Consider the following 115343-nt stretch of genomic DNA (forward strand, 5'->3'; position numbering starts at 1 on the left):
AACGCCTACGAGGCGCCGCGCGTCACGGGCTACCACGCCCATGAGGACGGCCAGTTGTTCGCCTTGCGCGAGGGTTTGCAGGTCATAGAGACGCCCTCGGGCCGCTGGGTGCAGCCGCCGGGGTGGATCGGATGGATCGCGCCGCGATGCGCTCATGCTGCGCAGAGCTTCGGTCCGACGGCGGGCTGGAGCCTGCATATCGATTCGCAAGCCGCGGCTGTCTTGCCCGATGGGCCGCATGTGTTTGCGGTGACGCCGCTCGTGCTGGGGCTGGTCGACCGGTTGACGTCGCTCGATGCTTCCGCCGGTTCGCTCGATGCGCGTCGCGCCCGGCTGGTCGGCGTGCTGATCGACGAACTCGCGGCGAGCGAGCGGCTGTCGCTGCACCTGCCCATGCCTCAGGACAAGCGCCTTGCCATGATGGCCGCGGCGTTGGCCAACGATCCGTCGTTGCCCGACACCATCGACGATTGGGCTGATCGCATCGGCGTGGCCCGCAGGACGCTGACACGCCGCTTCGCTGCAGAAACGGGACTGAGCTTTGCGCAGTGGAGGCAGCAGGCGCGGCTGCTCAAGGCGGTGGAGCTTCTGAGCTTGAAGGAGCCGGTGACGGTGGTGGCGCTGACCGTGGGCTACAACTCGGTCAGCGCCTTCATAGAGGCCTTCCGCAAGCACTTCGGGCGAACGCCATCGCGTTTCTTCGAGCCGTGAAAGGCGCTTGAAAGGGCTTGTGCGCAGGCGAAAAAAAGCCGGCTGTGAAGCCGGCTTTTTGATTCAGGAGCGCGAGGCCCCCGAGCGCTTACTTGACGTGCTTGCCGATCAGCGCGGCCAGTTCGAACATTGACACTTGGGCCTTGCCGAAGATTTCCTTCAGCTTGGCGTCGGCGTTGATGTTGCGCTTGTTGGCCTTGTCTTGAAGGTTGTTCTTCTTGATGTAGTCCCACAGCTTGCTCACGACGGCGGTACGCGGCAGCGGCGTGGAGCCGACCACAGCGGCGAGTGCCGGGCTGGGGGTCAGTGCCTTCATGAACGCTGCGTTGGGCGTGCGCTTCTTGGCGGGAGCAGCCTTCTTTGCGGGTGCGGCCTTCTTTGCAGGAGCAGCCTTCTTCGCCGGTGCGGCAGCCTTCTTGGCGGGAGCAGCAGCCTTCTTTGCCGGTGCAGCAGCCTTCTTCGCGGGAGCGGCGGCCTTCTTTGCGGGAGCCGCAGCCTTCTTTGCCGGAGCTTTCTTGGCCGGAGCCTTCTTTGCAGTTGCCATGGTTGATTTCCTTTTTTGGTTGAACACTCACCAATGAAAAACTTGCGTCTCCAGTGGCATTGCGGATGCTAAATGAGAAAAAACGCGTTTCCAAGGGAAAAAGCGCTTTTTTCATTGGGAGTTGTTGTTTTTTCAGAGGGGAGAAGCCTCGTTTTCACCTTCGGCGCCCGGGCCATGTCGCAAGCACCACGCCCACGAGTGCGATCACGAAGGCAAGCAGCTGTGTCGTGGAGAGGCTTTCACCCAGCACGAGCACGCCCACGAGGGCCGCGCTGACCGGCAGCAGCACGGCGAAAACACCCGCTTGTGCGGCTGGTACGTTGCGAAGTCCGGTCATCCAGAGCCACACCGTCCAGATGCTCGCGGCGAGCGCATAGGCCACGAGCAGCGCCCACGTGCCGAAGCGCACGGCGGTGAAGTCGAACTGCAGCGCGAACCAGATGCCGAAGGGCATCGACAGCACGAAGCCCCAGAGGTTGATGAGCGATGCGATGCGCTTGGGGCCGAGGCGCCCCGTGAGCGACTTGCCGATCACCGCGTAGGCCGTCTCGCAGAGCACCGCGCAGAACACCAGCAGGTTGCCCAGCCAGGGCATCGACGCCGGCGAGGCCGAGGGCGTTGCCGACGCATGCGCGGGCGAGAGCGCCAGCAGGCCGATGCCGAGCGCGGCACATGCAATGGCCAGGCCGATCCGCACCGTGATGCGTTCGCGCAGGAAGAGCCAGCTTGCAACGGCCACGCACGCGGGGATCGACGCCATGATCACGCCGGCCGACACCGCGCTGGTCAGGCTCACGCCGAACAGCATGCAGATGGAAAACAGGAAGTTGCCGAGGAACGACTCGAGGAACACCAGCCAGCGCGTATGCGCCGTCATGGGTGGCTCGTCGGGCGTGCGCTTGAGCCAGTGCGGCATGGCCAGCGCGGCGATGCCGAAGCGCAGCCATGCGAGCAGCAGCACCGGGAAGGCAGCCACAAGGGGCTTGGAGAGGGCGACGTAGCCGCCGACGAGCGACATGCTCAGGGCGAGGCAGCCATAGGCCACGAGACGGCCTGGTGTGGGGGCGGCGGAGTTCAATAGACTGGAATTCTTGTAGTTGCGGAGAAGGCGGTTCGATGATGCCCCACGTTTTTGTTTACGGCACGCTGCGCTGCGGCGGACGCAACGACATCGCGCGCTACCGTCCTTCGCCTGTGCTGGTGGGGGAGGCGACCATCGGCGGCACGCTTTACGACCTGGGCGCATATCCGGGCGTCGTGCTTGGTGGCGCAGGGAGCGTGAAAGGCGAGGTCTATGCGATCGAACCGTCTGTGGAGGCGGCGCTCGATCGGCTCGAGGAGGTGGCCGACGACGACACCGGTGAATACATCAAGCGGCGGGTGCGCGTGCAGACCGGCGGGCAGTGGATCGATTGCCTCGTGTACGAGATCCACCCGTCGCGCATCGAGGGCCGGTGTGTGATCGAAAGCGGGGATTGGATCGCTCATGCGGCAGGGCGTGCCGAGGGCCCCTTTTCACCACCGAAAGATTGATTGCGTATTACGAAATCCATGGCTGCTGCGGCGCAATATTTTTTCTCGATATGAGAAAAATAATTTTGCATTGAGAAATATGAATGTAAGTTGTTGATTTTGCTGATTGAAAAATATGTCTTCTATAAGACATAAGAGTCTGCCGCCGGATTACAGTAACTCCACGGCCGCAGCGCCCAACCTTCAATCAACCTCACGGAGTGACCATGCCCCAGACCCTCACAGAACAACTCAGCCGCGAACAACAGATCGCCGCCCTCGAAAAAGAGTGGGCCACCGATCCCCGCTGGAAGGGCGTCAAGCGCGGCTACAGCGCGGCCGACGTGGTTCGCCTGCGCGGTTCGTTCCCGATCGAGCACACGCTGGCCAAGCGCGGTGCGGAGAAGCTCTGGGACAAGATCAACGGTGGCGCCAAGAAGGGCTACGTGAACGCCTTCGGCGCGATCTCCGCCGGCCAGGCGATGCAACAGGCCAAGGCCGGCCTGGAAGCCGTGTACCTGTCGGGCTGGCAAGTCGCCGCCGACGGCAACACGTCGGAAACGATGTACCCCGACCAGTCGCTCTATGCGTACGACTCGGTGCCGACGATGGTCCGTCGCATCAACAACACCTTCCGCCGCGCCGATGAAATCCAGTGGGGCCGCGGCATCAACCCGGGCGACAAGGAGTTCATCGACTACTTCCTGCCGATCGTGGCCGATGCGGAAGCCGGTTTCGGCGGCGTGCTGAACGCCTTCGAGCTGATGAAGAACATGATCGCTTCCGGCGCCGCCGGCGTGCACTTCGAAGACCAGCTGGCTGCCGTGAAGAAGTGCGGCCACATGGGCGGCAAGGTGCTCGTGCCCACGCAGGAAGCCTGCGAAAAGCTGATCTCGGCCCGCTTTGCCGCCGACGTGATGGGCGTGCCCACCATCGTGCTGGCCCGCACCGACGCCGAAGCCGCGAACCTGATCACGTCCGACCACGACGCCAACGACAAGCCCTTCCTGACGGGCGAGCGCACGCAGGAAGGCTTCTACCGCGTCAAGAACGGCCTGGAGCAAGCCATCAGCCGCGGCGTCGCCTACGCGCCCTATGCCGACCTGGTGTGGTGCGAAACCGGCGTGCCGGACATCGGCTTCGCCCGTGAATTCGCGCAGGCCGTGCACGCCGCATGCCCCGGCAAGCTGCTGTCGTACAACTGCTCGCCTTCGTTCAACTGGAAGAAGAACCTCGACGACAAGCAGATCGCCTCGTTCCAGGAAGACCTGTCGGCGCTGGGCTACAAGTACCAGTTCATCACGCTGGCCGGCATCCACGTCAACTGGTTCAACACCTTCCAGTTCGCCCACGCCTATGCCCGCGGCGAAGGCATGAAGCACTACGTCAACATGGTGCAGGAACCCGAATTCGCGGCGCGCGACAAGGGCTACACCTTCGTGTCGCACCAGCAGGAAGTGGGCGCGGGTTACTTCGACGACGTGACCACCGTGATCCAGGGCGGTTCGTCCAGCGTGAAGGCGCTGTCGGGCTCGACCGAGGAAGAGCAGTTCCACTGATCCGCACGGATCGGTCTTTCGAGAGATAGACAGACAGGTATTCGCTGTCACCTTCAGCCCGGCCGCGTGCCGGGCTTTTTTGCGCCTGCGGCAGGCTCAGGCTTCGAGTCGAACCTCGCGCACGCCGCGGCCCAGCCGTTGGCGAAGCAGGGTGCGCAGCGTGACGCCGTCGGCGTAGCCCACCATGCCGGCGATCTGCTCGAGGCTTTTGTCGCTGGTCTTGAGCAGGTGCACCGCGCGCTCCACGCGCAGGTCCTGCACGTAGGAGAGGGGGCTCTTGCCCAGCACCTGCTGCATGCGGCGCGCCAGCGTGCGCTTGCTGGTGCCCGCGGCCTGCGCGGCCTCGTCGAGCGAAAAGCCAAGGGCCAGTCGGCCACGCGCCCAGCGTTCGAAGCGCTCCACCAGCGGGTCGGAGTGCGAGAGGTGGTCCGAGATCACGTAGGCCGATTGCGACGGACGTGAATCGACGATGAGGTAGCGCGCGACCAGCGTGGCGAGTTCGGGGCTTGCCTGTCGAACGATCCACAGCGCCATGTCGACATGGCTCAGCGCCGCGCCGGCCGTGACGAGGTGGCTGGAGCTGACGAGCATGCGCGAATCTTCCAGTTGCACGGCGGGATAGCGCTGGCGGAACAGCGTGGCGAGCCACCAGGTCGTGGTCGCCTTTTGGTGGTCGAGCACGCCGGCTTCGGCGAGCACGAAGGTGCCGATGCAGGCTGCAGCGATGTGGGCGCCCTTGCTCGTGCGCTCCCGCAGTGCGCTGCAAGCATCGCGCACGTCGGCGCGCTGCAATGCGGGCTCCAGTGTTTCTGGCATCTTGCAGCCGAGTGCGGGCACGATGAGCCAATCAGCGGCGCCGGCCTCCAGTGTTCGGGCCACCGGCACTGCGAAGCCTTGAGCTGTTCGCACGCGCTTGCGCATGCCCGCCACCACGACTTCGAACGGCGCCACGTCGAGCTGCAGCATGGCCGCCAGTTCATTGGCGGTAGTGAACACGTCGAGCACCGTGGACAAGCCGGTGTCGAACACGCCGTCGAGCGCGAGTACGTCGATCTTCATGGCCATAACGATATCAAAGATGTCAAAAATGCCAATGGCTGAAGGGGCGGCCGTTGCCTAGAGTCAGTGCCAACGCCGCGCAATGCCGCGCGCCGTTCAACTCAGGAGATGACTCATGATCAAGTACGCACTGTTCGCCCGCCTCGAAGCCAAGCCGGGCAAGGAAAGCGATGTCGCGAAGTTCCTCGAAGCCGGCCTTGCGATGGCGCGCGACGAGAAGACCACGCCGATCTGGTTTGCGCTGCGGCTGTCGCCAACCACTTTCGGCGTGTTCGATGCGTTCGAAGACGAGGCGGGGCGCCAGGCCCATCTGAACGGTTCGATCGCGCAGGCGTTGATGGCCAAGGCGCCCGAGCTTTTCGCCAAGCCGCCGTCGATCGAACCCATCGAAGTGTTGGGCCTCAAGAATGCGGCGCCCGCATCCTGAGCAAGCAGCGGCTAGAATCGCGAACTCTGTACTCAACAAGAGCGAGAAAGGCACCTTGGTTATGACACCGCGAACTACTCCGCAAGGATTCAGCGGCTTTTTCTTCACTGAAGGAAAAGGCCGGTAGCCCCGCGCACGCTGGTTCTTGCCAGCTCTACAACCAAGCAAAGCGCGGTCTTCCACCGCGCTTTTTTGTTTTTCTCCCCGAGGTTTTCACATGATCCAGATCACGCTCCCCGACAACTCGCGCCGCGAGTTCCCCGGCCCGGTTTCGGTGGCCCAGGTTGCCCAGTCCATCGGCCCCGGCCTTGCCAAGATGACGGTGGCCGGCAAAGTCGACGGCAGGCTCGTCGATGCCAGCGACGTCATCGACCATGACGCCAAGCTCCAGATCATCACGCCCAAGGACGACGAGGGCCTGGAGATCATCCGCCACTCGACGGCTCACCTGGTCGGTCATGCGGTGAAGCAGCTCTACCCGACGGCCAAGATGGTGATCGGGCCCGTGATCGACGAGGGCTTCTACTACGACATCTCGTTCGAACGCCCATTCACGCCGGAAGACATGGCTGCCATCGAGGCGCGCATGCGCGAGCTGATTGCGCAGGACTACGACGTGATCAAGAAGATGACGCCGCGCGCGGAAGTCATCGAAGTCTTCCAGTCGCGTGGCGAGGACTACAAGCTGCGCCTCGTCGAGGACATGCCCGACGAGCAGGCCATGGGCCTGTACTACCACCAGGAATACGTGGACATGTGCCGCGGCCCGCACGTGCCGAACACGCGCTTCCTGAAGGTCTTCAAGCTCACGAAGCTGGCCGGTGCCTACTGGCGCGGTGACGCCAAGAACGAGCAGCTGCAGCGTATTTACGGCACGGCCTGGGCCGACAAGAAGCAGCTCGACCAGTACATCCAGCGCATCGAGGAAGCCGAGAAGCGCGACCACCGCCGCCTGGGCAAGGAACTCGACCTGTTCCACATCGACGAAGTGGCGCCTGGCGTTGTGTTCTGGCACCCCAAAGGTTGGGCGATCTGGCAGCAGGTCGAGCAGTACATGCGCGGCATCTACCGCGACACGGGCTACTGGGAAGTGAAGGGCCCGCAGATTCTCGACAAGAGCCTGTGGGAGAAAACGGGCCACTGGCAGAACTACCGCGACAACATGTTCACGACGGAGTCGGAGAAGCGCGAGTACGCGCTGAAGCCGATGAACTGCCCGGGCCATGTGCTGATCTTCAAGAGCGACCTGCGCAGCTACCGCGACCTGCCGCTGCGCTACGGCGAATTCGGCCAGTGCCATCGCAACGAGCCCAGCGGCGCGCTGCACGGCATCATGCGCGTGCGCGGTTTCACGCAGGACGATGGCCACATCTTCTGCACGGAAGACCAGATCCTCGACGAGTGCATCGCGTACACGGCACAGCTGCAGAAGGTCTATGCCGACTTCGGCTTCACGGACATCCTCTACAAGGTCGCCACGCGCCCGGAGAACCGCGTGGGCTCCGATGAGCTGTGGGACAAGGCCGAGCATGCGGTGATGGAATCGCTGCGCCGTTCGGGCGTCGACTTCGTCATCTCGCCGGGCGATGGCGCCTTCTACGGCCCGAAGATCGAGTACACGCTGCGCGATGCCATCGGCCGTCATTGGCAGTGCGGCACGATGCAGGTCGACTTCAACACGGCGGAGCGCCTGGGCGGCGAATACGTGACGGAATCGAGCGGCCGTGCGCACCCGGTGATGCTGCACCGCGCTATCGTCGGCAGCCTGGAGCGCTTCATCGGCATGCTGATCGAACACCACTCGGGCGCGATGCCTGCATGGCTCGCTCCGGTGCAGGTTGCGGTGCTCAATATCAGCGAAGGACAGGCCGACTACGCTGCGCAAGTTGCGAAAACGCTGCAAAATCAAGGGCTTAGGGTTCAGCTAGATCTGCACAACGAAAAGATTACGTATAAAATACGGAAGCATTCGTTGCAAAAGCTCCCTTACATCGTTGTCGTGGGCGACAAGGAAAAGGAAGCAGGTGCCGTCGCAGTGCGCGCCCGGGGAAATCAAGACCTCGGTGCAATGTCCCTCGAATCGTTCGCGCAACGGCTCGTCCAGGATGTTGCTGACAAGCGTTGATTTGTCTCTGAAACACCCTATATGTTTCCCTGCCAAGTCGTGCCGCTTGTCCGCGAGGACTGAGCGGCGTTCGCTACAGATTTTGTAGCAAATTTTGAAGGATTCTGACCATCGCTACTGCATTTCGCGACCGCCGCCACCGCGAGGAACGCCAACACCGCCTGAACCGGGAAATCATGGCCCCGGAAGTCCGCCTGATCGGCCCGGATAACGAGCAATTGGGTGTCGTGAGTCTTGCCGAGGCCTTGCGCCTTGCCGGTGAGCAGGACGTGGATCTGGTGGAGGTCGTTGCTGCGGCCAACCCACCGGTGTGCCGCCTGATCGAGTACGGCAAGTTCAAGTACCACGAGCAGAAGAAGGCGGCCGAGGCGAAGTCGAAGCAGAAGGTCATCGAGGTCAAGGAAATCAAGTTCCGGCCCGGTACCGACGATGGCGACTACAACATCAAGATGCGCAACATCAAGCGCTTTCTTGAGGACGGCGACAAATGCAAGATCACGCTGCGCTTCCGTGGCCGCGAGATCACGCACCAGGAGCTGGGTCTGGCACTGCTGCAGCGCATTCGCGACGAACTGGGCGACCTGATCATGGTCGAGCAGTTCCCGAAGCTCGAAGGCCGGCAGATGATCATGATGATCGCGCCGGGGCGCAAGAAGGCCGGTGGCGGTGCGCCGAAGCCCGCGGCAGACGCGGCGCCGGCGGCAACGCCCGCCACGGCCTGAGGGCTGCGGTAGAGAGGTTTTGAAGGGATTTCGCCTTTGCCGGCGCTTCGCAAGAAGGGCAGGCAAGGGCGGGATAAAGAAGTGTCTCGGGGCCAACAAGTCCGTGGAGCATCCATGGCGCCTCACGAGCACAAACTAAAGGAGCATTCACATGCCCAAAATGAAGACCAAGAGCAGCGCGAAAAAACGTTTCCGCGTTCGTCCCGGTGGCACCGTCAAGCGCGGTCAAGCCTTCAAGCGTCACATCTTGACGAAGAAGACCACCAAGAACAAGCGTCACCTGCGTGGTGCAGTCGCAGTGCACGAAACCAACATGGTTTCTGTCGCCGCCATGCTGCCCGGTCGTGGCATTTAACTCAGACGAACAAGGAGTACACACATGCCTCGCGTCAAACGTGGTGTAACGGCTCGCGCCCGCCACAAGAAAGTTCTCGCACTCGCCAAGGGTTTCCGCGGTCGCCGCGGCAATGTCTTCCGCATCGCCAAACAGGCGGTGATGAAGGCAGGCCAATACGCCTACCGTGACCGCCGTACCAAGAAGCGCGTGTTCCGTCAGCTGTGGATCGCGCGTATCAACGCCGCCTCGCGTGAACTGGGCCTGACCTACAGCCAGTTCGCCAACGGTATCCGCAAGGCCGGTATCGAGATCGACCGCAAGATGCTTGCGGACATCGCCGTGCACGACAAGGCCGCATTTGCCGGCATCGTGGAGCAGGTCAAGGCCAAGCTGGCTGCTTGATTCTGCACAGCAGGCTGCCGCCTTCGGGCGGCCTCCTGCGCCCACGGCTCAAGGGCTGGCGCTTGAAAAGGCTCCAGCTCTTTTTTATTTCCCCTCGAAGATTTTTGTTGCTATGAACGAGTTGGACTCCCTTGTCGACACCGCACGCGCCGCCTTCGCCGAAGCGAAAACGCCCGCAGAGCTCGAAAACGCCAAGGCCCAGTTCCTCGGCAAGTCGGGCCGCATCACCGAGCTGATGAAGGGCATGGCCGCGCTGAGTGTCGAAGAGAAGAAGTCCCGCGGCGCCGCGATCAACGTGGCCAAGCAGGCCATCGAGGCCGCACTGACCGACCGCCGCCAGCAATTGGCCGACGAAGAGCTCTCCCTGCAGCTGCGCGCCGAGGCCCTCGACGTGAGCCTGCCGGGCCGCCGCCGCATCCCGGGCGGCCTGCACCCCGTGAGCCGCACGCTTGAGCGCATCGAGGAAATCTTCTCGAGCATGGGTTTCGACGTGGCCGACGGCCCCGAAGTCGAGAGCGACTGGCACAGCTTCACCTCGCTCAACAACCCGCCGAACCATCCTGCGCGCTCGATGCAGGACACCTTCTACGTCGACATCAACGGCGACGACGGCATTCCCTACAACCTGCGTCCGCACACCAGCCCGATGCAGGTGCGCTATGCGCATCAGCACATCAAAAAGTACGCCGCCGAATTCGCGGCCGCCGCGGCCGACACCACCGGCACCTTGAAGGCGCCCGAGATCCGCGTGATCGCGCCGGGCCGCACGTACCGCGTGGACAGCGATGCCACCCATTCGCCCATGTTCCACCAGTGCGAAGGCCTCTGGCTTGGCGAGAACGTGAGCTTCAAGGACCTGAAGGTCGTCTTCACCGACTTCTGCCGCACGTTCTTCGAGCGCGACGACCTCGTGCTGCGCTTCCGCCCGAGCTTCTTCCCGTTCACCGAACCCAGCGCCGAGATCGACATCCAGTTCGCGAGCGGCCCGCTGGCCGGCCGCTGGCTCGAAGTTTCGGGCTCCGGCCAGGTGCACCCGAACGTGGTGCGCAACATGGGGCTCGACCCGGAGCGCTACATCGGCTTCGCCTTCGGCATGGGCCCCGACCGGCTCACCATGCTGCGCTACGGCGTGAACGACCTGCGCCTGTTCTTCGACGGCGACCTGCGTTTCCTCTCGCAGTTCCAGTGAGCCCCCTCCATACATAGAAAAACCAGATCGAGATCGAAGAGATGCAATTCCCGGAATCCTGGCTGCGCGAGTTCTGCAACCCGCCCCTCGGCAGCGCCGAACTGGCCGAAACGCTCACCATGGGCGGCTTCGAGGTCGAAGAGCGCCGCCCGGTCGCGCCGCCTTTCACGCGCATCGTGGTCGGAGAAATCAAGGAAGCAGTGCAGCACCCGAACGCCGACCGCCTGCGCGTATGCCAGGTCGACGCGGGGCAGGGCGCTTTGCTCAATATCGTATGCGGCGCGCCCAATGCGCGCGTCGGCATCAAGGTGCCTTGCGCGCTCGTCGGCGCTGAACTGCCGCCGGGTGAAGACGGCAAGCCCTTCCTCATCAAGTTGGGCAAGCTGCGCGGCGTCGAGAGCCAGGGCATGCTGTGCTCGGCGCGCGAACTGCACCTGAGCGAAGACCACGGCGGCCTGCTCGAGCTCGCGGCCGATGCGCCGATCGGCGCCGACGTGCGTGATGTGCTCAAGCTCGACGATGCGCTGCTCACCCTCAAGCTCACGCCCAACCTGGCGCACGGCCTGAGCGTCTACGGCGTGGCGCGCGAACTCGCGGCGCTCACCGGCGCGCCGCTCAAGACGCCGGCCATCGCGCCGGTGGCCACCTCGTTCAGCGACGTGTTGCCAGTGAAGGTCGAAGCGCCCGAGCTTTGCGGCCGTTTCTCGGGCCGTATCGTGCGCGGCGTCGACACCAAGGTCGCCACGCCGGCATGGATGGTCGAGCGCCTTGCGCGCTGCGGCCAGCGCAGCGTGACGCCGCTGGTCGACATCTCGAACTACGTGATGTTCGAGTACGGCCAGCCCAGCCACATCTTCGACCTCGACAAGATCCACGGCGGCCTCACGGTGCGCTGGGGCAAGGCGGGCGAACAGCTCAAGCTGCTCAATGGCACGACCATCACGGTGGACGACAAGGTCGGCGTGATCGCCGACGACCGCGAAGTCGAATCGCTCGCCGGCATCATGGGCGGCGACGCCACGTCCGTCTCGGACGACACGCGCAACATCTACGTCGAGGCTGCGTTCTGGTGGCCCGCCGCGGTGCAGGGGCGTTCGCGCCGCTTCAATTTCTCGACCGACGCAGGCCATCGCTACGAGCGCGGCGTCGATCCGAGCCGCACGGTGCAGATCATCGAGCGCATCACGCAGCTGATCGTCGAAATCTGCGGCGGCCAGGCCGGTGCGATGGACGACCAGAAGCTGGACGTGCCCGAGGCCGTGCCCGTCACGCTGCGCGTGGCGCGCGCAGCTCGCGTGATCGGCATGCCGCTCACGCAGGCGCAATGCGCCGACGCGCTGAACCGGCTGGGCTTTGCCATCACCGAAGGCGAAGGCACGCTGACCGTGACCCCGCCGCCGCACCGCTTCGACCTGCTCATCGAAGAAGACCTGATCGAAGAGGTCGCGCGCCTGATCGGCTTCAACAACCTGCCGACCACCGCGCCGCTCGCGCCCATCACGGCCCGCGTGCGGCCCGAGGCGCAACGCGGCCGCTTCGCTGTGCGCCGCGCCGTCGCGGCGCTGGGCTACCAGGAGACGATCAACTTCAGTTTCGTCGAGGCGCACTGGGAGCAGGACCTTGCCGGCAATGCCAACCCGATCAAGCTGCTGAACCCGATCGCCAGCCAGATGAGCATGATGCGCTCGTCGCTGCTGGGTTCGCTGCTGCAGGTGCTCAAGTTCAACCTCGACCGGAAGGCGCCGCGCGTGCGCGTGTTCGAGCTGGGGCGCGTCTATCTGCGCGACGACAGCGTTGCCACCACCGACAGCACCGTGCGCGGCGTTCACCAGCCGATGCGCGTGGCGGGCCTCGCCTGGGGTGACGCCGATGAATCGCGCTGGGATGGCAAGCCCGAGCGCATCGACTTCTATGACGTCAAGGGCGACGTCGAGGCGCTGCTCGCGCCGCTGGTGCCGAGCTTCGAGGCGGCAGAGCATCCCGCACTGCACCCGGGCCGTTCGGCGCGCGTGCTGGTCGACGGCAAGGCCGTCGGCTTCGTCGGCGAACTGCATCCGCGCTGGCGCCAGAAGTGGGACTTCGCCCAGGCGCCGGTTCTGTTCGAGCTCGATCTCGATGCCGTGACCGCGCGCCCCGTGCCCGTGGCGCAGTCGGTGCCCAAGCACCAGGCCGTCGAGCGCGATATTGCCGTCGTCGTGGCTGAAGCCGTCACGCACGACGCGCTGATGCAGACCATCCGCGCGGCCACGGCTGCGCAGGGCCTGTTGCGCGATGCGACGCTGTTCGACATCTACCGTCCTCAACCGCTGCGCGATGGCGCGGTGGCCGCGCCCGGTGCGCTGGCACAGGGCGAGAAGAGCATGGCGGTGCGCCTGAGCTTCCAGAGCGACAGCGCCACGCTGACGGACGAGCAGGTCGAGCCTGCTGTGCGCGCCATCGTCGAACAATTGGGCGCCAAGCTCGGCGGCCGCTTGAGGGGGTGATGAGAATGAATGCTGCCGATTTCACGCTCGAGGCTCTAGAAACGCCTGCGCTGACCAAGGCGCATCTGGCCGACCTGCTGTTCGAGCAGATCGGCCTGAACAAGCGTGAGTCCAAGGACATGGTCGAGGCGTTCTTCGAGCTCGTGGCGAACAGCCTGATCGAAGGCACGGACGTGAAGATCTCGGGCTTCGGCAACTTCCAGATCCGCGTGAAGGCGCCGCGCCCTGGTCGCAATCCGCGCACCGGCGAAGCCATTCCGATCGGCGAGCGCCGCGTGGCCACGTTCCACGCGAGCGCCAAGCTCAAGGAGCAGATTCACGGCAACATCGACCCGCAGGCCGCTGGTACGACCGAGGTCGAGTGGAGCCTTGGCACCGAGTGAATGAATAGTGCTTGGTGCTGTGCGCTTGCGTAGAGTAATCTCTAAGGTTTCCCGCGCACAGTCTTGATTTCAATGGAGAAAACGCTCCCGCCGATTCCTGTCAAACGCTACTTCACCATCGGTGAGGTCGGCGAACTTTGCGGCGTCAAGCCGCACGTGCTGCGCTATTGGGAGCAGGAGTTCACGCAACTGCGGCCCATGAAGCGGCGCGGCAACCGTCGCTACTACCAGCACCACGAAGTGCTGATGATTCGCCGCATCCGCGACCTGCTCTACGACCAGGGCTTCACCATCAGCGGTGCGCGCAACAAGCTGCAGGAACTGGTGCAGGGCGAGCGTGACCGGCGCAAGGCCGGTGAGTTGCCGCTCGAGGGCATGGAAGCGATCGAGATCGAGCAGGAAGAATTCGACGCGGCCGTGCAAGATGCGCCGGCAACTGTGGCGGCCGTCTCTGCCCCGAAATCGGTCGATCTGTCGCAGCTGCTGAACCTTCGGCGCGAACTCTTTGAAATTCGTGAGCTGCTGACCGTCGGACACTGAATTTTCATAGCTATAATCGAGAGCTTCGGTGTGTGGCGCAGCCTGGTAGCGCACTTGCATGGGGTGCAAGGGGTCGAAGGTTCGAATCCTTTCACACCGACCAAAAACAGTAGTTAGATCAACGGGTCAGAGCCACAAGCTCTGACCCGTTTTTCTTTGTGCCTGACAAATGAAATGGGCTTCTGGCAAGCCCATCTGTTTCCGGCTTTCGTTGCGCCGTGCGCATGCCTATTTCGAATGGGCTACGACCTCGACTTTTGACGGCAAGCCGAACCGAGTGGGTACCGGCTTTCCAGCAGGCATGAAAAATGTCCGCTGTCAAGTCTTCCATGCAGACATGCAGCGGGGCAAAAGGTCTTATGGGGTAGTAGGTTAGGCTAGATTTCAGCCGTTGTGTGCTCTTGCTGCTTTTCGAGCTAGGTGTCGCATAGGCGCTTCGCGGTGGTAAGCGCAAGGGCACCGCAGCAGGCAAGGTCGCATCGGTCGTCATAGTCCTGCACTCCCAGAAAGCTCCTCAAAAGCGAAAGCGCAGCCAGTGGGCTGCGCCTTCTTGGTGAGTGGATGGCGGATACGCCCGCATCGTCAACCCGACTTCGGCGGTGCGGCCTTGCTCCCGCTTCCCTTCCTGAATCCCCGATCCCCCGCCATGAACGCCTCCAGCATGTGCGGAATCAACGTCGTCGCATCGACCGCTTTGCCGTATGCCTGCGCGTGCAACGCGGCGTAGCGGTCGAGGTCGGCTTTCAGGCTGGCCGGGCAAGCGAAGGTCAGCTTCACATTCTCGGTCTTGGGCAGCGGCCCGAGCCGCAGCCTCTTGGTCGCGCTCATCGCATTGCACCCCGATTGAAGAACAGTGGCTGGTACGGCCGCAACACCAGATCGCGATTGACGATGATCCGCACCGGCAGGCCCGGCCGTTCGGTCAGCGTCGGCTGGATGTTCATGTTGCGCCGGATCATCTCCTGGCCGACCTGGTTGATGCTGTCCTGCGCGCTGTCGCGTCCGGCGATCACGATCCGGTTGCCGTTCTGCCGGTTCTCCGGCGCGGCCAACTCGGCACCCACGCCCAGCAACGTGGTCAACGCCGCACCCGCGAAGACGCGATCCCAGTGCCAATCGACGCCATCCTCCAGGCCGGCGTAACCGGCCGGGTCGGTGCCCGCGAGGTTGTCGAGCTTCAGCGAAGACGTGTCCGGCAGGATGACGCGGTTCCACACCACCTGCACGCGGCTCTGCCCGTAGCTCACCTGGCTGTTGTATTTGCCCAGGATGCGCGAGCCTTGGGGGATCAGCAGAAACTTGCCCGTGGCCGTGTCGTAGACCGGCTCCGTCACCGTGACGATCACGTCGCCCGGCAAGTCCGACTTGATGCCCGTCACCAGCGCCCCGGCGATCACCGTTCCCGCCATGACCTGATACGGCGAGACCGGCATTTGCAGATTGCCGGAGTTGCGGGTTTCCGTAGAACCGCCTTTCAGGAACGCCTCTTTCTGGTCTTGCCGGTTCTGCACCGCGGTGGGGTCGGCAGGCTGGGCCGCCGTCGAGGCTGGCCCGGCGGCCAGCGGGTCGAAGCCGGCCAAGGCGCTGCCAGGCGCAACCGCAGCGGCTTGCGCTGTTCCCGGTGCGGCGGCCTTGCCCTGGTTGCCCGAGCGGAAGAACACCGACGAACCCGCCGCCGCATCAGCCTCCTTGCGCCGTGCATCCTCCGGGTCGTGCCCCGGTGGCGCATACGTCGGCGTCACCGGCTGCTGCGACTTCACGATGGCCGGGCCGAGATCGCCCGGCAGCGGCGGCCCCAGCTCGGGCACCTTCGGCGGCAGCTTCGAGTAGTCGGCCGGCAGGCCATCCAGCCCTTCGGACTTCGACACGCGATCGACGTTGTACAGCTCGGTCTGCTCGCCCGCGCCACGCCGATGCGGCTGCAATGACCAGATCGTGGCCCCCAGCACGGCGACCGACAGGCCGCCGACGAGGATGGCCAGCGTGCGCCGGTTCAAGCGTGTGACCGGACGCGGCTGGGCGCGCAGCGCCACCGCCTCGGGTGCTACCTTGCCCGCCTGCGGCGCGGCGAGGTCAGGAGTGTCGTCCTGGCTCATGGTCAGTTCCTCCGCGCCACGCCATCCGTGCGCTCGATCCGCACCACGTCACCGCCATCACCGCCCAGGCGCAGTTCGGCCGCGCCGAACAGCCGATCCACGATGTAGTACGGCGGGCGGAAACGGTAGTTCACCAGTTGCCCGTCGCCCTGCGCGCCGATCACGAACAAGGGCGGCAACTCGCCTTGCGCGATGCCCGGCGGGAACTGGATATAGACCTTCTCGCCGTCATCGAAGGCGCGCAGCGGCTTCCACGGCGGATTGCTGCCCGACACGGCGTAGCGGAAGCGGATCTTCTCCAGCGACAGGCCGGTATCGACCGGCGCGGCGGCGCTGGCCGCCTGCGACTGGCGCTGCAAGGCCAGCATCTTGTCCTTGGGATATTCCCAGGACACCGACGCCATCCACGTCTTCTCTGTCGATGTCAGTTCCAGCAGGTAGGTGCGCCGGCTGGTGGTGATGACCAGATTCGTCTTCAACCCCGAGCGGATCGGCTTGACCATCACATTGACGCGCAGCGCATCACCGCTGCCGCTCGATGTGTCCCCGACGATCCAGCGTACCGTGTCGCCCGCCGCCACCGTCACCAGCTCCTCACCGGGCTGGAGCGCGATTACCGTCACGCGGCCTACGGCCGCATAGACCTGATACAGCGCGCCGTCCGTGAAGGGCCAGACTTGAATTGCGTTGACGTAGCCCTCGCGCGTCGGTGCAATGCGCGCTTCGGCATTGGCGCGGGACACGCGCACGGTTTCATCGGCGGGTTCCGGCGTGGGCTTGGCATCCGGCACACTTTTCATCTGCGCCGGCATCGGCAGCACCTGCGGCACGGTCACCACCTCCACAGGCGCAGGCGGCTCTGGCAGCGGCTGGGCCTGTACCGGCTCATCAAGCGAAATGGTCGGCGGCGGCTTGCCCTGCGTGGCGCAGCCAGAGAACAGCACGGTCGAAGCCAGAAGCATCACCGGCAAGACGGATTTACGGAAAAGATCATTCATGGTTTTGCTCCTTCGTTTCCTTCCAGTTCGCGGCTCCACGACAGGCCGTTGACGTAGATGCCCAGGGGGTTCTTGCGCAGGCGCTGCTCGGTGCGCGGCGTCTGCTGCACGATGGAAACCACGGCGTTCCAGCGTTCGGTGCGATCCAGCGCGCCATTGACGAAGCGCGTCTCCGTCCAGCGCACGTTGAAAGACGTGTCACTGGCGCGGGTCACGCTGGTGATCTGCACCGTCACTGACTCCTTGCCGATGCGCGCGAACGGATCGTTCACGCGGGCGTACTCGTTGAGCACAACAGCGCCCTTGTCGGTCGTGTAGTCGTAGGCATCGAGCCAGTTCTGCCGCACCACGATGGGGTCGATGGACAGGCTGCGCACCAGGCCGATGAAGCGGCCCAGGTGGTAGGCGATCTGCGCATCGCTGGGCCGGTACGGCGTGGCGGCCTCGCCGACCGCGCGCACCTGGCCCGCGTTATCCACCTCGATGACGTAGGGCGTGACGATGGATTGCGCGGAGCGCCAGACCAGACCACCGGCCATCAGCACGGCCAAGGTGAGGCAGCCAAAGGCCATGAAACGCCAGTTTCTAGCCTGCACGCGGGCCGAGCCGATGCGCTCGTCCCAGACTTGCGCGGCGGATTGGTACGGGGTGGCAGGCTGCGGCGTGTCGGCGTAGCGCACCTGCGGTCGTTTGAATCGCATGGGAGTTCTCCTTGAAGATCAGGATTCGGAATCGCGCAGGCTTGGCCCCTGGCTGGAGCTGCCGCCATCGCCGCCGCGCAGCGTGTGGGCGGCGGTCGTAGCGGCATGGGTGAGTTGCTGCCTGCGGTGCAGGCGCTTGGCCCAGGCGGGTTGTTCGGTGGATGGGGTTGGCTCGTTTGCCGCCTGGGCGGCACCGGCCCCAGACGCCGATCCGGCGTCGTCGGGTCGAAAGGCCGCCGCCATGCGCTCCTTCATCGAACGCGCGCCATAGGCCACCTTCTGCCCGGCCGCCTGCGCGCCGGTCTTGGCGACATTGCCCACGCCGGCGGCAGCGCCCTTGAGGCCACCGCCGGCGGATGCAGAACCTGCCTGAAACGCTGACCGGGCGCTGCTCGCGGCTCCGGTGGCGGCACGCGCTCCGCTACCGGCCAGCTTGGCGGCTGCGGGCGCCATGCGCGCCCCGGCGGCGACTGCGCCGCCGACGCCCGTGGCCGCAGCGCCCACGGCAACGGCAGCGCCGGCCGCGCCCAGCGCCGCACCGGCCATCGCACCCGCGCCGAGTTGCGGCCCGCCGGACACCAGCCCGGTCGCAATGCCCGGCCCGAAAATGCCCAAGGCCAGCAGCGTCAGCGAGGCCAGCATCACGACCACGGAGTGGTCGATGGATGGCTCGGCGGGCTGTACCTGAAACTCCGCGAACAGCCCCGAACCAATGCCCACGATCACCGCCAGCACCAGCACCTTGATGCCGGACGACACCACATTGCCCAACACCTTCTCGACTAGGAACGCCGTCTTGTTCCAGAGGGCGAACGGCACGAGCACGAAGCCCGCGAGCGTGGTCAGCTTGAACTCGATCAGCGTGACGAAGAGCTGCACCGCCAGCACGAAGAAGCTGACGATGACCACCAGCCACGCGAGGAACAGCACGACGATGGGCGCGATATTGATGAACACCTCGGGGAAGCCCGCCATCTCCCGGATCTGGTCGAGGATGGGCGCCGCCGCGTCGATGCCGGCCTTGGCCAGCCGTCCCGGCTGCAGGAAGTTGCCCATGCTCAAGGTCGAGCCGCTGGCCGTCAGGCCCAGCCCGGCGAAGGAACGGAACAGGATGCCCGCCAGGGTGTTGAAGTTGCCGATGATGTAGGCGAAAGCACCCACGTATAGCACCTTGCGGATCAGCTTGGCGATCACGTCCTCGCCCTGGCCGGTGGCATGCCCCATCGCCCAGAACAGCCCGGCCAACGTCATGTCGATGACGATCAACGTTGCGGTCAGGAACGCCACCTCGCCCTGCACCAGGCCGAATCCCGAGTCGATGTAGCGCGAGAAAACGTCGAGGAAGCGGTCGATGACCGAAACGTCGTTCATGGCCCGGCTCCGTCAGCGGCTGTAGAAGTTCACGGGCTGCGGCGTGTACGGCGTGCCAGTGCCCACGAAGCGCCGATTCACCTCGCGGCCACGCTCCACTGCGGCGGCCTGCCGCGCCAGCTCCAGCGAGGCCGCGCGGTCCTGCGTGATCTGCAAGCGCTGGGTCTGAATGGACTGCTTGGCCTGCAGGGCCAGCAACTGGTTCATGGCCTGCATCGCCTGGAGAGCGCCCACGGCGGACTGGCTCTTGCCCACGAGGTCGGCCAGCACGCCCTCGTCATCGCTCAGGTTCTGCGAAGCCTGGGCCTGCATCTGCATGGTGGTCTGAAGGCCAGTGAGCGTGTTCTTCCAGCGCTCCTGCGCATCGCGGTACATCTGATTGCCGCTGACGGTGGCGGAGTACTGTTCGGGGTACAGACGCTGGAACATCTGGTCCATGTTCGCCACGTCGTAGGCCATGCCCTTGGCCTGGGCGATGAGCCGCTGGGTGGTCGCCAGGTTGGCGCGCAGCTGGCCCACCACGCTGGACGGCAGGCTGGCCAGGTTGCGCGCCTGGTTGATGAGCATCTGCGCTTCGTTTTGGAGCTGGCGGATCTGGTTGTTGATCTGCTCCAGCGTGCGAACGGCGGTGAGCGTGTTCTGCACCAAATTGGTCGGATCGAACACGATGTCGCCAACGCCGAACAGTGCATGCGCGGGCTGCGCAATGCCGAAGGCGAGCACGCAGGCGGTGGTCAGCGCGGCGAGATTGTGGGCATGGGGTTTCATGGCAGGTTCTCCTGGGAATGGCTGGGGATGGGGGCGGCACCCGGCGCGGGGCCGGGGAAATCGCGCAGCAGATCGGCCGCCCAATCGAGGCTGCGGTGGCGCAGCCATGCGGCTGCGAACGGGGTGGAAGCGGAAGGTGTGGAGGTGCTGGCGGCAGCGAGCACCGCGTCGATGTCGCGCTGGTCCTGCGCCGTGGATGCGCCCGCGAAGGCCAGCGTCGCCGGTCCCAGGTCGAGGTCGAACAGGCGATTGCCGAGGCGGGATTGGTAGTAGTAGTCGCGCTTGGGCTGCGCGGTGGCGACGATCTCGATCTGGCGCAAGTTCAGCCCAAAGCCTTCGTAGATCGTGCGAATCTGCGGCTCGGTCGCCTGCGGGTTCGGCAGGAAGATGCGGCTCGCGCAGCTTTCGATGATCGCGGGCGCGATGCTCGAATCCTTGATGTCGGCCAGGCTCTGCGTGGCGAAGATGACCGACACGTTCTTCTTGCGCAACGTCTTGAGCCACTGGCGAATGCGCGCGGCAAACACCGGGTCATCGAGGAACAGCCAGGCTTCATCGAGGATCAGCAGCGTGGGCGCACCGTCAAAGCGCTCATCGAAGCGCGCAAAGAGGTAGTGCAGCACGGCCATGACGGCGGCCTTGCTGTGCATCAATTCCTCCATCTCGAAGCACTGCACGGAGCCAGCGCCCAGGCGATCCGAATCCGCATCCAGCAGCTTGCCGTGGGCGCCGCCCAGCACGTACGGCGCAAGCGCCTGGCGCAGCGCATTCGATTGCAGCAGTACCGACAGGCCCGTCATCGTGCGCTGTTCCATCGGCGCACCGGCGAGACTGCCGAGCGCCGACCAGATAGCGGCCTTCTCTTCGGGGCCGACGGCCACGCTCTCATGCCGCAAGCGCCCTTCGATCCATTCGGCGGCCCAGGTGCGGTAGCCCTCGCGGTCGATGCGGGCGAGAGGCTGAAACGCGATCTCGCCATCCATCCCGAGGTCGTAGTGCTCACCACCCAGCCCGAGGATGGTGGCGCGCATCGAGCGCCCCATGTCGAAGGCAAAGATGCGCGAGCCGCGATAGCGCCGAAACTGCATCGCCAAGGTGGCGAGCAGCACCGACTTGCCCATGCCCGTAGGGCCAGCCACCAGCGTGTGGCCCACGTCGCCGATGTGCGTCACCAGCCGGAACGGCGTCGCGCCCTCAGTGCGCGTGACGATCAGCGGCGGGCCGTCGAGGTGCGCGTTCTTCTCCGGCCCGGCCCATACCGCCGACACCGGCATCAGGTGCGCCAGGTTCAACGTGGAGACGATGGGCTGGCGGACGTTGGCGTAGGCATGGCCCGGAATGGACGACAGCCACGCATCCACGGCGTTGAGCGTTTCGGGGATGGTGACGAAGCCACGCCCCTGGATGACGCGCTCCACCCTGCGCAGCTTCTCGTTGGCCACGGCGGCATCCGCGTCCATGACGGTGACGGTCGCTGTCACGTAGCCGAAGGCCACTTGATCGCTGCCCAGCTCCTGCAAGGCGGCATCGGCATCGGTGGCCTTGTTGCTGGCGTCGGTATCGACCAGCGGGCTTTCCTGCTGGAAGATCGTCTCGCGCAGCAGCGCGATGACGTTCTTGCGTTTGGCGAACCACTGACGGCGCAGGCGGGCGAGTTCTTTTTCCGCCTCGGCTTTGTCCAGGCAGAGAAAGCGCGTACTCCAGCGATACGCGAAGCCCAGACGGTTGAGGTCGTCCAGAATCCCCGGCCAAGTCGAGATCGGAAAACCGCGCACCGACACCACGCGCAGGTGCTGGTCGCCCAGCATCGGCGCCAAGCCACCGATCAGCGGCGCGTCGGCCAGCAGCGCATCGAGGTGGAATGGCACCTCGGGCACGCCCACGCGGTAACGCCGTGTAGACACGGTGGCGTGCAGGTAGGTCAGCGTCTGGCTATCGTCGAGCCAGGCGATCTCCGGCATCACGCCGTCGAGCAGGTCAAAGATGCGTTCCGTCTCCGCGATGAAGGCAGTCAGGCGCTCGCGCCAATCGACGCCTTCGGTCAGCCGGTTCTCGTACAGCAGGCCCGCGGCACGGGCACGGGCCTCCTCGGGCGGCAGGTACACCAGCGTGAGGTGGTAGCCGCTCTCGAAGTGATTGCCCAAGTCCTCAAAGGCGGCCCGTCGCTCCTCGTCCACCAGCCACGACAGCGGCTCGGGAAACTCCGAGTGCGGGTAGTTGGCGGCGGGCCGGCGCTCGGCTTCGATGAACAAGGCCCAGCCCGAACCCAGCCTGCGCAGCGCGTTGTTCAACCGTGCTGACGTAGAGATCAGCTCGCCCTGCGTGGCACTGTCGAGGTCTGGCCCCCGAAAGCGCGCCGTGCGCTGGAAGGAGCCATCCTTATTCAGCACGACGCCCGGAGCGATCAGCCCGGCCCAAGGCAGCCAGTCAGCCAGCAAGGCCGGGCGCTGGCGGTATTCGGCAAGGTTCAGCATGCGATATCTCCCTTTGCCCCTACACGTCCAGCAGCGGCCGGTGCTTGATATGGCGCGCGAAGACTTGCATGAACCGCGGATCGACACGCGCGCCCCAGACCGCCAACGCATGGCCGGCGATCCAGAGCACCAGGCCCGGAATCCACAGTTGCAGGCCCAAGCCCACGGCCGCGGCCAAGGTGCCATTGGCAATCGCCACCGTGCGCGGCGCGCCGCCCAGCAGGATCGGCTCGGTCAGCGAGCGGTGCAGTGGCACTTCGAACCCCGGAGCGAACCCCTGCACGCCATCGTGGGCCGCGCTCATACGACAGCCCCGCCCGAGAAGCTGAAGAACGACAGGAAGAACGAGGACGCGGCAAACGCGATCGACAGACCGAAGACGATCTGGATCAGCTTGCGAAAACCGCCCGAGGTATCGCCGAAGGCCAGCGCCAGGCCCGTGGCGATGATGATGATGACCGCGATGATCCGGGCCACCGGACCCTGGATCGACTCCAGGATGGATTGCAGCGGCCCCTCCCAAGGCATCGAGGAACCGGCGGCCTGCGCGGTGCCTGCGAGCAGCAGCATCAGCGCCGCGAGCATCAGGCCCTGCAGGGCTGGGCGTGCCAAGCCATCCAGCCGCGCGGGACGGCAGCGCAGGGCAAGCGGGTTTGCAGAAATACGGAAAGCAGGAACGATCATCTGCGTCATGGCAGTTCTCCAGGTTGGTCAGGGGACAGGGAAGAAAGGTCGGACTGCGACAGCAGCTCCGGGAATGGAGCCTCCAGCGCATCCGCCAGTTGGTAGCCCGCGCCATCGAAGCCGACGACGCGGGCGATGCTCTCGATGCGGCGCTTGCGTCCGCGCCCGGCGATGTGGATGACCACGTTGACCGCTTCCGCGATCAGCGCACGGGGCGGGTTCTCCGCCACTTCGAGAATCAGTTGCTCCAGGCGCAGCAGCGCGCCCAGCGCGGAGCCGGCGTGGATGGTGGCGATGCCGCCGGGGTGGCCCGTGCCCCATACCTTGATGAGATCCAGCGCCTCGGCACCACGCACTTCGCCAACGATCACGCGATCCGGGCGCAGGCGCATGGAAGAGCGCACCAGCTCGGTCATCGACACCACGCCCTGGCGCGTGCGCAGCGGTACGTGATCGCGCGCCGCGCATTGCAGCTCCACCGTGTCTTCAAGCACCAGCACGCGGTCACCGGTAGCGGCAATCTCGGCGAGCAAGGCATTGGCGAGCGTGGTCTTGCCCGTGCTGGTGCCGCCTGCGATCAGGATGTTCTGGCGCTCGCGCACGGCGCGCACCAGCAGGCCCGCCTGCGCGGCGGTCATCATTCCGTCCTCGATGTAGCGCGACAGTGGGATCACGCCAAAGGCGCGCTTGCGCAAGGCGAAGGCCGGCCCCGGCGCGGCGGGCGGCAGGATGCCCTCGAAGCGTTCGCCCGTCTCGGGCAGCTCTGCCGTCAACAACGGCTGGCCCCGATGAACTTCCGTGCCAACGTGAGCTGCAACGAGGCGGATGATGCGTTCGCCATCGGCCTCGGACAGTTCCACGCCCATCGGCGCGCGGCCCGTGGACAGACGATCCACCCAGAGCGTGCGATCGGGGTTGAGCATGATTTCCACCACGTCCGGGTCTTCGAGCGCGGCAGCGATCAGCGGCCCCATGGCCGTGCGCAGCATCTGGATGCGGCGATCCAGCGAGGTGGCCGTGAAGGAGGAAGGAACGGCGCTCATAAGGCACGCTCCTGGGCATCCGCGACGGCCGCAGCGCCCTCCGGTCGCGTCGGATCGGTGTGCAGTTCCTCCACCACATCCCGCACCAGGCTGCGCCCGCGCAGCAAATGGCGACCGAGCTGCTCGACGAACTGCTCGAAGCGGGCCTTGCCCTGGGCGCGAGCGGCATCCTGATGGGCCTCGGGCACGGGTGTGCTCACCGTGAGGAAATAGCGGATGAACAGCGCCAATGTTTCGATGGCAATGTTCTGGTCGCGCTCCAGGCGCTCGGCGTGGCGCGACAGGCGGTCCAGCCGCTTGGCAATTGCCGCCTCGCGCTGGTCGGCCGCATCGGGCGACAGCCAGGAGGCCAGGGCCGCCGCGACGATGCTGGACTTGGACACGCCCTTCTTGGCGGCCAGTTCATCGAGCCGCTTGCTGTGCTCCGGCTGGATGAACACATTGAGGCGGTGTTGGGTCATAGGTCGATTCCGTCGTCAGGGTCGAGGGAAGCCAGCCGGGCCGTGCGCTGCAGGGCCGGATCGAGCTGGCGAGGAAGGGGATGCGGCATGTCGTCGTCATCGAGCAGCCCGAGGTCGGCTGCGGGCGCAACCAGGTCGGGGTCGTAGGTGACGGCTTCGGAAAGTTCGGGCTGGCGGCGTGGGCCGCTGTCGTCGGCCGAACCCAGGTTCTCCAGCCCATCGGCGGCGTCGGCCGTCGGTGCGACCGGCATGGCGGGAATCGCCAGCCCGCTCCAGTCGTCGGCGCGTTCCGGTGGCACATCGGCATAGCGCCCCTGCATGGACAGGGTTGCAAGCACCGGCGGCGGAAGCACGCGCCGCTTGAAATTGCTGTCCGCGTAGTAGCGCAGCTTCTTGGCCTTGATGGGCGCCACGCTGGACACCATCACCACGGCCTCGTCGGGCGGAAGCTGCATTACCTCGCCCGGCGTGAGCAGCGGACGTGCCGTCTCCTGGCGCGACACCATCAGATGCCCGAGCCATGGCGCGAGCCGGTGGCCGGCGTAGTTGCGCTGCGCGCGCAGCTCGGTCGCGGTGCCCAGCGTTTCGGAGATGCGCTTGGCGGTGCGCTCGTCGTTGGTGGCGAACGTCACCCGGACATGGCAGTTGTCCAGGATCGAATGGTTCTGGCCGTAGGCTTTGTCAATCTGGTTGAGCGACTGGGCGATGAGGAAGCTGCGGATACCGTAGCCGGCCATGAAGGCCAGGGCCGTCTCGAAGAAGTCGAGCCGTCCGAGCGCGGGGAACTCGTCGAGCATCAATAGCAGCTTGTGGCGGCGCGCGATGCCGTCGCTGCCGTCGAGCGATTCCGTCAGCCGTCGCCCGATCTGGTTGAGGATCAGGCGAATGAGCGGTTTCGTCCGCGAAATGTCCGAAGGCGGCACCACCAGGTACAGCGACACCGGATGCTCGGCCGCGATCAGGTCGGCAATGCGCCAGTCGCAGCGCGAGGTGACTTCGGCCACCGTGGGGTCGCGGTACAGGCCGAGGAATGACATGGCGGTGCTCAACACGCCGGAACGCTCGTTGTCCGATTTGTTCAGGACTTCGCGCGCTGCCGATGCCACCACCAGATGCGGCCCACCACCGATGTGCGGCGTGGTCATCATCCGATGCAGGGTCAGCTCGAAGGGACAGGCCGGGTCGCTGAGGAAGTTGGCGACTCCGCGCAGCGTCTTGTCTTCGCCTGCGTAGAGCACGTGCAGGATGGCCCCAACCAGCAGCGCATGCGAGGTCTTCTCCCAATGGTTGCGCCGCTCCAGTGCTCCTTCGGGATCGACCAGAATGTCTGCGATGTTCTGCACGTCGCGCACTTCGTGCGCGCCGCGCCTCACCTCCAGCAGTGGGTTGTAGGCCGACGACTTCGCATCGGTCGGGTTGAACAGCAGGCAATGCGAGAAGCGCGAGCGCCAGCCGGCGGTGATGCTCCAGTTCTCGCCCTTGATGTCGTGAATGACGGCCGATGCAGGCCAGCTCAACAAGGTGGGAACCACCAGGCCCACGCCTTTGCCCGAGCGGGTGGGCGCGAATGTCAGGACGTGTTCCGGGCCTTCATGGCGCAGGTACTGCTGGCGATGCAGGCCGAGGAACACGCCCGCAGGCTGGTCAAGGCCCGCCTTGTGGATGTCCTCCGCATTGGCCCAGCGGGCCGAGCCGTAGGTCGTGACCAGCTTGGACTGGCGCGAGCGCCAGATCGACATGCCGATGGCAACTACCATCGCGATCAGGCCGCTGCCTGCGGCAATGGCACCGCCCGCGTCGAAGATATGCGGCGCGTAGGCGTCGAAGAAGAACCACCACTCGAACAGGCCCCAGGGGTGGTAGACCGGCGTACCGAAGAAGTCGAACCACGGCGAGCCCAGGCGTAGCTGGTAGCCCAGGGCCGCTGCTGTCCATTGCGTGGCGCTCCATACGCCAGCGATCACGATGCCGAAGACGACGGCAATCTGACCGAACAGCACGTTCGTTCCTTGCATTGGTCAACCTCCCACTACGGCACAGGAACGTGCCGTAGTGCCGAGGATCAAGGCGAGCGTGCAGGCCGGTCAAAGACCGTTATGGCGGGGATTCAGGCCAAAAGAGCCAGACTTCTTGCGGTGGCGAAGACAATAAAAATGCCGCATGCGCGAGCGCGCTGCGGCGTGATGAGGTAACTGCGAGAACTTTGTCGCGGCGCCGCGACGGAAGGTTACCTTATTGGGACTTCTGCTCCGGCCGGTCACCAAAGAAGCGGCGATTCGCGGCCTCGGCGGCACGTCGGCAGAGTTCTTCGCCGGCCTTCGCGCGCTCTTCCTTGCACAGGCGCTGGACTTCCTTGAGACGCTCAGGATGGGCCACGAGGAAGTCCACGGTTTCCGTCGGTTGGGATGGCCCACAGGAGGCTGTCAGTGCAGCGGCCATCAGCAGCGACAGGAATCGGGGCATGGCTTGGGTCCTTTCAGCAGGTGGATCAGGAGTCCTCGGCGGCGCTGGAGCCATCCGCCGAATCAATGGAGTCCACTCGTGCGATGAACCGAGCCAGCATTTCGGAGGGCTCCACGTCACGGTGCAGCAGATACGTGGCCAGCATCTGCGACTTGCCCGCCAAGCGCCGGGCCACAACACCTGGCCCACGGCCGGATGCAATGTGCGCGGCGCCCGCCAAACCAAGTGCCAATCCGGCGGAGACTAAGGTCATCATCACCTCATAGGACGCCACGCGCTGGGCGATCAGTGGCTGTTGCTCGTAGCGCTGCAAAACGCGATCAACTTGGCGTGCATGGCCTTCGCATATCGCCGGATCGCATAGCGCCAGCGGATAGCGCAGCACTTCTTCCAACGGAACGTGCTTGTGGGCCAGCACAGGATGGCGAGCTGGGACCGCCACCATCAGCTCGTCTTCCCACGCAGGCCTGACCACAATGCCGTCGCCCACCTCTTCGGCCATCGAAAAGCCGACGTCATACAGGTCATCGTGCAGACCCTTGATCTGTTGGTCCAACGGCATCTCAAATAACCGAATGTCAATCTCTGGATCTTCCTCTCGGCACCGTGCCAGCAGCGTCGGCATTCGCGAGGGCGTGATGCCATCGGACAAAGCGATGCGCAACTGTCCCTGAAACCCACTGGCGGCGGACTTGACGCCGTCACACGCCTGTTTCAGAGCTTCGAAGATTCGCGGCACCCGCTCCAGGAATGCCATTCCGGCAAAGGTCAGGCGGGTGCTTCGCGTGGTTCGCGTGAACAGTTGCGCCCCGAGCTCTTCCTCTATCTCCTTGATGGTGCGCGACAAAGGGGACTGATCGATGTGCAGCTTTTCCGCTGCGCGGCCAAAGTGAAGTTCTTCGGCCACCGCTATAAAGCAACGCAAATGCCGAAGCTCCATGGTGTATCTCATCCAAGTTAAAAGGCCTTGACGAGTTCCGGCACAGCCGCGAACAGGTCCGCCTCCAGCCCGTAGTCGGCCACGCTGAAGATCGGCGCCTCCGGGTCCTTGTTGATCGCCACGATCACCTTGGAGTCCTTCATGCCCGCCAGGTGCTGGATCGCCCCCGAGATGCCCGCCGCCACGTACAGCTGCGGCGCCACGATCTTGCCGGTCTGGCCCACCTGCAGGTCATTGGGCGCGTAGCCCGCATCCACCGCCGCGCGGCTCGCGCCGATGGCCGCGCCCAGCTTGTCGGCCAGCGGGGTGATGACTTCGTCGAATTTTTCCTTGCTGCCCAGCGCACGGCCGCCGGAGACGATGATCTTGGCCGCCGTCAGTTCGGGCCGGTCGCTCTTGGCGATTTCGCTGCCCACGTAGCTGCTCTTGCCGGTGTCTGCCGCTGCGGTTGCCGTTTCCACTGCTGCGTTGCCTCCGGTCGCCGCTGTGGCGTCGAAGCCGGTGGTGCGCACGGTGATGACTTTGGTGGCGTCGCTGCTTTGCACGGTGGCGATGGCATTGCCGGCGTAGATGGGGCGTTCGAAGGTGTCGGCGCTCACCACCTTGGTGATGTCGCTGATCTGGGCGACGTCGAGCTTGGCGGCCACGCGGGGGGCCACGTTCTTGCCGCCGGCCGTGGCCGGGAACAGGATGTGGCTATAGTTGCCGGCGATGGCCAGCACCTGGGCGGCCACGTTCTCGGCCAGGCCGTGGGCCAAGCCTGCGGCGTCGGCGTGGATGACCTTGGCGACACCGGCGATCTGGGCGGCGGCTTGTGCGGCAGCGCCGGCATTGTGGCCGGCCACCAGCACGTGCACGTCGCCACCGCAAGCGGCTGCAGCCGTCACGGTGTTCAGGGTTGCGCCCTTGATGGATGCGTTGTCGTGTTCAGCAATAACGAGTACCGACATTTAGATCACCTTCGCTTCGTTCTTGAGTTTTTCGACCAGGGCGGCCACGTCAGCCACCTTCACGCCGGCGCCGCGCTTGGCGGGTTCGGTCACCTTCAGGGTCTTCAGGCGCGGGGCGACTTGAACGCCGAGGTCTTCGGGCTTGATGGTGTCCAGCGGCTTTTTCTTGGCCTTCATGATGTTGGGCAAGGTGACGTAGCGCGGTTCGTTCAGACGCAGGTCGGCGGTGATGACCGCGGGCAGCGTGAGGCTAAGGGTTTCCAGGCCGCCGTCCACTTCGCGGGTCACGGCTGCCTTGTCGCTGGCGAGCTCGACCTTGGAGGCGAAGGTGGCTTGCGGCAGACCGGCCAGCGCCGCCAGCATCTGGCCGGTCTGGTTGCAGTCGTCGTCGATGGCCTGCTTGCCCAGGATCACGAGGCCGGGCTGTTCCTTGTCGATCAGGGCCTTAAGCAGCTTAGCCACGGCCAGCGGCTGCAGTTCTTCATTGGTCTCGACTAGGATGCCGCGGTCGGCACCGATGGCCATGGCGGTGCGCAGCGTCTCCTGGCATTGAGACACGCCGCACGAGACGGCGACGATCTCCGTTGCCGCGCCTTTCTCCCTGAGCCGCACAGCCTCTTCGACGGCAATCTCGTCGAAGGGGTTCATGCTCATCTTGACATTGGCGATGTCCACGCCGCTGCCATCGCTCTTGACGCGGACCTTGACGTTGTAGTCAACCACCCGCTTGACGGGAACCAGGATTTTCATGGGAGGGTTTCCTTTCAGGATCATTCAGAGTTGATCGTCCGCCAGGGCCAGCGTGCTGGCGGCGCCGCCCGTGACGATGTCGCGCAGCATCGGCGCCTGCACCAGGACATGCGCCGCGTAATGGCTGGCTGTGGCGCGCTTGGTACCGAGAAAGCCCGCATCGCCCGCGCCCGCCGCGAGTTGCGCGGTAGCGGCTTCGGCCATGCGCGCCGACAGCCAGCCGCCGATCACGGTGCCCGCCAGCCGCAGGAAGGGCACGGCGCCCGCCGCGCACTGCGCGGGTTGACCGTCGTGGGCCAGCAGCCAGTCGACCGCTTCGTCCAGCGCCTGGGCAGCGGCTGCCAACGCGCGGCCGATCTGCGCCAGCACTGCATCGGGCGATTCGACCAACCGGCGCGCATCGCCGTCGATGCGGCCCAGCAGCGCCTTCAGCGTGCGCCCGCCCTCGCGTGCCAGCTTGCGGCCGATCAGGTCGTTGGCCTGGATGCCCGTGGTGCCTTCGTAGATGGTCGTGATGCGCGCGTCGCGCATGTGCTGGGAGGCGCCGGTTTCCTCGACGTAGCCCATGCCGCCATGCACCTGCACGCCGTCGGACGTGATGCCCTGCGCGCTGTCGGTACACCAGCCTTTGACCACCGGTATCAGCAGGCCGACCAGGGCCTGCGCCTGCGCGCGCTCCTGCGCATCGGCGTGGCCCGCGGCGCGGTCCATCTGACCGGCGCAGAAGTAGGCCAGCGCGCGCATGGCCTCGGTGCGGGCCTTCATGTCCATCAGCATGCGCCGCACGTCCGGGTGGCCTGCGATGGCGGTGCTGCCGCTGATCAGCGGCTTGCCCTGCACCCGCTCCAGCGCATAGGCGCGTGCGCGCTGGTAGGCGCGCTCGGAAATGCCCACGCCTTCCAGGCCAACGTTCAGCCGCGCGTGGTTCATCATGGTGAACATGCAGGCCAGCCCCTGGTGCGGCTCGCCGACCAGGTAGCCGATAGCGCCGCCGCTGTCGCCAAAACTCATCGACGCCGTGGGGCTGCCGTGGATGCCCATCTTGTGCTCAATCGACGTGCAGGCCAAGTCGTTGCGTTCGCCCAGGGTGCCATCGTCGTTGACCAGGTACTTCGGGCACAGGAACAGCGAGATGCCTTTCACCCCCGGTGGCGCATCGGGTAGGCGCGCCAGCACCAGGTGCACGATGTTCTCGGCCATGTCGTGCTCGCCCCAGGTGATGAAGATCTTGTTGCCGCTGACGTGGTAGTGGTCGCCCTCGTGTACGGCACGGCTGCGCAGCGCGGCCAGGTCAGAGCCGGCCTGGGGCTCGGTGAGGTTCATGGTGCCCGTCCAGCGGCCCTCGACCATGGGTGCCAGGAAGCGGCGCTGGAGTGCGTCGCTGCCATGGTGCGCAATGGCCTCCACCGCGCCCAGCGTGAGCATCTGGCACAGGCTGAACGCGAGGTTGGACGACTTCCACATCTCCAGCACGGCGGTGGAGACCAGCGTGGGCAGGCCCTGGCCGCCCCATTCGGTGGCAGCGGGCATGCCGTTCCAGCCGTTCTCGCAGAAGCTGGCCCAGGCTTCGCGAAAGCCGTCGGCGGGCGTGACCCGACCATCGTGCCAGCGCGCGCCCTGCACGTCGCCGGGGCGGTTGAGCGGATCCAGCACGCCAGCGGCGTAATTAGCCGCCTCCTGCAGGATGGCCTCGACCAGGTCGGGCGTGGTTTCTTCATGGTCGGGCTGGGCGCAGATCGCGTCCAGGCCGCCGACCTCTTTCATGGCGAACAGCATTTCGCGCAGGGGGGCTATGTAGACAGACACAGCGAATTTCCTTGATGGCTACGATCAGGCGTTTTGCGGCGTCTGTTGCGACGGGCGCAACTCGCGTGCAGCCTCTTGCGGGCCCACCGACGCCGGGCCGCCATGCCTGATGAACGCCAGGGCGATCGAGCCGATGATTCCGAAAGCCCCGATCACCAGGAAGTTCTGCTCCAGCGGCAGCTCAAGCGCAACGATCTGGCCGATTAGCAGCGGCGCCGCGATCGCGCCCAGGCGCCCCACGCCGGAGGCCATGCCGATGCCGGTCGAGCGGATGGACATCGGGTAAAACTGCCCGCAGTAGGCATAGGCCACCAATTGCGCGCCGGTGGTGCAGGCGCCGACCGCGCCGATGATCAGATAACGCAGCTCGGTCGAGGTCTGGAACGTCATCAGGTACAGCAGCACGCCGCCCAGCGCATACATCCCCACCAGCACCCACTTGATGTTGAACTTGTCGGCGAGCCACCCGCCTCCCACGGCACCGATGATGGCGCCAACGTTCAGCGCGATCACGAAGCTGAGGGCAGACCCCAGGCTGTAGCCAGCCATAGCCATCAGCTTGGTCAGCCAGCTGCTGAGCGCATAGACCATGAACAGGCCCGAGAAGAAGGCGATCCAGAACAGCACCGTGCTCGGGCCTCGCCCGTCCTGGAACAGCCGGGAGACCGGCGCACCCGCCACGCGGTCGGCGGTGGGCACGACGAACTGGGCGTCCGCCGGGTGCTTGACTCCCGGCTGGAGATTACGGGCCACTTCGGCCAGTTCGCCGTTGCGGCTGCGCGAGATCAGGTAGGTCATTGATTCCGGCACCAGCTTCAAGATGAACGGAATCAGCAGGACCGGCACACCCGCTGCGATGAAAACGACCTGCCAGCCGTACTCGCCGATCAGCTGCTTGCCGAGCACCGCGGCCAGGATGCCGCCCAGTGCGTAGCCCGAAGTCATCAGCGCCGTCATCAGGCTGCGGATCTTCTTGGGCGAGTACTCGACCATCTGTGCCACGATGACCGGCAGCACACCGCCAATCCCCAGGCCCGCGATGAAGCGCACCACGCTGAAGCTGATGGGATCCTTGGTGAATCCGGCGGCCGCGGTGAACACGCTGAACAGCATGACGCCAATGGAGAGGGCCCAGCGCCGACCAATCCGGTCGGACAGCGTGCCCAGAACCATGGCGCCGAACATCATGCCGAACAGGGCCGAACTGGCCATGAAACCGGCAGTCGATGCGTTCACGCCCATCTGCTGCATGATGGACGGCAGGGCGATGCCCACCACGGCGATGTCATAGCCGTCGATGATGAGAATCAACAGGCACCACAGAAGCACCTTGGCATGAAAGCGGTTGAAGCGAGCGTCGTCGGCGAGCTTCTGCATGTCGATTTGGCACACGTGTTTGTCTCCTTTGAGTTAGGCTCTGGATCGTGGGGCGGCGGTCATCGCCGCTCCGCTACATGTCGTCCAGCGCACACAAGGAATCCTAGGTGCCGGTGCTGCGAGCCGCGATGACGAAGCGCCCCGATCGAATGACAAACGGCCCCTTTCTGAGAGCACTGTTCAAGTGCGCCAAGAGGTCAGGCGTCAAGCTGAATATGGTCGCCGCGTGCGGCTGATATTCCAGCACGAAGGGCGCTTCTGCCTGCTGGGAACACCCCGGCAGTGTTGGGTGCCCAGGGGCTCACGCCCCATCGTCGGCGCACGCCTCAACGCCAGACCCTGTACGCCTTCGCCGCCGTCAGCACGCACGATGGCGTGATTGACTCTCTGGTGCTGCCCTGGGCCAACGCTGAGACGATGCAGGTGTTCCTGGCCGAGATGGCGCGACGCCATGCCGTCGAGTTCATCATGATGGTCATGGATCAGGCGGGTTGGCACATCGCGGGTCACTTGGATGTGCCACAGAATATGCGCCTAGAGTTTCTGCCAGCCTTGAGCTGAACCCGGTCGAGCATCTGTGGAAGGTGCCGTGCCAGGATTGGTTTGCCAACACGGTGTTCAAAGAACTGGAGGCCGTACACGACGCGCTGGTGCAAGGACTCATTGCTCTCGAAACACATCAGCAAAGAACCCAGTCAATGACAGGCTTGATTGGGTTACTTCTATATCCTTGAGGGCAAATTAGTGCATCAGGCGAGCCGATAGCGCATTGCGCCGTCTTCGTCTTCTGCAGACACGATTTCCCCACGCTGGTCGAGATAGTTTAGGTGGGCGAGCGTCTCTCCGGTCGCGAGGTTGAGGTGCATTTGCTCCGCAACAATGGACGAACGGTACAGGGCGCGAACCAGGTCGATGACCCTCAGAGGCTGCGCAAGTTGTTGCCTGACGCGGTCGGTGCCTCTGACGGTGCTCGCACGCAGTTGCTCCAACCGTAGGTGCAGGCCATGGAAAGGTTCGTTGTGGGCAGGCAGAATCAGGGCGCTCCCAGGTACGCGTTGCATCAACCGGTCGATGGAATCGAGCCAACCCTGCAGAGGATTCGCATGCGGCTCGGTGGCGTACACGGAGGTATTGGAACTGATCCTGGGAAGAACCTGATCCCCCGATATCAGCAAATCCAGTTCGCGCGAGTAGAAGCACGCGTGCTCGGGGGAATGTCCTGTGCCGACGATGACTTCCCATTCCTGGTCCCCGATCCGCAACATCTGGCCATCCGTGAGCCGCACAAAGCTGTCAGGCAATGGATGGATCATTTTACCGAAGTCACCGAACCGGGTGCGGTACTCATCCACCTCGGTGTCGCTCCATCCGGCCCTCCGATAGAAGCGAACGCCATCGACTGGCGCTTCCCGCCCCGTATCGGCAAGCATCACCCGACAGCTCAAATACTCGTCTCGTGTCATCCAAAGCGCGCATTCGAAGCGACGTGTCAACCATCCCGCCATGCCCACATGATCCGGGTGCATGTGCGTCGCTATCACACGGGAGATGGGTCGGCCGGCTAGCGGCCCCTGCGGAGCGAGCAAGGCGAGCCACGCGTTCCTGACGTCCACGCTGCGAATGCCCGTGTCCACGACCGCCCAACCAGGACCGTCGCTCAATGCCCAGAGGTTGATGTGATCCAGGGAAAACGGCAGCGGCATGCGCAGCCACAGCACACCAGGCTTGATTTCCGTGGCTTGGCCAGGGAGTGGGAGATCCGAGAACGGATACGAGAGTGCCGGGGCTGCGTCGGTCATGATGCTTGATTTACATTCTGGCAGTGCTGCTCCTAATGGCGCAGAGCCATCACTCCTATGCAGTGCGAGCTCAGTTTTAGCTTAGGAAGCTTAGAAGTCAGCCTCAACGGTGGCAATGACGAATGACCTCGATAGGCTGATGGAAAACGTCTGCTTCCTGGCACAGCCTGTCGCTGCGCTGCCGTCGGTGCAACTGCCCCAACGGCGGCAAACAGTCTCTTGAGCGCACGAGAGCCTCGCTCGAGGTAGGCCAGGGCCCCGGCAGCTATGAAGGCACCGATCTTCTCGGTGGCCGGCTACAGCCTCGTGGCCGAGCCGGAATCCGTCGAATGCCTCTATGTAGGGTTCTACCTGCTGCGCGAGCGGGCACGGTAGGCTCCCGGCGCGCTGCCGGTCCAGACCTTGAAGGCGCGCTGGAAGGCGGTGCTGTCGGTGAAGCCCAGGTCGGCGGCGATGGCGACGAGCGAGGCTTCGCTGCTGGTCAGGCGCACGATCGCCATGTCGCGCCGCAACTGGTCCTTTAGCGCCTGGAAGGAAGTGCCCTCGGAGGCCAGGTGCCGTTGCAACGCGCTCACCGACAAGTGCAGGCGCTGCGCGGTGACGACCAGGTCGGGCCATTCCGGGCTGGCCCGCTGCAGCACCATGCGGACCCGCGCGCTGGCGCTGCGCTCGTTCAGGTAAGGCCCCACCACGTTGCCCGGCGTGGCGCGCAGGAAGGACTGCAGCGCGTCCCGATCGCGCCGCACCGGCTGTTTAAAGGCATCGGCGTCGAACCAGGCGGCCGTGCGCGGCTGCCCGAAGCACAGCGTGCCGGAAAAGATGCGCCCGTAGCTCATCGCATGGAGCGGCAGCGCAAAATTGAAGTCGAATCGCTGCGGCACCAGCCGGCCGCCGTGCAGCCACAGCAACAAGCGCCAGAACACGCGCAGCAGATGTGCATGAAGGAATTCGGCATGTGCGCCCGGGCCGCCGCGCATCTCCAGCGCGAAGCCCCCCAGCGCGCCCTCGGTCACGGGCACCAGCGTCACGTCGTCCTGCAGCAGGGCGAAGGATTCGCTCAGGCGACGCAGGGCGCATGACAACGAATGGGCAGTGAACGCGCTGCGCACCATTAGCGCGAAGCTGCCCGGGCGCATGGGTCGCTCATGTAGGTAGCCCAGGCACTCGTCGTTCAGGCTGTCCTTGACAGCGATAAATAGCGCGTTGAACTGCTCCACGGTTACGCGCGAATCCTTGAGCTCCAGCAGCGATTCGCTGATGCCGGCGCGCCCCAGCACGCCCTTCAGCCATTCTTGCGTGGCCAGCCCCTTGCCGCGCGCGCCGTCCAGCAGGCCATGCACGGCAAAGATAGGAGCGGTGAAGACGGGTTGCAGCATTGCGTGTGATCGAAGGAGCCAACGCCGGTCGCGCGGGCCAAAAGAAGTTATTTGTCAGTTGATTGAGGCAATCCGCTATCGCCCTCGCAGGGGCCAATTACTACGATTGTCGCATCCCCAAAAACACTTCGGCAGTGGCGCTGTGCGGAACGCCCGGTGCGGGGTCAGAAGCCAACATACAAGGAGACATGCCCATGCTGCCACAGCTGTATCGCCACGCCTGGATGGACCACGAGATCGACGCTTTTCGCGAGCAGGTGCGTCGCTACGTTGCCGCCGAATTCACTCCCCGGCTCGACGAATGGCGCCGCCAGGGCTACATCCCGCGCGAGGTCTGGCGTCCGTTCGGCGGGATGAGCTTTCTGCTGCCCGAGATGCCCGAGACCTATGGTGGTGCCGGCGCCAGCCTCGCCTACCAGCTGGTGGTGCAGGACGAACTGGCCAAGGCCGAGATGCCGGTCAATATCGCGGTGCACACCATCGCTTCGCATTACATCCTGGACTTTGGCACCGAAGCGCAAAAGCAGCGCTGGCTGCCCAAGGTGACGAACGGCGAGATGCTGGCCGCCATCGCGATGACCGAGCCGGGCTGCGGCTCGGATCTGAAGGCCATCTCCACCCGGGCCCGGCGCGACGGCGACTACTACGTGATCGACGGCGCCAAGACCTTCATCACCAACGGCTTCACCGGAAACCTGCTGATCGTCGCGGCGCGCACCAGTGGCGCGGGCAGCAAAGGGGTGTCGCTGTTCGTACTGGAGACCGAGAACCTGCCAGGCTTTCGTGTGGGCCGCCTGCTTGAAAAGATCGGCATGCAGGCCTCGGACACGGCGGAGCTCTTCTTCGACAGCGTGCGCGTTCCAGCCGACCAACTGCTGGGGAGCGTTGAAGGCCAAGGCTTTGGGCAACTGATGGGCGCGCTGCCCTACGAGCGCATGGTCATTGCAGTGCCGGCGGCGGCCGTCATCGACCGGGCGTTGGAGCTCACCATCGAATACACGAAGCAGCGCAAGATATTCGGTGCGCCTCTGTTCGACATGCAGACAACGCGCCAAAAGCTGGCCGAGATGGCGACCATCGCGCATGTGGTGCGCAGCTTCGTCAACGACTGTACACAGAGACTGCTGGACGGCACACTCGACAACGAGGCCGCCTACATGGCCAAGTGGTGGTGCACCGAACAGCAGTGCCGCGTGGTGGACGAGTGTCTCCAATTGTTCGGCGGCTACGGCTACATGGCCGAGTATCCGATCGCGCGGATGTATGCCGCTTCGCGAGTGCAGAAGATCTACGGCGGCGCCAACGAGGTCCTGAAAGACCTGGTTTCGAGGAAGCTGTGAACATGCCGCACACGCTGCAGTTGCCTCTGCACGGCGTCCGTGTGGTGGAGTTTGAGGGCATCGGTCCAGGCCCTCTGGCCGCCAGGATGCTGGTCGACATGGGCGCCGAGGTGATCGCGCTGGCACGGGCCGAGCAGGCTGCTGGGGCGCAGCGGCTGGGCGGGGCGGTGGAGAACCCGCTGCACCGCGGCAAGAAGGTCGAGGTCATCGACCTGAAGTCGCCCGGTGGCAAGGCGCGCGCACTGGAACTGATTGCCCAGGCCGACGCTCTGATCGAAGGCTTTCGCCCAAGGGTGATGGAGCGGCTGGGCTTCGGCCCCGCAGATTGCGCGGCGCTCAATCCCCGGCTGGTCTATGGCCGGATGACGGGCTGGGGCCAGGACGGGCCACTTGCCCAGGCCGCGGGCCACGACCTGAACTACGTCGCGCTGACAGGCCTGCTGTCGCTGTCGGCGCACAGGGGGCAGGCGCCCATCGTGCCGCCCTCGGTACTCGGGGATGGGGCCGGGGCGCTGGGCATGGCCTTCGGCGTCGCCTGCGCGCTGGTCGATGCGCGCGCCACCGGCCACGGCCGGGTCGTGGACGCCGCGATCATTGACATCGTGGCCATGCTGGGCACGCTGGTGCATTGGATTCGCGCCAATGGGCAAATTGACGGCGCGCAGCCGAGCCCGTTTCACGATTCGCCGTTCTATGACGTATACGCTTGCGCTGACGGCGGCTTCATCAGCCTCGCAGCAGTGGAGCCAGCGTTCCACGCGCTTCTGCTGTCGAAGCTGGGCCTTGCTGACGTGAACCCCGCCGAGCAGTACGACGCGGCGACGTGGCCAGCGCTGAAAGAGCGGATCGCAGCCTTTATCCGCAGCCAACCCAGGGCGCACTGGTGCGCGCTGCTCGAAGGCAGCGACGCCTGCTTTGCGCCCGTGCTCAGCCTCGCCGAGGCGGTGCGGCATCCGCATAACGCAGCACGGGGCATTTACCAGATCACCCCATCCGGCGCCATCGAAGCGGCCCCGGCCCCACGGTTCCAGGCACTCGACACAACTACCTAGGAGACAAGCACATGACCGACACCATCCAGCCCACCAAGCCTGTCCGCGGCTGCCCGTCCACCACGGGCAACGAGCGCCAACTGAACACCACAACGCTGATCCGGCACGCTGCGCGCACCCACGGGGACCAGGAGATCGTCTACCGCACACCCGATGGCGGCTGGGATCGCTACACCTATGCCGATTGCTACGCGCGCGTCTGCCGCAGCGCCAATGCACTGCGCGCTCTCGGCGTCGAGCCGGGCGACCGGGTCGGCATCCTGGACTGGAACAGCCGACGCCACTTCGAGCTGTACTGGTCCATTCCCGGCCTGGGTGCTGTCATGTTGCAGATGAATCTGCGCCTGGGCCCAGAGGACCTGGGCTACGTGGTCGACCACAGCAAGGTGTCCTACGTTTGCGTAGACGAGTCATTGCTACCCCTTGCCGAATCCGTCGCAGCGAATTCGCCCCAGATCAAGGGCTGGATTGTCATGACCGACAAGCCGCTGGACCAGATCAAGACCACGCTGAAACCGCTGCTGCACTACGAAGACCTGCTGGCCGCCGCCGACACGAAGATCGACTGGCCCGAGATCGACGAAACCTCGGCCTACAGCGCCTGCTACACCACCGGCACCACGGGCAAGCCCAAGGGCGTGTACTACTCGCACCGCGGCATCTACCTGCACTCCACGGCCATGGCCACCAATCTGGGCATGACGCTGGACGACTGCGTCATGCTCATCACGCCCATGTTCCACGGGCAATGCTGGGGCCTGCCGCAGGCCGCCACGCTGCTCGCCGACAAGATCGTGCTGCCGGGCCGCTACGTTGCCGAAGACACCAAGCCGCTGGTCGATGCCATGATCGCCGAGGGCGTGACCATCGCCAATGGCGCACCGGCCATCTTCCAGCCCATGCTGCAGTACATCGAGACGATGCCGGTCAAGCCGGACTTCAGCCGCATGCGCATGCTGTCTGGCGCCACGGAGCCGCCGCTGTCGATGATGATCGGTTTCTACGACCTCACGGGTGCTGAGGTGGTGCACGCCTACGGCGCCACCGAAGCCACGACGCTGGTGACGATGAACCGCCTCAAGTCCACGCTCAAGAAGCGCTTGACCGAGGAAGAGAAGTGGAACCTCAAGCGCAAGCAGGGTCTGGTGCTGACCGGGGTGGATATTCGCATCCTCGATGCCGACGACAAGGACTTGCCGCACGACGGAAAGTCAGCGGGCGAGATTTGCCTGCGCGGCCCCTGGATAACGGCCAGATACCACGACATGCCTGATTCCGCAGACCGTTTCCTGGAAGGCGGATGGTGGCGCTCGGGCGATGTCGGCACGGTGGACGAGAACGGCTACCTCAAAGTCACCGACCGCATCAAGGACGTGATCAAGAGCGGTGGTGAATGGATTTCTTCCATCGACATGGAAAACCTGCTCATGGGCCACCCGGCCGTGCGCGACGCCGCGGTGGTCGGCATTCCCCATGCGAAGTGGCAGGAACGGCCGCTGGCCCTGGTGGTGCTGAGGCCCGGCCAGCAGGCGACTCAGGAGCAATTGCAGGAACACCTGACCAGCGCCTTCGCCAAGTGGCAGTTGCCAGATCAGGTCCTGTTCGTCGAAGCCATCCCCAAGACCAGCGTCGGCAAGCTCGACAAGAAGCGCATCCGCGCCGAGCATGCGGGCCGCTACGCCGAGTGAGCCAACCTTTTTGCACCAGGAGAAGAACATGAATGACCATGAACCCGTCATCGTCGGTGCGTTGCGCACCCCCGTGGGCAAGCGCGGCGGGCGCCTGCAGAAATGGCACCCCGTCGATCTGCTGGGCGAGACGCTGCGCCAGCTGGTCGAGCGCTCCGGCATCAACCCCGCCGATCTGGACGATGTGATCGTCGGCTGCGTGCTGCAATGGGACCAACAGCACGGCAACCTGGGCCGTCATGCCGTATTGGCGGCGGGGCTGCCCGAATCCGTCCCGGCGGTGACGGTTGACCGGCAATGCGGCTCCGGCCAGCAGGCGGTGAGCTTTGCCGTGCATGGCATCCAGGCGGGCGCTTACCAACTGGTCATCGGCGCCGGGGTGGAATCGATGTCGCAGGCCCCCATGCCGCCGTCATTCAAACCCGGCGCGCCGCTGGGCTCGCAATACAGCCCGCGCGAACTGGCGCGCTACCAGGACAACCCGCTGCTGGCGCAAGGCGCTTCGTCGGAGTTGATGAACAAGCGCTTCGGCCTCACGCGCGAGGCCCTGGACGCTTTCGCCGTGCGCAGCCATCGGCGCGCCACCGAGGCTTTGCAGGCTGGCCGAGTCCAAGACCAACTGGTGCGACTGAACGAAGACCCAGCCGACCCAGACAGCCCGCTCGTCACTGCCGACGAAGGCGTGCGTGCCGACCCGAACCCCGAGAAGATGGCCACGCTCAAGCCCGTGTTTGCCGCCGACGGTGCCACCACGGCCGCCAACTCGTCGCAGATCAGCGATGGCGCCGCCGCGCTGCTGATCGCCAGCCGCGCCTATGCCAAGCAGCATGGCCTGAAGCCGCGCGCGCGCTTCGTCAGCACCGCCGTGGCGGCAGCCGACCCGGTGATCCAGTTCACCGCTGTTCTCGATGCCACCCGCAAGGCGCTGACGGAATCGGGTCTGACCCCGGCCGACATTGACCTGTTTGAAGTCAACGAGGCCTTTGGCGGCGTGCCGCTGATGTTCCAGCAGGAATTCGGCATTCCGGACGATCGCCTCAACGTCAACGGCGGCTCGGTGGCCATCGGCCATCCGCTGGGTTCCACCGGCGCGCGCATGCTCACCGACCTGCTGTGCGAGCTGGAGCGGCGGGGCGGCCGCTATGGCCTGCAGACCATCTGCGAGGCTTCGGGCACGGCCAATACCACCATCATCGAGCGGCTTGGATGAGCGGAGCCACCATGAGCGAAGCCAGCGAAGTGCTCGTCAGCCGCGATGGCGCCATCGCCACCTTGACCATCAACCGCCCGCGCGCGAAGAACAGCTTGAACCGCGCGGTATTCGATGGCCTGCGTGCGCAGCTTGTGCAACTGCGCGACGACGATACCGTGCGCGCGGTCATCATCACCGGCGCCGAGGGCGTGTTCTGCGCCGGGGCCGACATCACGGCCTTCGATGCGCTGCGCGCCGAGCCACTGCTGGGCGATCGTGCGGCAGCAGGCGGCCACTTTTGGTCGGAACTGGAGCGCTTCCCCAAGCCCGTCATCGCAGCGGTGGAAAAGCTCGCGCTGGGCGGCGGCACAGAATTAGCGCTGGCCTGCGACATCGCGATCGCTGGCGAGTCTGCCAATTTTGGTGTGCCGGAAGTCAAGCTGGGCGCCATTCCGGGTGCCGGGGGCACGCAGCGCCTGATCCACGCTATCGGTAAGTCCAAGGCCATGGCCCTGTTGCTGACCGGCGATTTCATCGACGCCCGCAAGGCTTGCGATGCAGGCATGGTCGCCGAAGTGACGGCTGATGGCCAGGCCCTGCCGACGGCGTTGGCGATGGCCAACCGGATTGCAGCCAATTCGCCGCTGGCCGTGGCGCTGGCGAAAGATGCGGCACTGGCCAGCTTTGAGACTCCGCTCGCGCAAGGCCTGGAGCATGAGAAGCGTAATTTCCTCGTCGCTTTGCGTTCGGCCGACAACCTGGAAGGGCAAGCGGCATTCCTGGGCAAGCGCACCCCCCACTTCACGGGCCAATAACGCCTGTCTATCTGTCATCCATCGAGGAAAAACCATGCAACTGAACTCCGACATCTCGGCCATCATCACCGGGGGCGCTTCCGGCCTGGGAGCCGCCACGACCCGGCGTTTGGCCAGCCGTGGCGTCAAAGTCGCCATCTTCGACATGAACGAAACCGTCGGCCAGGCGTTGGCCAGCGAACTCGGCGGCGTTTACTGCAATGTGGACGTGACATCTGAGGAGCAGGTGGACACCGCCTTCGCCAAGGCCCGTGCGGCCATCGGGCAGGAGCGCATTCTGGTCAACTGCGCCGGTACTGCCGATGCCGTCAAGACTGTCAGCCGCGACAAGAAAACCGGCGAAATCCGCCCATGCGCGGCAGATCGCTTCAATCGCATCATTCAGATCAACCTGGTGGGCACCTTCCGTTGCATCGCCAAGTCAGCCGCGGGTATGTTGACGCTCGCGCCGCTGACCGATGGCGAGCGCGGCGTCATCGTCAACACCGCTTCGGCCGCCGCGCAGGACGGCCAGGTCGGCCAGGCCAGCTATGCGGCCAGCAAGGCAGCCATCGTGGGCATGACCCTGCCAATCGCGCGCGACATGATGGACGAAGGGATCCGGATCAACACCATCATGCCGGGGATCTTCGGTACACCGTTGCTGCTGGGTCTGCCGGACAACGTCAAACAGGCGCTGGCGGCCAGCGTGCCCTTCCCCAAGCGTTTAGGCGACCCCGATGAATTCGCGCAGGCCGTCGAGTTTCTCGTTACTTGCGGCTACATGAATGCCGAGTCCATTCGTGTGGATGGTGCCATTCGCATGGCGCCGCGCTGACGCTGAAATTTTGATCAATCAGGGAACGTCAGCATGCCTGGAAATCCGGTAATTCTCGAAAAGAATGGTGCCGTCGCGACCATAACACTCAACTCGCCAAAAAAAATGAATGCGTTGAGCACGTCGGTCGTAAACGTGCTCGCTGGTGTCATTGCAGATGTCGAACGCGATGGCTCGATTCGAGCTTTGCTGCTGCGCGGCGAGGGCCGGATGTTCAGTTGCGGAGGCGACATCGAAGAAATGGTGGCCGCAGGCGATGCGTTGTCTACCTTGGTCGATGACGAACTGAGAGTGGCCGAAAGCATGATTCCTCAATTCGCCAGCCTGCCGTTCCCGGTAGTCTGCGCCGTACAAGGCGCGGTAGCCGGAGGCCGGAGGCGGTCTCGGGCTTGCCTTGGCCTCTGACTACCTGATTGCCGCAAGTGGGACGAAGTTTGTGGCGGCCCATACCGGCCTCGGATACGCGGGGGATTTCGGCATCAGCTGGCTACTTCCACGCGCAGTGGGTGGACGACGCGCACGAGACATGATCTTGACCAATCGCGTAGTCAGTTCGGACGAGGCCTTGGCCTGGGGATTGGTCGAGAAAGTGGTTCCTGGCGAGAGCCTGCTGGGCGAAGCGCGGCGTATGGCGGTGCAATTTTCGGTCGGACCAACGCAAGGTTATGCGGGCGCCAAGCGCCTGCAACTCGCTGCCTTCGAGAGTGATCTGGCGACCTCATTGAGGCTGGAGGCGGCCGAAATGAATCGAGCCTCGAAAACCACAGATTCGCTGGAAGCGGTTCACGCGTTCGTCGCAAAGCGAGTCCCGCAGTTTGCCGGACGCTGAACGGCTGTAGACGCATCCGGTCGGTAGGTGCTCAATCGCTGCTGGCGTCAGGTAACGGATAAACCCTGCTGCCGTCGGATTTGCCAGGATAGGGTGCCACCATGTACCTGCCCAGAAATCAGCATGCCGAGTCGTTGTTCGATGACCGGCGTCCATGGCACCAAGCTGAACCCCATACCATCATCGAGCATGGCAAAGCGGCCACTGGCGAGCATGAGGCTGCGCCGGTAGATGCCGGTCACGCGCTGGCCATCGGCCGCCAGACGGTGTTCCAGCCCGGTTTCGGTGGCAATATCCTTGGCAGCCCGAATCACATCCCGATCGCGTAGTGTCGCCAATAGATTGCGCGCGAGGATTACGCGCTGCCCGCGCCGCTCTGCCAGCCCCTGTTCGGCCAGGAATTCGGCGCGCTGCTGCATCGCCTGGTTGACCTCGCTGCCAAAGCCCAGGTTGCCCAGGCCCGAGCCGCCGCCGATCAACTGCTGGTCGAGCCAGGTGGCTCCGATCACGCGGGCCTGCCGCTCGATGGGCAGGTGCGATTTCAGCTCCACCGCCACGCCGCCCAGGCGCTGCGCATCGTAGCGACGGCCCTGCTCGGGCAAGTCGTCCGGCACCTTCCATAGCCCCTCGGCCACCCGTTCCACGATACCGGCACGGCGCAAGGCTTCCAGCCGGCGGACGTGGGACGCGACCACTTCCTGCGGATCGCGGCCGGGCACGGCCTGACCCTGCGCGATGGCAAGGTGGTGGTCGGTGCGGTACAGGCCATCGCTCGCCAACGCGGCGATGTTCTTGTCGGCCGCGCGCACGTCAGCCGATCTCCTTGCCTCCACCACGGCGCCGGTCGGATAGTTCGCCAGCTCGTCGCGGGCGTTGAGCGCAACGTAGTGGGCCTTGCCGTCCACGCCGTCGATGACCAGATAGCCCCGGTCGTGCAGTTCGTCGGCCAGCCCCTTCGCGGCCACGCGGCCGAGGATGGTTCGGCCATCGTCCCCAGGCTCGAACACCGCCAGTTCGCGTGGCTCGCCGCGCATGGCCCGCTGCATGGTGCGGATGATGTCGCCGCGCTCGCCCAGGGCGCGCAGGGTCTTTTCCGCATCGTTGTGGACGGTCCACGTGCCGGGCTGGGCCTCGTCGGCCAGGCCCAGGCGCTGCAAACGCTGCAACCTGCCGATCAGCAGCAGACGCTGGCGTTGCAGTCGGGGTTCGTTGAGCCGTTCGACATGCACCATGCCATCGTCGCCGGCCTCGCGCTTCAAGGTGCGATCCAGGCTCGTCCACCGCTCCTGATCCACCTCGCGCCGCAAGGTCTGCTGGATCTCCAGCTCGGTGCGCGGCCCCAGCCATTCGGTCGCCAGTTCGGCGGCGCGATGGCGGAACCCATCGGCGATGTAGTCGCCCGCGATGATGAGGTCTTTGCCGGTGTCGTCGCGCCCGCGCACGACGATGTGCGTGTGCGGGTTGTCGGTGTTCCAGTGATTGACGGCCACCCAATCGAGGCCCGTGCCAAGGTCGGCCTCCATGCGACCCATGAGGTGCCGGGTATAGGTGCGCAGGTCTTCCAGCTCCGCGCCATCTTCGGGCGAAAGGATAAAGCGGAAGTGATGCCGGTCGTCGGCGCAGCGTTCCTTGAACGCATCGAGGTCGGCGGCATCGGTCTGCGGCCCGTAGGCTTGGCCCGACTCGCCATCGCGGCCCACACCATCGCGCTCGATATAGCGCAGGTGCTTGGCAAGCGACTGCGGGCTGGCTCGGTGCTGATTGAGCAGCAGCGTCTTGATGGTCACACGCCGCGACATGGACGTGAGCTTCGCCCCCGCGAAGCGCGCCGCCGTGTGGCCGCGTCCCAAGCGTGAGCCGGGCCGCTGGCCGGAGCCGGCACTCTTGCTACTGCCACCAGGACGGCGCACCGAGGACTTACCGCCGCTGGCCTTGCCCGCCTGCTTGAGTACCTTGGAGACGAAGCTCTGGCCCCGGTTCTTCGGGGCGCTGGGACGGATGCGGAAATCGTCGTCGCGGCGGTCGGTCATGGCTGTGCTCCTTGCAAGTTCTGGCGTGTCCGGGCGTGCGAAGCACGCGGACATGCCCGCATCGGCGCGGGCTTCGCGCCCCACGCGGCACGGTGGCGAAGCCGCTGCGTGTCGCGCCACCCCCATGTGCAGACTGGCTTTGCGGGCCGACAGGTGCCGCACCCTTTTGTCTTGCCTTCCGCATTTGCCTCTCGCATCCGCTCCCGGCAACTGCGGCCCGGTGGCAAGGCTGCACCAGCAGCCAGCGCACCGGCGAACACGGCGATGGCCGCAGGCCAGCCGTGTTCGAGGCAAGACGCCTGCACGTGGGACGGCTGCGCCGGAGGCAGCGCGAAGTGCCGCGCGGATGCGCTCGCACTGCACGCACGACGACACCGCGACAGCAGCCCGAACGACACGCCCAATAGCACGACGATGCGCAGCGAATCGGCGGCCGTCATGGGCGCGACTCCAACCAGACCGGACGCGCAACGCCGATCACGGCGGCTGCGCTGACCGGCCCGAAATACCGGCTGTCGAACGACGCCGGATTGGTGACACTGAGCAGGAACAGCTCGCCAGGCCGAAGGCGGTGGCACTGCTGCCAGGATGGCAGCGGCCGGCCCCAGCGATCGGCAGACAGCACGGCGGCCGAAGGCACGCCGTCGATAAGGACTCTGCCGTCGGCGATACACACCTCCTGCGGCGCCACCGCGCCCACGCGCTTGAGCAACGGGATGCGCGTCGGCAGGTAGCCGCGCTGCGCAGCGAGCGCGGCAGCCTCGGCAGGCAGCGGCACCAGCACGATGCTGCCCACGGACAAAGGATGTGGCGGCGAGCTGGTGCGATGGTCGAGCGGATCGACGCGATACCAACCGACCGCCACGCTGTCGGACGGGTTGTAGGTCAGGCGCGGCAGTGGATGCACGAAGGACGCCCAGGCCAGCGCAGCGAGGCCGCAGACGGACAGGCCCGCCAGCACGATGCGAGCGCGCAGGCGCGAGCGAGGATGCGTGACAGCAGTGGAAACAGAAATCGTGGTCATGACAGCGCTCTCCCGGCCAGCCAGGCGGCGTGCCGCTCGGCGCTGTATTCGGGCAACTGCAGGCGCGCCGCGAGCCGGTTGCCCAGCGTGCGCCAGTACGCGGGCGAAGCGCCAGCAGGCACGATGCCCAGCGCCTCGATGGCGTCGATGCGTGCCAGCACCGCACGCACCGACTGCTCACCCTCGGCGTGCAGCAACAGGCGCGCGCCTGGCTGCACGCCGGGGATGCGCTGCGCGCCATCCATCGACATGCACGCCTGCATCACCATGAGCTGCCAGCGGATCGTGCCGTAGTCGTTGGCCTGCCAACGGATGCGGCAGAGAACCGCATTCGGAGTGAACACCGCGCAGCGGCGCCAGCGATCCAACCGGATGATGTGAGCAGGATCACCGAAGCGCAGGTAGAGGTCGAAGCGTTGGTCGATGTATGCGAGCGCAACGCGCGTCAGCGGCACGCCGTCGGCCACGCCGACAGGCGGGATGGACGGCGGTGCCGATGCAGTCGAAGTCGTTGAGGCGGACGTGTTCATGAGGACTTCTCCGGGAATTCGCGCTCCAGCAGCGCGCGCAGCAGATCGGCCACCGTCACGCCTAGCGTGAAGGCCGATACCTTGATGCGCGCCCGCATGGCGGGCGTGATGTCGAGGGTCAGGCGAGCTGTGTAGAGGTCGCCTTTCTGGAGGTCATCGGCGCTGCCCTGGCGAATCCACGCCTCAGCGTGCGGATTCGCGGGCGGACGCGCGCCGATACCGACGCGCTTTGCCGTGCGCTTGCTGGCGGGACTGCTCATGACGGCCACCGCAGCAGTTCATCGACCAGCGCAGCGATTTCGCGCGCGGCGGCGCTGTCCGGCGCCGTCTCGCGTGCAAGCCGGCCAGCGGCCACGCTGTCGGCGAACACGATGCGCTGATGCATTTCCGCGCGCAGCGCAGGCAGCGGCTGCTCGGCCAGCGCGCCACGTGCCTCGCGTCCGATTACGGTGGTGCTGACGCGCCGATTGATGACGAAGGCCGCGCGCAGCGCTGGCCGGAACACCTGCGCCTCGCGGATCAGCGCCACCATCTCGGCAGAAGCCCACAGGTCGTAGGGGCTGGGCTGAACCGGGATCAGCACGCGCTCGGCCGCCAGCAGCGCGGAGCGCGCCAAGGCGGCGATGCGCGGCGGGCCGTCGATGACGACATGATCGGCCCGCCTGGCGAGTTCTGGTGCTTCCTGATGCAGCGTTTCGCGTGCGAGGCCCACGGCGCTGAACAGCCTTGGCAAACCTTGCTGGCTGCGGCGCTGTGTCCAGTCCAGCGCGGAGCCCTGTGGATCGGCATCCAGCAGGATGACCGACTGCCCGCGCATCGCCAGCTCGCCGGCGATGTGGGTGGCGAGCGTGGTCTTGCCCACGCCGCCTTTTTGGTTCAGCAGCGCGACGATCATGGCCTGGCCCTCCGCGTTGGAAAGCCTGGCTGTTGCAGCTGGATTTCGGGCAGCGTGGTGGTTGTCCACCGTGGCGCGGCGCTTCTACTATCAGTTAGATGTTTTAAGTTAGGGAAGTTAAGGGAGGCCGAAACCCGCGCCAGCATTGGCTTTGCGGCCGATGGACACGCCTGATAGCACGATAGTCCCACGCCTGATAGCACGACACCGGGCACGCCTGATAGCACGAGTCCGTCCACAGGGCGCGCACCGTTTATCCCCGTGCCGCGGACGGCACGGGACGCCCTGGCCGGAACGTCAGCAGCTCGGCGCCATCCAGCCGCTCGATGCCCAGGACGTAGCCCGGTAGCGACTGCCGCGCCACCAGGGCGCGCAGGTCGCAGGCGAAGTCGTAGGGCTTGGCCGTGCTGCCCGACTTGCGGTGCAGGTGCCGGAAGTCGAATTGCCAGCCGCCCGGCTGTCGCCCGCCGTGCTTGCGCACCAGACGGTACAGCCACCGCTCGATCCCGCCCGTCAGCTGGAAATACGCCGGATCGATGGTCAGCACCAGCGCGGCATCGAGCACGCCCGCATAGAACCAGTCCGGCAGGATCAGCTCCAGCCCCAAGGGCGTGCCCTTGGCATCGGCCAGCTCCTTCCACTCGTTGATCCACGAGAAGCGATGCAGGCGCCGCCCAGTCGTCTCGCGGATCGACGTGGCCACCGTCGTGGATTGCAGGCGATCCAGCGCCGCCTTGAGGCGCTGGTAGTCTCGCAGCGACGTACCGCGCCCGATGAAGCGCAGGATCTCGTAGGGCGTGGCCTGCATCAGCCGCGACGGGCGCAAGCCCGCGTCGCGGGCTTCCACGATCTGCGAAGCCGCCCAGATCAGCACGTCCGCGTCCCAAATCGTGGCGATGCCGTGCTCCTGCGTGCCCTCCACGCGGATCGTCACGCCGCTGGCCTGGAAGTCGATGGGCGCCGTGCGCCGCGACTTTGCCAGCGAGAAGAACGGAAAGGCCATCAGGTCCTGGCTGTCGCGCGGCGCCATGTTGCCCGGCAAGGCGCGGAACAGATCGAGCTGTTCGCGCTCCTGCCTGACTGCCCCGGATGGGCTGGACATGGCGAAGGCCACCCGCACTCCAGCGATCAGCGCGCACGGCTGTCCGCCGAGTGCTGCTCGGCGTATTCGGGATCGGACGTGCTCTCGAAGCTGCGATCCGCAGCCCAGGCATCGAGGTCGGCCACGGCGTACATGACGCGGCGGCCGAACTTGCGAAACTTGGGGCCGCCACCCAGCACGCGCTGCTTTTCCAGCGTGCGCGGCGACAGCCGCAGGTAATCGGCAGCCTCGTCGTTGGTGAGATAACGCTGCGGTTGCGCGGCAGCGGTCGAGACAGTAGCGGCAGGCCGCAAGGGAGCAGGACGCATGGTGAGAACCTCCATCGGTTGCAGGGCTCCGGCCACACAGCGCAACCGGATGGAGGCAGTCTCAGAAAACGAAGCCCTCGTGCTCAGGGTCGTTTTGCGCTCTCTTCAAAACGACCCTTCTCAAGCGGCGGCAGTTGTGCTAGGCGGCGATAGCCGCCGCGCATCAGCGCATCGCCGCGCCGCACCAGGCGGCGCACCTTGGAGCGCAGGCCGCCGTCGCTGTACCAACCAGCTGCGGCATCCGCGCCGAACAAGCCTTCAGCTACGTCGCGTAAGGACGCACCCGCCAGGGTCGCATCGAGCGCCTGCAGGGTGTGCAGCTCCAGCAGCGCCGCAGGCGGTGGCCTGGGCCGCGCCATTGGCGCAGGCGTGTCGGGCACATGCGTGGTGCCGTGACCGCGGTGGGCGTAAGCCACGGCCATGCCGTCCTCCAGGCCAGGCGCCAGCGCATAGCGCAGGCAATGGCCTGAACTGCGCGCGATCAGCGCCAGGCCCTTGCCGTCATGCAGCAGCTGCTTGTGACCGGGGATGCACCAGAAGGCGAAGGCCGCAGCGTCAGGCGGCGGATCGGCATCCGGGTGGAGCTGCACCACGGCTTCATGGCCAGGCAGCCAGGCCGGATGCGCGTCACGCGCATCCAGGGCCGGGTCTTCCAGCAGACGCAAGCCCCAGCGATGCGCAGCATCGAGGCGGCGCGCACGGTGGAGCCAGTCAAGCCGGTAATCGGGATGGCGGCGCAGATACTCCCAGGCCAGTGCCAGCGTATCCAGGCACAGCACGTAGAGGTAGGCGGCAGTCGGATACCAGTGCGCGAGGTGGTGCGGTTCGGCCATGACGCAAACTCCCGTAGAGCAGGACGGCCGTCACCGGTTTCACACGCAAACGTCACCGCATCGAACTAGCATCCAATCGTGAATAAGCTGGTAGATTAGTAACTTGCGTGTCAAGACGAAAAGCATCCGATGGATTGCGTGGATCGTCTGAATGCGACGGTGGCGCGCGAGGAAATGCGGCCTCCTGCGATACCCACCGTGCCCGATGGCACGGCCGGCATCATGACTGTTTGCGTCAGGATGGCACCGGTTTGGTGCAACAGTGCGAACTAAGACCTGACAGGTCTGAAGCAAGACCGAAATAGTCTCAATGCGCCCGGCTAGACCGTGGCGCGAACGGCTCAATCGAGGACGGAACCGTTCTCCTTAGCCAGCCGCAGGTACTCCGACAACGGGCGCACCGCCCGGAAATACCGATCCCGCATGACGGGTTGCTGGCGTGGCCCGACGATGGAAGCCAGGTCGGAAAGTTTCACCGTCCCCAACTCGGGCATGCTGATTCCCAGGTCGATCAGGCCGTAGGCCGTGTCGCCATCGACGGGATCGAGCGAAGTCAGCAGCCAGGTGGCGTGCGCATCTGGCGTGAACAACCGCACCACGGGCAACGGGTCATTGGCCAAGCCAGCGGCCCGGACCCGGCCGTGTTCCAGCAGTTGCTTGCGCTCGTCCTCGGTGATGAGCCGGTTCATAGATACCCCCTCATTCGTACAAAACCGCCGAAGAGTGAAAGCGCAGAACCGTATCGGCGGGTTTGAGGAAAGGCACGCAAGCGGCTTTGCGCTTCCGTCCAAAACCGCAGATACGGATTTCCGTAAAAGCACAAAAGCGGTAGGTTTACATGAATGAACACTATAGGTTGTAGTCCTATAGGGCGCAATCGACTGTCATCTTGGATTTTGGGGAGATCCAAGGTTGGCAGCGAAACATACATTGTCGGAGGCACTAAAGACCATCAGGAAAGCGCGTGGATTGAGCCAGGAGGCGTTCTCCGACGTGTCCAGCCGCACCTACATGAGTACGCTGGAGCGCGACCTCAAAAGTCCGACCCTGAACAAGCTCGCCGAGCTGTGCGAGGTCATGGAGATCCACCCGCTCACGCTGCTGACGCTGGCCTATGCCGGCGACGACCTGCAGCAGGTCGATCAACTGCTGGCGCAGGTGCGCCAGCAGTTGGAGACTGTGACGAAGAAGAGTGACACGCCATAGCGTGCGACGTCGCTGGCGTGGCCGATCCGGCGCCGCCGGTTCGGGGACTGCAGGGGCGCCAAGCATCGCGCGGCGGGGATAGGCCGCAGGGCTTTCCCCGGGAAGCAAGCGAAGCGCGCAGCGCCGTAGGCGCGAAGGCGTGAGGGATTGAAGCCGGATGGCCGTGACGGCGAAGTCGGCACGGGGCGCAGCCCGCAAAGCCCGGCGGTGCAAGGCACCGACACGCCCGGCCATTCTTGCAACCGAAGGCTGCAACGCCCAGGAAGCAACTCGACACGGCGCAACCCAGGCGATGGTGTCGCCTCCTTGAAGTGCCGCGAAGGCAGCACTGCGCCCCGCCGCGGTGGACGGGGCGCTGGCGGCCGTCAGGCCGCCTGGGGCTTGCTGCGCGACCAGATCAAGTCGTGCGTGCCGTTCTCGCCTTCGATTAGCCGGGCATAGACCGTTGCCGGAAACGAAGGATCATCCAGGGTCACAGAGATGTACTCCCGCCCAGCTTCGCTGGTCTTCTTCCACGCCGCGCCGATGTCGTGACTGGCCGCCTGCAGGCGGAAGTCCGGGGCCTTCTCGTTGTCGCCCTTGTCGTTGGGCACCAGCTTGACCTTGACGTTGAGCGTCAGGGTGCGAAGCGTGCCGGTGAAGCCGTCTTTGTCTGCGGTGAAGGTGCCGATGTTGGCCATGATGGATCTCCTTTTGGTGGAACAAGGTTCGCGCCCATCGCGTCCTTGTTGTGATCCGGCCGGCGGGGGACGGGCGGGCTGCACCGCTTGCGGGCGCAACGCAGTGGAGCACCGGGAGGAGAAAACAATTTGGCCCGCGAGGAATCTGCGCAGCAGAGGGGAAATTGTTTTCGCTGGACGGTTGCAGCCATGAAGCCCGAGGCGCAGCCGCGCCACCGCCAGGATTCACAACAACACAAGGACGCCTTGGGCCGAACCGCACCGAACGGAGGCAGGGCCGGCTCGGCATCCCCGCACAAAGGCTGCACCGGCTCGCCCACTGACGCGGGCCAGGTCAACCACCCGACGACAAGCGAAAACGCCCCGGCCGCACCGAGCGGCGCCGGTCTTGAGGCGTGGCGTGGAAGCTCCATAGCGAGGCCGGGCGGGCTGTCCGTGAACCGTCCTTCGTGACGTGATGGGTGAGAACCTCCAGCGTTGAGGACGGCACCGATTCGCACAACCTGCCGCAGCAAGCTCCAGCGTGTTCGCCAACCCGTCCATTGCGGCGAGGCACTGGCCGGCCCGATCCGGCACAGCCGGTTCGGTGGTATCGAGGGGCGCCAAGCCTGCGCGGCGGGGATGGGCCTTGCGCCCATCCCCTGGAGGCAAGCGCAGCGCGCAGCGCCGCAGGCGCGAAGGCGTGAGGGATTGAAGCCGGATGGCCGTGACGCCGGAGTCGGCACGGGGCGCAGCCCGAAAGCCCGGCGGCGCAACTCGCCGACACGCTCACCTCACGCTGTCATTCTTAAAGCGCGCGAATGGAAACGTAGGCAACCTTCCCATCCGTGGAAAACCGCACTTCGTCAACCCAAGATCCAGCAACTCCGGGATGGTCAGCGCTTTCGAGCGTGACATTTGGCGGGAGACTCAGAACGCTTCTCGCAATCTCCCTAACGCGCGCCGTGTCACCGACAGAGGTGTTGAAAGACCCCCTGTCGTGACGAGAACCATCGTCATTCCATGAGGCCTGCATACCTTTTGAGCTGGTGTGCTTGCTCCTTGCAATGTGGATGTGACGTTTCAAGGGAATGCTTGGATTTTCCGGGTCAACACGGTACATCCAGTCTTTATGCCCAGAATGTTCCCATCGGCTTTCCAATGTGATTTGCAGGCCGCAGCGCTTCAAAATTTCCGACGTGACTTCAATCAAAATTTCGTCCGGATCTTTCTCTGCGTCAAGGTCCTTCAAAATATCAGCAAGCTTCATCTAGATTCCCTCCTGAAGACACTGTTTTACAAACATGAAGCAAGCAATATGAGGGGGCCAGCCGAAATCTCAATGCCGCACTGAGCCATTGCGAAGGCTGCGGCGTTCTGATTGGGCTATTGGCCTTCAACACCGGGCGCGGCCACCGCCGCGCCCGGATTTTTTGAAGTTCACCGCGCCCAGGGCGGAACGGCCTGGGCGCGGTGTTGACGACGGTTATTCCTTCGTCTCGATGATCCACCACATGGCGCGCACCAAAGCGCGGCCCGTGATGGGGTGAATATCGGTGAGGTCTGCGCGGGCCGTCCAGCCCGAGGGCGGGCGGTAGCCGCGCACGTCGCCATCGCCGTGCCAGCGGCGAGCGCGTACCGTGCCGGGGGAGTAGATCGCCGCCATGCGCGGGCGGCTGGTGGTGGTGCGGGTCATGGGGGGTGCTCCTGACAGCGAAGCGCCCCGGTCGAGGCCGGGGCGCGCGCCTTCAGCGCGGGTCAAGCGGCCAACACTTCAGTGGGTTCATCCGCCTCGGTGGCGACTTCCTCCGCACCGTCCTGCGGGCCTTTCTCGGGCCCGTCTTCCGTCTTGAAGATGGCAGGCATCCAACCCTTGCCGTTCACCAGCCGCTCGGCCTCGCTGGCAATGTCGGCCTTCTTGAGCTTCGCCAGCCGATTGACGCTCTCGGGCGCAAATTCGCCCACGGCTTGCAGAACCACCACCTTCGGAACGTGCTTGAAATACCCTTCGGCGGTCGGCTTCCACCATGCGGCCATATCGAGGCCCACGGCCTGCGCCAGTTCCGCACCGGGTTGCTGCGCCGTGGCGCGCGGTGTCACCACATCAACCGTCGAGGCCACGCACACCGCCAGCAACTTGACCAACTCGCCTTGCTCCATCGCCAGCAGCGCGGCGAACAGTTCGGCACTGTCCTCGGGTAGCTTGCCGCTCCATGCCTCTTGCAATTCGCGCAGTGCCACGGCGGCAGGCGATTCCGGCCAGTCCGGGGCCATGCCTTCCAGCCGGTCCTGCACCGTGAGGCGCACGCCCAGCGGTAGATCGTGGCCGTAGTAGCGGCCTCGCAAGACGGTCTGCACCATGCCATGCATCAGCGCGGCCAGTGCGACTTGCGGATGCTGGGCCACTTCGATTTGCAGCGCAGCGGTGCGATGGGCGCTCAGGCGCTGGGCCAGCCGGTCGGAAATCGCTGCGGCCTTGGGCGCTTCGTCTTCCTCGCCTTCGTCATCGCTGGCAGCATCCGCGCCACTGAACCCTAGGCGCAGCTTTTCGAGCGTGCGCAGCGCCTTGGCCTCGGCCTCGCGCAGCAGCCCGCGATGAATCACGGCCTCGCCGTTGCGGTCAATGGTGACGATGGCCCCGGCTGCGGCCTTCACGTTCGCGGCATATCCCTGCAAGCCATCCTCCAGCGCCTGCAACTGCTCGCCCAGCCGCTCGCCTTCCTCTTGCAGCGCGTCGGCCTTGTCCTCGTCCTCGGCGTCCACCGCGGCATCCACCGCTTCGGCGACCTCCTGCATCTTGGCTTGCAGCTTCTCGATGCGCTGCGCTTCGCGCTTGTTGGGTTCGCGCCGCTCTCTCGGAGCACGCTGGAAGGCGTGCAGGTCAGCGTGGGTCACGCCCGGCGTGGCATCGGCCCAAGCCCAGCCCTCGGCCTTCACTTCGGCGGCGATGCCCGCCAGCTTGTCTTGTGCCAGCCGTTCCAGCAGCGCGGCGTCGGTCAGGTACACGCCCGTATCACCTTCCGCGAACAGGTCGCGGCGGATGCCGCCGCTTGCGGCTTCGTAGCTGTCCAGTCCGACGAAGCGCACCAGAGGATGGTGGTAAGCGTCAATCTCGCGCTCGGTGAGGCGTTCGCGCAGCGCGGACGGCTGACGTTGCCATTGCGGCGCATCGTAAAACGCGCTTTCCTGCGCGGCGTGGTCGTCGGTGATGGAAAGGGCCATCAGTTGGTCAAGGCTCACGGCGTCGGCCCGGTAGTCCGCCATCAGGCGCGGCGAGACGTTCGCCAGCTTCAAACGGCGCTGCACCACCAGCGGCGTGACGGAGAAATCCGCTGCAATGTCCTCAATCGGTCGGCCTTCGGCCACCAGCGCCGCGAAGGCTTCAAACTGGTCGGCCGGGTGCATGGCTTCGCGCTGCACGTTCTCGGTGAGGCTCGCCGTGCGTGCGGTGCCATCGGCCACCTGCAGGCAAGGCACGTCCCAATCCTTGGCGATGCGGTGCTTTTTCGCCAGCAACTTCAATGCGGCCAGCCTGCGCCCACCGGCCACCACCTCGTAATGCAGGCCATCGGCGGCGGGAATCACGATCAGGTTTTGCAGCAGGCCCACGCGCTGAATGGACGCGGCCAGTTCAGGGATGGACATGCGCGGGACAGCCTTGCGCACGTTGCGGCCCGTGGGACGCAGCACCAACCGCGAGAGCGGAACCAGAATCATGTGCTTGCTCGGGTCGGCGGCTTGCAGCACATTGGCGCGGGTGTCGAGGGCTTGGGTTTCGATGTAGGTAACGGCGTTCATGGTGAATCTCCAATCGAGTGAAGCAAGGGAATGGAGGGGAAACCGCCCCTCCGGCGGGGGAACGGCTAAGCTTTGAGGGCGCGCATGCCATCGGCCAGCAGCCACAGGGCGCGGTTCAGTCGAATGTCGGAATCAATGCCCTGCACGGGCCGGGTGCTCTGGCGGCGTCCATTGCTGCTGCGGCCATGCAATCCGCCCTTGGTCAAGTTCTCCTGCGTGCGGTTGAACACACTCCACAGGTCGGGGCGGCGGTCTTCAAACCGGCGCGGCATCAGGATTTGCGATTCCGTGACGGGCGCGGGCTTGTTCGGGTCGTCGTACTTGAGTGCCAGCGCGGCGCGGGCGAACACTTCGGATTCACCATCGTCCAAGGTGATTGCGCGCATGGCATCGCGGGAATCGCGCACGCGGTCAAAGCCGCTCAGTACCTGATACGCGCCTTCGATCACCAGTCCGGCCACGTCGCCTTTGTGGGGCACGCGCACATCGGCCACCGTGTCACCACAAACAAGGCCATTGCTGCAAACGAACCTGAACTGGCCCGCCAGCATCTGATAGCTGCTCGTGCCATCGTGCGAGTTCAGCAGCACAATCTCGTTAGCTTCCGCGCCGTTGATCTGGCTGGCGTGGCGCAGACGCAGCATGTGTTTGGTGTGCTCGCGCTTGCCTTCATCGCGCACGCGGGTCTGCGTCACCATGAAGGGCTGAAACCCCTCCTTGCGCAGTTCGGTCAGAACCGCAGCCGTGGGGATGTAGGCGTACCGCTCGGAACGGCTCTCATGCGGGGCATCCGCGAAGATGGACGGGGCCACCCTGCGAATCTGGTCATCCGACAGCGGGTAGTCGCTGCGCAGCGTCGGGGAGTGGGAGGCGAAACGGGTTGCAAGCATGTCGTTCTCCTGAACAAAAAGGCTGTTGAAGAAAACCGCACACCGGATTCCAAGATTCGGAGCCCAGCCTTTCGGCTGTTCGGTGCGGTCGGCGCGAGGAACCCGGTTGGCCCTGTTGCCACCGTCTTTCCTGAGTTCATCGCCCGCGACGAAAGGGAGCGCGCGGACGGGGGCCGTCAAGGAAACAAGCGCAGGGTGGGGGCGGCCCGCAGGCGCAGCCGAGGACACGGCCCTGCGCGCCTTGACGGCACACGGCCGCGGGCTACAGTCGCGGACAAGGTGATGAAGTCAGGGAAGAGGACTGGACATGGCAACGGCCATCCCACAAGCCGACCGCACGGCAAGCGAAGCGCGCAGGCTCGAAGCTGGAAGCCGGGCCGGAGGCGTCAGCCGAACGGAGTGAGGGAACGATCGAAGCCCGAAGGGGGCGAGACGCCGCAGGCGGCTCGATGCGCTAGCACGAGAGCGCGACCGGCCATCTCCCAGGTGGCCGGGGACGCCCACATGACTTCAATGAAATCCCCGTGGACAGCTACCCACCCAGCCATCGGCAAAATGGCAATGGCATGGACATACGAGCCCTACAAGACGATGAACTGATGGCCCAGGCCCGAGACTGGCGGCAACGGGCACTGCGCGGCGAGAAGGACGCACGCGGCCTCGCGCACGAACTGGAATGCGAAGTGCGCCGGCGCTTCCCCAGGAACAATGCGCCCCATGCACTGCCGCCGATCCAATTGCTCGGCGCCGTGCCGCAAACACCCCAGCGGCGCTGGAAGCCCTGGTAAGCACCGGCTCAAAGGCAGCCCGCCCGCATGACTGCGCCACGGCCGATCGGCGCTGATCCCGAAATCCCCCCGAAATAGCGCGAATTTCGAGTGGCCCGGTCACGGGCCAATGCCTACCGTGGAATCTCCACCTTCTGGAGAACCACCATGAGCGATCCCATGCAACCCGGAACGCCTGCGCCTGGAGCAGAAGGGCCTGGCATCTTTCTGCCGACCCTCATCTGGACCACCGACCGCAAGACGGTAGGCAACGAGATGCAGCGCCTGCTGGGACGGCGCGCACAGCTCAACGTCCTGCTGTCCGCCTCCGAAGAAACGGACGACGGCACCACCTGGTACGCAATGGCCCAGGCCACGCTGAACCAGCTGGACTGCGATATCGAACGTCTCTTCGAGTGGCTGGGCGACTACGAACCCGACACACCCACGCCCGAAGTGCCATCGTAATGTCCGGCATGAAGGGAGCGATCCGGCACCAGCCGGTTCGCTGCGCGAGAGGGGCGCCAAGCCTGCGCGGCGGGGATAGCCCGCAGGGCTTTCCCCTGGAGGCAAGCGCAGCGCGCAGCGCCCCGCCAGGGGCGCGAAGGCATCAGGCCGGGTCGTCGGGGCGCAGGCTGGCTTCCGACACCGGCATCCACGGCGATGACGAGTCCAGCAGGTAGCGCGCACCGCGCGCGTACAGGCCCGAAAGTCCGCTGGGACGATAAAACCCGGTGACGCGGCACCGGAACTGTGCGCCAAACTCGTTGGTATAGATCACCGCGTCGCCGAGCGCAAAGCGCAAGGGCTGGCCGTTCTCCGGTGGGAACGGCTTGAACGCATCATGCTCTGCCGTGATTTCGAGGATGTAGTCGTGGTGGCTGCTCATGGCCTTGACCTCCTGAAATGATTGAGAACGCTCAGGAGCGCCTTGCGGCGCCCCAGAACCAGGTCAGACAACGACACGCCCCGCCAGCCGCGCATCGCGCGCATAGGCGCTCAGCCGCTTCTCGGCACGAAAGTGCAGATCCCGCTCTACCGGCAAGCCCAGCCGCCCGCGCACGGTCGCCAGTTCGGAAAGACTGACCCAGCCGATTTCCGGCATCCCTAGGCCCAGGTCGCAAAGACCGAAGGCGTGATCGTGGTCATCGGGATCAATCTCGGTCAGCAGCCAGGTCGCGCCGGCATCCGGCGTGAACAGCTTGACCACTGGGGCCGGATCGAAGTCCGGGTTCTCCAAGGATTCGCGGCCGTTGGCCAGCAGCACGATGCGCTGCTCGTCCGTGATGAATGCGTGGTTCATGGTGAACTCCTGTAAGGTTACCGGGCGGAATTGCCCAGCCCTTGCAGGGCACGGCGCAGCGCAAGCAGTCAAAGATCGAAGACGGCCGCCAGGCCGCAAGCGCCGAAGGTGCGCAGTCATTGACGGCGAGCACGCCGTGGCACGATGAAGGGAACAGCAAGCCGCCACACCTCACCACGCAGCCACCCCGGTATTGACAAGCGTAGCGCGCAGGTCCGAAGCGTCAGTCCAGATCAGAGCGTCCGGGCTTGAAGCCGGATGACTGCGATTCGGCACGAAGCTCGGGGCGCAGCCCATGAGCCCGACGAAGGAACGTCGGGATGCAGGCCAAGTTGCCAGCAGGCAGTTGAAAAGTGGTGCTGGCCTTCAGGCGCTGTCAATTTTCTTGATCTTCCGGATACGCCGCCTGGGGAATCGGCACCCAGCCATCGCGGGTGATGCCTGCCCCGATGCGTATGTTCTGGCTTTCAGTTGCCGCCCAGTGCCCACCCCGGTGCAATACGGCGCGAATCACCGACTTCCGCGGATGATCCTCATCCGCCTTGGCAGAACTGCATATGGCATTCCAATGGTGCTTGTCCGGCATACTGTTCAACCGTGGGCCGAGCAGTTGATCCAAGACTTCGGTCGAAACGTTGTGTCGCCCGCCGTGATGGGGCACTTGGAAATACCGAATACCTGGCAGCGCGAGTCCCACGAAAGGTGCGTAGTCGATCACCTCCTGCAGTGCTTCACGCCCGGCATCGCCAGTAAGCATGACGCGATGACCGTTCAAGACAGCCGACTGCACCACACTCATTTCATTCTCACGACTGGTCGGCTCAGGCGGGAAATATTCCTCGCCCCACAGGGACTTGATGTAGGCGGTCGCGGCCTTCACTGCCCGGAATATGCTGCTCAGCGCGCTATCAAAAGCACTTTCTTCGACAGCTTCCGGTGTCTTCGCGGAGTCCACGATCAGGTCCAAGTAGCGCCCCAGGGTAGGTGCCATGACCGCGAACGGACCGATGCTCTGCCCCTGAAGGGGGGCATGGATTGGAATTCCCTTCTCCACCGCAATATCCTCAAGAATTGCCGTGGCATCGTAGATTGAGCGCAACTTCCGTCGCAGGGCTTCAACCGATTCATAGGTCTCAAAGCGATCGATCAACTGGTCCGCGTATATCCACGGCCGGTTGATCCAAAGATTCCTGACCGTGCATTGCTCCAGGACTTTTCGTAGTCCGTTGGCGTGATCGCGATCTGGGTGCGTGAGGATCACATGGTCGATGACTGTTGTTCCATAGTACGTCTTCAGATGCTCGACTATCTGATCACCCGTATCCAGATACCCACCGTCAACAACGTGCACGCCCTCGGTGCCATTCACCGAGTAGCGCAGCGTGATCGCGTCCCCGCTTTTCGCTGTTTCGACGCCAAGAAAGTCGATCTCGAAGTAGTCAGCCATACATCCCTCTTGTTTTATGCCAACAAAGTGCCGGTGGCTTTGCACCTACCAGCGATCCACCGCACACGTGAGTCCTGTCGGAGTCCATACCAACGACACGGCCGGAAGGCCGCCAGCATCCTCGGCGATGCCGCGCAATGTATTTCGGTCGATACCCGAATGTGCGCCGCCTTTCGGGTGGCTGTGCCACGTTCCTATAAAGGCGAGATACCCCAAAGAGGCCGCGTTTGCGGCGCGCAAATTTTGAACAAGCCCGTTGGTTCCGAGGACGAAGCGGGCGGCCTCTCGAACACTGTCAGGCGGTGCCTCAACAAGGCCTGCAATGGTGATGGTTCGATTTTCAAACGAGATGCGGCCGATCAAGGCGCCGCCTGTTTCCAGAGCACCCCAGCGCAGCGCATCAGCATGGATTGCTTGCGCAACTGGGGACAGGACCCGAATGTTCCAGCCACCATCGTCTGCGACTTCAAGCGCAGTGGTCGGGCCAAGGCTGGCGCGGGTCCATGCCATTCCAAGGCCTTCGGCATCTGAGATTCCGGCGCAAAGCGTCGCTTCCTTCGGAAGCCCATCAACGAGCCATCGTTCCAGTTGCAGGCCGGCCAGTGACGTCGACCGCGAAACAACGGCGTCAGACATAGGCATCGTCAGCGAACGACAGTTGTCACCCACGAAAATCCGAGTCGGCTCAGACGTCTCGCCGGCAATCGACGCACGCAGTTCCGGTGCAAACCGGCAGCACTCGAACAAGAACGCCGTGAGGTCGTCAACTCGGCCGGCACGGCCAGCTCCTTCGAGCAATACCGCCACACAGCGCCCCTGACCATACATCGCGATCCGTGCCAATCGGGCTGGGGATTGATCCAACGCTGCCGATTGTGTTTCTGCAGCCAGCACCTGAAGTGACGCCGTCGCATCCACGATGAGGGCCGCATCCTGCGGAACGGTTGCCGCAAACTGTTCCGGATCGACCAAAAGAGTCACTGCGTCGGTGTCGAACGCTCGCGATTGAAGATGCGACAGCGATTCAAAGGCTGTCTTCATCAGCGCCGACTTCCGAGGCGGAACCAGAACTGATGCCCGCTCAATGAGTGCATGCCGCGCGGCGTTGTGAGGCGACATGGGTTCGTTGTCGACGAAAGTCATCGAACCAAAGCCCGCTCGCCCCAGTTGCATCGCGACTTTCGATCCCACGCTTCCGCAGCCGAGCACGACCAGCGGCTGTGATGTGGCTGCGTATGGAATGCCGGACGTCCTTGCCAGCAGTTCAGGAGACAACGCATGCGCGTGAAAGGCCGGGTGAACCGTGGCGTTACGCTCCAGGAGCGATTGAGCGTTGAGTTCATAGCGCACCACATAGGGCAATACCTCGACACTCCTCCCTGGCGAGCCCACAAGCGACGCTGGCCTTTGCACAGCCAGAATCACAATCGCGTACAAACCATGCACCCAGCCATGCGAGTCCTGTCGCATATCCAGGATTGAGCGTCCGAAATAACCGTCCACTTCCTGGGCCAAAGCGTCGCGATCAATACCAAGCTCCGCTGCTCGATCGAGCAGCGTCGCGAGATCGACAACTGTCTCTGGTTGATAGCGTCCGATCACATGCGGGAGGCCGTCGGTCATCGGAGCGCGCGCGATGAAGGCCGCGGCATGGCCGTTCCCCCATTTGCCCAGCTTGTCGTTGTGAACATCCTGATAAAACACAGGATCGACTTGTGCGGTCAGTTCGGCGTTGATGATGGCGTACAGACCGCCATCGATCGTCACGTAGCCTGCGGGAACCACCAGAATCGTGCCGTCAGCGGGAGCGGCGGCCGCGACCTTCTCGGCACTGAATACAACGGTCGAAGGACAGCTGTCTCGGCGCGTTGGTTCCCACCCCTGCTCCAGGTCCAGGAGTGTTCCGGCCGCGGCCTTGTGCAGCCAGTCGATCAACTGATCGACAACGGCGTCCAGGCCAAACCGATGCAGCAGCTCGTTCAACGACCCTTCGAATAGGCACGGCGAGACTAACTCGCCTTGGCGATGGGGGTTGATGTGCGGCAAGTTGAGCGGGAAGTCCGCACGTAAGAAGGGCTCGGGTGCAGACAGGGGCCAGTCACTACCGAATACCAGCACGCACGTCTCGACGGTGCGCACTCCGGTCTCAGAGATACCATTGCGCCGAGACCTGTTCGGCAGTTGGACCGCAACATCGACTTCAATCTCCGTCGATGCACCAGTTGTCCTTGGCTCGCCAACGCGGATAAGGCCTCGATGCCGCTGAAGTTGATGCAGTGCGTCTGCGATGGTGCCCGTCATGATGCTCCGTGCGGCATGGGGGTGCGCGCAGAGGTCACCACGGCAGCGGCCTTCGATCCGGACTCCTTCTTCGCGGGAGGTTGCACACCCTGAGCGGTTACGGTGAAAACGAGCGGTTCCACGGACTTTTCGCTGGGGTACTCGCCTGTGCAGTAGAACTCGCCTTTTGCTTCGTCCACGATCGTCACGTACTCACGCTTCGCACGGATGCAGGGCGGATCGCTGTCATCATCTGCAATCGGCTTGCAGCTGGCGACGATGACGGCGCCGTCACGGGTCTGCGAAAGCGCCTTGCGAGCATCAGCATCGAGCTTGGCTTTTTCACGGTAGTCGGACCAGCTGTCATAGGACAGCGAATGCCAGGAACAATGATGAGGCGCCTGCATGATGTCGTACTCAAGCACATCTGCTTCAGCCTTGTGGCGTTGCCACTGGCGGTTCCAGATGAACACCTCAGCATCGCCACCAGTAAGGAATTTCGCACCATCCGGCGTCTGCGCGTCAGCCGCCAACGTGATGTTCAGAATAACGCTGGACTGGTTCTTGACCAGGCACTCTTCCTCTTCCTCGTCATCCTGGGCGTCCAGTGGAGCCAAAAGAAACGCAGAAAAGAATGCGGAACTCTTGCCATTGATCGTTGAAAAGCGCGTGTCCACCTTCCGCACAATCGAAGTGAGATCATCGGTTTTTCCGTCGATGTCCTCGCCCATGATCTGAATGCGGTCACCGTTCCCGACGGCGAAATTCTTGTCACGGTTCAGTTGCACGCGCCGACGCGCCTCCGTGTTGAATGCCTTGGCGTCGTCGCTCAAGGTGTGCGTCTTGCTGGCGCGTCGAAACACGATCGGGGACGACCACATCTCGCGGATCACGATTTTCTTGTCCTTGTCGTCCTTCTTGTCGTCCGGGTACTTGTCGAGTGGCCCTAGGTAGAAGTGTCGCTTCAACCCTCGGCAATGGTCTTGATCCGGGTGGCTCAGCAGGAACGCATCGACATACGGCCTGCCGTTCTCATCCTTCTTCAGTCGTTCGCGCAAATCCTTGGCGACATCGCGCGCCTCCCCGTCAGGGTCGTCGGCGTCTTGCCTGATGTTTACGTCGATCAGCAGAGTCGTCGCGTCGAGATCGCCGAACTTGATGAGGGTCATGTCCCCGTTGTCGACGGGAAAAAACGTGATGGTTGTAGGCACTGGGGTCTCCGGGTAGACGACCGAAGGATGATCGCGTATAGTTAATGTACGACGATTTTTTATATCCGTCTACTTTTTAGGCGTGACTGATGCAAAAACCTTCCTTTCCTGCCGCCGAACCTGCTGAGCCTAAGGGGCTAAGTTGGGGGCTGGAGAGCAGACTTCAATTCATCGATTTCCGTCTGCGCTGGGAGCGGCGCATCAACCGGATGGATCTCACCGAGCACTTTGGTATTTCGGTCCCGCAGGCATCGCTGGACATTTCCAAGTACATGGAGTTGGCGCCGAGCAACCTGACTTACGACCGCAGCTCCAAGACCTACACGGCAGCGCAGAGTTTTCACCCGCTTTACCAACGAAGCTCGGCGCAACGCTATCTAGCAGAACTGCTAGCGACAAAGATGGGAATTGTCGAGCCGACGGCCAGCTTCATCGGCTCCGCGCCGGAGACAGATTGGGCCCCGTCCCCTTGGCGCACGATCAATGAGCAGACCGTCGAAGCAGTGGTGCGCGCAATCCGCCAGCAGGAATCCATTCTGGTGAGCTACCAGTCCATGACGTCGTTGGATGAATCGGTTCGCTTGCTGTCTCCCCACGCCCTTGGCAATGACGGTTTTCGCTGGCACATGCGCGCGTTTTGCCACAAGCGCCAGCGCTTCAGCGATTTCGTCCTTGCTCGAATCCTGCGCATCGATGGCTTCGAGGCGACCCAAGTGGACTCCAACCAAGATTCGCATTGGCAAACTGTATTGACGCTGGTACTTGCACCGCATCCCGATTTGCCTGCAGCCAAGAAACGAGTCTTAGAGTTGGACTACGGCATGGAAGATGGAGAGGTCAAACTTCCATGCCGCCAAGCGTTTCTGTACTACACGCTGAGACGTTTGGGTTTGCATACCAAGGAAGCACCAGACCCCCTCGCACAGCAGATCACGCTGAAAAACCGCGATGAAATCCAACCCTATATCGACGCCTTGGCGGCACAGGCCTGACTTCACATGACAACAATTTTTGAACTGGTCAAAGACCCCTACGAGCGCAAGGCACGTGTTATCCCTGGCCTTCTTGTGGCCTTACCCGTGCTGGTGCCGCTGTTGTGCGTCTACGGGGCTCGGCACCCTGTGCTTACAGGTGTGATCGGCCTGCTGGGCGGCTGCGGCGCTATCTATGCACTCGCGAGCGTAGCGCGCGGACGTGGTAAAAAACTTGAAGAGATGCTGGTCTCAAAATGGGGTGGCATGCCCACGACCATCGCACTACGCCACCGCGACAAGTTCCTTGATGGTGTCAGCAAGCAGCGTTATCACACGGCGATCACTGCCAAGTTGGGTATCGCCATGCCAACGGCAGAAGAAGAATCAGCAAACCCAGACAAGGCAGACGACATCTACATCGGTGCCACTAAGCGGCTTCGCGAACTCACGCGTTCCAACAAGCAGCTCTTGCTGAAAGAGAACATCGCCTATGGATTTCATCGCAACATGCTGGCGATGAAGCCTGTCGGTATCCTGTCGTGCCTCATGGGCGTCGTCTACGGATTGTTGATTGCAAAGATTTTGCAGGTAGCACCTCTCCAATTTGACTTGGTGCACCTTGCCGATCCAGGGCTTGCCGCAGGCTTGACATTGCTCATTTCGCTGGCGCTACTTGCCGCATGGCTACTGTATTTCGATCAGGACGCAGTAAGGCGGATGGGATTCGTCTATGCGGAACGTTTGTTTGAATGTTTGCCGTCGTTGCCTTCTTCCTCCTCACGGAAGAAAGCCGTAAAACCGACTACAGACTGAGGTTCTGCCCAATCTCCAAACAGGCGTATAGCTCCGCAGGTGTGTCTACCGCTTCCACGTCTTGGGACGAATCGTTCCGCGAGACTCTAGCAAGAGCCGCGTGCTTTCCAGTTCCTTTTGCAGCACATCGGTATCCGGCAGAACCATCCGGTAGTTCGCCGCCATGACCTTGGTGGGTAAGCCCTCCAGCGCATACCGCGCCAGGGCGAGCCCCTTGTCGGCACAAAGAATCAGCCCCACCGGCGGGTTCTCCTCGGGATAGGCCCAGTGTTCCTTGGCATAGTTGCAGTACATGTGCATCTGGCCTACGTCCGCATGCGTCAGACTCCCCAGCTTCAGGTCGATGATGACCAGGCAGCGTAACTTGCGATGGAACAGCAGCAAGTCCACCCGATACCAGGTCTGGTCGATGCGCAAGCGCCGCTGCCGTCCAATGAAGGTGAACCCTTCACCCAATTCGAGCAGGAAGTCTTCCAGCCGCCGGATCAAGGCGGCCTCCAGATCGGACTCCGAATACTCGTCCTTGAGGTCGAGGAACTCCAGCACATAGGGGTCTTTGATGGCATCGCCGGGCGCGACGGCATCTTCGGGCTTGGCCACCGCGCCCTTGGCCAGCATCGCCGCCTTGTTTTTCGACAGCGCCGTGCGCTCGTAGAACTGGCTGCCGATCTGCCGATCCAACTGGCGCACGCTCCAGCCGCCGCGCAAGGCCTCGGCTTCATAGAACTGGCGCGCATGCTCGTCCTTGACCGACAACAGCCGCACATAGGCCGACCACGGCAGCGTGAAGACCTGCGCCAGCTCGTCCAGCCGCCAAGGCCGCACTGGCTCCGGGGAAGATTCGCCAGACACTGTCTGGCGAATTGGCCGGGTCAGAAAAAACGACCGCATCTGCTGCAGGTTCTGACGGCTGAAGCCACGGCCGAACTGCTGGGTGAGGTCGCTTGCCAGCCGCTCGATCAACTGCTCGCCATAACCCGCGCGCCGCTTGCCCTGTTGCTCGGCCTCCACGATGCGGCGGCCAATCTCCCAGTAGCTGGCCGTCATCAGCGCATTGACGCTGCGCGCTGCCGTCTGGCGCGCGGCATCGAGCAGATCCACGATGCCGCCGTGGATGCTGGCGTAGCCGGCAGGCACGGCGGCGGGTGCGACTCCCGCCATCGCAGGCGCCTTCTTGGTCATGCAGCCACCTCCGCAGGCCGCTGCGCCTCGGTGATCGTCTTGCGCCGGTTCGCCACCAGCTCGGCCGCCTTGCGCACCGGATCGTCCTCGGTGTGGACGTAGCGCATGAACATCGCCACGGTCTTGTGCGCCGTCAGCGCCATGCCGACCTTGACCGGGATGCCCGAGTTGGCAATGTCGGTCGCGGAGCGGTGGCGGATGCCATGCGTGCCGACGTGCGTGGCGCCCGCCGCCTTGAGGGCGCGGCTCCAGCCGCCGTAATACTCGCCCGTGGTCAGGTGCTTGCCGGGATGGCTTGGAGACGGCAGCACATAGGGAGTGCCTTCCTGCCGTGGCGCCGTCGAGAGCAGTCGATAGGCTTCCTCGCTCATGGGCTTGGACATGCCGCCCGTCTTGCTGTCCGGCCAGACCACGCGGCGGTTGTCCAGGTCCACCCAATCCCATCGGAGCGTCACGATTTCGGAGCGGCGGCCGGCGAACTCGAATTGAAGGCGGATCGCCAGCGGGATGACGTAGTTCTCCAGACCCTCGGCTTCGATGTGCTCCAGTCGCCGAAACAGCTTGCCCATGTCCTCGTCGCTGATGAGGTGGGTGGCCTTGCCGTTGGGGTACATCGGGACGTGGCGGCAGGGGTTGGTGCCGTCAGGCCGGTGGCCCCACACCTCGGCCAGGTTGAACATCTTGCGCATCACGCTGAAAGCACGGTTGGCCTCGGCCGGCTTGTGCGCCATCTTCTTCATCGCCGTGGCCACGTCCGGGCGCTTCACGTCCTGGACCTTCAAACGGCCCAGCATCGGAACGATGCAGCGGTCGATGACGGCCTGATACCCGCGCTGGGTGCTGGGCTTGTTGCGCTGCTTGGAGTAATCCTCCATGAACTTGGTACACAGCTCCTTGACCGTGGGGGCTGAACGGGCGGCGGCCTTGGCCGCGCTGGGGTCGCCGCCCCGGCGCACCTCGGCCAGCCATTCCTGGGCCAGCGAGCGGGCCTGCTCGACGGTCAGTTCCCCGTACAGGCCCAGGGCGGGCTTGCGCCGCTCGCCAGCGTTCGTGCGGTACTGGAGCATGAACACCTTGCGGCCCGCTGGTGTAACCTTGCACAGGAAGCCGGGCACCAGCGTGTCCCGGAGTTCGACGGCCTGCGCCTGGGGTTGTGCCGCATCGACTGCGGACTTGGTGAGCTTGAGTTTTGCCACGATGACTCCTCGGAAAGACCCGATTCCCAAGAGCCATGTAGGGGCCATCAGAGGGGAAGCCGGGTCAGGTTTCGGAAAGCACCGGCATATGTTGGACTCGCCTAAGTTATTGATAAACCTGCTGTATCGGGCTTCGGCGTAGTCCAGCAAAGTTCGGTGCTGGAGTCATGGTGAAATGAAAAAAGCCCTCGCAAGGAGGGCTCGGTCACTGCGAGAGCGGTCTGGCTGCTTTCAGCAAGCCTTGCCGTGGGCCACATGGGCGCCCTTGGCTTTTGCGTCGGCTTCCGACATGTACGAACCGTGCTTGGTCTTGCCGAAGTACTTGTCGTTTGCGCAGTGGTAGACCTTGCCATTCACCCAGACTTGGCCTGCGGTGGCGCCAGCTGCTGCCGTGGTGGTTGCGGCCGCGGCTGGCTTGGCGGCGGGAGCGGCGGCCGGTGCGGCAGCCGCTGGTGCGGCCTGTGCCGCGGGAGCGGAGCTTGGTGCCGCTGCCGGCGTGGCGGCAGGCTTCTGTGCAAACGCCGACACGGCAAAAACGGTACCAGCGGCCAACAGGATCAGAGCTTTTTTCAAGATGGGCACCTCGAGGGTCACACGAAAACACGTGCATGGTGCTGCCAACGCCCCCGCCAGGTACGGGTTGACTGGGGCACTCCGGCAGCAGTCGTGGACGAGATGTTTTTCACGATTGGTGAAGGTTGTCAGTGGCTTTCGAAGGGCAAATTAACACTTGTGAATTAATTCCTGTACCTCTGGGGCAGGGGCTCCTATCCTCGAGCCCATGATGAAAGCACCAGCCCACATTCTCGACCTCCCCGACGGTTGGACTGCGGATTTCGAGATCGTCCGCACCCTTCATGGCTCCTATGCCGGCATTGCCAGGCTGAGCCTCAGTGGCGTACAGAAGTGCGCGCTGGTCATCACGCAGCAACTGACCTGGGACGGTGCCTTCGAGCGCGCATGCGTTCGGGCCGCGCACTTCGTGCGGGAGTGGATCTCCAGCGCCAGGGAGTGACGGGAGCCGCCTCCGGTGGCCGAATCGACGGGTTGCAGCCTCTCGCCGCAACCCGTTTTTCTTTGGCTGCTTCAGCACCAAGGTTGATTTTTTGAAAACCTTTGGCTTAAAAATGACGAAGAATTGCCAAAAAGTACCGGATTGGAGAAGGCCGGACCTCAGGATTGAGACGCGCGGTCAAGCCCGCAGATGACGAGCCCGCACTCTCGGTATCTGCCCTGCGACGCCAAGTTCGCAGCGATACCGGAGACCGTTTCCCGTCATGTACCTGCATCCTCTTCTAGCCAAGTTGCCTGCTGCCGAGCGCGACATGCTCGTCCAGTCCAGCGAACTGTGCTCCTATCGGCGCAATGCCCATGTTCTCGTCGCCGGGGAATGGACAGACCACATCTACTGTGTTGCCAACGGCCTGTTGCGCGTCGTGGCCCCCAGCGGCAACGATGGCATGGAGGTCACGACCGACTTCATCCGCCCGGACGATTTCTTCCTGGGCCCTTCCCTGAGCGAAGACCGCTACCAGACCAAGCAAGGCTTGATCGCCGCGCTGCCGTCGTCGGTCTACCGGGTGCCCGCCGCAGCGTTGCGCAAGCTGTGTGCAAAGCATCCCGAGGTGGCGCTGGGCTTGCTGGGGCTCGCGATGAAACGCATGTCCGGCATTCGCGGGCAGATGCGCAGCGTGTCGTCGCTGACGTCGGAAGACCTGGTGAGCCGCGTCCTGCGCCAACTGACGTATTTGGCACCTGCGGGGGCCGGTCGCTACGACAAGCGCATCACGCAGTCGGTGATCGCCTCTTACTCGGGGCTCTCGCGCGAGGTGGTCAACAAGACCATGCGTGAGCTGGAGGGCAAGGGGCTCGTTCGTCGGGACGAGGACGGGATTCATGTGTTGCCAGAGTTCAGCGAGGTTCTGGGCCAGCCTCGGGCTTTCGGCAAATCGACCGGGTGCAGCCAACGCATCTAGGGAGCGACTGGCTGCCAGGCGATGAAGGCGAGCGGCGAAATGATCGCGCTGCTCGAAGAATCTTCTAATACCAAGGAATTAGTTCCTAGGTGTGACGCCTCCCCCGTCCTATCCTCGAATCATGAGTTCAACGCAACAACAACTTCTGGTCGAACTGCCCGACGGCTGGTCGAGCCGGATCGATATCAAGCAAACCACCAATGGCCGCTATGCGGGTGTCGCCGAACTGAGCCTGCTCGGACTGAAGTGGGGCGTTCTGGTGTTCATGCAGCAACCGTCGCTGGAAGCCGCGCTGGCACGGGTGCGGCTGAGGGCCAGCCAGTTCGCAAGAGAGCGGCTTTCGCTGGCGGATGTCAAATCGCAGATGCAGCTGCACTGAGGCAGAAACGAAAAAGCCCGCGCAAGGCGGGCTCTTGAAGGTGGTCGTGAACTCTCACGCGGTCCACGGTTACGGCAAATTTTCACTTGCGGAAGCCACCTGTTATTTTTCTCGTCGCAGTGACTTCGACGCGCCGGTGTGAGATTCGGCTTGCCTGGCCAGGCAACGTCCGGACTAGTTCCGAACGAAGGCCGAGTATACCAGGGTCCGCCTGGCTCCAGGTTTTCCTATCCTCCGCATGAAGATTGCCAAACCACGAGCGATGGCAAGAGCGGCACCATCGATGTTCCTCCTGAACAAGACTGGAAGAACATCATGAAGACATTCAAGAAACTCGTCGGCGGTGCAATTTCTCTTGCAGGTGTCGTGGTGATCGTCACTCAGCACCTTTGAAAGGCATGCGTGCCATGCACGCGGCGATGGCCTCGACCGCTTGCTCTTTGGACACGGTCGGACCGACGTATGCGCATGCCGCCGATGTAGTTCCCCGCACCCGCCCACAGAGCAATCGGCAGGCGAAAGCCAACTGAAAGTTTCCCCTGCTCTTCGTGTGATCGGGCCTCGCGCCCGAATTGCGCTTCGATTGGATGCCTTCCAGCGGAAGGGCTCCTGTAGCCGTTCGCACGGCCATTGCGCCGGCACGGCCTTGCCTGGGCCACAGGCACTCATCGAACATTGTTTACAAATGTGAGCTGGAACACATCCGCGGGCCGAAAGCACATGCCAACGGCTACTGTAATCCGTAGTATTCATTTTGTTTCAATTCATGTCCTACGGAGCTTGCAACGTGATGGTTCACAGATCCTCGTTCTTCCGAACGTACAAGCCACGGCGTGCCGTGTGCGGGTCTGCCTCACGAACGCGTGGCGCCGATGAGTCGAGGGCCACGTCCATGCCGTATTCCTAGCCGCCCCAGCGCGGGCGCAAGCGTTCTCCGCTTGCCGTAGCGCACTCCTTCGCCGTGACCCGATAGCCGATCGCAAGGCCTTCTGAAAAGAAGGCTGCAGCGTCTGGCGGCTGTCGTGCGCGCGTCGATTTTTCAGTCTCCGGTTCGAACCCGCGTTGCCACGTGGGACGGCCGACTGTTGCCGCAAGAAACGCGGTGGCTCTTTCTTCTCTTGTGTGAATTCGACGCAGAAATTTTCGATCGAGGATGCAATGCCCGCTCTCTCTCCACTGACAACCTGGCCCCTCGGCGCGGACATGCCCGCCGAATGGGCACCGCGTGCGTCGGCGGAGGGCGATGCCGCAAATGACCGCACGCCGCGCGATACGCATGACGCGCCGGAAACGCGCATTCCCTTCGCGGACTCGGTGCCTTTCATCTCCACCGTGCCCGCCGAGCTCTTCGCGCGCCAGCCGCGACACAGGCCCTGCGCCTACGTCTTCATCGCGAACCTGCCGCACCTCGCCGAAGCCTACGGGCAAGACTTCGCATCGAGCGCGAGCCGCGAAATCCAGCGCCGCCTTTGCGCCAACTTCCTGCGCTCCGCCGAGACCGATCTCGCCCGCCTGCGCGACGACTGCTTCCTGCTCTGGGCCAACGATGCCTTCGCCACCGGCACCGTGCGCGCCGGCGCATCCGTCAGCCGCGAGCTCGAGACGCTGCTGTCCGAACTCGGCGCGGAGCCGGTGCGCGCCAAGGGCATCACCGCGATGGCGCAGCTGCATGCCGACTGGATCGAAGTGCGCCCGCCCGAGCAGCTCGGCGCCGCCGAGATTGAACTCACGCTGTGGACCGCGCAGCCCTTCCCCGATTCGGGCGAGAGCAGGGCGGACGGATGGCGCCAGCGTTACCGCGCCGACATGGACGTCGCGGTGCGCGTCAGCGAAGCCGTGCTGGCCGAGGGCCTGAGCTTCGGATGGCAGCCCGTGGTGCATGCGGGCGGCATCGCCACCATCTTCTATCGCGAAGGCCGTCCGCGCATTGCGCCGGGCCGCGGCGAACCCGCGTCGCTCGCGCCTGAAGTATTTCTGCCGTGCCTGCAACGCCTGGGCCTTGCGCGCGCCTTCGACCGTCTCGTGATGCGGCGCGCGATGGAAGCCTTGCGGCTGCGGCCTTCGGCGCACATCGGCGTGCGCATCAGCGCGCAGAGCGCCAAGCTCGACCACTGGTGGGCCTCGCTGCTTTCGGCGCTCGACGACGAATATGCGCTGGCCTCGCGCCTGGTGATCGAGATCGCCGGCAGCGGCGGCCTGGCCGACCTCGAAGCTGCGCGCGACTTCTGCGCGCAGCTGCAGTTGCGCGGCTGCCGTATCGCACTGCGCGACTTCGGCGCCGGCGGCGACAACCTGGCCGCCGTGCAGGCCTGCCGCCCCGACATCGTGAAGCTCGACGCGTCCTTCCTGCGCCGTGCGCGCAGCGGTGCCTTCGGCCGCGAGTGCCTGCAGGGAATGGTCTCGCTGTGCGGGCACTTCGCGACGCACGTGGTGGTCGACGGCGTCGAGCGCGAGGACGACGTGCACATCGCCCTGGCCGCTGGCGCGCAGTGGCTGCAGGGTTACAGCGTTCGCGGCAGCGAGCCGCAAAGCCATGCCGAGGCGTCCGCCGCCCGGGGCCAACAGGTGGACTGCCCATGAACATGCCGACTGACCTGCACCTTCGCCTTGCCCGGTTGAACACCGAGCTGCTCCAGCTGCAGCGCGCGGTGCAAGACCTGATGCAGCAATGCGTCATGCACTCGGACAACGCGAGCGCTGACGACATCGTCGCCAAGGCCCAGTACCTGGCGCTCGAAGCCGCATTGCGCATGCCCGACGCGCGCAGCACCACGCGCGCATGACCCCGCTTCCCTTTTCAACGTTCTCTTTCTCCCGCAGAAATCCTATGCCTACCCAACTCGTCCTGGTTCACCCCGGTGCGTGCGATCTCCGGTTGCTCCGCCGCTTGTCTTTCGTTTCGCTCCGGCACTGCGTGCGACTGGGCGTGCATGCCTTCTTCGTGGCCGCGGCCGTGGGGGCTTCGGCCAACAACGTGGGCGAGAACAGTGCGTGGCAGTTCCAGTCTTCCGCGGACAAGGCCAACCAGGCCGCGATCCAGGACATGGTCCAGCGCAAGAAGGCCGGCAGCTACGGCGCGGCCAACTACACCACCAACACCTACATCGGCAAGCAATACAACTGCGACGTCACTGCCACCGCGCAGGGCAACCAGGGCACCAACAGCACGGTCGCCAATTCGCCCAGCACCAGCGGCGCCGCCGCCAACTCCACGGGCAACGCCAACACCGGCTACGGCGGCGCGGGCACGGTGACGACGGGCCAGGCCAACACCGGCACCGTCGGCTCGTTCGTGAACGGCTCCACCGCCAGCAACGTGCAGGGCCTGTCCAGCCAGGCACTGAACTCCAACCAGACCAATACCGGCAACCAGAGCGCCAGCGTCAGCGGCAGTTCGGCCTGCGCATTCGGCGCGCTCAACTGACAGGGAAGAAGAAAGAATGATCTCGTTCGAGTCGATCCGCGCATTGCCGCGCCTGAAGAAGACAGCCGCGTCGCGCGGCCTCCTCGCGGCGGCCGCCGTCATGAGCCTGGCCGGTTGCGTGACCGCGCCGCAGCAGCAGCTCGCGCCCAAAGAAGCACCCATCGTGCTCGGCCCCGCCGTGCGCGAGAACATCACGCCGATGGAGGCCACGCTCGCCTGCTTCGGCGACCACGTGGCCGCCATGCAGCGCCCGCCCATCGTCATCACCGTGGGCGACGTGAAGGACTACACCGGCAAGTACAGCATCAACGAAGGCAATGCCATCACGCAGGGCGGCGCGCTGATGGTGTATTCGGCGCTCGGCAAGCTGGGCGGCGCGGTGCAGGTGGCCGAGCGCTTCGACCCCGTCATCGCCGAACGCGAACTCGGCTATGCCGACCGCCGCCAGCTCGGCGACGGCCGCACCCACCAGCTTGCCGGCCCCAACGGCGGCCAGGTGGTGCCGTGGCTGCCGTACTTCGGCGGCTCGATCAACAAGTCCGACTACTTCATCGTCGGCGGCATCACCGAGCTCAACTACAACATCAACTCCGGCGGTGCGGAAGTTGCCGTGAACCAGGTGGGCATCAAGGCCCGAACCTTCAGCCAGTCGGTGGGCGTGGACCTGCGCATCGTCGACACCAAGACGCTGATGGTCATCAAGACCATCAGCCTGACCAAGCAGTTCAACGGCTACGAGGTCGGCTTCAACGTCTTCCGCTTCTTCGGCAGCAAGCTGTACGACATCGACGTCGGCGCCAAGGGCCAGGAGCCGGTGCAGATGGGCGTGCGCGCCGCGCTCGAAGAAGGCGTGGTGCGCCTGGTGGCGGCCGTCTCCAAGGTCGACCCCGAGCCCTGCCTGGGCATGCGCATGTACGACCAGCTGCAGATGGTGCCGGCAGAGAAGCTGCGCAAGGTCGCCAACCCGCTGGTCGACTCGACCGGCGCACCGGTGGTGCAGGGCGAGGCCGTCAACGCGGCCAGCCAGACCGGTGCCAGCCTGTCGGGCTCCAGCGTGCAGATCCCGTTCGAGTTCGGCGCCGCCGCGCTCACCGGCGGCACGCTGAACCTGCTCGACCAGATCGCCGCGTCCGCGGCCAAGGGCGCGACCGATGTCGTGCTCGTGGCACGCGACACCGAGAACTGGGATGCCGGCAAGCGCGACATGCTGACCGACCAGCGCATCGGCGTGGTCACGTCGGCGCTCGCGTCGCGCGGAATCGCGCCCGGCGGCATCAACGTCACATGGCGGCCTGACAAGGCGGACACGTCGATTCATCGCGACGGTCCCGGCCTGCAGGAGATCGCCAGGCTCCGCGTGCAGGGCGCGGGGAGGGGTGGACCGGCCCGCACGGTCCGCGAGGAGAACGCAACCGGAGGGAAGTAACCGACACCGAGCCCGAAACCGCATTACCACCACCACACCCCATCACATCGCCGGATCGAGTCAGTTCGCAACCAAGACAGTCATTCGATCCAACAAGGAACATCCATGAAGAAGAATCGCAAGAACATCGGCCGCACCGCCGCCACCCCGGTGCTCGGCAGCGTCGGCCTCGCCGTGCTCGCCGTCCTGATGGGCAGCGGCGCGCAAGCCGCCGACATCAGCTTCGGCACAGTGACCCCCGTGACGGTCACCGGCCACAAGACGGTGGACAGCGTGCAGGTCAGAACCGACGACACCACCGCCAACGGTTCGAGCAACACGATCGGCATCACCGTGACCGGCGTGCAAACCGGCACCAGCAACACGACGACCAACAACCAGGTCAAGCCGACGGCCATCGGCAACACCTTCACCAACTCGATCGACCTGTCGCTCACCGGCGCCGTTCCTGATTCGAACGTCGAAGGCTCGGCTTCGCTCGGCCTGCAGACCAACAGCGGCGTGGTGTCCAGCACCGCCAACAACAACACGGTGAAGGTCGACCTGACCGGCTTCACCAACGGCAGCGCCGCGAACACCGCCAACACCATCGCGGCCAGCACGACGCTGAACAGCGGCTCGTCGACCATCGCCGGCACGGTGCCTAACGGCTACACCTCCACGGTCCCGGGCTCTGCCGGCGTCAGCTACACGCCGACCGGCAGTGTCGCCAGCTCGCAGGGCAGCATCGCGATCACGTCGGCGCAGACCGGCACGGGCGCTTCGTCTTCCGCAGAGGCCACCGGCAACGATGTCACGCTCAGCCTGAGTTCGCCCACCAGCGCCACCGTCAGCGCCGGCCCGGTGCTCGACAACAACACGGTCTCGTCCACCCTCAAGGGCAATGCCGCGACCAGCACCGCCAGCATCCAGGCCGGCGGCGCGCCCACTTTCACCGGCTCGGCCGTGGTGTCTAACCTGCAGCTGAACCAGGCTACCACCGCCGGCGTGACGCACAGCGCCGTTACCGAAGGCACGAGCGTCCTGGCGACTGTCGGTGGCGACGCCACGGGCGTCACCAACACCCTGGCGGGTGGCCTGTCCGTTCAGGGCAACACCATTTCGAGCGCTGCCACCGGCAATGAATCGCTGGGTGCCGCGGGCGTCGCGGGCAACCGCATCCTGCTGGGCGACGGCGTGTCCGTCGCCGGTGCCGGCAGCCCGGGTGTCAATACCGCCAGCTTCAACGCCGGCAACCTGTCGAACGGCGTGTCGGCCGACTTGGCGATCCTCAACAGCCAGGGCAACGTCCGCGTTTCGCTGTCGAGCAAGACGCAAGGCGCCGGGGTCGGCGCGGCCGTGCAGTCGCTCGACAACGGCTCGGTCAACCTGTCGGGCAACAGCGTGACTTCGGCTGCCACCGGCAACGCGGCTTCGAGCGCCATCGCCAGCGGCCAGGACGCGGCTTCGTTCGCTGCCACCACCGCGCTGGCCAGCCAGCAGAACAACTATCGCGCGAGCGTGGAGGCCCTCACCGGTCCGTCGGTGGTCGGCGTCATCTCCGGCTTCGAAGACGGCACCAACAACGCCAGCAGCGTGACCGTGGGCAACAACCGCACCGCGGCCACCGCCTATGGCAGCACCGTCAGCCAGAACCTGTCGCTCCAGGCGAACGCGCTGCCCCTGGGCGGCGCCGCCTCGCTGAGCGGCGGCAGCACGCCCGACGGCAATGTGTTCGCCGTCGGCGCGGCGACGGTGTCGAACCTGCAAGGCAACTACGCGGGCGCGGTCGGCGCGGTGAACTCGTTGTCGATCGTCGGCCTGAGCGCCGACTCGCGCGGCACCGGCGGCGACACCATCAAGGCTAGCTCCTTCTCGGTCACCGGCAACACCCAGGAAGCCGTTGCCGTCAGCAACAGCGCCGGCAACGCGCTGTCGCTCACGGGCACCAGCGTAGGTTCGGGCGCCGGCGTGGCCAACGTGCAGGTTGTCGACGGCAATTCGTCGGTGGAAGCCCAGCTCCTCGGCGCCACGGCCACTGCGTACCTCGGCACGCATTCGACCGACAGCAGCGTGGCGCTCACCAACAACCTGCAGCGCGCGGTCGGCTATGCCAACTCGGCATCCAACACCCTGAACGTCGCGGCCAACAGCGCCAACGTCGCTTCGGTGACGGCACCCGCTTCGATCGTGACGCCTGTCGGCAACAACGTGAACGCCGGCTACAGCGTGCTGAGCAACCAGTCGGCGCTCGGCGACGTGACCGCCACCGCAGCCGGCACCGCGCAGATCCTGCCGGTCAGCTCGCTGCAAGTGCTGATCGAAGGCAACGTGACCCGCGGCACCGTCACCAACGAAGGCAACGCCTACGTCGGCGCGGCCTACGGCAACGACGTGGCCAACAGCGCGAAGCTCGCGCTGGGCACCGGCGTGACCACCACCGGCTTCTCGTCGGTGGCGAACGTGACCAGCGTGCAGAACGTGGCCGGCGCCGTTGCGGCAACCGCTTCCGGCGGCTCGGTGGTGAACACGAGCATCGAGGACAACCTCGCGAACTCTTCGGTCTCCACGTCGAACAACCAGATCCAGGCACTGGCCGTCGGCAACCGCGCGAGCGGCAACACGCTGTCGGTGACGGGCAATGCGCTGTCCACCGCCAACACCGCCGCCGCCCGCCTGGGCGCCGTGTCGAACGGTGGGGTGCTGACCACCGACGCTTCGTTCAGCGTGCAGAACGTGCAGACCGGTTCGGGTTCTGTCATCGCCTCCCAGCGTGACATGACCACGAACCCGGCCGCGCCGACCGCCGCACAGGTGCGCACGTCCATCGGCGGCTCGGTCACGGGCTCCACGGTCGCATCGAATGGCAACAGCTCCAGCGCTTCGGCCACGAGCAACAGCGCGACCAACGGCCTGACTCTTGCCGGCACCACGATCGCCACTTCCGGCGCGCTGCAGAACGCGCAGAGCACCAGTGCCGACGTGAGTGCGCTGATCGGTCTGGCGGGAACGGCCGCGGTTGCACCGTCGCCGGCTGTCCCGTTCCAATATCAGGGTAAGGGGACTCTGAGCGGCACGTTCGACGCTGGGACGGACACGTACCTGCTGGCCTCCGGCTCGGTGGTCACGACCACCGTGACGAGCGAGGCGCAAGCAGCGTACCTGGCGGCGAATGGCTGGACACGCACGACACCCACCTCGCTGGAACTTCATCGGGACCTGTCGGGCACGACCATCAGCAGTTCGCTCTATAACGCGCTGAACACGCCAGTCGGAAATACGTACGCCGGGATCATTCCGGCTTCGGGCGGCTCTCCCGCCGTTCCGAACCAGGGCGGCGTCACTGTCGCCGTGGCCGGCGCGGTCACCAATTCGCAGCTGAGCGTCAACGGCAACACCGCCAATGGCGCGGTCACCGGCAACACCGCAACCAACAGCGTGTCCGTCACCGGCGGCAATATCGCTGCGGGCAGCGGCAACACCGTGGCCACGGCGGGCAACCTGCCGCTGGCAGCCGGTACCGGTGCGCAGGCCGACCATGCGCTGTCGAACGTGCAGCAAGTGAACGAAGGCGCAAGTCTCACGACCAGCGTGTTCGGCACCTATGCCGTCGACACCACCGCGGGCGCCGCCATCTCCGGCTCGACCGTGAGCGTGTCGAACAACAGCCAGCGCGGCAGCGCGGTCGCCAACACGGCGTCCAACAGCGTCGCCCTGAGCGGCAACAGCGTGGCGACCATCACGGCCCTGTCGTCGCAGCAGGGTAGCGCGGCAGCCGTCTCGGCCAGCTCGGCCCTCGAGCTGTACGCACCGGGCGCTGTGTCGAACTCGTCGGTTGCTCTCACGGGCAACAAGAACGTGTCGCTCGGCGTGATCAACGACGTGACCAACACACTGGCCGTCAGCGGCACCAACGTGACGCCCGTCGGCGCCGCCGTCAATGCCAACCTGACCTCGGCCACCGCCACCGGCGACCATGTGTTGAAGAACAACCAGGTTGCCACGACCAGCGTCGCCAGCACGGCAAGCACGCGCCTGTACAACCAGGACCAGTTTGCAGCCGCCACCACGGGCCTGGTCAACAGCAGCGTGACCGTCACCGGCAACAGCACCACGGCCGAGGCTTCCGCCAACCGCGCCGACAACAGCGTGGCCCTGAACGGCGCTGCGCTGCAAGGTGCCAACGCCGGCCTGGTCAACACGCAGAACAGCTCCGCGGCAGTGACGTCCAACGCCACCACCTCGGCCACGTTCCAGCTGAACGGCACCGCACCGGCCACGGCCGCGGCACTGAACAGCGGCGTGACGATCGACGGCAACAGCACCACGGCGCTGGCTCGCGGCAACGCAGCCACCAACGCGCTGAACGTTGCGGCAGGCAGCAGCTACGGCACCTCGACCGCGGCGACGGCAGGCAGCACGCCGGCTGGCACGCAGGCCACGGCCGCAGTGCTGAACACCCAAGGCAACACGGGTGCGGTGACCTCCAACGCCACGGGGACCTACCAGGTCGCGCTGAACGGCGTGGGCACGGGCACCGCCCCTGGCCTGACCAACGGCACCGCTGCCATCACGGGCAACACCGTGGCGGCACAGGCGTACGGCAACAGCGCGACCAACACGCTGACCGTGACTGCGCCGGCCACCGGCCGTCCGACCGCTGCCATCGGCAACTACCAGACCAACAGCGGCGCCATCGTCGCGACGGCCACTGGTGTGAGCTACGGCGCGGGTGTGACGGGTGCGGTCAGCGGCAGCACGCTGCGCGCCGCGGGTAACCAGGTCACCGCCACGGCGGTGGGCAACTCCGCCGTGTCGACGATCGCGTCGGCCCGCTAAGGGTTGCCGCTCCAGCCCCGGCGAAACCTCTTTCGCCGGGGCTTCTTGTCCGCCCGGGCCGCTTGCGCGGTCCGGCGTCGCAGGCCCCAAGGGCGGGGCCGTGCCGGGTTGGGCATGCCGTACGCCGGTTTCGGAACGATCCGCATCGTCCCCGGCTCGCCCTCTCGCCAGGAACACCTTCAACCATGTATCTGCATCCCCTCATAGCCAATGTGCCGCCCGCCGAGCGCGCGGCCCTGGTCCAGTGCAGCGAGTTGCGCTCGTACCGGCGCAACGACGTCGTGCTCAACGCCGACGAATGGACGGACCGCATCTACTGCGTGGCGGGCGGCCTCTTGCGCGTGGTCGCGCACGGCCGCGAAGACGGCGGCGACGTCACCACCGACTTCATTCGCCAGGACGATTTCTTTCTCAGCCCCTCATTCAGCGAAGACCGCTACCAGGCCATGCAGACGCTCGTCGCCGCCTTGCCGTCTTCTGTCTACCTCGTGCCCGTGGCGGCCGTGCGCAAGCTGTGCGGGCTGTACCCCGAAGTGGCCATCGGCCTGCTGGGCCTAGCCATGAAGCGCATGTCGGTCATTCGCGGGCAACTGCGCCGCATTTCCGCGCTGTCGTCCGAAGACCTGGTGAGCCGCGTGCTGCACCAGCTGACGCAGCTGGCCCCGGCCGTGACCGGCGGCTACGACAAGCGCATCACCCAGTCGGTGATCGCCTCTTACTCGGGCCTTTCGCGCGAGGTGGTCAACAAGACCATGCGCGACCTGGAGAGCCGCGGCCTCGTTCGGCGCGACGAGCACGGCGTGCATGTGGACGCCGATTTCGCGGCCACCGATTTCGGCGGCCTGCTGCCATTGGAAGAGAACCTCTCGCACATCGCGCCGCACCAGGCCAGCCCGATGTTCGCGCCCGACATGTTCGAAACGCCGCGCGGGTCGCCCAGCCGGGCCGGCAAGTCCGGGCGGCCCTGAGCGGGCCGTTTTTCAGGGGCGCGGAATCAGCGGCGAAGAAGGCACCACCGGCGGCGGACGCTGCGGGTAGACCGAGGTGCCGAAGGTGTTGCCCATGCGATTGCTGGTTGCCGCCTGGTTGAACAGGCCCAGCTGATTGGACGGCCTTTGCGTGATGGCCTCCGAGGCCAGGCCCGGCTGGGCGCCATCGGGGCCGCGCGGCGGCGCCGTGGGCTGCAGCTTCTGTGTCAGGCAGGAATAGGAGGGTGTGCGTTCACCGTTGACCACCACCTCCACGCAACTGTCGGCGCCCGCCGCCGGCGACTGTTGCGCCGGCTCGGTCGCTGCCGCACCGCCGAAGCCGCATGCCGCCAGGACGGCGACGCCATACATCAAGAACTCGCGCATCCTCGCACCTCCAAGATTCGTTCTGGTCGCCTGCCGCAGCGGCGGCGAACCGGTCAGTCTAGGCACAGCACAAGTCATCGTAAAGACGCGGGCCGGACATTCAGCCGAAGGTGAAGACGTAGGCCTGCGCGCCCGCGTCGAGGAACTCGATCTCGAACAGCCGGTCCGCGCCGTTCGCCGACTGGCGCACGAGCTGGTAGAGACGCTGCGTATCGATGGTGCCGTCGCCCTGCGCGTCGGTGTCGGTGCCGTGGTCCGCGAGCGGCGGCTTGCCGTCGATCCGCACGCGAAAGCGCACCGGCGTGCCGTCGGCCGACGGGCCCAGCACCAGGTGCAGGTCGCGCGCGTGGAAGCGGTAGGCGATGCGCCCCTGCGCCTTGCCCAGCACAGCGCGTTCGGCGCCCACGGTCCATTCGCCGGAAAGCGCCCAGCGGTTCTCGCGCAGCGAAGAAGGCGCCTGGTACACGCGGGCACGGTCGCTCGCGATGCCGCCGGGCGACGCGAAATTGCTCGCGCGCTCGTAGCCCAGGTAGGTCTCGCCCGAGAGGGCAGGCGACGCGCCGGCCGCCGCCTGCGTGCCCTGGCCTTCGGGCGACACCAGCGGGCCGGCCGCTGCGCCGCGCCCCGCCTCAGCCAGCAACTGCTGGATGACCTGCTCCGACTTCTCGTAGCCGCCTTCGCCGAACTGGTGATGGCGGATGCGCCCCTGCGCATCGACGAAATACAGCGCCGGCCAGTACTGGTTGCCGAACGCGCGCCAGATGGCGTAGTTGCTGTCCACCGCCACGGGAAAGCCGATGCCCAGGTCCTTCGTCGCCTTGCGCACGTTGGCAGGCAGCTTCTCGAACGCGAACTCCGGCGCATGCACGCCGAGCACGACCAGTCCGGCGTCTTTGTACTTGTCGGCCCAGGCGCGGACGTAGGGCAGGGTGCGCAGGCAGTTGATGCACGAGTAGGTCCAGAAATCGACCAGCACCACCTTGCCGCGCAGGCTCTCGGCGGTGAGCGGCGGCGAGTTGATCCACTCGGTGGCGCCCGCGAGCGGCGCAATCGCGCCTTCGTCGCGCAGTGCCAGCGCGGGGCGAGGCGCGGCTGTCGATGCGAGCATCAGGCCGCTGCGGTCGAACGATGCCCGCGGCGCGCTCGGCATGTTCGTGCCGACCTTCTCCACGAGCGCCTTCTCCAGCGCCGAGGTGGTGCCGAAGGACAGCTGGCTCAGCAGCCCCGTGTCCAGCCCCGAGGCGATGGCGCCCACGCCCGCGAGCACCGCCACGCCGGCACCGCGCCGCACCCATTCGCCGGTGCGAAGCGATCCCTTCAGCATCGCGAACAGCCGCCCGCCGAACAGGAGCGCCGCCGCCAGCGAGGTGCAGGCGCCCACCGCGTAGGCCAGCAGCAGCAGGGAGGTGCCGATGCTCGCGCCGTTGAGCGCCGCTCCCGTGAGGATCAGGCCGAGGATCGGCCCCGCGCACGGCGCCCACAGCAGCCCCGTGCCCACGCCCAGCAGCAGCGGCGCGAACACCGAAGACTGCGAGCCGCCAGGGCTCGCCAGCCGAAGGCCCAGCGCCACCAGCGGGCGGCTCATGCGCTGCGCCAGCGATGGCACCAGCAGCGCGAGGCCGAAGAGCGCGAGCATCGCGATGGCCGCGTAGCGCCCGTACTGGTTCGCCGCCACCACCCAGCCGCCGCCCACGGCCGCCAGCGTGGCGACCGCGGCGAAGGCCAGTGCCATGCCCAGCAGCAGGGGCAGTCCATGAGAGCGGAACGGCCGGCCGGCACTCGCGAAGACGAAGGGCAGCACCGGCAGGATGCACGGGCTCAGGATGGTGAGCACACCACCCAGGTAGGCAACGATGAGAAGGAGCATGGTCGGTTCTCCGAACGGTGATTGAAGAAAAAAAGAGCGAGCGATGCCTGCGCGGCCTCGCCGTGCGAGCCGCTGGTTCAGGAAGGACGGTGTGGTGGGGAGGCGGTCAGCCCGGCAATGCAGCCCGCGTGTACATGGTCAGCCGGGCCTCGAGTCCGCCTTCGTCGCGGTTGCGCAGCGTGAGCTCGGCACCCATCGCCATCGCGAGCTGATGCGCGATCGCCAGGCCCAGCCCGGTGCCGCCGGTGCTGCGGTTGCGCGAGTTCTCGACGCGGTAGAAGGGCTTGAGCACGTTCTCCAGATCGTCCGGCGGAATGCCCGGCCCGTTGTCGACCACCAGCAGCGCCAGCCGGTCGCCGTCGATGCGCACCTGCAGGCGGACGTCGGTGCCGAACTTCAGCGCGTTGTCGATCAGGTTCGTGAGGATGCGGCGCAGCGCGTTCGGCCGCGTCACGATGGGGGCGCCCGCGCGGCCTTCGAGCAGCACGCGCTCGCCCGAGTCTTCGTAGTCGGCGAGCATGCTCTCGAACAGCGCGTCGGCGTCGATGCGGCAGGGCGGCTCGGTGGCGCCGTGCAAGGTGCGCGCATAGGTCACGCCCTCGCGCACCAGCGCGTTCATCGCGTCCAGATCCTGGCGGAATTTGCCGCGGTCCTGTTCGTTGTCCATCAGGTCGGTGCGCAGCCGCATGCGGGTGATGGGCGTCTGCAGGTCGTGCGAGATGGCCGCGAGGATCTCCACGCGCTCGGCCATGTAGCCGGCAATGCGCTTTTGCATCGCGTTGAAGGCGCGTGCGGCGTGCGCCACTTCGGTCGGGCCGTCTTCCGAGAGTTGCTGGCCCTTGAGGTCGGGGCCGAGTTCGTCGGCCGCGTCCGCCAGCTGCGCGAGCGGGCGCGTCACCAGCCGCACTGCGTACCAGGCGCACACGGCCAGCACGAGCAGCTGTATCCAAAGCAGCCACATCACCCAGCTGGACACCGGCATGTCGACCCGGCGCGCATGCACCACCAGCGTGGAGCCGTCCGACAGCCGCACCTCGATCTGCAGGCCCTCGCGCGGCGAACTCACCTGGCCGACCTTGACGATCTGGAACGGCCGCATCGCGTCGACGATGGCCTTGGCGAACTGCCGCGACATGGCAGTGTCGGGCGGCGTGCCCTCGGCGCTGCCGCCCAGCACGAAGCGGTAGTTGCGCCGCTCCAGCCGCGCGAGCCAGCTCTCGCGCTCGGCCGCCGGCAGCCGGTCGAGGATGGCGACCGAGCTCGCGATGTCGCGCTCGATGCCGATCATCATCAGCTCGCGCAGCGCCATGCCGCGTTCGTAGCGGATGGCGGCGAAGGTGAGCAGCTGCGCGATCGCAAGGCCGATGACGATGATCAGCGTCACGCGGGAAAAGAGCGATCGGGGCGTGAGCCGGCGCAGGCCGATGGCGGGCGCGGGGAGGCTGGCGGTGTTGGGCATGGGCTGGTTTATAGGTCCGGGGCGGGGCCGGTTGTCGCTTCTTTGTATTGCAGTGTGTACGGCCGGGGGGCGGGACATGGAACATTACCTGCGTTGCGGGTTGGCCGCTTCGCGCGGCGGCTTTGTATGCCCCTGTATCCCGCGTCGCGGGCATACACGGGCATACAAGAACCCCTGTTGCACGACACATGCCGCATACATCCGCCCGGTTCAATCGTTCCATCGCCACTCATTGAACGAAAGAAGGAACGCACATGACCGCACAACCCATCAATCGCCAGCGCCGCCACCTGCTCGGCGGCGCCGCCGCCAGCCTTGCCGCCGTGCAACTGGCCTTCATGGGCAGCGCCCAGGCAGCCGGCATCGGCGCCAGCGCCGGCACGACGCGCAAGCTGGAGCCGATCCGCCAGATCAAGGCCGGCGAGCTCGACGTGGGCTATTACGAAGCCGGTCCCGCCGACGGCATTCCGGTGCTGCTGCTGCACGGCTACCCCTACGACATCCACAGCTATGCCGATGTCGCGCCGCTGCTCGCGGCCCGGGGCTGCCGCGTGATCGTGCCGCACTTGCGCGGGCACGGCAGCACGCGCTTTCTCGACAGCGCCAATCCGCGCTCGGCGCAGCAGGCGGCGGTGGCGCTCGACCAGATCGCGCTGCTCGACGCGCTGGGCATCGACCGTGCGGTGATCGTGGGCTATGACTGGGGCGCGCGCACCGGCTGCATCATGGCGGCGTTGTGGCCCGAGCGCTGCATCGGGCTGCTGTCGGTCAATGGCTACATCATGACCAACCGGCCCGGCAACCAGAAGCCGCTGCCCGCCAAGGTGGAACTGGGCTGGTGGTACCAGTACTACTTCGCGACCGAGCGCGGCCGCCTCGGGCTGGAGGCGAACCGGCGCGACATCGCCCGCATTCTGTGGAGCACGAACTCGCCCAAGTGGGCCTACGACGACGCCACCTTCGAGCGCACAGCGGCGTCGTTCGACAACCCCGACTACGTGCAGATCGTCATCCACAACTACCGCTGGCGGCTGGGCCTGGCCGATGGATTTCCGCAATACGAAGCGTATGAAAAGCGCCTGGCCGCCTTCCCCAGCATCAAGGTGCCCACGATCACCATGGACGGCGACTCCGACGGCGTGGTGCCCGCTACCGACGGCACCGCCTATGCCGCCAAGTTCACCGGCCCGCGCACCCACCTGGTGGTGAACGCCGGACATAACGTGCCGCAGGAAACGCCGCAGGTGTTTGCCGACGCGGTGTGGAGGCTGGCTTCGGCGCGCGGCTGATGCCCTCCGGCGCAACGTAGTGTGGCGCGCCGGCCTGCCGGATACACAGGCATACAAAGCCGCCGGCCCGGCGGCGCGGCCGGGCTACATTGCGGGCTGCCCGATCTTCTGGGCTGCACCATCGCACCGCCATGAACGCCAAGACTTCCGACCACATCCTCATCGTCGACGACGACCGGGAAATCCGCGAACTGCTCACAACCTATCTCGTGAAGAACGGCCTTCGCGTGGCGGCCGTGCCCACGGGCCGGCACATGCGCGCGGCGCTGGAGGAGTCGGGGCCGTTCGACCTGATCATCCTGGACCTGATGCTGCCGGGCGAAGACGGCCTCACGCTGTGCCGCGACCTGCGCACCGGCAAGTACAAGGCCACGCCGATCCTGATGCTCACCGCGCGCAGCGAGGAGGCCGACCGCATCCTGGGCCTGGAGATGGGCGCCGACGACTATCTGGCCAAGCCTTTCTCGGCGCGCGAGCTGCTGGCGCGCATCCGGTCGGTGCTGCGCCGCACGCGCATGCTGCCGCCGAACATGCGCTCTACCGAAGCGGCGTCGAAGCTGGCGTTCGGCGAGTGGCAGGTGGACACGACCGCGCGTCACTTGCTGGACGACAGCGGGGTGATGGTGGCGCTGAGCGGCGCCGAATACCGGCTGCTGCGCGTGTTTCTAGATCATCCGCAGAAGGTGTTGAGCCGTGACCAGCTGCTGAGCCTGACGCAGGGGCGCGAGGCGGAGTTGTTCGAGCGATCCATCGACCTGCTGGTGAGCCGGTTGCGCCAGCGGTTGCGGGACGATGCGCGGGAGCCGCGCTACATCAAGACGGTGCGCAGCGAGGGCTATGTGCTGGCGGCGTCGGTCGAGCCGGTGGACTGACGCGGGGGACGCGGGTCTACACTTTCGGAATGATCAAAGCTCTATTCCTGCCGTTGAGTGTTCTGCTGATCACCGCATGCGCACAGCCTGCGCCGCCACCGCGGGTCGGCATGGCGAATCCGGCCTCGGTCTATTGTCAGAGCCTAGGGGGCAAGACGCTCATGAGGTCGAACGACAAGGGGCAGTACGGGGTTTGCCAGTTGCCGGATGGCACGCAGATCGAGGAGTGGGAGCTCTATCGGCGCGACCATCCTGCGAAGTAGGGCGGCCTCGCTACGACGGCTTGCGTGGGCGCAGGCCGTCCGACTGCCTGGCGGTGATGCATTGGCAGCTCACCGGGTTGCGTATTTCGTGCGCGATGCCGCCTGAGAGGAAGAGCAGGGCTAGCCAGAGTTTCTTCATTGCCATTGTTCCGGGTTTGGTTTTCTTGATGCTGTGTTCGGGGCGCGTGCACAGGGCACCCTGCCGGTGCTCGGCTGATCAACAAATGCCCTGAAGCAGCCAGCATCAAGACCCCACAGGCAAAGGCTCGGCCAGCAACGCCTGGATCTTCTTCTCCGTGGCGCCATAGCTGCCCTCGCCGAAGTGCGAGTAGACGATCTTTCCCTGCTTGTCGATCAGGTACACGGCGGGCCAGTACTGGTTCTTGAAGGCCTTCCAGGTGCCGTAGCTGTTGTCCTGCGCCACGGCATGGGTGATCTGCAGGCGCTGGATCGCGTCCTTCACGTTCTTGGTCGACTTTTCGTAGGCGAACTCGGGCGTGTGCACGCCCACCACGACGAGGCCCTTGTCCTTGTACTTCGCGTTCCAGTCTTTCACGTAGGGCAGGTGGTTGAGGCAGTTGATGCAGGTGTAGGTCCAGAAGTCGACCAGCACGACCTTGCCGCGCAACTCCTCGAGCTTGAGCGGCTGGGAGTTGAGCCAGGTGTCGATGTTCTGGAAGTCGGGGGCAGGCTGGGCCTGCGCGGCGGGAATGTCGCCGCCCAGCGGCGGTGCCGCGAAAGTCAGCGTCAGGGCTGCCGCTGATGCCGCGATGGCTACAGCGAAGAAGGTGGCGGGAGAGCGCAGTCGCATGATGGTGATTCCTTCTTGAAAGAGTGATGGGTGCTCGATGAGCGAGGCCCATTCTTCGGCGCGTTCGCCCTCGTCGGGGTGCATTGCGTATGCCTCTGTATCCGGCGCGGGAACGCCACACACTACGTTTCGCGCAAGGCCGCGCAAACCAAACGTCACATATCGGTCATGCGCGCCGGATAGGCTCGCCCGCACGCCAGACAGGCCGCAATCGACAAGACACACGCGGCCGCACTCCCAACAGATCCCTTCGTTGCCGACTCCCCGCCACATGACTCGTACTTCCGCATCGGGCGGTGCCCTGACACTGTCCTGGTGTCTTGTCATGGCGCTGTGGATCGGCGCGGCCCACGCGGCCACGACCTCGGCCGAAGACGGCGGCGCGGAACTGCTGCGCTTCGATCTGCCGGTGCAGCCGCTGGAGATGTCGCTTGCGGTGTTCGGCCGCGTCACGGGTTATTCGGTGCTGGTCGCGAGCAGTCTCACGGCCGGCCGCGAGGCCGCCGCGGTGCAGGGCGACTACGCACCACGCGACGCGCTGCAGCAAATGCTGATGGGCACCGGCCTCGCCGCGCGCTACACCGCGACCAATGCATTCACGCTCGTGCCGCTGTCGGCCGAATCGGCGGCGGAGGACGCAGGCAGCGCGCGCTCCGCGAAGGCGCAGGCCGAAGCGGTGGAAGCGCTGCGCATCCAGGCCGGCTATGCCGCCGTGCTGCAGTCGTCCATCACCCGTGTGCTGTGCACCGTGCAGCCCGACACCTTCGGCCGTTACCGGCTCGGCATCCAGCTTTGGATCGACCCCGCCGGCCTCGTGAGCGGCACTCGGCTGCTCGAGGGCAGCGGCCAGGGCGCGCGCGACGCCACGGTGCTCGCGAGCTTGCGCGCGCTCGAGTTGGACGCGCCGCCGCCGCCCGGCATGGCGCAGCCCATCACCATCCTGCTGACGCCGCGCGCCGACCCCGCGCGCGACTGCCGGCCGTACCGCGTCCGCGCGGCCGGCTGAGGCAAGGCACGCATGCCGGACTCGATCAAGGCCGCGCTGCGCGCGCTGTTCCTCGCGCGCTACGCCCAGTTCAGGAAGCATCTGCAGATTCGGCTCGGCTCCGAAGATTTGGCCAATGACGCGCTGCAGGAGGCTTATCTGCGCGTGGAAAACACCAACGTGCGCAGCGCGGTGCGCTACCCGTCGGCCTACCTGTTCCGCATCGCGCTCAACGTGGCGGAAGACCAGCGCAAGAGCAACTCGCGCCTGCTGAGCGTGGGCGAGGTCGAGGAGCTCTACGACATGGCCGACGAAATGGCCGACCCCGCGCGCGGCGCCGAGGCCCGCAACGAGCTGGAGGCGCTGGAGCGCGCACTGGCCGAGCTGCCGCGCCGCCGCCGCGCCATCGTGCTGGCGGCGCGCGTGGACGAGATGCCGCACAAGGACATCGCCGCGCGCTACGGCGTGTCGGCGCGCACCGTCGAAAAAGAATTGCGCGCCGGCCTGGAGCACTGCTGCGAGCGACTGGGGCGTGATTTCATCCAGCGCTTCGGTCCCGGCGCGGGAAAACAGTCTAAGCGTGATGGCAGCTGAAGAATCCGGGGAAACCGAAGCGATGAAGACCATGCAACGCGAAGCACAGGCCTGGGTGGTGCGGCTCGGCTCGCAACAGGCCACCGAAGACGATGCGCTCGCTTTCCGGCGCTGGTGCGCGCAAAGCCGCGCCCATGCCGACGCCTTCGTGCGCGCCCGCGAGGTCTGGCAGGCAATGGCGCCGGCCGCGCTGCGCGTGCGGCAGCAGGCCGAGCGCGAGGCGCGCCGGCGCATGCCGGTCGCGGGGCGGCGCGCGCTGCTGGGCGGCGCGGTCGCGGCGTCGGTCGCCTACCTGGCGGTGTCGCCGCCGCTGGGGCTGTGGGCTTCGGTCACGGAGTGGGGCGCCGACTACCGCACCGCCACCGGCGAGCAGCGCGAGGTGGCCATGGCCGACGGCGCGGTGTTGCAGATGAACACGCAGACGCGCGTCAACCTGCAGCGCAGGGGGGAAGGCGGCGAGAGCATCGAGCTGCTGGCAGGCGAGGCCGAGGTGGTCACCGAAGCATCGGCCGTCGCGCGCGTCACCGTGGCCGCGGCGGGCGGCACCGTGTCTGCGGTGCGCGCGCGCTTCAACATCCGCAACCTCGACGGCGAAGTGTGCGTGACCTGCCTCGCGGGCCAGGTCGAGGTGGCGCGCGGCGCGCAGCAGGTGCGGCTCGACGAAGGGCGCCAGCTGCGCTATGGCGCTGCGGGGCTCGGCGCGGTGGCCGCGGTCGACACCGGGCCGGTGAGCGCATGGCGGCGCCGCCAACTGGTGTTCAACCAGGTGCCGCTGTCGGAAGTGGTGGCCGAGGTCAACCGCTACCGCCACGGCCGGCTGGTGCTGACCAGCGAGGCGCTCGGGCGCAGCAAGGTGCAGGCGAGCTTTTCCATCGACCGGCTCGACGACGTGGCCATGCTCGTGCGCGACGTGTACGGCGCACAGCTCACGCAGCTGCCCGGCGGCATCGTGCTGCTGGGCATGGCCAAGGCCTGAGCGGCCCGCAAAGCCGCTTCATGAAGATTTCGTGACATGGTGCAGTCGCGCAGCGCCTTCGCTGTCATAGCTCGGTAGACCACGGGCCGTCCACCTTCCGGGTGCGTGCTTCGTGGCATCGATTCGAGCAATGAAACACGAACCCATGGAAGTCCGCATGCAACGCAGCAGCACGGTGTCCCGGCGCAATCCGGATTCTTCTTCGTCCTTCTTCTTCCCGCAGGCCCGGCTCACGCCGCTGGTCCATGCGATCGCGCTGATGCTGGCCGCCGGCGCCACCGCGCAGAGCGCGCAGGCGCAACAGGCCTTCAGCAGCGCGTGGATGGCGCAGAAGAACATGGCGCAGGGCACCGCCCTGGCCACCGGCCGGCTGCCCAACGGCATGCCCGCGTCGATGCTCACCAGCCCGCAGGCGCAGCAGCAGCGCGCGAACGAGCAACTGCAGCGCTCCATCGGCAACCTGAACATCGCGGCGCGCGGCATCGCGGCGCAGCAGGCCGCGCAGGAGGCGGCTCGGCGCGCGGCGCTGGAGGGCGGCCAGGGCGTGCCCGACGGCTTGGCCGAAGGCGGACTCAAGGTCGACACCGCTAGCCTCACCGCGGGCTGGGCTAACGCCAACGCGCCGGTGCAGACGCAGGCCGGCGGCCGCACGCAGGTGACGGTCACGCAGACCGATGCGCAGGCCATCCTCAACTGGGAGACCTTCAACGTCGGCAAGAACACCACGCTGAAGTTCGAGCAGCAGCCGAGCTGGGCGGTGCTCAACCGGGTGAACGACCCGGCCGCCAAGCCCTCGCAGATCCGGGGCCAGATCCAGGCCGACGGCACGGTGATGGTGGTCAACCGCAACGGCATCGTGTTCAGCGGCAGCAGCCAGGTCGACACGCGCAACCTGGTGGCCTCGGCCGTGGGCATGACCGACGCGCAGTTCAAGCGCGGCATCTACAGCCAGGCGCTGGGCTCGGGCTTCGTGCCCACGCTGGCCAACGACCTGAACGTGACCGCCTCGGCCTCGTCGAACGGCAAGGCCACCGGCGACGTGGTGGTGGAGGCCGGCGCGCGCATCGCCACGCGCGCGCCGCAGTCGGTGACCGAGGGCGGCGGCTATGTGCTGCTGGCCGGGCGCGAGACGCACAACCGGGGCACCATCGTCACGCCGGGCGGGCAGACCACGCTGGCCGCCGGCGACAGCTTCGTCATCCGCAAGGGCCTGGGCACCGACAGCAACCAGCAGTCGAGCACGCGCGGCAACGAGGTCACGCCGGCGCGCGTGGCCGACAGCACGGCCGGGCGCGTGTCCAACGCGGGCCTGATCCAGGCGCTCACCGGCGACATCACGCTGACCGGCCACACGGTCGAGCAGTCGGGCGTGCTGCTGTCGAGCACCAGCGTCAACACCCGCGGCACCCTGCACCTGAACGCGGGCGGCAGCGCCGACGCGCGCGTCACGCTGGCCCCGGGCAGCGTCAACGCCGTGCTGCTGGACAGCAGCAGCGCCACCGCGCTCGACGTGCAGCGCGACGCGCTCATCAAGGACTCGGCCCTTGTTTCGGACGGCGCCTACAACCGGCGCGACCAATCGCTGGTGCAGATCGCGTCCAGCGGCAACGTCGAGTTCCAGGCGGACTCGATGACGCTGGCCACCGGCGGGCAGGTCAACGTGAACGCGGTGCGCCGCATCCAGGTGGCGGACCGTGCATCCATCGACGTGGCGGGCGCGGTCGGCGTGAGCGTGGCCATGGCCTCGAACAACATCGAGATCAATGTCCAGGGCAACGAGCAGCGCGACGCGCCGGGCAACCGCGACAGCAAGAACCTGAACAACGCCAACCTCTGGATCGACCGCCGCTACCTGGTGCGCGTACCTGCCGGCACCAACGGCTATGCCACCGACCGCTGGTACACCGGCGGCGGCCTTCTGGAAGTGGGCGGCTACCTGAGCACCGGCGGCCACGGCATCGGCGAATGGGCCGCGTCGGGCGGCACGGTGGCCTTCGGCGGCGGCGAGGTGGTGACGCAGGCGGGCTCGGCCATCAACGTGTCGGGCGGCACCATCGACGTGCAGACCGGCATGCTCAAGCAAAGCTGGCTGGTCGGCAAGGACGGGCGGCTCTACAACCTGGCGACGGCCCCGGGCGACATGCTCTACAGCGGCGTGTACCGCGGCTTCGAGAACCCGCACGAGCGCTGGGGCAAGAACACCACCGAGTATTTCTACAACCCGCTGATCGGCGCGCGCGAGCGCCTGGAAAACGGCTACACCATGGGCCGCGACGCCGGCCGGGTGATCGTGGGCACCAAGTCGGCCGTACTCGAAGGCGACATCGAGGCCACCGTGTTCCAGGGCGACCGCCAGCGCAACGCGCCCGACGCGGCGCTCGACGGCTACCGGCAATCGCAGACGGCGGCGCCGCGCGCGGGCCGCCTGGTCATCGGCCAGCTCCAGCCGGTGTTCAACCCCGACACCGGCCTGCTGCGCGACAACCCGGGCGCGCAGCTCGAACGCATCGACATCGGCGCGGTGCAGCGCATCGCGCAAGACCTGAGGCTCGAAGACGCGATGCCCGAAGACCGCCAGGGCAGGCTGCGGATCGACGCCGGCTGGCTCAACGGCCTGCACCTGGGCGGCTTCACCGCCTATGCGAAGGGCGGCATCACGGTCGACGCCGACGTGGCGGTCGGCAACGGCGGACGCATCGCGCTGCACGCGACGCAGGTGGACGTCAACGCCAACCTCAGCGCGCGCGGCGGCAGCATCGTGCTGGGCGACATGGTCGGCCGGCTGCTGCCCGGCAGCAACACCAGCTGGGCAGAACAACCGATCGCCGCCACGCCGCCCGAGGGCTACACACGGCGCGTGGACGTAGCCGCCGGCGTGGTGCTCGACACGCGCGGCCTGTGGACCAACCTGCGCAACAACCCCGGCGACATCGGCGGCCTGCCGTACATGAACGGCGGCAGCGTGACCATCGGCAGCTCCGGCGACGTGCGCCTGCACGGCGGCACGCTGATCGACACCTCGTCGGGCGCGGCCCTGATGGCCGACGGCACCCTGCAGGGCGGGCGCGGCGGCGACATCACGCTGCGCTCGAACCAGAGCGACGTGACGGGCCTGGGCGCGGGCGCCTTGCTGCTCGAAGGCGAGCTGCGCGGCCACGGCGTCAAGGGCGGCGGCACGCTGACCATCGACACGGGCATTGGCGTGGCCCTGGGCGGCGGGCTGCTGGCTAACCCGGGGCTCTTGCAGGCCGGCGAATCGGTGCCGGTGCACCTGACGCTGGCCGAAGCCTTCACCATTCCCGCCGGCACGGTGCTGCCGCAGGACTTCAGCTACGTCACCAACGTCGTCGCGCCGGGCGAGGCGATGAAGATCATGCCGGTGTTCAGCGCCACGCGGCCCTACACGCTGCCGGCCGCGTGGGTAGTGCCCGCGCCGTCGGTACCGTGGGAGTACGTGTTCGTCTACAGCAAGGCCGGCAGCGTGTACATGAACGGCTCCACGGTGCCGGCGGGCACGGAGCTGGTCAACATCACCGGCACGATGGCGCCGGGCTACGTGGTGCCCGCGGCGGCGTTCCCCAAGGGCATGCCCGTGGCCGACTACACGGCCACGGTGGCCGCGGGCACGCCGTTCGCGCACGACGTGCTGCTGGCCGAGGGCTCGCTGCTGCTGGCCGGCAACCGCCTCCCCGCCAGCGTGGCGGTCAAGCCGCTGCTGGTGCTGGACAACAGCGTGTTCCAGAGCGGCTTCTCGCGCTATTCGGTGAGCGCGCAGCAGGGCGTGCAGGTGGCCAACGGCGCGAACATCGACGTCACGATGCCGCTGCTGCGCGCGGACATGGCCGCGGCGCGCGCCACGTCCACCGGCGCCGATCCGTCGGCCGTGCTGCAGCGCTGGCTGCCGCCGCTGTGGCAGGAGGCACCGCTCAAGGGCGTGCTCACGCAGCGCGCCGGCGCCGACCTCGCGCTCGGCGCAGGCTCGGTTTACCGGCAGGCGCCGGTGGTGGTGGGCGAGGGCGCGACGCTCTCGGTCGACCCCGGCCGCTCGCTCACGCTCACCGGTAATGCGCAGATCACCGTCGACGGCACGCTCAACGCCTGGAGCGGTCGCATCGGCCTGCTGCCGGGCAGCTTCGGCACCGGCAACGACGCCGACCGCGCGAACGGCACGCCCGACGCCACCTCGATCTGGATCGGCAGCAAGGCGGTGCTCGACGTGGCGGGCCGCGCCGACACCGCCATCGATTCGCAGGGCCGCGTGTACGGCCATGTGGGCGACGGCGGCAGCATCGAGATCGGCGCGGCCTACAGCGCCAATGCGGGCATGGTGAACCCGGCCGACGCCTTCGTGGTCGTGCGCCCGGGCGCGCGGCTCGAAGCCTCCGGCGCCGCCGCGCGGCTCGACCTGCCCGGACGCGGCACGGTTGAAGTGGCCGGCGACGGCGGCGTGATCTCGCTGGCTTCCTATCGCGGCCTTTTTCTCGACGGCAGCATGCGCGCGGCGGCGGGCGGCGCGGGCGCGGCCGGCGGCACGCTCGCGCTCGCGCTGGAAACCCCCAATTACGGCGTGGTCGACAAGCTCAGCCTGAAGGGCATCAACGTCGACGACGCGGTGCGCGTGCCGCGCGAACTGGTGCTGGCGCAGGTGCAGGGCGACAGCGGCCTTTCGGCGGACCTGAAGGTCGGCAACCGCGAAGACGCACTGGCCTACGGCCGCGCGCGCATCGGCGTGGACCGCATCGCGCAGGGCGGCTTCGACAATCTTTCGCTGCTGGCCAACGGCCTGGTGAGCTTCGACGGCAATGTCGACCTGCGCATGGGCCAGAGCCTGGGTCTCACGGCCAGCGCATTCGGCTTGGCGTTGAACGCAGCGCCGGCGGCGCAGGTCAGGCTCGCGGCGCCCTACATCCGGGTGGCGGGCACCACCCGGCTGCAGGACGACAACTACATCATGCCGAACCCGGTGCGGGGCTCGAAGAACGGCGGCAGCGGCGGCGGCACGCTCGGCCTGCCGCTCGTGGACGACGGCGCGCACTTGCAACTCGATGCGCAGCTGATCGACATCGCGGGGCTGGTGAACACCGGCACGCGCGGCTCCATCGTGCAGAACGCGGGCGATCCGCTGAAGGTGGAGCGCCTGGCTTTCGGGCAGATCACGATGCGTTCGGGCGGCGACCTGCGCCTGTCGCAGGCGATGCAGTTCTACACACCCGGCAGCCTGACGCTCGCCGCCTCGCAGATCTACCCCGCGATGAACGACAGCGGTGCCTTCACGGTGGGCGAGCGGGGTGTCGTCGACCAGTACGGCACCTTGAATCGCGAGTTCGATCCGGCGCGCAGCCTGAACATCGAGCGCATCGATCCCTCGGCGCCGCTGCCGGCGCAGCCCTATTCGGCATTCGGCAAGCTGAGCTTCGCCTCGGCCGTGGTGAACCAGGGCGGCGTGGTGCGCGCGCCGCTGGGCGAAATCACGCTGGGCGCGAGCGGGGCACAGTGGCCCACGGGCGAAGTCAACCTGCTGCCCGGCAGCGTCACCTCGGTCAGCGCCAAGGGCCTCGCGATGCCGTACGGCGGCACGCTCGACGGCCTGAGCTACCTGCAGGACGGCAAGGACGTGGTGTTCAAGGGCGTGGGCAACGACCCCGTGATCACGTTGGCGGCGCACGCGGTGAACGTGCGCGAAGGCGCGGTGCTCGATCTCTCGGGCGGCGGCGAACTCACGGGTACCGCCTTCCTGGGCGGGCGCGGCGGCTCGACCGACGCGCGGCTGAATCCGCTGGTGCAGACCATCGCGCGCGGCACCTTCACGCTGCCCGGGCTGGCCACCAACCCGGTGTACGCCATCGTGCCCGGCACGCAGGCGGGCTATGCGCCGCTGGTCAACGAGCACGGCGCCGGCGACCCGGCGCTGGGCCGCCAGATCACCATCGGCGCGGGCGTGCCCGGGTTGCCGCCAGGCACCTACACGCTGCTGCCCTCGACCTTCGCGCTGCTGCCCGGCGCCTTCCGCGTCGAGCTCAACGGCCTGGCGCCCGGCCTGCCGCCTTCGAACACTACGATCGCGATGCGCAACGGCTCCTATGCCGCCGACGCGCAGCTCGGCGTGGTCAACACCGGCATCCGCAATGCGCTGCCGACGCAGGTGTTCCTGACACCGGCCGACGTGCTGCGCAGCTACTCGCAGTACAACGAGACCAGCTATGCCGACTTCGCCATCGCGCAGGCAGAGCGCAACGGCGTGCCCCGGCCGCTGCTGGAGCGCGACGCGAAGATGCTGCGCTTCGACCTGGCGCTGCCCACGCGCGGCGGCGCGCTGCACCCCGCCGGCAGCACGCCGGCGCTGAGCTTTGCCGGACTGGCCGACTTCTCCGCCGCGGCGGGCAGCTACGGCGGCAGCGCGCTGGTGGACGGCCGCTTCAGTGGCAGCATCGAAGTGCTGGGCGACGGCGCCTCGCCCACGCCGGGCTTCAAGGGCGTGTCGGTGGCCGCCAGCGCGCTCAATGCCATCGCCGCGCCTCGGCTGGGCATCGGCGGCCTGCCGAGCGTCACCTACGTGGACTACACCGGCAGTTCGCAGCGCGCCAACATCGCGGGCTTCAACTACGCGGCCGGCAGCATCGTGCTGCGCGAGGGCGCGGTGCTCAAGGCCGGCGAGGTGTACCTCGTCACCAACGTGAAGACCGGCAGCATCGTGGTGGAGCAGGGCGCCGGCATCAACACGCTGGGCCGCGGCAAGGCGGCCTGGGACTCGCGGGACGGCTTCGTCTTCGCGCCTGGCATCTTCAGCGTGGTGGCCGTGTCCAACGGCTGGCTCGACCTGCTGGCGCCGGCCTTCAGCGGCGCCAGCGACAACGGCCCGGGCCGCATCGACATCGGCGCATGCAACAGCGCCCCGTTGTGCCGCGGCGTCACGCAGCTCTATTCCGAAGGCACCATCGCGGCCTCCACCGACCAGAGCTTCGAGCTGCGCGACACGGCCCGCTACGGCACGCGCAACCTGGTGCTGTCGGTGGGCGGCATCAACGCCGGCAGCGAAGCCGCGCTGGCCGATGCCGCCGCTCGCCAGGTCCTGCCGCCGGGGCTCACGCTGAACCAGGGCATCCTCGACCGGCTGCTGCGCGGCGACACCTCGGCCGGCGCGCCGGCACTCGAGAACCTGGTGCTCACGGCGCGCGACGCGATCAATTTCTACGACTCGGTCGAACTCTCGACCATCGACCCCGCCACCGGCCGCTCCTCGCTCGAGCGGCTGGTGCTCACGGCGCCCGCGTTCTACGGCGCGGGCAATGCCGATGCACTGGCGCGCATCCACACCGGCACCCTGGTGTGGAACGGCTCGATCACACCGCCGGGCCTGACCGCCGCGGGCGGCGCGGGCACCGGCAGCGGCCGGCTCCAGATCGACGCCGACCGAATCGAATTCGGCTACGGCCCGGGCAGCCGGCCCGACACCATCCACAGCATGGACCGGCTGATCCTGGGCTTCGGCGAGGTGGCGTTCAACGCCAGCGAACGCATCACGGCCAACCACACGGGCTCGCTCGCGGTTTATCAGTCGCGCGGCGCATGGGACGACGCGATCAAGGGCTACGCCTACAGCGGCGGCAACCTGCGCCTGCAGACGCCGCTGCTCACCGGGCAGGCCGGCTCGGTCAACAAGATCAAGGCGGGCGGCGACATCGTTGTCGCGGCCCCCGCCGGCGGCGCCGCGCCCGCGCTTTCCGGCAAGGCCCTGGCCGACGCGCTGGGCGCCGAAATCGGCCTCGATGCCGCCGGCAACCTCACGCTCGACAGCCGCATCGCACTGCCCAGTGGCAAGCTCACCGCCTCGGCGCAGCGCGACCTGCAACTCGCCGACGGCGCGCAGCTCGACCTGGCGGGCCGGAAGATCGATTTCTTCGACGTGGCCAAGTACAGCTGGGGCGGCGACGTGATGCTCGAAAGCCGCGCCGGCAACGTGCGCCAGTCGGCCGGCTCGCGCATCGACCTGTCGGCCGACCACAACCGCGGCGGCAAGCTCACGGTGCTGGCGCTGGCCGAGGGCGCCGGAAACATCGAGCTGCGCGGCGCCATCGAGGGCGGCGCCAGCGGCCAGTACGACGCGGGCGGCACGCTGGTGCCGTACGCGGCCGGCGGCGCGGACATCCGCGGCCAGCGCATCGACGACTTCGCGGGCCTGAACCGCCGCCTGAGCGAAGGCGGCGTGTTCGGCAGCCGCAGCTTCCAGCTCAAGCAGGGCGACCTGACGGTGGGCGACGAACTCAAGGCGCGCGAAATCAACCTGTCGGTGGACGGCGGCCGGCTGGCGGTCAACGGCACGGTCGACGCCAGCGGCGACCAGGCCGGCAGCATCCGCCTGGCGGCGCGCGACGGCGTCACCATCGGCGGTGCCGCCGTGCTCGACGCGCACAGCCGCGTGTTGCGCGTGGACAGCTACGGCCAGCCGATCGAGGCGCCGAACCGCGCAAGCATCGAGATCGACAGCGGCAGCGGACGCCTGGTGCTGCAGGACGGCGCACGGATGGACGTGCGCGCCGGCACCAACGGCAACGCGCAGTCGCTGGGCACGATCGAGCTCAGCGCCAGGCGTATCGGCGGCGAGCGCGGCAACGACATCGCCATCGACGCAGGCGGCAAGCTGCAGATCGACGGCGCGCGCGCCATCACGGTGAATGGCTTCTGGTCGTACAACGACGCGGCTTCCGGCACCGACCCGTCGGCCGACGGGCGCCCCTACCAGGTGGTGAACCAGGCGTACCTCGACAGCAAGCATGCGGACAGCGTGGCCTTCATGGGCAACGTGCTGGCCAACGGCAACCTGATGAACAACCGCCTCGCCGGCCTGCGCGCCTATAGCGATGCCTTCCACCTGCGCCCTGGCGTGGCCATCGTCAGCGCCACGCCGGATGGCGACCTGCATGTCGACGGCGACATCGACCTGTCGGGCTACCGCTATGCGAGCGTCAACCCCCGCACGCAGCGCACCGGCGTCTACGGCTCGGGCGAGGCGGGCGCGCTGGTGCTGCGCGCCGGCGGCAACCTGCAGGTATACGGCAGCATCACGGACGGCTTCGACACCTCGGTGCTGCCCGCGACGCCCAGCGACCAGGGCTGGGTGCTGGTCAAGGGCCACGTGCCCTGGGGCGGCGACGTGGTCATTCCGCGCGGCAACCTGGTCGAGCTGGCCGAGGGCACCTTCTTCCAGTCCGGCCGCACGCTCAACTACGACCTGCCGATGAAGGCCATGACGCTGAAGGCCGGCACGGTGCTGGCCGCTCCCGCCGAGCTTTCGCGCAACCTGGTGCTGTCCGTGGGCACCGTGCTCGGCGGCGCGGTGCGCGATGCGGCCGGCAATGTGCTGTACGCAGCGGGCACGGTGCTGTCGCAGTCCGTCACGCTGCAGGCGGGCATGAAGCTCGACGCCGGCAACCGGCTGCCCGGCGATGCCGGCGTCAAGGCCATGACCTGGCCGGCCGGCGTGCCGCTGCCGTTCCCCTCGGGCACCGTCAGCGACAACTTCGACGGCCTTGGCCGGGTCAACGGCGTGGTGCTCGCGGGCTCGCTCAAGCTGGCCAAGGGCGCGATCATTCCCGCCGAAACCCTGGTGGTGCTGCCCGGCGATGCGACCTCGGTGAACCTGCGCCCGGCCGACGCCGACGGCAACCAGGGCCGCAACCTTGCGCTCGCGCCGATGCTGGCGCCGGGCTCGCAGTCGTGGTCGATGCGCCTGGTGGCAGGCGCCGACACGCAGGCCGCCGACACCCGCGCGCTGCGCCCGCGCGATGCCCACGGCCAGCTGATCCTGGCCGACACCCACTACGGCATGGGCTCGGCGCTGGTGTTCACGGCGCCCACGCCCGGTACGGAGGGCGTCTACTACTGGATTGGCAATTCGCGGGACGTGATCGGCTACGCGCCGGGCGTCGCAGTCGATCTCGACGAATGGGGCGGCGAGGAGGCGGTGCAGGACATCAACAACTGGGGCTACGGCAACCTCGTGACCTGGGCGCCGCTGGGCTCGCGGCCGAAGGCCGAGGCAATGCCGGCCACGCAGCAGCTCTTCAGCGTGCTGCGCACCGGCACCGGCGACCTCGACCTGCTGGCCGGCGGCAACTTCACGATGAACTCGCTGTACGGCGTGTACACCGCGGGCACGCAGTCGGCGGGCGTGGGCGCGGCCTACAACTCGCCTCGCTCAAGGATCGACGGCACGGTGCTGGGCGCCGATGGCGTGGACTACGAGCCTTTCGTCGACGGCGGCGCTCGAAGCCTGTACCGCGCCTGGTATCCGGAGCATGGCGGCAACGTGCTGCTGCGCGCACAGGGCGACGTGCGCGGCGACCTGATCGGTGCCCCGCTCTCGTCCCGCAGGGATGCGATCGGCAGCCTGCATTCGAGCGGCGCGAGCGTCGACGTGGGCAACTGGCTGTGGCGCCAGGGCACGGGCAGCGCGGTGGCCGGCAGCGAAGGCCTGCCCGCGGCATGGTGGATCAACTTCGGCAGCTATGTGCCCGGCTCCACGACTTCCGGGGATCTGTTCGCCAGCACGCCGTCGCTGCTGGGCTTCATCGGCATCGGCACGCTCGGCGGCGGCAACCTCGTGCTGGAGGCCGGCGGCAATGCCGGCATGCTGACGCAGCGTTCCGACCGCGGAATCAACTATGCGCCCCGCAGCACCGGCCTCAACCTGGTGGTGGCCAGCACCGGCCGCGTGTCGGCCGACGGGCGGCAGCTCGCGCTCACCGGCGGCGGCGACCTCGATGTGCGCATCGGCGGCGGGCTCAACCCGGTGGCCGAGCTGCGGTCCGTTCCGGACACGAACTCCGACACGCCGCAGACGAACTACATCGGCAACCGGTCCGACCTGAACAGCAACTTCGTCAACCTGCGCGGCGCGCTGCGCATCGAGGCCGGCTCGGTCGGGGGCATCGAGCTGCGCTTCGACAAGGCCGACCCCGAGGAATCGCGCGCCTATCAGGTCTACACCGCCACCTCGTCGGTCGCGGGCGGCGGCCCGGTGCTGGTGCCGGGCGATTCGGGTGTGCGCATCGACACGCGCGGCGATCTGGTGCTCGGCGGCGTGGGTGATCCGGGCCGGGTGAGCCTGCGCAGCGGCGGCACGCCGTTCGCCGCCAACGGCACGCAGTTCGAGGGCGAGGGCTACAGCTGGTTCTCGCTGTGGACACCGGGCAGCGCCATCGACCTGTTCAGCGCCGGCGGCAACCTCACGCCGCACAACAGCACGACCGAATCGCTCTCCCGCGGCAACAGCCAGGCGACCGACGGCCGCTTCGTGATGCCGTCGGTGCTGCGCGCGGTGGCGGCCGGCGGCAGCATCTATTACGGCAATTCCGCCACGGGCGTCATCGACGGCAGCAACAAGCCGGTGCAGTCGCCCATCGGGCTCATGCTGGCGCCGTCGCCCGTGGGTCCGCTGTTCGCGAAGGCCGGCACGGGGCAGCTCGAACTGCTGGCGTCGGACTCGATCTACGCCGGCGGATACAGCGTGACCCAGTCGGGCGCCGACCCCACGGCCCTGCCGAACCCGCTCAACCCGGGCTTCAGCGGCACCGTGGAACAGGTCTGGTACGGCGCACGCAGGCTCAGCAACGTCAACCCCGATGCATTGGCACCCAGCGTGTTCCTGGACTTGAGCGATGCGGACGAAGGCTATCAGCGCTACCCGCTCTTCAGCCTCACGCCGCCGACCGCATCGGGGTACGCGGCGCAGGGGCAGCCGCCGGCGCGCTTCTATGCGAGCGAGGGCGACGTGATCGGCGTGCGCACGGGCGCCATCATCACCCGCGGGCGGGGCGGCATCGGCAACCTGCCCACCTGGTATGAGGGCGGCGGGCCGGTGGCGCTCCGCGCGGGGCGCGACATCGTCAACTCGGGCAACGGCCTCGGCAAGTCCGAGCTGATGCCGCAGGAAGGATTGGGCTGGACCACCGAGCCCTACAACGGCGACCCCAGTGCGCCACCGAAGCCCATCGCGCTCACGCAGGGCAGCGCGCGCGGCAACCTGATCGTGCACAACAACCCCGACGATGTGTCCGTGGTCCAGGCCGGGCGCGACGTGCGCTACAGCACCTTCTACGTGGCCGGTCCCGGCCTGCTCGAAGTGACGGCGGGGCGCGACGTGTACATGGCCGACAGGGCGGAGCTCAAGAGCATCGGCCCGGTCGCCAATATCACGCCGGGCGACCGCAGCAGCGGCGCGGGCATCGCGGTGGCGGCCGGCGTGGGCCGCAACGGCCCCGACTTCGCGGCCTTCGCCGCGCGCTACCTCGACGCGGCCAACCTCGCGGCGAGCGGCCAGGCGCTGGCCGAGCAGCCCGGCAAGGCCGTGACGACCTACGGCGACCGGCTCACGCTGTCGGGCTGGCTCGGCGAACAGTTCGGCTACGGCGGCGACGAGGCCGGCGCACCGGCCTACCTGGCGGGCAAGCAGGCCGAGATCGACAGCGCGCACAAGCAGTCCGCCGGCGCGCCCAGCCGCGACCTGCGGCGCGAGTACGCCCTGGGCAGCCAGCTGCACCTGGTCAACTGGCTCGAAGAGCGTTTCGGCGACGGCAAGCGCAACGGCCTGGGCCTGCGCTTCGACGCGGCGTCGATGGATGCGCGCGCCTTCTTCGCGGCGCTGCCGGCGGAGCAGCAACGCGCCTTCCTGCGCCCGGTGTACTACGCCGAACTCAAGGCCGCGGGCCGCGAGTACAACGCCGTGGGCGGCCCGCGCGAAGGCAGCTACCTGCGCGGGCGCGAGGCCATCGCCACGCTGTTCCCGACGAAGGACGCGCAGGGCAACGCCATCGACTACCAGGGCGACCTGACCATGTTCAGCAGCGCGCTGTACTACGACGACATCAAGGGCACGAACATCGTCACCGTCACGACGCGTCCGCGCGCGGGCGTGAAGTACATGACGCAGCAAGAGTGGATCGCCGCCGGCCGCGAGAACTACAAGACCGCGCACTACGAAGTGCAGGACGCGGGCCTGCACACCGACTTCGGCGGCGACATCCGGCTCATGGTGCCGGGCGGGCGCACGCTGGTGGGCGTGGACGGCGGCTTCGTGCCGGGCGAGGGTTCGGGCGTGCTGACGCAGGGCGCGGGCGAGATCGAGATCTTCTCGAACGGCAGCATCCTGCTCGGCCAGAGCCGCATCTTCACCACTTTCGGCGGCAACGTGCTGGCGTGGTCGGCGCAGGGCGACATCAACGCGGGGCGCGGTTCCAAGTCGACCGTGGTCTACACGCCGCAACGCCGTGCCTACGACGGCATCGGCCTGGTGAGCCTGTCGCCCAACACGCCGAACACCGGCGCCGGCATCGCCACGCTGAACCCGATTCCGGAGATTCCGCCGGGCGACGTGGACCTGATCGCGCCGCTGGGCACCATCGACGCGGGCGAGGCAGGCATCCGCGTGTCGGGCAACGTGAACCTCGCGGCATTGCACGTGGTGAACGCCGAGAACATCCAGGTGCAGGGCAAGTCGGTCGGCATTCCGGTGATTGCTGCGGTGAACGTGGGCGCGCTCACCAACGCGAGCGCCGCCGCGTCGCAGGCGGCCGGCGCCGCGCAGGAGGTGCTGCAGCGCGAGCGCGCCGCGCAGCGCCAGGCACTGCCGTCGGTGTTCACCGTGCGCGTGCTCGGCTTCGGCAACGAAGCACCCGAGGGCGGCGCGAGCAACGGCGGCGGCGGTGCGCGCGAACGCGGCGTCACCGGCGCGGCCTACGACCCGAAGGGCGTGGTGCAGGTGCTCGGCGCGGGCGCGCTCACCACCGCGCAGATGCAGTCGCTCACGCCGGGCGAGCAGCGTGCGCTGAAGCAGTGAACACGCGCCGCACGCGGCGCTGATTTTCATCGCCGTGTCACAAAGAAAGGGCCTCCCGCGTGGAGGCCCTTCTTCTTATGCGCAAGAAAACCCGTCGGCCGGACCTTGTGTCTTTTTCTTGATGAAGTTTTTGTGACAAATGGCAGTCGGCGTTAACGCCGTGCGTCTAGATAAGCGTACGCAGCAGCGACATGGCGTCTCTCCGACATGCCCTGCTGCCAAGCGAGCTTCATCTTTGAGAACGAGCTGTAAATGCATGACATGAAGAAGAACGGCCCACCGATGTGCTGGAGAGCGGTGTGGCTGGCAGTGGTGGCGATGAGCGCCCAGGGCGCGGTGTTCGCCCAGGCCCCCGCGCCTTCCGCATCCACACCCGCCGCGGCACCTGCCGCCGTGGCACCCGAGTCGACCCGCAAGGTCGACATTGCCGAATACATCGTGCGCGGCAACACCGTGCTCGACGCCCGCGCCATCGAGAAGGCGGTCACGCCCTTTCTCGGACCCGACCGCACGCTGAAGGACGTGGAGGGCGCGCGCGACGCGCTGCTCGCGGCCTACCAGGCGGCGGGCTACCAGTCGGTCTACGTGGACCTGCCCGAGCAGCAGGTCACGCAGGGCATCGTGTTCCTGCAGGTCAACGAGACCCGCGTGGGCCGCGTGCGCGTGGTGGGCGCCGAGTACAACTCGCCGCTCGACGTGCGCGACCAGGTGCCCGCGCTGAAGGAGGGCGGCGTGCCCAACTTCAACACCGCGCAGGCCGAGCTCTCCGCGCTCAACCGCAGCCCCAAGCGGCAGGTGATGCCGCTGGTGCGCCAGGGCAGCATGCCGGGCACGATGGACGTCGACCTGAAGGTGGACGACAGCAACCCCTGGCGCGCCAGCGTCGGCCTGAACAACGACTACAGCGCCGACACGCGCAAGCTGCGCGCCACCGCATCGCTGGGCCACGACAACCTCTGGCAGCTGGGCCACAGCGCATCGATCAGCTTCTTCGGCGCGCCGCAGGACCTGAGCCAGACCAAGGTGATTTCGGCGAGCTACAACGCGCCCCTGGCCGGCACCAACTGGAGCCTGGAAGGCAACGCCTACGTCTCCGACAGCGACGTGGCCACCACCGGCGGCACCAACGTGCTGGGCAAGGGCCATTCGATCGGGCTGAAGGCGACCTACACCGTGCCCAACACCGGCAACTGGTGGCACGCCTTCAGCGTGGGCGTCGACTTCAAGAACAACGAGGAAGCGCTGCGCCTGAAGGGCAGCGGCGACACCGTGCCGCTGAAGTACGCGCCCATCACGCTGTCTTACTCGGGCTTCCGCCAGAGCGACAAGAGCCAGTACGGCGTGGGCGTGTCGCTGGTGGTGGGCACGAGCAGCTCGTTCGGCTACAGCAGCGACTGGGCCGCCTTCGACTACAAGCGCTACAAGGCCTCGCCCAGCTTCATGGTGCTGAAGACCGACCTCAACGGCACCTACACCTTCGATGGCGGCCAGCAGCTGGCGGCACGCTTCAACGCGCAGATGACCGACGCGCCGCTGGTGTCGAGCGAGCAGATCGCCGGCGGCGGCATGAACTCGGTGCGCGGCTACCTCTCGGCCGAAGTCACCGGCGACTACGGCGTGGTCGGTTCGCTCGAGCTGCGCAGCCAGCCGATCACCCTGCTGGGCCCGCTGGTCGAGAACTGGCGCGTGTATGCCTTCGCCGACGCGGCGCGCCTGCGCCTGAAGAGCCCGCTGCCCGAGCAGAACGACAAGTTCCTGCTCGCGTCGGTGGGCCTGGGCACCACCTTCAAGGTGGGGCAGTACTTCTCGGGCCGCGTCGACTTCGGCTACCCGCTGAAGGACGGGCCCCGCACCAAGCGCCACGACTCGCGCGTGAATTTCAGCCTGACCGCGAACTACTGACGAGCACGCGGCTTCGAGTTTTCTTTTTTCAATTTCTTTTCTCTCTACGAGCTTTTCGGAGAACCCTGTCATGCGACGCATACTTTTCATCGTGCTCACGCTGCTGAGCACGCTCTTGCCGGGCCTGGCCCACGCCTGGTGGCAAGCCGAGTGGTCCTACCGCAAACCCGTCACCATCGACGGCGGCCCGCAGGCCGGCGCCATCGGCAGCGATGCCGGGCGCGTGCCCGTGCTGGTGCGCCTGCACACCGGCAACTTCAAGTTCGAAGGCGTGAGCGAAACCGGCGCCGACCTGCGCTTCGTCGCGGCCGACGACAAGACCGTGCTGAACCACCAGATCGAACAGTTCGATCCGCTGCTGGGCATGGCGCTGATCTGGGTCGACGTGCCCAACGTCTCGGCCGGCACGCCGCAGAAGCTGTGGATGTACTACGGCAACCCCAAGGCCCCGGCCTCGGGCAACGGCCAGCGCACCTTCGACCCCGACTACACGCTGGTCTACCACTTCGCCGAAGGCGCGGTGCCCCCGCGCGACACCACGGCCTACGCCAACAACGGCCAGACCGCCGTGGTGCCGGTCGAAGGCACCGTCATCGGCAAGGGCGCGCAGCTGGGCAACGGCGCGCTGATGCTGCCGGCCACGCCGTCGCTCGCCGTGCAGGCCGGCGGCGCGCTCACCTTCTCCGCATGGGTCAAGCCCGACCAGCTCGGCGCGCGCCAGGCCATCTATGCCCGCCGCGACGGCGCCGGCGAACTGGTGGTCGGCATCGACCAGGGCGTGCCCTTCGTGCAGGTCAACGGCCAGCGCAGCACCCCGGGCCAGCCGATCCAGGCCGGCCAGTGGTCGCACATCGCAGTGAAGGCCGAAGGCGAGAGCGTGGCGCTCTACGTCGGCGGCCGTCCCACCGTGTCGCTGGCCGCTAAGCTGCCCGCGCTGAACACCGCCGGCGCGCTCGGCGCCGACGTGGCGCCCACCGCGCCCGCCGCCGCCAATGCACAAGCTGCCCCCGCCGCCTTCGCACCGTTCACCGGCGCGATCGACGAAGTGCGCCTGTCTAAGGTCGCCCGCGCCGACGCGCTGCTGCTGGCCGATGCCGTCTCGCAAGGCGCCGAGTCGCGCCTGACCGTGTTCGGCGCCGACGAGCAGCAGGCCGGCAAGAGCCACTTCGGCTTCATCCTGGCCGCGATGCCGCTGGACGCATGGGTCGTCGTGGGCCTGCTGGGCCTGATGATGGCGCTGTCGTGGGCCATCATGATCGGCAAGGGCCGCAGCTACGGCGCCACCTCGCGCGCCAACGCCGCCTTCATCGAGCACTTCCGCGAAGCCGCCGGCGCGCCGCTGGACCGCCTGGCCGTCAACAACACCGTGCCGCAGGACGTGCGCGCCGACTCCTCGCTGTGGCGCCTGTACGAAGTGGCCATCGACGAGATGCGCCGCCGCCACGACCGCGGCTACGACCTGAACTCCGTGTCGGTCGCCACCATCGGCGCCATCCGCGCGGCCATGGACGGCGTGATGGTGCGCGAGACCGAGCGCATGTCCAAGCGCATGAACTGGCTCTCGACCACCATCGAAGGCGCGCCTTACGTGGGCCTGTTCGGCACCGTGATCGGGATCATGCTGGTGTTCGTCGTGGCGGCCATGGCCGGCGCGGTGGACATCAACTCGGTGGCGCCCGGCATGGCGGCCGCGCTGCTGTGTACCGCCGCCGGCCTGGGCGTCGCGATTCCCGCGCTGTTCGGCTACAACTGGCTGGCCTCGCGCTCGGACGCCATCGGCGCCGACATGGCCGTGTTCGTCGACGAGTTCGTCACGCGCCTGGCGGAAGAGCAGGGCGAAGGCCGCTCGGTGCCGCAGGCCGTCGCACGTCGCGCCTGAGGACGGGGCACCATGGCAAACACCGCAGCCAAGTTCGGCACCCGCAAGCGCGCGGGCGGCATCAACATCACGCCCTTCGTCGACGTGCTGCTGGTGGTGCTGGTGATCTTCATCCTCACCAGCAACGCCAGCATCCCGGGCATCAAGGTCGACCTGCCGAAGGCCAGCGCCTCGGTGGCGCTCGAGAAGCCCAAGACCAAGGCCATCACCATCGACAACGCGGGCAACGTGTTCCTGGACGCCTACCCGGTCACGCTGTCGGAGCTCGAGGAGCGCCTGCGCACCGAAAAGGCCCTGTCGCCCGACTTCCCGGTGATCGTGCGCGGCGATGCCAGCGTGCAGTACGCCAAGGTCGTGGACGTGCTGGACTTGCTGCGCCGCATCGAGCTGAACCAGATCGGCCTCGTGACCGGCAAGCAGAAGTGAGGAACGGAGAGTGAAACCTCGCGACCCGAGTTCTCCTGCTTCCGCGCGTGGCGCGGGCGTCAAGGCAGGCGGTGCAGGGCTTTGGCGCCGCTGGGGCGGGGCGGTCATCGGCCTGGCGATCGTCGCCGCGCTGGTGGCCCTGGTATGGCATCTGCTGTCGGACACCGCGAGCACCAAGCGCGTGGTGGCCGATGCGCCGATGCTCATGCTGCCGCCCCCACCGCCGCCGCCGCCCGAGCCCGAGAAACTGCCCGAGCCCGAGCCGGAAAAGATCAAGCCGGTGACAGAGCCCGAGCCCAAGCCGCTCGAGCCGCTGGAGCCGCCCAAGGACGACACGCCGCCCAGCCCGTCGAAAGACCTGGGCGACCCCGTGACCATGGACAGCGCCGGACAGGCCGGCAACGACGCATTCGGCATCCAGGCCGGCAGCGGCGGCGGCATGAGCGGCACCGGTGCCGGCGGCGGCCTGGGCAGCGGCTCGTACGCGCGCTACGTGTCCAGCGTGCTGCAGCAGGCCCTGTCGCGCGATCCGCGCACGCGGCAACTGGTGTTCGACGACATCCAGGTCGACATCTGGCTCGGCGCCGACGGCAAGACCACGCGGGTGCAACTGGTGCGCAGCACCGGCACGCCCGACAGCGACGAAGCGGTGCTGGCCATGTTGCGCGGCCTGGACCGCATCGACGAGAAGCCGCCGGCCTCGCTGCGCTTTCCGATGCGCGTGTCCATGAAGGGACGCCGGCCATGAACGAGCACCACCACCGCCGGGCCGCCGCCGCGCAAGCCCTGCCTGACCCATTCAATCCTGTGAACGAAGCGATGAACCATCTCAAGAACATTTCGAGCCGGGGCGCCATGCCGACCCTGCGCAAATGCGCGCTCGCGGCGGCCGTGGCCTCCGCGTTCGTCCTGGCGGCCGGCAATGCCGCCGCGCAAACCGCCGCGGCGCCGGCCGAGTCGGCCATGGTCAAGCTGATCCGCGGCCTGATCCAGAGCGGCACGCTCGCCAAGGACGTGGGCGAGGCCCTGCTGGCCCAGGCCCAGACCGAGGCCCTGGCCGCGCAGCAGGCGCAGCGCATGTCGGCAGCCACCACCGCCGCGTCGGCCAGCACCGCCGCCGGCGTGCGGCTGGAAGCCGGCGACGTGCGCGTGCCCTACATCTCGCAGACCGTGCGCGACCAGATCCGCGACGAAGTCAAGGCGCAGGTCATGGCGCAGGCCAAGGACGAAGGCTGGGCCGCCCCCAACGAGACGCCCGAGTGGAGCAAGCGCATCCGCATCGAAGGCGACGTGCGCGTGCGCAACGAGTCGCGCAACTACGCGGGCAACAACAGCAACATCGAGATCAACTGGGCCGAGCTCAACAAGGGCACGGGCTACGACGTCAACCCCAACACCAACCTGGCGCTGCCGTCGATCCTGAACACCCGCCAGGACCGCAAGAACCTGTTCCGCGCCCGCGCGCGGCTGGGCGTGTACGCCGACATCACCGAGAACACCAAGGCCGGCGTGCGCCTGGCCTCGGGCAGCGACGACAGCCCGGTCTCGACCACCCAGACCCTGGGCGGCGGCCTGAGCAAGAAGAGCGTGTGGCTCGACCAGATGTGGATCTCGCACAAGCCGGTCGACTGGCTCACCGTGACCGCGGGCCGCTTCGGCAACCCGTTCATGTCGACCGACTTGCTGTATTCGAGCGACCTGAACTTCGACGGCATTGCCGCGCAGTTCGAGAAGAAGCTCGCGGCCAACCGCGACCTGACGCTGTTCGGCACGCTCGGCCTGATTCCGCTGGAGTACTCGTCGGACAACGCACCGAGCCGCAGCCAGACCAAGATGAAGAGCGAGAACAAGTGGCTCTTCGGTGCGCAGGCCGGCGCCGAATGGAAGCTGGACGAAGAGAACCGCCTGCGCGGCGCGCTCGCGTACTACAACTTCCGCAACATCAGCGGCCAGGTCTCGCAGCCCTGCGCGCTGTATGCCGGCGCCGACGGCTGCAGCACCGACTGGTCGCGCCCGGCCTTCATGCAGAAGGGCAACACGCTCATGCTGCTGCGCGACATCTCGCTGGACCCGCTCAACCCGGCCGGCACGCCGCAGCCGCAATACGTGGGCCTGGCCTCCAAGTTCCGCCTGATCGACCTGAACCTGCGCTGGGACACCGCGGTGGCGGGCAACAACCTGCGCCTGGATGCCAACTTCGTGAAGAACACGGCCTACGACGCGCGCGACATCTGGAACCGCGCGGGCATCCGCGGCGCCATCGTCAACAACTTCGGCGCCACCGGCGGCACCAGCCAGGCCGACTTCAAGAGCGGCGGCAACGCCTACATGCTGCAGGCCACCTACGGCAAGCCGGCGCCGACCAACCGCGGCGACTGGAACGTGCTGGCCGGCTACAAGCGCATCGAGCCCGACGCGATGCCAGACGGCTACAACGACTCGACCTTCCACGGCGGCGGCACCAATGCGCGCGGCTACTTCCTGGGCGGCTCGTATGCGATCGACAAGAACATGTGGTTCACCGGCCGCTGGATCTCGACCAAGGAGGTCTACGGGCCGCCGCAGTCGATCGACACCCTGCAGCTCGAATTCAATGCGCGTTTCTAAGGAGCCATCCGTGTCCAGAAAAATCTTCCCGGCCCTGGTGCTGGCGACCCTGGCCGCTGCGGCCGGCGTGTCCCACGCGCAGCAGGCCCCGGGCGGCCAGAGCATGGAAGAGCGGCTGCGCGCGCAACTGCGCGTCACCACCACGCAGCTGCAGCAGGCGCAGAACGAACTGGCCGCGCTGAAGGCGGGGCAGCCCGCCGGGGCGCCTGCCAAGGCGGCCGGCGCGCCGGCTTCTTCTTCCGAGCTCGAGGCGCTCAAGAAGGAACTGGCGCAGAGCCAGGCGCAACTGGCGGCCGAGCGCCGTGCGCGCGAGCAGGCCGGCGCCGGCAGCCAGCAACTGCGCCAGCAGGCGCAGGCCACGAGCGAGAAAGCCACCGCGCAGATCGCGCAATACCGCGGCGCCTACGACGACCTGCTGAAGATGGCGCGCGCCTCCGAGGCCGAGCGCCAGCGCCTGGCCACCGAGGCCGCGACGCACCGCACCGCCATTGCGCAGTGCGAGGCCAAGAACGCGCAGCTCTATGCCGTGGGGCAGGAGATCCTGAAGGCCTACGAGACGGTGGACCTGGGCAGCGTGCTGGCATCGCGCCAGCCCTTTGCCGCGCAGAGCCGCGTCAAGTTCGAGCAGATCGCGCAGCAGTACGGCGACAAGCTGTACGAAGGCAAGTTCGACGTGCGCGCGGTGAACGCGCCGGCGCCGGCCGCCGCACCCGCGGCGGGAGACAAGCAATGAGGCGCTTCAAGCCCTCCCATGCGGCACTGGTGCTGCTGATGTCGACCGCCGGCATGGCGGGCGCGCAGGCACCCGCCGCCGGCAACACCGTGGTCGCCCGCCTGGGCGAAGCCACGGTGGCGCAGGACGAGATCGAGCGGCTGCTGCAGTCGCTGCCCGAAGCCGAGCGCACCGCCATCAAGGCCGACCGCACCGTGCTCGACAACTGGCTGCGCCAGCGCCTGCTGAGCGAAGCCGTGCTGCGCGACGCGCGCGCCAAGGGCTGGGCCGACCGTGCCGACGTCAAGGCCAAGGTCGAGGCCGCCACGCGCGAGATCGCCTCGCGCATCGTGAGCACCAGCTATATCGAGTCGGTGAGCCAGGTGCCCGCGGGCTACCCGTCCGACGCCGAGGTGAAGGCCGCCTACGAACAGGGCAAGACCGGCTATAACCTGCCGGCCGCCTACCGCGTGGCGCAGATCTACCTGGCAACGCCCGACCGCGACGCGGCCGCCGTGGCCAAGGTGCGCGAAGAGGCCGCGAAGCTCGCGCGCCAGGCCCGCACCGGCGACTTCGCGGCCGTGGCCCGCGCCAGCTCGCAGGACAAGCGCAGCGCCGAGCGCGGCGGCGAGGTCGACACCCTGCCTCTCGCGCGCATCCTGCCCGAGCTGCGCGACACCGTCGCCAGGCTCAAGCCGGGGCAGGTCAGCGAACCCGTGCAGGCCGAAGCGGGCTTCCATGTGGTGAAGCTGCTCGACATCACGCCGGCGCGCACCGCCACGCTCGAGGAAATGAAGCCGCAACTGCAGGCCGCGCTGCGCCAGCAGCGGCAGCAGCAACTGGTGCAGGCCTACCTCGCGCAGGTCGCGCCGGCCACCAACCTGAGCATCGATGCCGCGGCGCTGGACGCCGCGCTCAAGAAAACCAACTGAACCACCACCAACAAAGCCACAGGGTCACCATGAACGACACAACGACAAGCAACACCACCGCAGCCGCCGGCATCGCCGACGCGCCCGCCATCGACCTGCTGGACGCCATCACGCCCGAACAGGTGTCGGACGCCATCAAGGCAGCCGGCGGCGCCGTGACCACCATCGAGCAGGACGGCGTGGTGCGCCTGCACAGCGCCAGCCACGGCATCGGCTTCCAGGTGCTGTGGGGCAACCCCGTCACCACCACCCAGTACACCGACTTCACCCTGAGCTGCCCGCTGCATGTGCAGGGCGGCACGCTGCCCGAGGCAGTGCTGGCTTCTTGGCACCGCACCAAGCGCTTCGCGCGCGTGGCGCAGCACGGCGACTTCGTCGTGCTGGAGATGGACGTGGTCGTGGCCGGCGGCGTGAGCCCGGCCTACCTCGCGTTCGCGGTGCGCCTGTGGATGCAGATGATGGGCGAGTTCTTCCTGCACCTGCGCAACTACGGCCCCGCCGCCGAGACGCGCGGCGACGCGGCGAATGCCGAGGCCGGTGGCGAAGTGGCCGGCGCGGCTGGTGTCCAGGGCGTGTCCGCCGCTGCGTGATCCGCGCGATGCCAGCGAGCGCAGCATCCGGCGGTCCGGCGGCGGACCTTCACGATTCGCCGACCGGCCGCGCCATCCAGGCCGCCGCGCGGCAGGCCCAGCGCGCGCGCCGCGCCGAGATCGTGCGCCAGCGGCAGCGCGCGGCGCTGCTGGAGCTGCTGGTGCAGACCATGGCGGACCTGCACATCTCGATGGCGGAGCTCAATGCGGCCCGGCGGGCGATGGCGCCCGCGTGGAAGACGCCGGACGACGGGGCTGCCTGAGCCTGGTCGGCTGGCAGGTCAGTCGACGAAGCGCACTTCGTATTCTTCGCACTCGATCTCGTCGGGCGCTTCCCAGAGGCTGCTCGCGAGTTCGAACACGGGGTCCGGCACGACCATGGAGAAGGTCGGCCCTTGCTCGACATTTCGGCGCCGCACGCGCTCGCGGCGCACGTCGAGCGGCGCGTCCAGCACATGCATCGTGAGGGCGAAACCTTCGTCCTGCACGCGCCGGCAAAACGCGGTGCGACCCTGCCGCTGGATGAGGCCGAGCTCCAGGATCGCGTCGGTTCCCGACGCCATCACGCGGCGCGCATGGCGCCAGATCAGCTCGAGCAGGCGATCCTTTCTCTCGATGTACCAGGGGATGAAATCGCCGGCGGGGCGGTCGGGACTGAACAGCGCGGCGAACCATTCGTCCAGCGCGATGTGGACGCCGCCGGTCTCTTGCGCGAGACGGGCCGAATAGGTCGACTTGCCCGCGCCAACGGGGCCTTCTATGAGATGAACTTGGGGCATGCGCGTAGTTTCGCAGGCAGTCGCCAGTTCGGCGCCCGCGCCGTATCCTCGACGGCGCGTTTTGCGAAACACCCATGAAAACTCCAAGACACCCACTTCTTCGCCAACTGGTCGCGCGGCCGCGGCTCTTCATTGCCGCGGCCATTGCCATCGCGGTCGGCATCCTGCTGCCCTCGGCCATCGAGGCCCATCTGGTCACTCGGCTGCTCATCGCGTGGAACACGGGCGCATGCCTTTACGTGGCGCTGGCCGCGACGATGATGATCCGGTCGTCGCCACAGCACATGCGCTACCGCGCGCAGCTGCAGGACGAAGGGCAGATCGTCATCCTCGTGCTGGTGGTGGTGTCGGCCGTCGCGAGCCTGGCGGCCATCGGCGGCGAACTGGCGGTGGTGAAGGACATGCACGGCCTCGAGAAGATCGCGCACATCGCGCTGGCCGGGCTCACGGTGATGTCGTCGTGGGCCTTCACGCAGGTGATGTTCACGCTGCACTACGCGCACGACTATTACGCCGCAGTGAGCAAGGGGCGCAAGCCGGGGCTGCAGTTTCCGGAGGACGAGGCGCCGACGTACGGCGATTTCTTCTACTTCTCGGCGGTCATCGGCACGTCGGGCCAGACGGCGGACGTGTCCTTCGTGTCGAAGCCCCTGCGCCGCATCGGCTCGGTGCATTGCATCCTCGCGTATTTGTTCAACACGACGGTGCTGGCGCTGCTCATCAATATCGGCGCAAGCCTGTTCTGAGCAGGTCAGGGAAGGGAAATTCGGGCGTGCCAATAATGGCGCCATGCTTTCTTCGAACCGCCTTTCCCCGACCCGTTTCCTTCTGTTGCTTCCATTGCTCCTGGCACCCTTGATGGGCTGGGCGCAGAGCCGTGCGGAAGCGCTGCTGCAGTTCGAAGGTGTGCAGGCGCGCTACCAGGCTTCGTATGCGCCGGGCGCGGTGGCGCGCGGT

Annotated in this window: 104 protein-coding genes and 1 tRNA gene (2 of these 105 only partly in view); 54 read left to right on the forward strand and 51 right to left on the reverse strand. The window is 66.3% G+C overall.

From position 1 onward, the window contains the following. Positions 1-711, forward strand: partial view of an AraC family transcriptional regulator gene (locus tag L3V85_RS14320; protein ID WP_237679844.1) — the 3' portion only. It extends 33 nt beyond the left edge of the window; 711 of the gene's 744 nt are visible here — the last part of the coding sequence; the start codon falls outside the window, past its left edge; its stop codon occupies positions 709-711. A gap of 88 nt (positions 712-799) precedes the next feature. Here the strand turns inward: L3V85_RS14320 and L3V85_RS14325 are convergent, their stop codons facing one another. Both L3V85_RS14325 and L3V85_RS14330 read right to left on the reverse strand, forming a co-directional pair. Next, positions 800-1255, reverse strand: coding sequence for an SWIB/MDM2 domain-containing protein (locus L3V85_RS14325; protein ID WP_198083785.1), 456 nt, complete (start codon positions 1253-1255; stop codon positions 800-802). Between the two features lie 154 nt (positions 1256-1409). Then, a complete protein-coding gene (locus tag L3V85_RS14330) occupies positions 1410-2333 on the reverse strand; it encodes a DMT family transporter (RefSeq protein WP_237679845.1) in 924 nt (307 codons plus the stop codon). A gap of 38 nt (positions 2334-2371) precedes the next feature. Here L3V85_RS14330 and L3V85_RS14335 point away from each other — a divergent pair, with 38 nt between their 5' ends. Together L3V85_RS14335 and aceA are read left to right on the forward strand one after the other, a co-directional pair. Then, positions 2372-2788, forward strand: coding sequence for a gamma-glutamylcyclotransferase family protein (locus tag L3V85_RS14335; protein WP_237679846.1), 417 nt, complete (start codon positions 2372-2374; stop codon positions 2786-2788). A gap of 206 nt (positions 2789-2994) precedes the next feature. After that, positions 2995-4326, forward strand: a complete 1332-nt coding sequence (gene aceA / locus L3V85_RS14340) for an isocitrate lyase (RefSeq protein WP_237679847.1) — start codon at positions 2995-2997, stop codon at positions 4324-4326. Between the two features lie 96 nt (positions 4327-4422). Here aceA and L3V85_RS14345 read toward each other — a convergent pair whose 3' ends face one another. Then, positions 4423-5385, reverse strand: a complete 963-nt coding sequence (locus L3V85_RS14345) for a GlxA family transcriptional regulator (RefSeq protein ID WP_237679848.1) — start codon at positions 5383-5385, stop codon at positions 4423-4425. A gap of 115 nt (positions 5386-5500) precedes the next feature. Between L3V85_RS14345 and L3V85_RS14350 the strand changes: the two genes are divergently transcribed. The 10 genes from L3V85_RS14350 (at position 5501) to L3V85_RS14395 (ending at position 14096) form a co-directional block, all read left to right on the forward strand. Next, a complete protein-coding gene (locus L3V85_RS14350) occupies positions 5501-5812 on the forward strand; it encodes a putative quinol monooxygenase (protein WP_237679849.1) in 312 nt (103 codons plus the stop codon). 217 nt (positions 5813-6029) lie between these two features. After that, entirely contained in the window at positions 6030-7937 is a 1908-nt protein-coding gene (gene thrS / locus L3V85_RS14355) for a threonine--tRNA ligase (protein ID WP_237679850.1), read from the forward strand. 101 nt (positions 7938-8038) lie between these two features. Beyond that, positions 8039-8659, forward strand: coding sequence for a translation initiation factor IF-3 (gene infC, locus L3V85_RS14360; RefSeq protein ID WP_272934812.1), 621 nt, complete (start codon positions 8039-8041; stop codon positions 8657-8659). A 151-nt stretch (positions 8660-8810) separates the two neighbouring features. Further along, a complete protein-coding gene (gene rpmI / locus L3V85_RS14365; RefSeq protein ID WP_007832497.1) occupies positions 8811-9014 on the forward strand; it encodes a 50S ribosomal protein L35 in 204 nt (67 codons plus the stop codon). Between the two features lie 24 nt (positions 9015-9038). Then, positions 9039-9398, forward strand: a complete 360-nt coding sequence (rplT, locus tag L3V85_RS14370) for a 50S ribosomal protein L20 (protein ID WP_012747009.1) — start codon at positions 9039-9041, stop codon at positions 9396-9398. 112 nt (positions 9399-9510) lie between these two features. Continuing rightward, on the forward strand, positions 9511-10587 hold the full coding sequence (pheS, locus tag L3V85_RS14375; RefSeq protein ID WP_237679852.1) for a phenylalanine--tRNA ligase subunit alpha: 1077 nt from the start codon (positions 9511-9513) through the stop codon (positions 10585-10587). A gap of 41 nt (positions 10588-10628) precedes the next feature. After that, positions 10629-13070 carry a phenylalanine--tRNA ligase subunit beta gene (gene pheT, locus L3V85_RS14380; protein ID WP_237679853.1) on the forward strand — a complete coding sequence of 814 codons (2442 nt, stop codon included), beginning with the start codon at positions 10629-10631 and terminating at the stop codon, positions 13068-13070. A 5-nt stretch (positions 13071-13075) separates the two neighbouring features. Next, a complete protein-coding gene (locus L3V85_RS14385) occupies positions 13076-13453 on the forward strand; it encodes an integration host factor subunit alpha (protein ID WP_237679854.1) in 378 nt (125 codons plus the stop codon). A gap of 72 nt (positions 13454-13525) precedes the next feature. Beyond that, entirely contained in the window at positions 13526-13993 is a 468-nt protein-coding gene (locus L3V85_RS14390; protein ID WP_237679855.1) for a MerR family transcriptional regulator, read from the forward strand. A 26-nt stretch (positions 13994-14019) separates the two neighbouring features. Further along, positions 14020-14096, forward strand: a tRNA-Pro gene (locus L3V85_RS14395). A gap of 479 nt (positions 14097-14575) precedes the next feature. Here the strand turns inward: L3V85_RS14395 and L3V85_RS14400 are convergent. The 18 genes from L3V85_RS14400 to L3V85_RS14485 all read right to left on the reverse strand — a co-directional run bounded on the left by L3V85_RS14400 (position 14576) and on the right by L3V85_RS14485 (position 32890). After that, positions 14576-14821 carry a DUF2274 domain-containing protein gene (locus L3V85_RS14400; protein WP_012436242.1) on the reverse strand — a complete coding sequence of 82 codons (246 nt, stop codon included), beginning with the start codon at positions 14819-14821 and terminating at the stop codon, positions 14576-14578. Then, a complete protein-coding gene (locus L3V85_RS14405; protein WP_012436241.1) occupies positions 14818-16089 on the reverse strand; it encodes a TrbI/VirB10 family protein in 1272 nt (423 codons plus the stop codon). Before L3V85_RS14405 ends, L3V85_RS14400 begins: the two co-directional genes overlap by 4 nt. Positions 16090-16091: 2 nt before the next feature. Beyond that, a complete protein-coding gene (gene trbG / locus L3V85_RS14410; RefSeq protein ID WP_012436240.1) occupies positions 16092-17087 on the reverse strand; it encodes a P-type conjugative transfer protein TrbG in 996 nt (331 codons plus the stop codon). Further along, complete coding sequence (gene trbF, locus L3V85_RS14415) at positions 17084-17788, reverse strand: conjugal transfer protein TrbF (RefSeq protein ID WP_012436239.1); 705 nt, start codon at positions 17786-17788, stop codon at positions 17084-17086. Before trbF ends, trbG begins: the two co-directional genes overlap by 4 nt. Positions 17789-17806: 18 nt before the next feature. Beyond that, the gene (gene trbL / locus L3V85_RS14420) at positions 17807-19159 is read right to left on the reverse strand and encodes a P-type conjugative transfer protein TrbL (protein ID WP_012436238.1); all 1353 of its coding nucleotides are present in this window, start codon (positions 19157-19159) and stop codon (positions 17807-17809) included. A gap of 12 nt (positions 19160-19171) precedes the next feature. Next, positions 19172-19927 (reverse strand): P-type conjugative transfer protein TrbJ, encoded by a 756-nt coding sequence (gene trbJ, locus L3V85_RS14425; RefSeq protein ID WP_012436237.1) that lies wholly within the window; start codon positions 19925-19927, stop codon positions 19172-19174. Then, a complete protein-coding gene (gene trbE, locus L3V85_RS14430) occupies positions 19924-22401 on the reverse strand; it encodes a conjugal transfer protein TrbE (RefSeq protein WP_012436236.1) in 2478 nt (825 codons plus the stop codon). Before trbE ends, trbJ begins: the two co-directional genes overlap by 4 nt. A gap of 19 nt (positions 22402-22420) precedes the next feature. After that, the gene (locus L3V85_RS14435) at positions 22421-22705 is read right to left on the reverse strand and encodes a VirB3 family type IV secretion system protein (RefSeq protein ID WP_012436235.1); all 285 of its coding nucleotides are present in this window, start codon (positions 22703-22705) and stop codon (positions 22421-22423) included. Beyond that, positions 22702-23094, reverse strand: coding sequence for a TrbC/VirB2 family protein (locus L3V85_RS14440; RefSeq protein ID WP_012436234.1), 393 nt, complete (start codon positions 23092-23094; stop codon positions 22702-22704). The genes L3V85_RS14435 and L3V85_RS14440 overlap by 4 nt, the downstream gene beginning before the upstream one ends. Then, on the reverse strand, positions 23091-24128 hold the full coding sequence (gene trbB, locus L3V85_RS14445) for a P-type conjugative transfer ATPase TrbB (RefSeq protein WP_012436233.1): 1038 nt from the start codon (positions 24126-24128) through the stop codon (positions 23091-23093). The genes L3V85_RS14440 and trbB overlap by 4 nt, the downstream gene beginning before the upstream one ends. Then, complete coding sequence (locus L3V85_RS14450; RefSeq protein WP_012436232.1) at positions 24125-24589, reverse strand: CopG family transcriptional regulator; 465 nt, start codon at positions 24587-24589, stop codon at positions 24125-24127. The genes trbB and L3V85_RS14450 overlap by 4 nt, the downstream gene beginning before the upstream one ends. Then, a complete protein-coding gene (locus tag L3V85_RS14455) occupies positions 24586-26604 on the reverse strand; it encodes a conjugal transfer protein TraG (RefSeq protein WP_012436231.1) in 2019 nt (672 codons plus the stop codon). Before L3V85_RS14455 ends, L3V85_RS14450 begins: the two co-directional genes overlap by 4 nt. Positions 26605-26821: 217 nt before the next feature. Beyond that, positions 26822-27052: an EexN family lipoprotein gene (locus L3V85_RS14460; protein ID WP_012436230.1), complete on the reverse strand. Its 231-nt coding sequence runs from the start codon at positions 27050-27052 to the stop codon at positions 26822-26824. Between the two features lie 25 nt (positions 27053-27077). Beyond that, the gene (locus L3V85_RS14465) at positions 27078-27992 is read right to left on the reverse strand and encodes a LysR family transcriptional regulator (RefSeq protein WP_012436229.1); all 915 of its coding nucleotides are present in this window, start codon (positions 27990-27992) and stop codon (positions 27078-27080) included. 17 nt (positions 27993-28009) lie between these two features. Further along, the gene (locus L3V85_RS14470; RefSeq protein ID WP_012436228.1) at positions 28010-28942 is read right to left on the reverse strand and encodes an electron transfer flavoprotein subunit alpha/FixB family protein; all 933 of its coding nucleotides are present in this window, start codon (positions 28940-28942) and stop codon (positions 28010-28012) included. Then, the gene (locus L3V85_RS14475) at positions 28943-29692 is read right to left on the reverse strand and encodes an electron transfer flavoprotein subunit beta/FixA family protein (RefSeq protein WP_012436227.1); all 750 of its coding nucleotides are present in this window, start codon (positions 29690-29692) and stop codon (positions 28943-28945) included. It abuts the gene before it with no gap. Positions 29693-29716: 24 nt separating this feature from the next. After that, complete coding sequence (locus L3V85_RS14480) at positions 29717-31498, reverse strand: acyl-CoA dehydrogenase (protein WP_012436226.1); 1782 nt, start codon at positions 31496-31498, stop codon at positions 29717-29719. A 24-nt stretch (positions 31499-31522) separates the two neighbouring features. Further along, on the reverse strand, positions 31523-32890 hold the full coding sequence (locus L3V85_RS14485) for an MFS transporter (protein WP_012436225.1): 1368 nt from the start codon (positions 32888-32890) through the stop codon (positions 31523-31525). Between the two features lie 267 nt (positions 32891-33157). On the opposite strand from L3V85_RS14485, the gene L3V85_RS14490 reads away from it, so the two are divergent. Beyond that, positions 33158-33436 (forward strand): transposase, encoded by a 279-nt coding sequence (locus tag L3V85_RS14490; protein ID WP_012436224.1) that lies wholly within the window; start codon positions 33158-33160, stop codon positions 33434-33436. A 188-nt stretch (positions 33437-33624) separates the two neighbouring features. Here the strand turns inward: L3V85_RS14490 and L3V85_RS14495 are convergent, their stop codons facing one another. Continuing rightward, positions 33625-34674: an MBL fold metallo-hydrolase gene (locus L3V85_RS14495; protein ID WP_012436223.1), complete on the reverse strand. Its 1050-nt coding sequence runs from the start codon at positions 34672-34674 to the stop codon at positions 33625-33627. Between the two features lie 347 nt (positions 34675-35021). Then, positions 35022-36050 (reverse strand): AraC family transcriptional regulator, encoded by a 1029-nt coding sequence (locus tag L3V85_RS14500; protein ID WP_012436221.1) that lies wholly within the window; start codon positions 36048-36050, stop codon positions 35022-35024. 194 nt (positions 36051-36244) lie between these two features. On the opposite strand from L3V85_RS14500, the gene L3V85_RS14505 reads away from it, so the two are divergent. The 8 genes from L3V85_RS14505 to L3V85_RS37325 are packed head-to-tail and all read left to right on the forward strand — an operon-like array spanning position 36245 to position 43783. Further along, positions 36245-37390, forward strand: a complete 1146-nt coding sequence (locus L3V85_RS14505) for an acyl-CoA dehydrogenase family protein (protein ID WP_012436220.1) — start codon at positions 36245-36247, stop codon at positions 37388-37390. A gap of 2 nt (positions 37391-37392) precedes the next feature. Beyond that, positions 37393-38442: a CaiB/BaiF CoA transferase family protein gene (locus L3V85_RS14510; RefSeq protein WP_012436219.1), complete on the forward strand. Its 1050-nt coding sequence runs from the start codon at positions 37393-37395 to the stop codon at positions 38440-38442. Positions 38443-38453: 11 nt separating this feature from the next. Next, entirely contained in the window at positions 38454-40130 is a 1677-nt protein-coding gene (locus tag L3V85_RS14515) for a long-chain fatty acid--CoA ligase (protein ID WP_012436218.1), read from the forward strand. 28 nt (positions 40131-40158) lie between these two features. Beyond that, complete coding sequence (locus tag L3V85_RS14520; RefSeq protein ID WP_012436217.1) at positions 40159-41340, forward strand: thiolase family protein; 1182 nt, start codon at positions 40159-40161, stop codon at positions 41338-41340. Further along, the gene (locus L3V85_RS14525; RefSeq protein WP_041672598.1) at positions 41337-42137 is read left to right on the forward strand and encodes an enoyl-CoA hydratase/isomerase family protein; all 801 of its coding nucleotides are present in this window, start codon (positions 41337-41339) and stop codon (positions 42135-42137) included. The genes L3V85_RS14520 and L3V85_RS14525 overlap by 4 nt, the downstream gene beginning before the upstream one ends. A gap of 34 nt (positions 42138-42171) precedes the next feature. Further along, positions 42172-42954, forward strand: a complete 783-nt coding sequence (locus L3V85_RS14530; RefSeq protein ID WP_012436215.1) for an SDR family NAD(P)-dependent oxidoreductase — start codon at positions 42172-42174, stop codon at positions 42952-42954. 33 nt (positions 42955-42987) lie between these two features. Further along, positions 42988-43359, forward strand: coding sequence for an enoyl-CoA hydratase/isomerase family protein (locus L3V85_RS37320; protein ID WP_230965136.1), 372 nt, complete (start codon positions 42988-42990; stop codon positions 43357-43359). Next, positions 43349-43783 (forward strand): enoyl-CoA hydratase/isomerase family protein, encoded by a 435-nt coding sequence (locus tag L3V85_RS37325; RefSeq protein ID WP_230965135.1) that lies wholly within the window; start codon positions 43349-43351, stop codon positions 43781-43783. Before L3V85_RS37320 ends, L3V85_RS37325 begins: the two co-directional genes overlap by 11 nt. A 47-nt stretch (positions 43784-43830) precedes the next feature. Here the strand turns inward: L3V85_RS37325 and L3V85_RS14540 are convergent, their stop codons facing one another. From L3V85_RS14540 to L3V85_RS14580, 9 genes are all read right to left on the reverse strand, one after another. Continuing rightward, positions 43831-45813 (reverse strand): relaxase/mobilization nuclease domain-containing protein, encoded by a 1983-nt coding sequence (locus L3V85_RS14540; RefSeq protein WP_012436214.1) that lies wholly within the window; start codon positions 45811-45813, stop codon positions 43831-43833. A gap of 436 nt (positions 45814-46249) precedes the next feature. Next, entirely contained in the window at positions 46250-46837 is a 588-nt protein-coding gene (locus L3V85_RS14545) for a S26 family signal peptidase (RefSeq protein WP_012436213.1), read from the reverse strand. Further along, entirely contained in the window at positions 46834-47367 is a 534-nt protein-coding gene (locus L3V85_RS14550; protein ID WP_012436212.1) for a DUF2840 domain-containing protein, read from the reverse strand. The genes L3V85_RS14545 and L3V85_RS14550 overlap by 4 nt, the downstream gene beginning before the upstream one ends. Continuing rightward, positions 47364-47627: a hypothetical protein gene (locus L3V85_RS14555; protein WP_012436211.1), complete on the reverse strand. Its 264-nt coding sequence runs from the start codon at positions 47625-47627 to the stop codon at positions 47364-47366. Before L3V85_RS14555 ends, L3V85_RS14550 begins: the two co-directional genes overlap by 4 nt. Beyond that, entirely contained in the window at positions 47624-48262 is a 639-nt protein-coding gene (parA, locus tag L3V85_RS14560) for a ParA family partition ATPase (RefSeq protein WP_012436210.1), read from the reverse strand. The genes L3V85_RS14555 and parA overlap by 4 nt, the downstream gene beginning before the upstream one ends. A 253-nt stretch (positions 48263-48515) precedes the next feature. After that, positions 48516-49364 (reverse strand): replication initiator protein A, encoded by an 849-nt coding sequence (locus L3V85_RS14565; protein ID WP_012436209.1) that lies wholly within the window; start codon positions 49362-49364, stop codon positions 48516-48518. Positions 49365-49390: 26 nt separating this feature from the next. Next, positions 49391-49672, reverse strand: coding sequence for a helix-turn-helix transcriptional regulator (locus L3V85_RS14570; RefSeq protein ID WP_012436208.1), 282 nt, complete (start codon positions 49670-49672; stop codon positions 49391-49393). An 83-nt stretch (positions 49673-49755) separates the two neighbouring features. Further along, on the reverse strand, positions 49756-50505 hold the full coding sequence (locus L3V85_RS14575) for a DUF2285 domain-containing protein (protein WP_012436207.1): 750 nt from the start codon (positions 50503-50505) through the stop codon (positions 49756-49758). 341 nt (positions 50506-50846) lie between these two features. Next, the gene (locus L3V85_RS14580; protein WP_012436206.1) at positions 50847-51194 is read right to left on the reverse strand and encodes a DUF2958 domain-containing protein; all 348 of its coding nucleotides are present in this window, start codon (positions 51192-51194) and stop codon (positions 50847-50849) included. A 223-nt stretch (positions 51195-51417) separates the two neighbouring features. On the opposite strand from L3V85_RS14580, the gene L3V85_RS14585 reads away from it, so the two are divergent. Beyond that, a complete protein-coding gene (locus tag L3V85_RS14585) occupies positions 51418-51711 on the forward strand; it encodes a helix-turn-helix domain-containing protein (RefSeq protein WP_012436205.1) in 294 nt (97 codons plus the stop codon). 365 nt (positions 51712-52076) lie between these two features. Here the strand turns inward: L3V85_RS14585 and L3V85_RS14590 are convergent, their stop codons facing one another. The 5 genes from L3V85_RS14590 to L3V85_RS14610 form a co-directional block, all read right to left on the reverse strand. Then, a complete protein-coding gene (locus L3V85_RS14590; RefSeq protein ID WP_003056203.1) occupies positions 52077-52391 on the reverse strand; it encodes a DUF736 domain-containing protein in 315 nt (104 codons plus the stop codon). A gap of 787 nt (positions 52392-53178) precedes the next feature. Continuing rightward, the gene (locus tag L3V85_RS14595) at positions 53179-53640 is read right to left on the reverse strand and encodes a DUF6367 family protein (RefSeq protein ID WP_012436204.1); all 462 of its coding nucleotides are present in this window, start codon (positions 53638-53640) and stop codon (positions 53179-53181) included. A gap of 216 nt (positions 53641-53856) precedes the next feature. Then, on the reverse strand, positions 53857-54066 hold the full coding sequence (locus L3V85_RS14600; RefSeq protein ID WP_012436203.1) for a hypothetical protein: 210 nt from the start codon (positions 54064-54066) through the stop codon (positions 53857-53859). 62 nt (positions 54067-54128) lie between these two features. Then, complete coding sequence (locus L3V85_RS14605) at positions 54129-56168, reverse strand: ParB/RepB/Spo0J family partition protein (protein ID WP_237679856.1); 2040 nt, start codon at positions 56166-56168, stop codon at positions 54129-54131. A 65-nt stretch (positions 56169-56233) separates the two neighbouring features. Next, entirely contained in the window at positions 56234-57058 is an 825-nt protein-coding gene (locus L3V85_RS14610; RefSeq protein WP_012436201.1) for a DUF932 domain-containing protein, read from the reverse strand. 524 nt (positions 57059-57582) lie between these two features. Between L3V85_RS14610 and L3V85_RS14615 the strand changes: the two genes are divergently transcribed. Both L3V85_RS14615 and L3V85_RS14620 read left to right on the forward strand, forming a co-directional pair. Continuing rightward, positions 57583-57846 (forward strand): hypothetical protein, encoded by a 264-nt coding sequence (locus L3V85_RS14615; RefSeq protein WP_012204589.1) that lies wholly within the window; start codon positions 57583-57585, stop codon positions 57844-57846. Positions 57847-57993: 147 nt separating this feature from the next. After that, on the forward strand, positions 57994-58293 hold the full coding sequence (locus L3V85_RS14620) for a hypothetical protein (RefSeq protein WP_003056213.1): 300 nt from the start codon (positions 57994-57996) through the stop codon (positions 58291-58293). Between the two features lie 142 nt (positions 58294-58435). Here L3V85_RS14620 and L3V85_RS14625 read toward each other — a convergent pair whose 3' ends face one another. The 5 genes from L3V85_RS14625 to L3V85_RS14645 all read right to left on the reverse strand — a co-directional run bounded on the left by L3V85_RS14625 (position 58436) and on the right by L3V85_RS14645 (position 64066). Continuing rightward, positions 58436-58714: a hypothetical protein gene (locus L3V85_RS14625; protein WP_003056215.1), complete on the reverse strand. Its 279-nt coding sequence runs from the start codon at positions 58712-58714 to the stop codon at positions 58436-58438. A 63-nt stretch (positions 58715-58777) separates the two neighbouring features. Then, entirely contained in the window at positions 58778-59128 is a 351-nt protein-coding gene (locus L3V85_RS14630) for a DUF2958 domain-containing protein (protein WP_003056217.1), read from the reverse strand. A gap of 376 nt (positions 59129-59504) precedes the next feature. After that, the gene (locus L3V85_RS14635; protein ID WP_003056219.1) at positions 59505-60575 is read right to left on the reverse strand and encodes a hypothetical protein; all 1071 of its coding nucleotides are present in this window, start codon (positions 60573-60575) and stop codon (positions 59505-59507) included. A gap of 45 nt (positions 60576-60620) precedes the next feature. Next, entirely contained in the window at positions 60621-62876 is a 2256-nt protein-coding gene (locus tag L3V85_RS14640; protein ID WP_003056220.1) for a Mov34/MPN/PAD-1 family protein, read from the reverse strand. Next, a complete protein-coding gene (locus tag L3V85_RS14645) occupies positions 62873-64066 on the reverse strand; it encodes a hypothetical protein (protein WP_012436200.1) in 1194 nt (397 codons plus the stop codon). The genes L3V85_RS14640 and L3V85_RS14645 overlap by 4 nt, the downstream gene beginning before the upstream one ends. A gap of 89 nt (positions 64067-64155) precedes the next feature. Here L3V85_RS14645 and L3V85_RS14650 point away from each other — a divergent pair, with 89 nt between their 5' ends. Together L3V85_RS14650 and L3V85_RS14655 are read left to right on the forward strand one after the other, a co-directional pair. Further along, positions 64156-65058: a WYL domain-containing protein gene (locus L3V85_RS14650; RefSeq protein ID WP_012204593.1), complete on the forward strand. Its 903-nt coding sequence runs from the start codon at positions 64156-64158 to the stop codon at positions 65056-65058. Between the two features lie 6 nt (positions 65059-65064). Continuing rightward, positions 65065-65853, forward strand: coding sequence for a hypothetical protein (locus L3V85_RS14655; RefSeq protein WP_003056223.1), 789 nt, complete (start codon positions 65065-65067; stop codon positions 65851-65853). 45 nt (positions 65854-65898) lie between these two features. Here the strand turns inward: L3V85_RS14655 and L3V85_RS14660 are convergent, their stop codons facing one another. The 3 genes from L3V85_RS14660 to L3V85_RS14670 all read right to left on the reverse strand — a co-directional run bounded on the left by L3V85_RS14660 (position 65899) and on the right by L3V85_RS14670 (position 68804). Then, positions 65899-67035, reverse strand: coding sequence for a PDDEXK nuclease domain-containing protein (locus L3V85_RS14660; protein WP_012436199.1), 1137 nt, complete (start codon positions 67033-67035; stop codon positions 65899-65901). Then, entirely contained in the window at positions 67032-68231 is a 1200-nt protein-coding gene (locus tag L3V85_RS14665; RefSeq protein WP_003056225.1) for a tyrosine-type recombinase/integrase, read from the reverse strand. The genes L3V85_RS14660 and L3V85_RS14665 overlap by 4 nt, the downstream gene beginning before the upstream one ends. Before the next feature lie 231 nt (positions 68232-68462). After that, on the reverse strand, positions 68463-68804 hold the full coding sequence (locus tag L3V85_RS14670; protein ID WP_237679858.1) for a hypothetical protein: 342 nt from the start codon (positions 68802-68804) through the stop codon (positions 68463-68465). A 208-nt stretch (positions 68805-69012) separates the two neighbouring features. Between L3V85_RS14670 and L3V85_RS14675 the strand changes: the two genes are divergently transcribed. From L3V85_RS14675 to L3V85_RS14715, 9 genes are all read left to right on the forward strand, one after another. Beyond that, the gene (locus L3V85_RS14675) at positions 69013-69246 is read left to right on the forward strand and encodes a hypothetical protein (protein WP_237679859.1); all 234 of its coding nucleotides are present in this window, start codon (positions 69013-69015) and stop codon (positions 69244-69246) included. Between the two features lie 262 nt (positions 69247-69508). After that, complete coding sequence (locus L3V85_RS14680; RefSeq protein ID WP_237679860.1) at positions 69509-70207, forward strand: Crp/Fnr family transcriptional regulator; 699 nt, start codon at positions 69509-69511, stop codon at positions 70205-70207. Between the two features lie 121 nt (positions 70208-70328). Continuing rightward, positions 70329-70586, forward strand: coding sequence for a hypothetical protein (locus L3V85_RS14685; RefSeq protein WP_237679861.1), 258 nt, complete (start codon positions 70329-70331; stop codon positions 70584-70586). Between the two features lie 1203 nt (positions 70587-71789). After that, entirely contained in the window at positions 71790-73166 is a 1377-nt protein-coding gene (locus L3V85_RS14690; protein ID WP_237679862.1) for an EAL domain-containing protein, read from the forward strand. Beyond that, entirely contained in the window at positions 73163-73369 is a 207-nt protein-coding gene (locus L3V85_RS14695) for a hypothetical protein (protein ID WP_081266675.1), read from the forward strand. The genes L3V85_RS14690 and L3V85_RS14695 overlap by 4 nt, the downstream gene beginning before the upstream one ends. A gap of 104 nt (positions 73370-73473) precedes the next feature. Then, a complete protein-coding gene (locus tag L3V85_RS14700; protein WP_237679863.1) occupies positions 73474-74010 on the forward strand; it encodes a hypothetical protein in 537 nt (178 codons plus the stop codon). Positions 74011-74026: 16 nt separating this feature from the next. Next, positions 74027-75436, forward strand: a complete 1410-nt coding sequence (locus tag L3V85_RS14705) for a CsgG/HfaB family protein (RefSeq protein WP_237679864.1) — start codon at positions 74027-74029, stop codon at positions 75434-75436. A 105-nt stretch (positions 75437-75541) separates the two neighbouring features. Continuing rightward, complete coding sequence (locus L3V85_RS14710; protein ID WP_237679865.1) at positions 75542-80254, forward strand: beta strand repeat-containing protein; 4713 nt, start codon at positions 75542-75544, stop codon at positions 80252-80254. A 185-nt stretch (positions 80255-80439) separates the two neighbouring features. Continuing rightward, the gene (locus tag L3V85_RS14715) at positions 80440-81222 is read left to right on the forward strand and encodes a Crp/Fnr family transcriptional regulator (RefSeq protein ID WP_237679866.1); all 783 of its coding nucleotides are present in this window, start codon (positions 80440-80442) and stop codon (positions 81220-81222) included. 12 nt (positions 81223-81234) lie between these two features. Here L3V85_RS14715 and L3V85_RS14720 read toward each other — a convergent pair whose 3' ends face one another. The 3 genes from L3V85_RS14720 to L3V85_RS14730 form a co-directional block, all read right to left on the reverse strand. Further along, the gene (locus L3V85_RS14720) at positions 81235-81609 is read right to left on the reverse strand and encodes a hypothetical protein (RefSeq protein WP_237679867.1); all 375 of its coding nucleotides are present in this window, start codon (positions 81607-81609) and stop codon (positions 81235-81237) included. Between the two features lie 100 nt (positions 81610-81709). Further along, the gene (locus L3V85_RS14725; RefSeq protein ID WP_237679868.1) at positions 81710-83476 is read right to left on the reverse strand and encodes a cytochrome c biogenesis protein DipZ; all 1767 of its coding nucleotides are present in this window, start codon (positions 83474-83476) and stop codon (positions 81710-81712) included. Between the two features lie 106 nt (positions 83477-83582). After that, positions 83583-84935, reverse strand: a complete 1353-nt coding sequence (locus L3V85_RS14730) for an ATP-binding protein (protein ID WP_237679869.1) — start codon at positions 84933-84935, stop codon at positions 83583-83585. A gap of 254 nt (positions 84936-85189) precedes the next feature. Between L3V85_RS14730 and L3V85_RS14735 the strand changes: the two genes are divergently transcribed. From L3V85_RS14735 to L3V85_RS14745, 3 genes are all read left to right on the forward strand, one after another. Then, positions 85190-86224, forward strand: a complete 1035-nt coding sequence (locus L3V85_RS14735) for an alpha/beta fold hydrolase (protein ID WP_237679870.1) — start codon at positions 85190-85192, stop codon at positions 86222-86224. 131 nt (positions 86225-86355) lie between these two features. Next, the gene (locus L3V85_RS14740) at positions 86356-87096 is read left to right on the forward strand and encodes a response regulator (protein ID WP_237679871.1); all 741 of its coding nucleotides are present in this window, start codon (positions 86356-86358) and stop codon (positions 87094-87096) included. Between the two features lie 29 nt (positions 87097-87125). Next, the gene (locus L3V85_RS14745) at positions 87126-87359 is read left to right on the forward strand and encodes a putative hemolysin (protein ID WP_237679872.1); all 234 of its coding nucleotides are present in this window, start codon (positions 87126-87128) and stop codon (positions 87357-87359) included. A 10-nt stretch (positions 87360-87369) separates the two neighbouring features. Here the strand turns inward: L3V85_RS14745 and L3V85_RS37330 are convergent, their stop codons facing one another. Together L3V85_RS37330 and L3V85_RS14750 are read right to left on the reverse strand one after the other, a co-directional pair. Next, positions 87370-87498, reverse strand: a complete 129-nt coding sequence (locus L3V85_RS37330) for a hypothetical protein (RefSeq protein WP_272934795.1) — start codon at positions 87496-87498, stop codon at positions 87370-87372. 105 nt (positions 87499-87603) lie between these two features. Continuing rightward, positions 87604-88170: a thioredoxin family protein gene (locus tag L3V85_RS14750; RefSeq protein ID WP_237679873.1), complete on the reverse strand. Its 567-nt coding sequence runs from the start codon at positions 88168-88170 to the stop codon at positions 87604-87606. 271 nt (positions 88171-88441) lie between these two features. Here L3V85_RS14750 and L3V85_RS14755 point away from each other — a divergent pair, with 271 nt between their 5' ends. The 13 genes from L3V85_RS14755 (at position 88442) to L3V85_RS14815 (ending at position 113870) form a co-directional block, all read left to right on the forward strand. Continuing rightward, positions 88442-89176, forward strand: coding sequence for a secretin and TonB N-terminal domain-containing protein (locus tag L3V85_RS14755; RefSeq protein ID WP_237679874.1), 735 nt, complete (start codon positions 88442-88444; stop codon positions 89174-89176). Between the two features lie 12 nt (positions 89177-89188). Further along, positions 89189-89749 (forward strand): RNA polymerase sigma factor, encoded by a 561-nt coding sequence (locus L3V85_RS14760; RefSeq protein WP_237679875.1) that lies wholly within the window; start codon positions 89189-89191, stop codon positions 89747-89749. Between the two features lie 31 nt (positions 89750-89780). Beyond that, positions 89781-90725, forward strand: coding sequence for a FecR family protein (locus L3V85_RS14765; protein WP_237679876.1), 945 nt, complete (start codon positions 89781-89783; stop codon positions 90723-90725). Positions 90726-90882: 157 nt separating this feature from the next. Further along, the gene (locus tag L3V85_RS14770; protein ID WP_237679877.1) at positions 90883-104559 is read left to right on the forward strand and encodes a filamentous haemagglutinin family protein; all 13677 of its coding nucleotides are present in this window, start codon (positions 90883-90885) and stop codon (positions 104557-104559) included. A 252-nt stretch (positions 104560-104811) separates the two neighbouring features. Then, positions 104812-106461 carry a ShlB/FhaC/HecB family hemolysin secretion/activation protein gene (locus L3V85_RS14775; protein ID WP_237679878.1) on the forward strand — a complete coding sequence of 550 codons (1650 nt, stop codon included), beginning with the start codon at positions 104812-104814 and terminating at the stop codon, positions 106459-106461. Positions 106462-106531: 70 nt separating this feature from the next. Then, positions 106532-108340, forward strand: coding sequence for a DUF2341 domain-containing protein (locus L3V85_RS14780; protein ID WP_237679879.1), 1809 nt, complete (start codon positions 106532-106534; stop codon positions 108338-108340). 12 nt (positions 108341-108352) lie between these two features. Beyond that, on the forward strand, positions 108353-108766 hold the full coding sequence (locus tag L3V85_RS14785) for an ExbD/TolR family protein (protein WP_237679880.1): 414 nt from the start codon (positions 108353-108355) through the stop codon (positions 108764-108766). 10 nt (positions 108767-108776) lie between these two features. Beyond that, positions 108777-109514, forward strand: coding sequence for an energy transducer TonB family protein (locus L3V85_RS14790; protein ID WP_237679881.1), 738 nt, complete (start codon positions 108777-108779; stop codon positions 109512-109514). Beyond that, positions 109511-111373: a putative porin gene (locus tag L3V85_RS14795; protein WP_237679882.1), complete on the forward strand. Its 1863-nt coding sequence runs from the start codon at positions 109511-109513 to the stop codon at positions 111371-111373. The genes L3V85_RS14790 and L3V85_RS14795 overlap by 4 nt, the downstream gene beginning before the upstream one ends. Positions 111374-111383: 10 nt before the next feature. Beyond that, positions 111384-112106 (forward strand): hypothetical protein, encoded by a 723-nt coding sequence (locus L3V85_RS14800; protein ID WP_237679883.1) that lies wholly within the window; start codon positions 111384-111386, stop codon positions 112104-112106. After that, entirely contained in the window at positions 112103-113017 is a 915-nt protein-coding gene (locus tag L3V85_RS14805) for a peptidylprolyl isomerase (protein WP_237679884.1), read from the forward strand. Before L3V85_RS14800 ends, L3V85_RS14805 begins: the two co-directional genes overlap by 4 nt. 29 nt (positions 113018-113046) lie before the next feature. Next, entirely contained in the window at positions 113047-113607 is a 561-nt protein-coding gene (locus tag L3V85_RS14810) for a YbjN domain-containing protein (protein ID WP_237679885.1), read from the forward strand. Between the two features lie 8 nt (positions 113608-113615). Continuing rightward, a complete protein-coding gene (locus L3V85_RS14815; protein ID WP_237679886.1) occupies positions 113616-113870 on the forward strand; it encodes a hypothetical protein in 255 nt (84 codons plus the stop codon). An 18-nt stretch (positions 113871-113888) separates the two neighbouring features. On the opposite strand, the gene L3V85_RS14820 is transcribed toward L3V85_RS14815, so the two are convergent. Further along, a complete protein-coding gene (locus L3V85_RS14820) occupies positions 113889-114386 on the reverse strand; it encodes an AAA family ATPase (protein ID WP_237679887.1) in 498 nt (165 codons plus the stop codon). A gap of 74 nt (positions 114387-114460) precedes the next feature. Here L3V85_RS14820 and L3V85_RS14825 point away from each other — a divergent pair, with 74 nt between their 5' ends. Together L3V85_RS14825 and L3V85_RS14830 are read left to right on the forward strand one after the other, a co-directional pair. Continuing rightward, positions 114461-115132, forward strand: coding sequence for a DUF1345 domain-containing protein (locus L3V85_RS14825; RefSeq protein ID WP_237679888.1), 672 nt, complete (start codon positions 114461-114463; stop codon positions 115130-115132). A gap of 94 nt (positions 115133-115226) precedes the next feature. After that, on the forward strand, positions 115227-115343 hold the beginning of the coding sequence (locus tag L3V85_RS14830; RefSeq protein WP_237679889.1) for a hypothetical protein. It continues 687 nt past the right edge of the window; only the first 117 of its 804 coding nucleotides appear in the window; the start codon lies at positions 115227-115229; its stop codon lies off the right edge, out of view.

This window comes from Variovorax paradoxus (genome assembly GCF_022009635.1).
Classification (GTDB): domain Bacteria; phylum Pseudomonadota; class Gammaproteobacteria; order Burkholderiales; family Burkholderiaceae_C; genus Variovorax.

Excerpts from the sequence above, each read along its gene's own strand:
- L3V85_RS14325 (WP_198083785.1), bottom strand. The coding sequence starts at position 1,255 with ATGGCAACTGCAAAGAAGGCTCCGGCCAAGAAAGCTCCGGCAAAGAAG.
- L3V85_RS14335 (WP_237679846.1), top strand. The coding sequence starts at position 2,372 with ATGATGCCCCACGTTTTTGTTTACGGCACGCTGCGCTGCGGCGGACGC.
- aceA (WP_237679847.1), top strand. The coding sequence starts at position 2,995 with ATGCCCCAGACCCTCACAGAACAACTCAGCCGCGAACAACAGATCGCC.
- L3V85_RS14345 (WP_237679848.1), bottom strand. The coding sequence starts at position 5,385 with ATGAAGATCGACGTACTCGCGCTCGACGGCGTGTTCGACACCGGCTTG.
- L3V85_RS14350 (WP_237679849.1), top strand. The coding sequence starts at position 5,501 with ATGATCAAGTACGCACTGTTCGCCCGCCTCGAAGCCAAGCCGGGCAAG.
- thrS (WP_237679850.1), top strand. The coding sequence starts at position 6,030 with ATGATCCAGATCACGCTCCCCGACAACTCGCGCCGCGAGTTCCCCGGC.
- rpmI (WP_007832497.1), top strand. The coding sequence starts at position 8,811 with ATGCCCAAAATGAAGACCAAGAGCAGCGCGAAAAAACGTTTCCGCGTT.
- rplT (WP_012747009.1), top strand. The coding sequence starts at position 9,039 with ATGCCTCGCGTCAAACGTGGTGTAACGGCTCGCGCCCGCCACAAGAAA.
- pheS (WP_237679852.1), top strand. The coding sequence starts at position 9,511 with ATGAACGAGTTGGACTCCCTTGTCGACACCGCACGCGCCGCCTTCGCC.
- pheT (WP_237679853.1), top strand. The coding sequence starts at position 10,629 with ATGCAATTCCCGGAATCCTGGCTGCGCGAGTTCTGCAACCCGCCCCTC.
- L3V85_RS14385 (WP_237679854.1), top strand. The coding sequence starts at position 13,076 with ATGAATGCTGCCGATTTCACGCTCGAGGCTCTAGAAACGCCTGCGCTG.
- L3V85_RS14390 (WP_237679855.1), top strand. The coding sequence starts at position 13,526 with ATGGAGAAAACGCTCCCGCCGATTCCTGTCAAACGCTACTTCACCATC.
- L3V85_RS14400 (WP_012436242.1), bottom strand. The coding sequence starts at position 14,821 with ATGAGCGCGACCAAGAGGCTGCGGCTCGGGCCGCTGCCCAAGACCGAG.
- L3V85_RS14405 (WP_012436241.1), bottom strand. The coding sequence starts at position 16,089 with ATGAGCCAGGACGACACTCCTGACCTCGCCGCGCCGCAGGCGGGCAAG.
- trbG (WP_012436240.1), bottom strand. The coding sequence starts at position 17,087 with ATGAATGATCTTTTCCGTAAATCCGTCTTGCCGGTGATGCTTCTGGCT.
- trbF (WP_012436239.1), bottom strand. The coding sequence starts at position 17,788 with ATGCGATTCAAACGACCGCAGGTGCGCTACGCCGACACGCCGCAGCCT.
- trbL (WP_012436238.1), bottom strand. The coding sequence starts at position 19,159 with ATGAACGACGTTTCGGTCATCGACCGCTTCCTCGACGTTTTCTCGCGC.
- trbJ (WP_012436237.1), bottom strand. The coding sequence starts at position 19,927 with ATGAAACCCCATGCCCACAATCTCGCCGCGCTGACCACCGCCTGCGTG.
- trbE (WP_012436236.1), bottom strand. The coding sequence starts at position 22,401 with ATGCTGAACCTTGCCGAATACCGCCAGCGCCCGGCCTTGCTGGCTGAC.
- L3V85_RS14435 (WP_012436235.1), bottom strand. The coding sequence starts at position 22,705 with ATGAGCGCGGCCCACGATGGCGTGCAGGGGTTCGCTCCGGGGTTCGAA.
- L3V85_RS14440 (WP_012436234.1), bottom strand. The coding sequence starts at position 23,094 with ATGACGCAGATGATCGTTCCTGCTTTCCGTATTTCTGCAAACCCGCTT.
- trbB (WP_012436233.1), bottom strand. The coding sequence starts at position 24,128 with ATGAGCGCCGTTCCTTCCTCCTTCACGGCCACCTCGCTGGATCGCCGC.
- L3V85_RS14450 (WP_012436232.1), bottom strand. The coding sequence starts at position 24,589 with ATGACCCAACACCGCCTCAATGTGTTCATCCAGCCGGAGCACAGCAAG.
- L3V85_RS14455 (WP_012436231.1), bottom strand. The coding sequence starts at position 26,604 with ATGCAAGGAACGAACGTGCTGTTCGGTCAGATTGCCGTCGTCTTCGGC.
- L3V85_RS14460 (WP_012436230.1), bottom strand. The coding sequence starts at position 27,052 with ATGCCCCGATTCCTGTCGCTGCTGATGGCCGCTGCACTGACAGCCTCC.
- L3V85_RS14465 (WP_012436229.1), bottom strand. The coding sequence starts at position 27,992 with ATGGAGCTTCGGCATTTGCGTTGCTTTATAGCGGTGGCCGAAGAACTT.
- L3V85_RS14470 (WP_012436228.1), bottom strand. The coding sequence starts at position 28,942 with ATGTCGGTACTCGTTATTGCTGAACACGACAACGCATCCATCAAGGGC.
- L3V85_RS14475 (WP_012436227.1), bottom strand. The coding sequence starts at position 29,692 with ATGAAAATCCTGGTTCCCGTCAAGCGGGTGGTTGACTACAACGTCAAG.
- L3V85_RS14495 (WP_012436223.1), bottom strand. The coding sequence starts at position 34,674 with ATGACCGACGCAGCCCCGGCACTCTCGTATCCGTTCTCGGATCTCCCA.
- L3V85_RS14500 (WP_012436221.1), bottom strand. The coding sequence starts at position 36,050 with ATGCTGCAACCCGTCTTCACCGCTCCTATCTTTGCCGTGCATGGCCTG.
- L3V85_RS14505 (WP_012436220.1), top strand. The coding sequence starts at position 36,245 with ATGCTGCCACAGCTGTATCGCCACGCCTGGATGGACCACGAGATCGAC.
- L3V85_RS14510 (WP_012436219.1), top strand. The coding sequence starts at position 37,393 with ATGCCGCACACGCTGCAGTTGCCTCTGCACGGCGTCCGTGTGGTGGAG.
- L3V85_RS14515 (WP_012436218.1), top strand. The coding sequence starts at position 38,454 with ATGACCGACACCATCCAGCCCACCAAGCCTGTCCGCGGCTGCCCGTCC.
- L3V85_RS14520 (WP_012436217.1), top strand. The coding sequence starts at position 40,159 with ATGAATGACCATGAACCCGTCATCGTCGGTGCGTTGCGCACCCCCGTG.
- L3V85_RS14525 (WP_041672598.1), top strand. The coding sequence starts at position 41,337 with ATGAGCGGAGCCACCATGAGCGAAGCCAGCGAAGTGCTCGTCAGCCGC.
- L3V85_RS14530 (WP_012436215.1), top strand. The coding sequence starts at position 42,172 with ATGCAACTGAACTCCGACATCTCGGCCATCATCACCGGGGGCGCTTCC.
- L3V85_RS37320 (WP_230965136.1), top strand. The coding sequence starts at position 42,988 with ATGCCTGGAAATCCGGTAATTCTCGAAAAGAATGGTGCCGTCGCGACC.
- L3V85_RS14540 (WP_012436214.1), bottom strand. The coding sequence starts at position 45,813 with ATGACCGACCGCCGCGACGACGATTTCCGCATCCGTCCCAGCGCCCCG.
- L3V85_RS14545 (WP_012436213.1), bottom strand. The coding sequence starts at position 46,837 with ATGACCACGATTTCTGTTTCCACTGCTGTCACGCATCCTCGCTCGCGC.
- L3V85_RS14550 (WP_012436212.1), bottom strand. The coding sequence starts at position 47,367 with ATGAACACGTCCGCCTCAACGACTTCGACTGCATCGGCACCGCCGTCC.
- L3V85_RS14555 (WP_012436211.1), bottom strand. The coding sequence starts at position 47,627 with ATGAGCAGTCCCGCCAGCAAGCGCACGGCAAAGCGCGTCGGTATCGGC.
- parA (WP_012436210.1), bottom strand. The coding sequence starts at position 48,262 with ATGATCGTCGCGCTGCTGAACCAAAAAGGCGGCGTGGGCAAGACCACG.
- L3V85_RS14565 (WP_012436209.1), bottom strand. The coding sequence starts at position 49,364 with ATGTCCAGCCCATCCGGGGCAGTCAGGCAGGAGCGCGAACAGCTCGAT.
- L3V85_RS14570 (WP_012436208.1), bottom strand. The coding sequence starts at position 49,672 with ATGCGTCCTGCTCCCTTGCGGCCTGCCGCTACTGTCTCGACCGCTGCC.
- L3V85_RS14575 (WP_012436207.1), bottom strand. The coding sequence starts at position 50,505 with ATGGCCGAACCGCACCACCTCGCGCACTGGTATCCGACTGCCGCCTAC.
- L3V85_RS14580 (WP_012436206.1), bottom strand. The coding sequence starts at position 51,194 with ATGAACCGGCTCATCACCGAGGACGAGCGCAAGCAACTGCTGGAACAC.
- L3V85_RS14590 (WP_003056203.1), bottom strand. The coding sequence starts at position 52,391 with ATGGCCAACATCGGCACCTTCACCGCAGACAAAGACGGCTTCACCGGC.
- L3V85_RS14595 (WP_012436204.1), bottom strand. The coding sequence starts at position 53,640 with ATGAAGCTTGCTGATATTTTGAAGGACCTTGACGCAGAGAAAGATCCG.
- L3V85_RS14600 (WP_012436203.1), bottom strand. The coding sequence starts at position 54,066 with ATGACCCGCACCACCACCAGCCGCCCGCGCATGGCGGCGATCTACTCC.
- L3V85_RS14605 (WP_237679856.1), bottom strand. The coding sequence starts at position 56,168 with ATGAACGCCGTTACCTACATCGAAACCCAAGCCCTCGACACCCGCGCC.
- L3V85_RS14610 (WP_012436201.1), bottom strand. The coding sequence starts at position 57,058 with ATGCTTGCAACCCGTTTCGCCTCCCACTCCCCGACGCTGCGCAGCGAC.
- L3V85_RS14620 (WP_003056213.1), top strand. The coding sequence starts at position 57,994 with ATGAGCGATCCCATGCAACCCGGAACGCCTGCGCCTGGAGCAGAAGGG.
- L3V85_RS14625 (WP_003056215.1), bottom strand. The coding sequence starts at position 58,714 with ATGAGCAGCCACCACGACTACATCCTCGAAATCACGGCAGAGCATGAT.
- L3V85_RS14630 (WP_003056217.1), bottom strand. The coding sequence starts at position 59,128 with ATGAACCACGCATTCATCACGGACGAGCAGCGCATCGTGCTGCTGGCC.
- L3V85_RS14635 (WP_003056219.1), bottom strand. The coding sequence starts at position 60,575 with ATGGCTGACTACTTCGAGATCGACTTTCTTGGCGTCGAAACAGCGAAA.
- L3V85_RS14640 (WP_003056220.1), bottom strand. The coding sequence starts at position 62,876 with ATGACGGGCACCATCGCAGACGCACTGCATCAACTTCAGCGGCATCGA.
- L3V85_RS14650 (WP_012204593.1), top strand. The coding sequence starts at position 64,156 with ATGCAAAAACCTTCCTTTCCTGCCGCCGAACCTGCTGAGCCTAAGGGG.
- L3V85_RS14655 (WP_003056223.1), top strand. The coding sequence starts at position 65,065 with ATGACAACAATTTTTGAACTGGTCAAAGACCCCTACGAGCGCAAGGCA.
- L3V85_RS14660 (WP_012436199.1), bottom strand. The coding sequence starts at position 67,035 with ATGACCAAGAAGGCGCCTGCGATGGCGGGAGTCGCACCCGCCGCCGTG.
- L3V85_RS14675 (WP_237679859.1), top strand. The coding sequence starts at position 69,013 with ATGATGAAAGCACCAGCCCACATTCTCGACCTCCCCGACGGTTGGACT.
- L3V85_RS14680 (WP_237679860.1), top strand. The coding sequence starts at position 69,509 with ATGTACCTGCATCCTCTTCTAGCCAAGTTGCCTGCTGCCGAGCGCGAC.
- L3V85_RS14685 (WP_237679861.1), top strand. The coding sequence starts at position 70,329 with ATGAGTTCAACGCAACAACAACTTCTGGTCGAACTGCCCGACGGCTGG.
- L3V85_RS14690 (WP_237679862.1), top strand. The coding sequence starts at position 71,790 with ATGCCCGCCGAATGGGCACCGCGTGCGTCGGCGGAGGGCGATGCCGCA.
- L3V85_RS14695 (WP_081266675.1), top strand. The coding sequence starts at position 73,163 with ATGAACATGCCGACTGACCTGCACCTTCGCCTTGCCCGGTTGAACACC.
- L3V85_RS14705 (WP_237679864.1), top strand. The coding sequence starts at position 74,027 with ATGATCTCGTTCGAGTCGATCCGCGCATTGCCGCGCCTGAAGAAGACA.
- L3V85_RS14710 (WP_237679865.1), top strand. The coding sequence starts at position 75,542 with ATGAAGAAGAATCGCAAGAACATCGGCCGCACCGCCGCCACCCCGGTG.
- L3V85_RS14715 (WP_237679866.1), top strand. The coding sequence starts at position 80,440 with ATGTATCTGCATCCCCTCATAGCCAATGTGCCGCCCGCCGAGCGCGCG.
- L3V85_RS14720 (WP_237679867.1), bottom strand. The coding sequence starts at position 81,609 with ATGCGCGAGTTCTTGATGTATGGCGTCGCCGTCCTGGCGGCATGCGGC.
- L3V85_RS14725 (WP_237679868.1), bottom strand. The coding sequence starts at position 83,476 with ATGCTCCTTCTCATCGTTGCCTACCTGGGTGGTGTGCTCACCATCCTG.
- L3V85_RS14730 (WP_237679869.1), bottom strand. The coding sequence starts at position 84,935 with ATGCCCAACACCGCCAGCCTCCCCGCGCCCGCCATCGGCCTGCGCCGG.
- L3V85_RS14735 (WP_237679870.1), top strand. The coding sequence starts at position 85,190 with ATGACCGCACAACCCATCAATCGCCAGCGCCGCCACCTGCTCGGCGGC.
- L3V85_RS14740 (WP_237679871.1), top strand. The coding sequence starts at position 86,356 with ATGAACGCCAAGACTTCCGACCACATCCTCATCGTCGACGACGACCGG.
- L3V85_RS14745 (WP_237679872.1), top strand. The coding sequence starts at position 87,126 with ATGATCAAAGCTCTATTCCTGCCGTTGAGTGTTCTGCTGATCACCGCA.
- L3V85_RS37330 (WP_272934795.1), bottom strand. The coding sequence starts at position 87,498 with ATGAAGAAACTCTGGCTAGCCCTGCTCTTCCTCTCAGGCGGCATCGCG.
- L3V85_RS14750 (WP_237679873.1), bottom strand. The coding sequence starts at position 88,170 with ATGCGACTGCGCTCTCCCGCCACCTTCTTCGCTGTAGCCATCGCGGCA.
- L3V85_RS14755 (WP_237679874.1), top strand. The coding sequence starts at position 88,442 with ATGACTCGTACTTCCGCATCGGGCGGTGCCCTGACACTGTCCTGGTGT.
- L3V85_RS14760 (WP_237679875.1), top strand. The coding sequence starts at position 89,189 with ATGCCGGACTCGATCAAGGCCGCGCTGCGCGCGCTGTTCCTCGCGCGC.
- L3V85_RS14765 (WP_237679876.1), top strand. The coding sequence starts at position 89,781 with ATGCAACGCGAAGCACAGGCCTGGGTGGTGCGGCTCGGCTCGCAACAG.
- L3V85_RS14770 (WP_237679877.1), top strand. The coding sequence starts at position 90,883 with ATGCAACGCAGCAGCACGGTGTCCCGGCGCAATCCGGATTCTTCTTCG.
- L3V85_RS14775 (WP_237679878.1), top strand. The coding sequence starts at position 104,812 with ATGCATGACATGAAGAAGAACGGCCCACCGATGTGCTGGAGAGCGGTG.
- L3V85_RS14780 (WP_237679879.1), top strand. The coding sequence starts at position 106,532 with ATGCGACGCATACTTTTCATCGTGCTCACGCTGCTGAGCACGCTCTTG.
- L3V85_RS14785 (WP_237679880.1), top strand. The coding sequence starts at position 108,353 with ATGGCAAACACCGCAGCCAAGTTCGGCACCCGCAAGCGCGCGGGCGGC.
- L3V85_RS14795 (WP_237679882.1), top strand. The coding sequence starts at position 109,511 with ATGAACGAGCACCACCACCGCCGGGCCGCCGCCGCGCAAGCCCTGCCT.
- L3V85_RS14805 (WP_237679884.1), top strand. The coding sequence starts at position 112,103 with ATGAGGCGCTTCAAGCCCTCCCATGCGGCACTGGTGCTGCTGATGTCG.
- L3V85_RS14810 (WP_237679885.1), top strand. The coding sequence starts at position 113,047 with ATGAACGACACAACGACAAGCAACACCACCGCAGCCGCCGGCATCGCC.
- L3V85_RS14815 (WP_237679886.1), top strand. The coding sequence starts at position 113,616 with ATGCCAGCGAGCGCAGCATCCGGCGGTCCGGCGGCGGACCTTCACGAT.
- L3V85_RS14820 (WP_237679887.1), bottom strand. The coding sequence starts at position 114,386 with ATGCCCCAAGTTCATCTCATAGAAGGCCCCGTTGGCGCGGGCAAGTCG.
- L3V85_RS14825 (WP_237679888.1), top strand. The coding sequence starts at position 114,461 with ATGAAAACTCCAAGACACCCACTTCTTCGCCAACTGGTCGCGCGGCCG.